This is a genomic window from Microlunatus aurantiacus, from assembly GCF_039536605.1.
Taxonomy (GTDB): Bacteria; Actinomycetota; Actinomycetes; order Propionibacteriales; family Propionibacteriaceae; genus Microlunatus; species Microlunatus aurantiacus.
This window is the reverse complement of sequence record NZ_BAAAYX010000002.1, coordinates 283,286-397,842: the sequence shown is the minus strand read 5'-3', so window position 1 is coordinate 397,842 and position 114,557 is coordinate 283,286. Positions and strand designations below refer to the sequence as shown.

101 protein-coding genes and 1 pseudogene (2 of these 102 running past the window's edge) are annotated in these 114,557 nt (G+C 71.0%); 39 read left to right on the top strand and 63 right to left on the bottom strand.

Annotated elements, in window-relative coordinates; genetic code table 11:
* Window positions 1–483: the final stretch of a DMT family transporter gene (locus ABD714_RS01985; RefSeq protein WP_344810583.1), read on the top strand. The gene continues 492 nt to the left of window position 1, outside the view; only the last 483 of its 975 coding nucleotides appear in the window; the start codon falls outside the window, past its left edge; the stop codon is at window positions 481–483.
* Here the strand turns inward: ABD714_RS01985 and ABD714_RS01980 are convergent.
* Window positions 477–956, bottom strand: coding sequence for a hypothetical protein (locus ABD714_RS01980; RefSeq protein WP_344810582.1), 480 nt, complete (start codon window positions 954–956; stop codon window positions 477–479). The two genes, ABD714_RS01985 and ABD714_RS01980, sit on opposite strands and share 7 nt — an antisense overlap.
* Window positions 957–1,116: 160 nt before the next feature.
* Between ABD714_RS01980 and ABD714_RS01975 the strand changes: the two genes are divergently transcribed.
* Both ABD714_RS01975 and ABD714_RS01970 read left to right on the top strand, forming a co-directional pair.
* Window positions 1,117–3,183, top strand: a complete 2,067-nt coding sequence (locus ABD714_RS01975; protein WP_344810581.1) for a glycosyltransferase family 2 protein — start codon at window positions 1,117–1,119, stop codon at window positions 3,181–3,183.
* The gene (locus ABD714_RS01970) at window positions 3,180–5,609 is read left to right on the top strand and encodes a putative bifunctional diguanylate cyclase/phosphodiesterase (protein WP_344810580.1); all 2,430 of its coding nucleotides are present in this window, start codon (window positions 3,180–3,182) and stop codon (window positions 5,607–5,609) included. Before ABD714_RS01975 ends, ABD714_RS01970 begins: the two co-directional genes overlap by 4 nt.
* Window positions 5,610–5,792: 183 nt before the next feature.
* Here the strand turns inward: ABD714_RS01970 and ABD714_RS01965 are convergent, their stop codons facing one another.
* On the bottom strand, window positions 5,793–6,956 hold the full coding sequence (locus tag ABD714_RS01965) for an MFS transporter (RefSeq protein ID WP_344810579.1): 1,164 nt from the start codon (window positions 6,954–6,956) through the stop codon (window positions 5,793–5,795).
* Between the two features lie 478 nt (window positions 6,957–7,434).
* Between ABD714_RS01965 and ABD714_RS01960 the strand changes: the two genes are divergently transcribed.
* Entirely contained in the window at window positions 7,435–8,535 is a 1,101-nt protein-coding gene (locus ABD714_RS01960; protein ID WP_344810578.1) for a Gfo/Idh/MocA family protein, read from the top strand.
* Between the two features lie 492 nt (window positions 8,536–9,027).
* On the opposite strand, the gene ABD714_RS01955 is transcribed toward ABD714_RS01960, so the two are convergent.
* From ABD714_RS01955 to ABD714_RS01945, 3 genes are all read right to left on the bottom strand, one after another.
* Window positions 9,028–10,131 carry a serine hydrolase domain-containing protein gene (locus ABD714_RS01955; RefSeq protein ID WP_344810577.1) on the bottom strand — a complete coding sequence of 368 codons (1,104 nt, stop codon included), beginning with the start codon at window positions 10,129–10,131 and terminating at the stop codon, window positions 9,028–9,030.
* Between the two features lie 645 nt (window positions 10,132–10,776).
* Entirely contained in the window at window positions 10,777–12,525 is a 1,749-nt protein-coding gene (locus ABD714_RS01950) for a sensor histidine kinase (RefSeq protein WP_344810576.1), read from the bottom strand.
* Window positions 12,522–13,166 (bottom strand): response regulator, encoded by a 645-nt coding sequence (locus ABD714_RS01945; protein WP_344810575.1) that lies wholly within the window; start codon window positions 13,164–13,166, stop codon window positions 12,522–12,524. The genes ABD714_RS01950 and ABD714_RS01945 overlap by 4 nt, the downstream gene beginning before the upstream one ends.
* 135 nt (window positions 13,167–13,301) lie before the next feature.
* On the opposite strand from ABD714_RS01945, the gene ABD714_RS01940 reads away from it, so the two are divergent.
* On the top strand, window positions 13,302–13,694 hold the full coding sequence (locus ABD714_RS01940) for a hypothetical protein (RefSeq protein ID WP_344810574.1): 393 nt from the start codon (window positions 13,302–13,304) through the stop codon (window positions 13,692–13,694).
* 286 nt (window positions 13,695–13,980) lie between these two features.
* Here the strand turns inward: ABD714_RS01940 and ABD714_RS23010 are convergent, their stop codons facing one another.
* The gene (locus ABD714_RS23010) at window positions 13,981–14,589 is read right to left on the bottom strand and encodes a helix-turn-helix transcriptional regulator (protein WP_425562341.1); all 609 of its coding nucleotides are present in this window, start codon (window positions 14,587–14,589) and stop codon (window positions 13,981–13,983) included.
* A complete protein-coding gene (locus ABD714_RS01935; protein ID WP_344810573.1) occupies window positions 14,475–15,035 on the bottom strand; it encodes a helix-turn-helix transcriptional regulator in 561 nt (186 codons plus the stop codon). Before ABD714_RS01935 ends, ABD714_RS23010 begins: the two co-directional genes overlap by 115 nt.
* A 61-nt stretch (window positions 15,036–15,096) precedes the next feature.
* On the opposite strand from ABD714_RS01935, the gene ABD714_RS01930 reads away from it, so the two are divergent.
* The 4 genes and pseudogenes from ABD714_RS01930 (at window position 15,097) to ABD714_RS01920 (ending at window position 17,582) form a co-directional block, all read left to right on the top strand.
* Window positions 15,097–15,555 (top strand): VOC family protein, encoded by a 459-nt coding sequence (locus ABD714_RS01930; RefSeq protein WP_344810572.1) that lies wholly within the window; start codon window positions 15,097–15,099, stop codon window positions 15,553–15,555.
* 188 nt (window positions 15,556–15,743) lie between these two features.
* Window positions 15,744–15,863: pseudogene (locus tag ABD714_RS23005) on the top strand (hypothetical protein); the annotation flags it as partial.
* A 102-nt stretch (window positions 15,864–15,965) separates the two neighbouring features.
* Window positions 15,966–16,412 (top strand): hypothetical protein, encoded by a 447-nt coding sequence (locus ABD714_RS01925; RefSeq protein WP_344810571.1) that lies wholly within the window; start codon window positions 15,966–15,968, stop codon window positions 16,410–16,412.
* A 330-nt stretch (window positions 16,413–16,742) separates the two neighbouring features.
* Window positions 16,743–17,582 (top strand): hypothetical protein, encoded by an 840-nt coding sequence (locus ABD714_RS01920; RefSeq protein ID WP_344810570.1) that lies wholly within the window; start codon window positions 16,743–16,745, stop codon window positions 17,580–17,582.
* 247 nt (window positions 17,583–17,829) lie between these two features.
* Here ABD714_RS01920 and ABD714_RS01915 read toward each other — a convergent pair whose 3' ends face one another.
* The 3 genes from ABD714_RS01915 to ABD714_RS01905 form a co-directional block, all read right to left on the bottom strand.
* Window positions 17,830–18,963, bottom strand: a complete 1,134-nt coding sequence (locus tag ABD714_RS01915) for an AAA family ATPase (protein WP_344810569.1) — start codon at window positions 18,961–18,963, stop codon at window positions 17,830–17,832.
* Between the two features lie 143 nt (window positions 18,964–19,106).
* Window positions 19,107–19,700: a YdeI/OmpD-associated family protein gene (locus ABD714_RS01910; protein ID WP_344810568.1), complete on the bottom strand. Its 594-nt coding sequence runs from the start codon at window positions 19,698–19,700 to the stop codon at window positions 19,107–19,109.
* Window positions 19,701–20,006: 306 nt separating this feature from the next.
* Entirely contained in the window at window positions 20,007–20,480 is a 474-nt protein-coding gene (locus ABD714_RS01905; RefSeq protein ID WP_344810567.1) for a hypothetical protein, read from the bottom strand.
* Window positions 20,481–20,646: 166 nt separating this feature from the next.
* On the opposite strand from ABD714_RS01905, the gene ABD714_RS01900 reads away from it, so the two are divergent.
* On the top strand, window positions 20,647–21,189 hold the full coding sequence (locus ABD714_RS01900) for a DinB family protein (protein ID WP_344810566.1): 543 nt from the start codon (window positions 20,647–20,649) through the stop codon (window positions 21,187–21,189).
* Here ABD714_RS01900 and ABD714_RS01895 read toward each other — a convergent pair.
* From ABD714_RS01895 to ABD714_RS01885, 3 genes are all read right to left on the bottom strand, one after another.
* Complete coding sequence (locus tag ABD714_RS01895) at window positions 21,150–21,773, bottom strand: P-loop nucleotide/nucleoside kinase family protein (protein ID WP_344810565.1); 624 nt, start codon at window positions 21,771–21,773, stop codon at window positions 21,150–21,152. The genes ABD714_RS01900 and ABD714_RS01895 overlap by 40 nt on opposite strands.
* A 263-nt stretch (window positions 21,774–22,036) precedes the next feature.
* On the bottom strand, window positions 22,037–23,002 hold the full coding sequence (locus ABD714_RS01890; protein WP_344810564.1) for a hypothetical protein: 966 nt from the start codon (window positions 23,000–23,002) through the stop codon (window positions 22,037–22,039).
* Between the two features lie 154 nt (window positions 23,003–23,156).
* Window positions 23,157–23,366 carry a hypothetical protein gene (locus tag ABD714_RS01885; protein ID WP_344810563.1) on the bottom strand — a complete coding sequence of 70 codons (210 nt, stop codon included), beginning with the start codon at window positions 23,364–23,366 and terminating at the stop codon, window positions 23,157–23,159.
* Window positions 23,367–23,455: 89 nt separating this feature from the next.
* Here ABD714_RS01885 and ABD714_RS01880 point away from each other — a divergent pair, with 89 nt between their 5' ends.
* The 5 genes from ABD714_RS01880 (at window position 23,456) to ABD714_RS01860 (ending at window position 26,783) form a co-directional block, all read left to right on the top strand.
* Window positions 23,456–24,037 carry an RNA polymerase sigma factor gene (locus tag ABD714_RS01880; RefSeq protein WP_344810562.1) on the top strand — a complete coding sequence of 194 codons (582 nt, stop codon included), beginning with the start codon at window positions 23,456–23,458 and terminating at the stop codon, window positions 24,035–24,037.
* Window positions 24,034–24,846 carry a hypothetical protein gene (locus ABD714_RS01875; protein WP_344810561.1) on the top strand — a complete coding sequence of 271 codons (813 nt, stop codon included), beginning with the start codon at window positions 24,034–24,036 and terminating at the stop codon, window positions 24,844–24,846. The genes ABD714_RS01880 and ABD714_RS01875 overlap by 4 nt, the downstream gene beginning before the upstream one ends.
* An 88-nt stretch (window positions 24,847–24,934) precedes the next feature.
* On the top strand, window positions 24,935–25,408 hold the full coding sequence (locus tag ABD714_RS01870; RefSeq protein ID WP_344810560.1) for a hypothetical protein: 474 nt from the start codon (window positions 24,935–24,937) through the stop codon (window positions 25,406–25,408).
* Window positions 25,409–25,498: 90 nt separating this feature from the next.
* The gene (locus ABD714_RS01865) at window positions 25,499–26,296 is read left to right on the top strand and encodes an AraC family transcriptional regulator (protein WP_344810559.1); all 798 of its coding nucleotides are present in this window, start codon (window positions 25,499–25,501) and stop codon (window positions 26,294–26,296) included.
* 142 nt (window positions 26,297–26,438) lie between these two features.
* Window positions 26,439–26,783, top strand: a complete 345-nt coding sequence (locus ABD714_RS01860; protein ID WP_344810558.1) for a DUF2000 family protein — start codon at window positions 26,439–26,441, stop codon at window positions 26,781–26,783.
* 63 nt (window positions 26,784–26,846) lie between these two features.
* Here ABD714_RS01860 and ABD714_RS01855 read toward each other — a convergent pair whose 3' ends face one another.
* The 6 genes from ABD714_RS01855 to ABD714_RS01830 all read right to left on the bottom strand — a co-directional run bounded on the left by ABD714_RS01855 (window position 26,847) and on the right by ABD714_RS01830 (window position 33,219).
* Window positions 26,847–28,073, bottom strand: a complete 1,227-nt coding sequence (locus tag ABD714_RS01855) for an EAL domain-containing protein (RefSeq protein ID WP_344810557.1) — start codon at window positions 28,071–28,073, stop codon at window positions 26,847–26,849.
* A 62-nt stretch (window positions 28,074–28,135) separates the two neighbouring features.
* Window positions 28,136–28,435 carry a DUF3017 domain-containing protein gene (locus tag ABD714_RS01850; protein WP_344810556.1) on the bottom strand — a complete coding sequence of 100 codons (300 nt, stop codon included), beginning with the start codon at window positions 28,433–28,435 and terminating at the stop codon, window positions 28,136–28,138.
* Between the two features lie 5 nt (window positions 28,436–28,440).
* A complete protein-coding gene (locus ABD714_RS01845; RefSeq protein ID WP_344810555.1) occupies window positions 28,441–29,325 on the bottom strand; it encodes a bifunctional methylenetetrahydrofolate dehydrogenase/methenyltetrahydrofolate cyclohydrolase in 885 nt (294 codons plus the stop codon).
* Between the two features lie 31 nt (window positions 29,326–29,356).
* Window positions 29,357–30,928, bottom strand: coding sequence for a bifunctional phosphoribosylaminoimidazolecarboxamide formyltransferase/IMP cyclohydrolase (gene purH / locus ABD714_RS01840; RefSeq protein WP_344810554.1), 1,572 nt, complete (start codon window positions 30,926–30,928; stop codon window positions 29,357–29,359).
* Window positions 30,929–31,000: 72 nt separating this feature from the next.
* Window positions 31,001–31,633, bottom strand: a complete 633-nt coding sequence (gene purN / locus ABD714_RS01835; protein ID WP_344810553.1) for a phosphoribosylglycinamide formyltransferase — start codon at window positions 31,631–31,633, stop codon at window positions 31,001–31,003.
* Between the two features lie 29 nt (window positions 31,634–31,662).
* Window positions 31,663–33,219: a cell division protein PerM gene (locus ABD714_RS01830; RefSeq protein ID WP_344810552.1), complete on the bottom strand. Its 1,557-nt coding sequence runs from the start codon at window positions 33,217–33,219 to the stop codon at window positions 31,663–31,665.
* 126 nt (window positions 33,220–33,345) lie between these two features.
* Here ABD714_RS01830 and ABD714_RS01825 point away from each other — a divergent pair, with 126 nt between their 5' ends.
* Window positions 33,346–35,250 (top strand): hypothetical protein, encoded by a 1,905-nt coding sequence (locus ABD714_RS01825; RefSeq protein WP_344810551.1) that lies wholly within the window; start codon window positions 33,346–33,348, stop codon window positions 35,248–35,250.
* 100 nt (window positions 35,251–35,350) lie between these two features.
* On the opposite strand, the gene ABD714_RS01820 is transcribed toward ABD714_RS01825, so the two are convergent.
* From ABD714_RS01820 to ABD714_RS01805, 4 genes are all read right to left on the bottom strand, one after another.
* Window positions 35,351–35,890: an NUDIX domain-containing protein gene (locus ABD714_RS01820; protein ID WP_344810550.1), complete on the bottom strand. Its 540-nt coding sequence runs from the start codon at window positions 35,888–35,890 to the stop codon at window positions 35,351–35,353.
* 147 nt (window positions 35,891–36,037) lie between these two features.
* The gene (gene sucD, locus ABD714_RS01815) at window positions 36,038–36,919 is read right to left on the bottom strand and encodes a succinate--CoA ligase subunit alpha (protein ID WP_344810549.1); all 882 of its coding nucleotides are present in this window, start codon (window positions 36,917–36,919) and stop codon (window positions 36,038–36,040) included.
* A 13-nt stretch (window positions 36,920–36,932) separates the two neighbouring features.
* The gene (sucC, locus tag ABD714_RS01810; RefSeq protein ID WP_344810548.1) at window positions 36,933–38,111 is read right to left on the bottom strand and encodes an ADP-forming succinate--CoA ligase subunit beta; all 1,179 of its coding nucleotides are present in this window, start codon (window positions 38,109–38,111) and stop codon (window positions 36,933–36,935) included.
* A gap of 239 nt (window positions 38,112–38,350) precedes the next feature.
* Window positions 38,351–38,836 carry a cobalamin B12-binding domain-containing protein gene (locus ABD714_RS01805; protein WP_344810547.1) on the bottom strand — a complete coding sequence of 162 codons (486 nt, stop codon included), beginning with the start codon at window positions 38,834–38,836 and terminating at the stop codon, window positions 38,351–38,353.
* Between the two features lie 109 nt (window positions 38,837–38,945).
* On the opposite strand from ABD714_RS01805, the gene ABD714_RS01800 reads away from it, so the two are divergent.
* The 3 genes from ABD714_RS01800 to ABD714_RS01790 all read left to right on the top strand — a co-directional run bounded on the left by ABD714_RS01800 (window position 38,946) and on the right by ABD714_RS01790 (window position 42,351).
* On the top strand, window positions 38,946–39,758 hold the full coding sequence (locus ABD714_RS01800) for an esterase/lipase family protein (protein WP_344810546.1): 813 nt from the start codon (window positions 38,946–38,948) through the stop codon (window positions 39,756–39,758).
* 202 nt (window positions 39,759–39,960) lie between these two features.
* Complete coding sequence (locus ABD714_RS01795; RefSeq protein WP_344810545.1) at window positions 39,961–41,004, top strand: M23 family metallopeptidase; 1,044 nt, start codon at window positions 39,961–39,963, stop codon at window positions 41,002–41,004.
* A gap of 396 nt (window positions 41,005–41,400) precedes the next feature.
* Window positions 41,401–42,351 carry a M23 family metallopeptidase gene (locus ABD714_RS01790; protein ID WP_344810544.1) on the top strand — a complete coding sequence of 317 codons (951 nt, stop codon included), beginning with the start codon at window positions 41,401–41,403 and terminating at the stop codon, window positions 42,349–42,351.
* A gap of 55 nt (window positions 42,352–42,406) precedes the next feature.
* On the opposite strand, the gene ABD714_RS01785 is transcribed toward ABD714_RS01790, so the two are convergent.
* The gene (locus tag ABD714_RS01785) at window positions 42,407–45,034 is read right to left on the bottom strand and encodes a UvrD-helicase domain-containing protein (protein WP_425562319.1); all 2,628 of its coding nucleotides are present in this window, start codon (window positions 45,032–45,034) and stop codon (window positions 42,407–42,409) included.
* A 46-nt stretch (window positions 45,035–45,080) separates the two neighbouring features.
* Here ABD714_RS01785 and ABD714_RS01780 point away from each other — a divergent pair, with 46 nt between their 5' ends.
* From ABD714_RS01780 to ABD714_RS01770, 3 genes are all read left to right on the top strand, one after another.
* Complete coding sequence (locus tag ABD714_RS01780) at window positions 45,081–46,313, top strand: phospholipase D-like domain-containing protein (RefSeq protein WP_344810543.1); 1,233 nt, start codon at window positions 45,081–45,083, stop codon at window positions 46,311–46,313.
* A 281-nt stretch (window positions 46,314–46,594) separates the two neighbouring features.
* Window positions 46,595–47,344: a FadR/GntR family transcriptional regulator gene (locus ABD714_RS01775; protein WP_344810542.1), complete on the top strand. Its 750-nt coding sequence runs from the start codon at window positions 46,595–46,597 to the stop codon at window positions 47,342–47,344.
* Window position 47,345: 1 nt separating this feature from the next.
* On the top strand, window positions 47,346–48,581 hold the full coding sequence (locus ABD714_RS01770) for an alpha-hydroxy acid oxidase (RefSeq protein ID WP_344810541.1): 1,236 nt from the start codon (window positions 47,346–47,348) through the stop codon (window positions 48,579–48,581).
* A gap of 84 nt (window positions 48,582–48,665) precedes the next feature.
* Here the strand turns inward: ABD714_RS01770 and ABD714_RS01765 are convergent, their stop codons facing one another.
* From ABD714_RS01765 to ABD714_RS01755, 3 genes are all read right to left on the bottom strand, one after another.
* Window positions 48,666–49,565, bottom strand: a complete 900-nt coding sequence (locus ABD714_RS01765) for a sulfite exporter TauE/SafE family protein (protein WP_344810540.1) — start codon at window positions 49,563–49,565, stop codon at window positions 48,666–48,668.
* Between the two features lie 270 nt (window positions 49,566–49,835).
* Window positions 49,836–50,282 (bottom strand): RrF2 family transcriptional regulator, encoded by a 447-nt coding sequence (locus ABD714_RS01760; protein WP_344810539.1) that lies wholly within the window; start codon window positions 50,280–50,282, stop codon window positions 49,836–49,838.
* An 84-nt stretch (window positions 50,283–50,366) separates the two neighbouring features.
* Window positions 50,367–50,717, bottom strand: coding sequence for a hypothetical protein (locus tag ABD714_RS01755; protein WP_344810538.1), 351 nt, complete (start codon window positions 50,715–50,717; stop codon window positions 50,367–50,369).
* A gap of 105 nt (window positions 50,718–50,822) precedes the next feature.
* Between ABD714_RS01755 and ABD714_RS01750 the strand changes: the two genes are divergently transcribed.
* On the top strand, window positions 50,823–51,086 hold the full coding sequence (locus tag ABD714_RS01750; RefSeq protein ID WP_344810537.1) for a GlsB/YeaQ/YmgE family stress response membrane protein: 264 nt from the start codon (window positions 50,823–50,825) through the stop codon (window positions 51,084–51,086).
* 27 nt (window positions 51,087–51,113) lie between these two features.
* On the opposite strand, the gene ABD714_RS01745 is transcribed toward ABD714_RS01750, so the two are convergent.
* The gene (locus ABD714_RS01745) at window positions 51,114–51,944 is read right to left on the bottom strand and encodes a response regulator (protein WP_344810536.1); all 831 of its coding nucleotides are present in this window, start codon (window positions 51,942–51,944) and stop codon (window positions 51,114–51,116) included.
* A gap of 130 nt (window positions 51,945–52,074) precedes the next feature.
* Entirely contained in the window at window positions 52,075–53,430 is a 1,356-nt protein-coding gene (locus tag ABD714_RS01740) for an ATP-binding protein (RefSeq protein ID WP_344810535.1), read from the bottom strand.
* A 43-nt stretch (window positions 53,431–53,473) separates the two neighbouring features.
* Here ABD714_RS01740 and ABD714_RS01735 point away from each other — a divergent pair, with 43 nt between their 5' ends.
* The 3 genes from ABD714_RS01735 to ABD714_RS01725 all read left to right on the top strand — a co-directional run bounded on the left by ABD714_RS01735 (window position 53,474) and on the right by ABD714_RS01725 (window position 55,835).
* Window positions 53,474–55,036 (top strand): PspC domain-containing protein, encoded by a 1,563-nt coding sequence (locus ABD714_RS01735; protein ID WP_344810534.1) that lies wholly within the window; start codon window positions 53,474–53,476, stop codon window positions 55,034–55,036.
* Window positions 55,033–55,212: a hypothetical protein gene (locus ABD714_RS01730; RefSeq protein ID WP_344810533.1), complete on the top strand. Its 180-nt coding sequence runs from the start codon at window positions 55,033–55,035 to the stop codon at window positions 55,210–55,212. The genes ABD714_RS01735 and ABD714_RS01730 overlap by 4 nt, the downstream gene beginning before the upstream one ends.
* Window positions 55,213–55,301: 89 nt before the next feature.
* Window positions 55,302–55,835, top strand: coding sequence for a PspC domain-containing protein (locus ABD714_RS01725; protein WP_344810532.1), 534 nt, complete (start codon window positions 55,302–55,304; stop codon window positions 55,833–55,835).
* Window positions 55,836–55,858: 23 nt separating this feature from the next.
* Here the strand turns inward: ABD714_RS01725 and guaA are convergent, their stop codons facing one another.
* On the bottom strand, window positions 55,859–57,415 hold the full coding sequence (gene guaA / locus ABD714_RS01720; RefSeq protein WP_344811262.1) for a glutamine-hydrolyzing GMP synthase: 1,557 nt from the start codon (window positions 57,413–57,415) through the stop codon (window positions 55,859–55,861).
* Between the two features lie 147 nt (window positions 57,416–57,562).
* Here guaA and ABD714_RS01715 point away from each other — a divergent pair, with 147 nt between their 5' ends.
* Window positions 57,563–57,826: a DUF4235 domain-containing protein gene (locus tag ABD714_RS01715; RefSeq protein WP_344810531.1), complete on the top strand. Its 264-nt coding sequence runs from the start codon at window positions 57,563–57,565 to the stop codon at window positions 57,824–57,826.
* Between the two features lie 85 nt (window positions 57,827–57,911).
* On the opposite strand, the gene ABD714_RS01710 is transcribed toward ABD714_RS01715, so the two are convergent.
* Together ABD714_RS01710 and ABD714_RS01705 are read right to left on the bottom strand one after the other, a co-directional pair.
* Window positions 57,912–59,702 (bottom strand): alpha/beta fold hydrolase, encoded by a 1,791-nt coding sequence (locus ABD714_RS01710; protein WP_344810530.1) that lies wholly within the window; start codon window positions 59,700–59,702, stop codon window positions 57,912–57,914.
* 120 nt (window positions 59,703–59,822) lie between these two features.
* Window positions 59,823–61,385: a succinic semialdehyde dehydrogenase gene (locus ABD714_RS01705; protein WP_344810529.1), complete on the bottom strand. Its 1,563-nt coding sequence runs from the start codon at window positions 61,383–61,385 to the stop codon at window positions 59,823–59,825.
* Window positions 61,386–61,447: 62 nt separating this feature from the next.
* Here ABD714_RS01705 and ABD714_RS01700 point away from each other — a divergent pair, with 62 nt between their 5' ends.
* Window positions 61,448–63,115: an FAD-binding dehydrogenase gene (locus ABD714_RS01700; protein WP_344810528.1), complete on the top strand. Its 1,668-nt coding sequence runs from the start codon at window positions 61,448–61,450 to the stop codon at window positions 63,113–63,115.
* Here ABD714_RS01700 and ABD714_RS01695 read toward each other — a convergent pair.
* Window positions 63,112–63,462: a chorismate mutase gene (locus ABD714_RS01695; protein ID WP_344811261.1), complete on the bottom strand. Its 351-nt coding sequence runs from the start codon at window positions 63,460–63,462 to the stop codon at window positions 63,112–63,114. The two genes, ABD714_RS01700 and ABD714_RS01695, sit on opposite strands and share 4 nt — an antisense overlap.
* Window positions 63,463–64,329: 867 nt before the next feature.
* Between ABD714_RS01695 and ABD714_RS01690 the strand changes: the two genes are divergently transcribed.
* The 3 genes from ABD714_RS01690 (at window position 64,330) to ABD714_RS01680 (ending at window position 69,068) form a co-directional block, all read left to right on the top strand.
* Entirely contained in the window at window positions 64,330–66,069 is a 1,740-nt protein-coding gene (locus tag ABD714_RS01690) for a glycosyltransferase family 2 protein (RefSeq protein WP_344810527.1), read from the top strand.
* Window positions 66,066–66,803: an HlyD family secretion protein gene (locus ABD714_RS01685; protein WP_344810526.1), complete on the top strand. Its 738-nt coding sequence runs from the start codon at window positions 66,066–66,068 to the stop codon at window positions 66,801–66,803. The genes ABD714_RS01690 and ABD714_RS01685 overlap by 4 nt, the downstream gene beginning before the upstream one ends.
* 144 nt (window positions 66,804–66,947) lie before the next feature.
* Complete coding sequence (locus tag ABD714_RS01680; RefSeq protein WP_344810525.1) at window positions 66,948–69,068, top strand: glycosyl hydrolase; 2,121 nt, start codon at window positions 66,948–66,950, stop codon at window positions 69,066–69,068.
* A 225-nt stretch (window positions 69,069–69,293) separates the two neighbouring features.
* Here ABD714_RS01680 and ABD714_RS01675 read toward each other — a convergent pair whose 3' ends face one another.
* On the bottom strand, window positions 69,294–72,305 hold the full coding sequence (locus tag ABD714_RS01675; protein WP_344810524.1) for a S8 family serine peptidase: 3,012 nt from the start codon (window positions 72,303–72,305) through the stop codon (window positions 69,294–69,296).
* 183 nt (window positions 72,306–72,488) lie between these two features.
* Window positions 72,489–75,398 (bottom strand): S8 family serine peptidase, encoded by a 2,910-nt coding sequence (locus ABD714_RS01670; RefSeq protein WP_344810523.1) that lies wholly within the window; start codon window positions 75,396–75,398, stop codon window positions 72,489–72,491.
* A gap of 241 nt (window positions 75,399–75,639) precedes the next feature.
* On the opposite strand from ABD714_RS01670, the gene ABD714_RS01665 reads away from it, so the two are divergent.
* Window positions 75,640–76,158, top strand: a complete 519-nt coding sequence (locus ABD714_RS01665) for an SSI family serine proteinase inhibitor (RefSeq protein ID WP_344810522.1) — start codon at window positions 75,640–75,642, stop codon at window positions 76,156–76,158.
* 44 nt (window positions 76,159–76,202) lie between these two features.
* Here ABD714_RS01665 and ABD714_RS01660 read toward each other — a convergent pair whose 3' ends face one another.
* From ABD714_RS01660 to ABD714_RS01640, 5 genes are all read right to left on the bottom strand, one after another.
* On the bottom strand, window positions 76,203–77,822 hold the full coding sequence (locus tag ABD714_RS01660) for a glycerol-3-phosphate dehydrogenase/oxidase (protein ID WP_344810521.1): 1,620 nt from the start codon (window positions 77,820–77,822) through the stop codon (window positions 76,203–76,205).
* Between the two features lie 131 nt (window positions 77,823–77,953).
* Window positions 77,954–79,057 (bottom strand): GuaB3 family IMP dehydrogenase-related protein, encoded by a 1,104-nt coding sequence (locus tag ABD714_RS01655; protein ID WP_344810519.1) that lies wholly within the window; start codon window positions 79,055–79,057, stop codon window positions 77,954–77,956.
* 78 nt (window positions 79,058–79,135) lie between these two features.
* Window positions 79,136–80,647, bottom strand: a complete 1,512-nt coding sequence (gene guaB / locus ABD714_RS01650; protein WP_344811260.1) for an IMP dehydrogenase — start codon at window positions 80,645–80,647, stop codon at window positions 79,136–79,138.
* Window positions 80,648–80,865: 218 nt separating this feature from the next.
* Window positions 80,866–82,968, bottom strand: a complete 2,103-nt coding sequence (locus tag ABD714_RS01645; protein ID WP_344810518.1) for a M3 family metallopeptidase — start codon at window positions 82,966–82,968, stop codon at window positions 80,866–80,868.
* A gap of 97 nt (window positions 82,969–83,065) precedes the next feature.
* A complete protein-coding gene (locus ABD714_RS01640; RefSeq protein WP_344810517.1) occupies window positions 83,066–83,674 on the bottom strand; it encodes a TetR/AcrR family transcriptional regulator in 609 nt (202 codons plus the stop codon).
* Window positions 83,675–83,788: 114 nt separating this feature from the next.
* On the opposite strand from ABD714_RS01640, the gene ABD714_RS01635 reads away from it, so the two are divergent.
* On the top strand, window positions 83,789–84,613 hold the full coding sequence (locus ABD714_RS01635; RefSeq protein ID WP_344810516.1) for a sugar phosphate isomerase/epimerase family protein: 825 nt from the start codon (window positions 83,789–83,791) through the stop codon (window positions 84,611–84,613).
* On the top strand, window positions 84,610–85,734 hold the full coding sequence (locus ABD714_RS01630; protein WP_344810515.1) for a Gfo/Idh/MocA family protein: 1,125 nt from the start codon (window positions 84,610–84,612) through the stop codon (window positions 85,732–85,734). The genes ABD714_RS01635 and ABD714_RS01630 overlap by 4 nt, the downstream gene beginning before the upstream one ends.
* A 98-nt stretch (window positions 85,735–85,832) precedes the next feature.
* Here the strand turns inward: ABD714_RS01630 and ABD714_RS01625 are convergent, their stop codons facing one another.
* From ABD714_RS01625 to glmS, 18 genes are all read right to left on the bottom strand, one after another.
* Window positions 85,833–86,393: a calcium-binding protein gene (locus ABD714_RS01625; protein WP_344810514.1), complete on the bottom strand. Its 561-nt coding sequence runs from the start codon at window positions 86,391–86,393 to the stop codon at window positions 85,833–85,835.
* A 206-nt stretch (window positions 86,394–86,599) separates the two neighbouring features.
* Complete coding sequence (gene groL, locus ABD714_RS01620) at window positions 86,600–88,213, bottom strand: chaperonin GroEL (RefSeq protein ID WP_344810513.1); 1,614 nt, start codon at window positions 88,211–88,213, stop codon at window positions 86,600–86,602.
* A 12-nt stretch (window positions 88,214–88,225) separates the two neighbouring features.
* The gene (groES, locus tag ABD714_RS01615; RefSeq protein ID WP_344810512.1) at window positions 88,226–88,522 is read right to left on the bottom strand and encodes a co-chaperone GroES; all 297 of its coding nucleotides are present in this window, start codon (window positions 88,520–88,522) and stop codon (window positions 88,226–88,228) included.
* A gap of 213 nt (window positions 88,523–88,735) precedes the next feature.
* Window positions 88,736–90,196, bottom strand: a complete 1,461-nt coding sequence (locus ABD714_RS01610; protein WP_344810511.1) for an Nramp family divalent metal transporter — start codon at window positions 90,194–90,196, stop codon at window positions 88,736–88,738.
* An 86-nt stretch (window positions 90,197–90,282) separates the two neighbouring features.
* Complete coding sequence (locus ABD714_RS01605) at window positions 90,283–90,639, bottom strand: hypothetical protein (protein WP_344810510.1); 357 nt, start codon at window positions 90,637–90,639, stop codon at window positions 90,283–90,285.
* Window positions 90,636–91,172: a PaaI family thioesterase gene (locus ABD714_RS01600; RefSeq protein ID WP_344810509.1), complete on the bottom strand. Its 537-nt coding sequence runs from the start codon at window positions 91,170–91,172 to the stop codon at window positions 90,636–90,638. The genes ABD714_RS01605 and ABD714_RS01600 overlap by 4 nt, the downstream gene beginning before the upstream one ends.
* A 74-nt stretch (window positions 91,173–91,246) precedes the next feature.
* The gene (locus tag ABD714_RS01595; RefSeq protein ID WP_344810508.1) at window positions 91,247–92,419 is read right to left on the bottom strand and encodes a class I SAM-dependent methyltransferase; all 1,173 of its coding nucleotides are present in this window, start codon (window positions 92,417–92,419) and stop codon (window positions 91,247–91,249) included.
* Window positions 92,416–93,459: a tRNA (adenosine(37)-N6)-threonylcarbamoyltransferase complex transferase subunit TsaD gene (tsaD, locus tag ABD714_RS01590; protein ID WP_344810507.1), complete on the bottom strand. Its 1,044-nt coding sequence runs from the start codon at window positions 93,457–93,459 to the stop codon at window positions 92,416–92,418. The genes ABD714_RS01595 and tsaD overlap by 4 nt, the downstream gene beginning before the upstream one ends.
* Complete coding sequence (locus ABD714_RS01585; RefSeq protein WP_344810506.1) at window positions 93,459–93,965, bottom strand: GNAT family N-acetyltransferase; 507 nt, start codon at window positions 93,963–93,965, stop codon at window positions 93,459–93,461. The genes tsaD and ABD714_RS01585 overlap by 1 nt, the downstream gene beginning before the upstream one ends.
* A complete protein-coding gene (gene tsaB / locus ABD714_RS01580; protein WP_425562339.1) occupies window positions 93,962–94,603 on the bottom strand; it encodes a tRNA (adenosine(37)-N6)-threonylcarbamoyltransferase complex dimerization subunit type 1 TsaB in 642 nt (213 codons plus the stop codon). The genes ABD714_RS01585 and tsaB overlap by 4 nt, the downstream gene beginning before the upstream one ends.
* 79 nt (window positions 94,604–94,682) lie before the next feature.
* On the bottom strand, window positions 94,683–95,648 hold the full coding sequence (gene tsaE, locus ABD714_RS01575) for a tRNA (adenosine(37)-N6)-threonylcarbamoyltransferase complex ATPase subunit type 1 TsaE (RefSeq protein ID WP_344810505.1): 966 nt from the start codon (window positions 95,646–95,648) through the stop codon (window positions 94,683–94,685).
* A 111-nt stretch (window positions 95,649–95,759) separates the two neighbouring features.
* Window positions 95,760–96,182 (bottom strand): VOC family protein, encoded by a 423-nt coding sequence (locus tag ABD714_RS01570; RefSeq protein ID WP_344810504.1) that lies wholly within the window; start codon window positions 96,180–96,182, stop codon window positions 95,760–95,762.
* 175 nt (window positions 96,183–96,357) lie between these two features.
* Entirely contained in the window at window positions 96,358–98,691 is a 2,334-nt protein-coding gene (locus ABD714_RS01565) for a DEAD/DEAH box helicase (RefSeq protein WP_344810503.1), read from the bottom strand.
* Between the two features lie 243 nt (window positions 98,692–98,934).
* Window positions 98,935–100,254 carry an alpha/beta fold hydrolase gene (locus ABD714_RS01560; RefSeq protein WP_344810502.1) on the bottom strand — a complete coding sequence of 440 codons (1,320 nt, stop codon included), beginning with the start codon at window positions 100,252–100,254 and terminating at the stop codon, window positions 98,935–98,937.
* Entirely contained in the window at window positions 100,247–101,413 is a 1,167-nt protein-coding gene (gene alr, locus ABD714_RS01555) for an alanine racemase (protein ID WP_344810501.1), read from the bottom strand. The genes ABD714_RS01560 and alr overlap by 8 nt, the downstream gene beginning before the upstream one ends.
* Window positions 101,410–102,864 carry a bifunctional ADP-dependent NAD(P)H-hydrate dehydratase/NAD(P)H-hydrate epimerase gene (locus tag ABD714_RS01550; protein ID WP_344810500.1) on the bottom strand — a complete coding sequence of 485 codons (1,455 nt, stop codon included), beginning with the start codon at window positions 102,862–102,864 and terminating at the stop codon, window positions 101,410–101,412. The genes alr and ABD714_RS01550 overlap by 4 nt, the downstream gene beginning before the upstream one ends.
* A gap of 3 nt (window positions 102,865–102,867) precedes the next feature.
* A complete protein-coding gene (locus tag ABD714_RS01545) occupies window positions 102,868–103,218 on the bottom strand; it encodes a holo-ACP synthase (protein ID WP_344810499.1) in 351 nt (116 codons plus the stop codon).
* Between the two features lie 73 nt (window positions 103,219–103,291).
* The gene (gene glmS / locus ABD714_RS01540; RefSeq protein ID WP_344810498.1) at window positions 103,292–105,136 is read right to left on the bottom strand and encodes a glutamine--fructose-6-phosphate transaminase (isomerizing); all 1,845 of its coding nucleotides are present in this window, start codon (window positions 105,134–105,136) and stop codon (window positions 103,292–103,294) included.
* Between the two features lie 156 nt (window positions 105,137–105,292).
* Between glmS and coaA the strand changes: the two genes are divergently transcribed.
* From coaA to ABD714_RS01525, 3 genes are all read left to right on the top strand, one after another.
* A complete protein-coding gene (gene coaA / locus ABD714_RS01535; RefSeq protein WP_344810497.1) occupies window positions 105,293–106,249 on the top strand; it encodes a type I pantothenate kinase in 957 nt (318 codons plus the stop codon).
* Between the two features lie 341 nt (window positions 106,250–106,590).
* Window positions 106,591–106,776: a hypothetical protein gene (locus ABD714_RS01530; protein ID WP_344810496.1), complete on the top strand. Its 186-nt coding sequence runs from the start codon at window positions 106,591–106,593 to the stop codon at window positions 106,774–106,776.
* 177 nt (window positions 106,777–106,953) lie between these two features.
* Entirely contained in the window at window positions 106,954–107,175 is a 222-nt protein-coding gene (locus tag ABD714_RS01525; protein WP_344810495.1) for a three-helix bundle dimerization domain-containing protein, read from the top strand.
* Window positions 107,176–107,611: 436 nt separating this feature from the next.
* Here the strand turns inward: ABD714_RS01525 and glmM are convergent, their stop codons facing one another.
* From glmM to rplM, 3 genes are all read right to left on the bottom strand, one after another.
* A complete protein-coding gene (gene glmM, locus ABD714_RS01520; RefSeq protein WP_344810494.1) occupies window positions 107,612–108,964 on the bottom strand; it encodes a phosphoglucosamine mutase in 1,353 nt (450 codons plus the stop codon).
* 19 nt (window positions 108,965–108,983) lie between these two features.
* Window positions 108,984–109,502: a 30S ribosomal protein S9 gene (rpsI, locus tag ABD714_RS01515; RefSeq protein WP_344810493.1), complete on the bottom strand. Its 519-nt coding sequence runs from the start codon at window positions 109,500–109,502 to the stop codon at window positions 108,984–108,986.
* 72 nt (window positions 109,503–109,574) lie between these two features.
* On the bottom strand, window positions 109,575–110,018 hold the full coding sequence (gene rplM, locus ABD714_RS01510; RefSeq protein WP_344810492.1) for a 50S ribosomal protein L13: 444 nt from the start codon (window positions 110,016–110,018) through the stop codon (window positions 109,575–109,577).
* 300 nt (window positions 110,019–110,318) lie between these two features.
* On the opposite strand from rplM, the gene ABD714_RS01505 reads away from it, so the two are divergent.
* Together ABD714_RS01505 and ABD714_RS01500 are read left to right on the top strand one after the other, a co-directional pair.
* Window positions 110,319–111,602, top strand: a complete 1,284-nt coding sequence (locus ABD714_RS01505; RefSeq protein WP_344810491.1) for a citrate synthase — start codon at window positions 110,319–110,321, stop codon at window positions 111,600–111,602.
* A gap of 220 nt (window positions 111,603–111,822) precedes the next feature.
* Window positions 111,823–112,251: an SRPBCC family protein gene (locus ABD714_RS01500; RefSeq protein ID WP_344810490.1), complete on the top strand. Its 429-nt coding sequence runs from the start codon at window positions 111,823–111,825 to the stop codon at window positions 112,249–112,251.
* Between the two features lie 118 nt (window positions 112,252–112,369).
* On the opposite strand, the gene ABD714_RS01495 is transcribed toward ABD714_RS01500, so the two are convergent.
* Both ABD714_RS01495 and ABD714_RS01490 read right to left on the bottom strand, forming a co-directional pair.
* Window positions 112,370–114,052: an ABC-F family ATP-binding cassette domain-containing protein gene (locus ABD714_RS01495; RefSeq protein ID WP_344810489.1), complete on the bottom strand. Its 1,683-nt coding sequence runs from the start codon at window positions 114,050–114,052 to the stop codon at window positions 112,370–112,372.
* A 201-nt stretch (window positions 114,053–114,253) separates the two neighbouring features.
* Window positions 114,254–114,557: the 3' portion of a peptidase gene (locus tag ABD714_RS01490; protein WP_344810488.1), read on the bottom strand. The gene runs 284 nt beyond the window's last position; 304 of the gene's 588 nt are visible here — the last part of the coding sequence; its start codon lies beyond the right edge, outside the window — the gene reads right to left on this strand; the stop codon is at window positions 114,254–114,256.

Below are 114,557 nucleotides of genomic sequence, written 5' to 3'. Positions count from 1 at the left end.
ACCGGTCAGGTCGCTCCGTTCGGCGTGGCGCTGGCGCTGGCGGCCGCCGGTCTGTACGCCGTCGGGGTGCTGCTGCAGAAGCAGGCGCTGGCCACTGTCGACCCGGTGACGGTCACCTGGTTGGGCGCCCTGGCCGGGACGGTGGCGACACTGCCGTTCCTCGGTTCGCTGGTCGGCCAGCTGCGGACCGAGCCGTGGGCGGTGACGGCCGGCGTGGTCTACCTCGGCGTGTTCCCGACCGCGATCGCGTTCCTGCTCTGGAGCTACGCGCTGGCTCGCACCAGCGCCGGCCGGATGGCCGCCTCCTCGTACGTGGTGCCGGGCATCGCCGTGCTGATGTCCTGGGCCCTGCTGGCCGAGGTCCCGGCGGCGGTCGCCCTCATCGGCGGGGCCGTCTCGCTGGCGGGTGTGGCGCTAACCCGTGTCACCTGGGGTCGCTCACGACGACCCTGGGGTCGCTCACGAGCCGGCCGTGGTCACTGACGGTCGCTCCACCGCTCGTACTGGCCGTAGACCTCGGTCCAGGTGGTCTCCGGCACCGCCGCCTTGACCGCCGTGTACAGGTCGCCGGATCCGGTGGCCACGGCCCGTCGACGGACGGACTGGCCGAAGCCGTCGCGGAGGTCGGCGACGATCACCGCCGAGCCGGGTGGCACGTCGTCCACCTCCTCGGCCCGGACGACCTGCGTGCACGCGGAGGCGGTCGCCGCGGGGTCGGGTCGGAAGTCGGCACCCCACCGCTGCGCCGACCCGTAGCCGGGAGTGACCTCGAAGCGACCGCGGTCCCCGTCGAGGGTGATGGTCCACTCGACGTGGAACGGCGGCGGCACCGAGCTCCCGGTGTAGGCCACGGAGCCTGAGACGGGCGGCTCGCAGTCCCGCTGGGTCACGGCACAACCCGCCGCCGTCAGCAGCAGGGCAGCAGCGACGGCGACACGCAGCCAGCAGACGAGCATGCGCGCAGGATAGGCCGCCGGGGGTTCGTTGCCCAGGGTCCCGAAGCCCGTCCGCGACCGGTCCGCCCGGCGCCGCGTCGAACCGGCGGCAGACGTTATATTTCGCACGTCAGCAGACGATCGTCACGAGCGTCGGGGGGCTGGTGCGTGAGGAGTCATCGTGGAACCAACGCGCGGCGAAGCCGTAGCCCCATCCCCAGGCGTCACCGAGGCGCGCGTCCGTAGCGCCCGGCTGGCGGCCGGCAGCTCGGTGCGCGGCTGGGCCGTTGGCCTCAGCCCACTCACCAACGAGACGCGCTGGTCGCAGGCCTGGGCGCGGATCGGGGTGCTGTCCTCGATCACGGCTCTCGTGGTCTACAGCACCTGGCGCATCCTGTTCACGTTGCCGCCGTCCGGCTGGAACCTGGTGGCGGCCTGGTTGCTGATCGCCTTCGAGATCTTCCCGGTCTTCGGTCTGGTCATCCGGGCCGTCACCCTGTGGAACATCGACACCCGAGCGCCTGCGCCGGTCACCGGCGTCAAACCCGGCCAGCGAGCGGCGGTGCTCATTCCCACCTACAACGAGCCGGTGGAGGTCATCGCCCCCACCATCGCCGCCGCCTGCGCCCTGGAACCGGCGCACCAGACCTGGGTGCTGGACGACGGGGACCGGCCCTGGGTCGCGGAGCTCTGCCGGGGTCTGGGAGCGCGCTACGTCCGTCGTGACGAGCACACCCACGCCAAGGCCGGCAACATGAACCACGCGATGGAGCTGATGCACCGTGAGATCGAGGACGGCGCCGAGCCGATCGACATCATCGCCGTGCTCGACTGCGACCACGTGCCGCTGCCCGGGTTCCTGCGGGACTCCCTGGGCTGGTTCGACGACCCGGAGCTCGCACTGGTGCAGGCCCCGCAGACGTACTACAACTCCGGCGCCTTCGACGACGACGGCGACACCGGCGAGCAGGGCATGTTCTTCCACGTGCTGCTGCCCGCCCGCAACCACGACGGGGCCGGACCCTTCTGGTGCGGCTCGACCTCGCTGATCCGGCTGTCCGCGCTCCGCGAGGTCGGCGGCATCTCCACCGCGACGATCGTGGAGGACATGCACACCACCCTGGCCCTGATCCGGGCCGGCTGGAAGACGGCGTACCACCATCAGGTGCTGGCGGTCGGTCTGGCCCCGGACACGCCCGAGCAGTACCTGCTGCAACGGCGCCGCTGGGGCATGGGCTCGATGCAGGTCCTCGTCACCGAGCGCCTGTGGGCGGCGAAGCGGTGGTTGTCCTGGCGCAACTACTACGAGTACCTGTCCGGCACCGTGTACTGGCTCGAAGGGGTGGGAACCGTCTTCGCCTTCTTGATCCCGGTGCTGATCCTGGTCAGTGGCGCGCAGGTCTCGACCGCCGACCCGCTCACCTTCTCCATCGCCTTCGTGGCGATGTTCAGCATCCGGCTCTGGGGTTCCCGCCGGATGTTCCGACTGCACCTGCACTGGCTGACCGCCTTCGCACTGCGGATCCTCCGGGTCCCCGTCGGTCTGTCCTGCCTCTGGTGGCTCATCACCCGCCGGACCCTGGAGTTCCAGGTCACACCCAAGTCCGGGGCCGACGACCGTCTCCGCGGGCGCGCCCCGACCGCGGTCTGGGCGCTGATCTGGCTGATGGTGGCCGTCGCGGTCTACGCCCTGCTCGGTCTCAGCGGACTGGTCCCCTGGCACGTCGACCCCGCCTCGACCGTCGCCTCCGGGCTGTGGCTGGTGCTGGCCGGCACGGTGCTGGTGCTCGGTGTCCGGCGGATCCAGTCCGACGCCTACGCGACCTCCCGCCGCAACGCCCACCGGTTCAACGTGCAGGCGACGGTCTCGGTCGGCGCCGTCGAGGGTGAGCTGGTCGACATCTCCGTCGGGGGTGCCGCCGTCCGCTTCGCCCGGGGCACGACCCCGCCGGACGGCGACGTCGAGTTCCTGCTGCCGGGCGCCGACCCGGTGACGCTGCAGACGGTGCGGATGATCACTGGAGACGACGGCACCTCCACCGTCACCACCTACCAGGTGCGATACGGCGACTGGGCCGCGTACCGGACCATCTCGATGTGGCTCTTCCACACCCCGCCCGGCGCGGTCGAGGGACTTCCCGCGGGGGTGCCGGCCGTGGCTGTGGCCGAGACCACGCAGCGGGGACAGCGGACCCTCGCCCGCCAGTACGGTCGCGACGTCGGCGATCCGGAGGACCGACGGCCATGACCGCCGGCCCGCCCGAGTCCCTTCCGGAGGAGCTCCCGCCGTCGGCACCCGTGCCGGAAGCGCCTGCGCCGGAAGGGACCGCGCCGGAAGCGCCCCGGGCGGCGGCGCGCTATCCCTCCCGGCACCCGCGCCTGTGGGTGTTCTACCTGGCGACCGGCGCCGTCGCCATCGTCCTTTATTACGCCGTGCCGCTGGACCCCGTGCAGACGATCATCTACCAGCTGATGGGACTGGCGGCCGGTGCTGCCCTCATCCTGGGGGCACGCCTGCACCGCCCTGCTCGCCGCCTGTCCTGGTACCTAATGGGCGCGGGGATGCTCATCTGGTCCCTGGCGGACCTGGTCGGGAACGCGTACGGGGGCGGCTTCCCCACCCCCGCGGACCCGATCTACCTGATCGGCTACCCCGTGGTCGCCGTCGGCATCTGGCTGCTGCTGCGCGGTCGCCACCGCGGCCGGGACCCCGGCGCCGCCCTGGACAGCGCCATCCTCACCACCTCCCTGGGGGTGCTGTCGTGGGTGCTGCTGGCCCGACCGACGATCGAGACCTTCCAGGACTCTCGCTGGGCCGCCGTCATCGCTGTCAGCTACCCACTCGCCGACATCGTGCTGGCCGGTCTGCTGATCCAGCTGCTGACCACCCCCGGCGGACGCACCCGCTCCTACCGGCTCCTGGCCCTCGGTCTGATCGCCCTGATCGCGGCGGACACCGCCTCCTCGGCGCTCAAGATGGTCACCTTCGACAGCTCGCAGCCGATCGACTTCCTGTGGCTGGTGTCCTACCTGTGCTGGGGAGCCGCCGCCCTCGACCCCACCATGGTGTCCCTCTCGGCGCCCACCGTGCAGCCACGGACGCAGTTCAGTCGCAAGCAGCTCGCGGTGCTGACCGCGGCCGTGCTGGTCTCCCCGCTCATCCTGGCGGTGCAGGCCGCTCTCGGTCTGCCGCTGTCGGTGTGGGGGGTGATCGTGGGCTCGGTGCTGTCCTTCGTCCTGGTGGTGGCCCGGATGAACCTGTCACTGGAGCAGATCCAGGCTGCCAACGCCGAGCGCGAGGCCGCGCAGAACGAGCTCACCCACCAGGCGGCCCACGACTCCCTCACCGGCCTGGCCAACCGCGCCCAGGCCATCCGACTGATCTCGGGCGCCCTCAGCCGAGCCCAACGCACCGGTGCCGTGGTCGGTCTGCTGTTCATCGACCTCGACGGGTTCAAGCAGGTGAACGACACCCTCGGCCACCATGCCGGTGACGAGGTGCTGAAGACCGTGGCCCTGCGGATGCTGGAGACCGTACGGGCCGGGGACGTGGTCGCCCGGCTCGGCGGCGACGAGTTCGTGGTCCTGCTGGAACCGATGGACGAGCAGGCCTCCGGCCTCGGTGTGGCCGACCGGGTCATCCAGGCGGTCTCGGAGCCCATGCTGCTGGCCAGCGGTCACGAGGCCACCATCGGCGCCAGCGTGGGACTGGCCATCAGCCAGGACGGTGACACCGACGCCGACCGCCTGATGATGGAGGCCGACCTCGCCGTCTACCGGGCCAAGGGACTCGGTCGGGGCCGGACGGAGGTGTTCGACCGCGCCCTGCGCGAGCGGCTCCAGCAGCGCGGGGTGCTGGAGGACGCCATCCAGGTCGCCATCCGGCACAACGCGATCGAGCTCACCTTCGACCCTGTGGTCGAGCTCATCACCGGCGAGCCCAACGGCTTCGAGGCCCGAACCGCCTGTGAGGTGGCGGGCGTGCTGCACGATCGCGCGTCGCTGGTCGCCGACCTCGGCCGCAACCCCGCCGTCGCCGATCTCGACGCGTGGTGCCTGCGGCGCGCGACCGCCGTCATGGCGGGACTGGGCGACCAGGTCGGCGCCGTGACCATCGGCGTGCCCGTCACCCTGCAGCACATGGTGCAGGACCGGGTGATCACCGACGTGGACCAGGCCCTGTCCCGCTCCGGCCTCCCCGGTGACCGGCTGGTGCTCATCCTGTCGGCCGACGAGCTGAGCGAGGACCTGCGGCTGCTCGGCAACCTGATCCGGCTGCGCGAGCGAGGCGTACGGATCACCATGGACGGCTTCGGCACCGGCGCCGGCCCGACCAACCAGTGGCTGCAGCTGCCGATCGTGAACGTACGCCTGGACGCCACCCTGCTCCGCGAAGCGGCCGCCCCCCTCGGCGGCGGACGCTCCTCGGGTGGCGCGGACCAGGACGGCCGGGACCCCGGTGGCACCCCGGTCCCGGTCCAGCTGCTCCGGTTGACCGTCCAGACCGCCCACGCCTTCGGTTACCGGGTGATCGCGCCCACCATCGACGACGAGAGCATGTTGGCGGCGGCCACCGAGGCCGGCTGTGAGCTCGGCCAGGGGACGGCGATGGCGGAGATGCTCGCCGACCAGACCGTGGAGTACGAGCGGCTGATGGCCTTCGCTCATCGTTGACCGTCCCGATCCCCCTGCCCGACCTCCGGCCGCGCAGAGACCGGCCTCGAGCTGGGCATCGGCTTCGTACTCTTCAGCCCCCTCGGCAAGGGCTTCTCGACCGGCACCATCAAGACCGCTGACGACGTGGCCGGCCAGACCACGGCGATCTTCGGGTAGCAGAGGCCGGCTGGAGCGAGCGGGTCAGCGATGCGAGCTCAGCACGACGAGCAGAACGGCGAGCGCTGCGATCTGCACCGCCATCACGCCGAGCACCAGGGCGGTAATGGACTGCTGGTAGAGAACCCCAGCGCCCACTCCGCCGATCAACGCCCCGGCTCCCTGGACGGCGGCGAACCAGCCGTAGGCGGTGGCTCGCCGACCGCGGGGCACGAGGTCGGCGACAAGGGCCTTGACTGTGGAGTCCTGTATCCCGACCGCGAATCCCCACAGCAGCACACCGGGCAGCACCAGGGCCAGGGAGTCACCGAAGGCCAGAGCTGCGGCCGCCGCGACCAGGAGCGGCAGCATCACCAGCACCCGACCGCCGAACCGGTCGTATGCTCCGCCGGTGACCAGCGCAGCGACTGCGCCGGCGGCCATCGCGGCGGCGTACAGCAACGGCACGCCGGCCTCAGAAACCACGGCCTGCTCGACGAGGTGGAACCCGATCAACCCGTAGGTCACCAGCCCGGCCGTGCAGAGCGCCGCCCCGGCTGCCAGCCACCAGAACGCGGCCGGCAGCCCGGCTCGAGGCAGCCGCGTCTCGTCCTGGTGTGCAACGATCGCGCCGGATGGCCTCGAGACCGTCGTCTCGGAGGAGACAGGCATGTGGCGCCGGGTCACCACCAACAGCACCACGGCAACGGCACCAGGCACGGCCAGCACGGCCAGAGCGAGCTGCAACCCGCCGGCGCTGGTGGCGGCCGTTGCCACGATCGCCGCGACGAGCAACGGCCCAGCGAACGCCCCGATCTGGTCCAAGGCCTTGTGCACGCCCATCCCGCGGCCCATCCCGACCTGACCAGCGGCATCGGCCAACAGAGCCGACTTCGCCGGACTCCTGATCGCCTTCCCGACCCGTTCGGCCAAGATCAACCCCGCCGCGACAGCCAGGCCGGCCGCCCCCAACAGCGGGGTGACAGCCAGCAACGGCACGCACACCGCAGTGAGCACATAGCCGCTGATGGTGAGAGCCCAGTAGCGACCGGTACGGTCCGCAACCCGCCCCGACACCAGCCGCAGCGCCAACGCCGCAGCCTCCCCCGCCCCGGTGACAGCGCCGACGACGAGCGCCGACGCACCCAGCGTGGCCAGCAGCGGTCCGTACACCGACCGAGCGCCCTCGTAGACCAGGTCGGCAGCCAAGCTGATGACGCCAAAGCCGAACACCGTCCGCCACGGTGACCACGGAGCGGGTCCGACTGCCCCGTTGACGACAGGGGAACGATCAGACCGTCGCGGCTCAGGCACGTGGCACAACGATAGAGATGACAAGGCGACCCCCCGCATCGATCTCGCAGATGGGTCGCTCAATGGACGTCTTGCGGGCACCGATGCGTCGGTTGCTAGTGAGATCTGGCCCGTGGGGCGACGTGGTCCTCGAGCCCACGCGCGTCGTGGCCGGATAGGCGGTTCGCCTTCGAGTCGGGCCAAGAGCTCGGAGGTCCGCTTGCGGTGGCCACAATCGCGAGGCCGGCCGAGCTACCAAGGCTCTTCTGTGACCCGCCGTCTTCTGATTGGTCGGTCTTGGGCAGGATCCGAATGAGTTCTGATCGCTATGCTGTTCAGGTTGCGGTTGCATGGTGAGGCCTGCTTGGCGCTCTATCGACCGGCTAGGCGGTACATGGTGAATGCAGCAGTTCGGGTCGGCTTGATCGGGACCAGCGGCTGGGCCGCAGGCTTCCACCTGCCAGTTCTTCAGTCCCACGATGCTGCGGTCGTGGCAGCCGTCTGCGGCAGGGATCGACAACGCGCAGCTGCGCTTGCCGACCAGCATGGTGTCGAACAGGTCTACACGGACTACCAGACGATGTTTGACGAAGCCGAGTTGGACGCGGTCTCGGTGGTCACCCCGGAGGACCTTCACCACCCGATGGTGATGGCAGCACTGCGAGCCGGTTTGCACGTGCTGTGTGAGAAACCGATGGCGTTCAGTGCGGCACAGTCCGCGGAGATGCTGGCCGCCGCCGAGTGCGCCGGGGTGAAACACATGGTGCAGTTCACCAACCGGGGATTGCCGCACTACCGGTACGTGAAGTCGCTGCTCGACGACGGCTATGTCGGCCAGCCGTACTACGGCTACTTCTACTGGCCCACCGGGTGGGGCCCGTCAGAGGAGGTCGACAACTACCACTGGGCGTCTGATGCTCGACGAGCAAGGGGAGCTGTCAACGAACTGGGCGCACACATGATCGATGTGGCCCGGTGGTACATGGGTGACGTCGTCCGAGTGAGCGCCTCACTGCGCACGTTTGTCCAGCGCGCCGACATCGACGGCGGGGTGATGGACAACGCGAACGATTCCGCCTGCCTGCTGCTGGACTTCGCCAGTGGTGCCCACGCTGTGCTCCACGTCGGCATGCCGAACATCGTCGGACCGGGCCTCGCCCACACAGGACAAACCGTCATCATCAGCGGACACGACGGCAGCCTCGAGGCCCGCTGCGATCCCTGGACGGATGTAGCCGTCTCCGAGATCGTCGGTCTCCGTCGACGAGCGGAACAAGCCGAAACCCTCGCCATTCCAGACGACTACTTCGGCGGCACCCCCCGCGGTAACGCGTTCGACGTGTTCCGACGACAGTCCATCGGTCCTCGCTTGTTCATTGACGCGATCGTCGGCGATCTGGACATTAGCCCGAACTTCGCTGACGGGCACCAGGTACAGCGCATCATCGAAGCGGCCGTGCGATCCGGGCTGAGCGGCACAGCGCAAGACCTCTAGCCGCAATCGCGTCCCGCGTGTGCGGTGCTGATCGCGCAGCGTCCGACAGCGAGAATTCCCGACGCTGAGCACGTGATTCCTCACTTGCTGCTCCCGATCCGCCTTCGATCGGATGAACCGCGAGCACACTGGTCGCGTGACAGAACCGTGGAGGTGCCGGCTTGCACTTCACGAGTGGGAGCTTCGGGAGAACCCGGAAACACACGTCCCCTACCAGGCCTGTCGCCGCTGCGATGCGGAGCGAGACACCCGCGCCCCAAGTGGGGCGGCGGGACAGTCGATGATGTCAATCGGACGAACCCAGGCGGACTGCCTTACGGCCCTGGCTAGGCGCCAGACTGAGTTCAGTCGAAGCCACGCTGCCGGAGCCGGTGAACCACGGCCCGGTTGACGGTCGATCTACGAAAGGGCGGCGCCGCGACCCATGGTCCGCTCGGGCCAGGCCTGAGACCCCGGGAGCACAGATGATGACCGGATGATCGGGAACCCTTCTTAGATTGGAGACCAGATCTCGATGAGGGACTTCTCGAGATCAGTGAGGTCGAAGTACTTGTTGCAGGCCACGACCACGGAGGTGGCACGGTCCGGGCTGACCCAGAAGCTGGTGACGAACCCCTCCCATCCGCCAGGGTGGCCGAGCCAGCCCTTCTCGCCTTTGACGATGCCGGCCCCGTAGCGGTTCTTCTCACCGGTAGGGCCAGGCGGAACATCGACGGCGTCGGCGACGACCGCCGCCTGCCAGTCCGCTCCGCCGACCTCGCCCGTGCGGTAGTTGTCCCCCCAGCGCGCCAGCTCTGCCGGTGTCGTCTGGATCGCTCCGTCCCCTACCTGCTCCCACTGGTGGTCGACGACCTCGTACTGCCCAGCGCCATCCCGATAGGACACAGCCTTCCCGGGCACGCGGGCGTTGGGTTCGACGACCATGTCCAAGTTCAGCGGCTCGAAGATCTCCGTCGTCAAGTACTGCCCCAGAGGCCGACCCGAAACCTTGCGGACCACCTCAGCCAGCAGGACGTAGTTGGAGTTGGAGTAGGCCCAGTTCGAACCCGTCGAGAAGTCGAGAACTCGGACCCTGGCCAGCGCTTCCACCGCCTGCCGCTGCGTCGTCCGCTCCGAAAGCTCGAACCCTTGGTCCTCGAGTAACCGCTGATAGTCGGGGATCCCGCTGGTGTGATGCATCAGATGAGCCAGAGTCGTCTGCTGTGACCACCCCGGGAACTCGGTCAGGTGATCAGCCAACGGATCTTCCAGCTGCAGCTTCCCAGCATCGCGAAGGAGCAGGACAGCGGCGGCGGTGAACTGCTTGGACACAGAGCCGATGTCGAACACGGTGCTGGCCGTGATCGGCGACTTCGACGCAAGATCGGCAAGGCCCTGAACGCCACGCCAGACCACCTCGCCCCGCTGTGCCACCGCGGCGGAGCAACCAGGTTCGTCGACGTTCGCGAGCAGCTCCAGCACTTCCTGGGCCCGGTCGGCCCGGCTGGCTGAGTCGCCGGCCGGAGTCGGAGCTGGCGCAACCTCGCTCTGTCCCTGGACACAGGCGACGCAGACGATCAGACAGCACAGCACCGCAGTGCTGAGCGACGCTCGCACGCAATGGCCCACGATGCATCGGCTCCTACCCAACGAGTCGGGCAGCAGGGTCGCTGCCGATTTGCCGTCTCCTCGTCCTACCACCGGAACAGCCACCGCGTCACCCGGCGGAGTCATGCGCTCGAGGAGGCACACTCGGCTCCTAGACATGGGTGGGCGGCCTTCGCCGATCGGCGCGGCTACGCCGACTCGGGCCTTGGCGGCGTCAGGATCCGACACGGCGACGCTGAAGTGCCGGTACGGCGGTCGCTCCACCGGACTCAACACCCCACTCGCGTGGCAACGTGGCCGGCAAGGTCCCTGCGACCGAGGATGTGACGCGAGGCGCCGAACCCTGTGTTGCCGGGCGCCGTCTGTCGTTTGGTGAAACAGAGGTCCGCATGGGCGACCGACGAGTTGCCGCTGGTGGGCGGCGCCAAGCGCGTCGGCGGGCGCGTGCCGCCCGACGATCCCACCATCGGCGGGTGCGATGCCGCTGACGCAGCGGCCACGAGCATCACGAGGCGGATTGCAGGTCTGCCAGGCCAGCGGCGATCTGGCCTGGGTGGCCGGCGTTCCCGGCGTTGATGGTTGTTCCGGAGGCGCCAGGATCCGCGGTTTCCCGGATCCGCGTCATCAACTCCGGCATCGCGGCATCAGCGACTGTCAACCGGAGCGGGGGTCTCCGGCCGGTGGCCCTAGCGGGAGTGTCGCCGTCACGGTGCTGCCCGTGGGCGTGGTGTGGTGGCTGACGTTGCCACCCAGTTCACTGGCCCGCTCACTCATCGAGCTCAGGCCGACGCCCGGGACCCACTCACCCCCGCCGGCCCCGTCATCGGAGACTGCTATCTCAAGGCCGTCGTCGTGCACGCGAAGGACGAGGCCGGCTCGCGTAGCACCGCTGTGTCTCACGACGTTGGTGAGTGCCTCTAGCACGATCCGGTAGGCCGCGACTTCGACGGCAGCGGACAGCGGCGGAAGATCGCTCGCCTCGATGTCGATCGGCAGGCCGTGCAGCGCGTCGATCTTGACCTGGACGGCGCCCAGCAGGCCGAGCTCGTCGAGGGCCGGCGGTCGTAGGCCGTAGGCCAGCGCGCGGATCTCGTCGATCGCCATCTCCGCCTCTTCCCGGATACGGTCCAGCATCGGCGTTGTCGCGCTGTTCGCCGCAGCCAGCCTGGCGGCATCTGCGGTGAAGGCGATCCCTGTCAGCCGGGGCCCGAGCCCGTCATGGAGGTCGCGCCGCAGCCGACGCCGTTCCTCCTCGCGCGCCGAGGCACTCGCGGCTCGTGCTCGTTGAAGACTCGCCGCCTGAGACTGTGCCCTGATCGTCTGCACCAGCATCGGCAGAGCCAGGGTGAGAACGCGATCGTCGTCACGGGACAGGCCGAGGTCGCCGGACCGGATCCCGACGACCAGCTGACCGATGTGCTCACCGTCGGAGTCGATCGGAAACACGCGGCGGCGGTCGGTGGGAGTGCCGACCTCGATGTCGTCTTCGCCGACGAGCGCAAGCGCGGCGTACGGGAGCACCAGGCCCTCCTGGATCGCCCGCACGGCAACGGTCGGGTCGTCACCGATGCTGACCGCTACCCGCTGCGCAGCGGTGAGGGCGTCGGGCCGGAATCCGAACAGGGCTCCATCGGCCACTCTCTGGAGAACTCCGAGCAAGGGAGTCCAGAGCATCCCACACAGCGCTGTGATCAGCGCCACCGAAACGATCCCGGGCGATTTTCCAAGTCGCCACTCGACGACCGTGTAGATCAACGTCGCGATGGCGAACACACAAGCGATGGAGAAGACCCAGGCGGCAACGCGCGATGCCAACCAGCGGCCGTCCAGCAACCCATGTCTTCGGGTGCCGAGCAACGCCGCGACGCCGATCAGGCCCAGGGCGGCATAGGCGGCGGAAGCGATTCCGGTGGGCGTCCCACCCAGGGCGACGACCCCGATGCCGAACAGGGTGATGCTTCCGGTGCTCAGTACCCACAGCAGAGCGCCTCGCGTCTCGGTCGAAGCAGTTTCTAGTCGCCACCACAGGTGGCTCAACCCGATGGTGGCGAGGAACAACCCGATCCAGACGAGATCGCCGACGTCCAGCCCATCGATGCGTCCCAGCCGCTCCGCGATCAGCGGGGTCCCGATGAGGGCACCCGCCAGCGTCAGCGCGGTGGCGAGGTCGCAGGTGAACCGCGGGTAGGTCGCCACTGCGGCGGTCAGGACGGTCATCGCCGCGACGCCGGCATAGGCCGCCCCCTCCGGGGGGAGGAATCCGACCACGACGAGAAGACACCCAGACGCAATGAAGAGCCCACCCGCTGGGAATCTCCTCGCCTGGAGGACGAGCCCGAGACCCGACAGCACGAACAGCAAGCCCGCGACCGCCCAGCCGACTTCGATCGTGTCCACCGTCATCGGAATGGAAGCCCCTGCTGGTGGGCCAGGAGGATGGCTTCGGCACGACCCGCCACGCCGAGCTTGCCGTAGATCGAGGTGAGCTGGTTGCTCACCGTCTTCGGCGAGACGAACAACCGGGCCGCGATCTCATTCGTCCGGTTGCCAGCGACCAGCAGATCCAGAACCTCGCGTTCGCGCTCGGACAGCTTGGGAAACGGGTAGTTGCGGGCCGGGCGGGCGGTGCCGATCTGCGCCAAGAGCACATCGGCTACTCCTTGCCCGAAGATGGCCTGACCCCCGACGACTGCGTGCAGAGCTGCGGCGACGTCGGCGTGACCTGCTCCCTTGAGGAGGTACCCCCGAGCGCCGGCGCGCATGGCACCGACCGCAGTGGCCTCGTCGCTGTACATCGTCAGCATGAGCACCGCGACACTCGGGACGAGGCTGGTGATCCGGCGCGTTGCTTCCACTCCGTCGAGGCCGGGCATCTGAACGTCCATCAAGATCACGTCAGGCTTCAGGATCACCGCCTGCTTGACCGCTCCATCGCCGGTGGCCGCCTCGCCCACCACGTCGATGCCGTCCAGCTGGCCCAGCATCAACGCAAGACCATCCCGCACGACGGCATGGTCGTCAGCGATCAGGACCCGGATGGTCATGCCTTCATCTTCGCCCCTGCGACTGCCCACTGCGGTAGGAGTTGGTGCCCGACAATCGGGAGAGTTCCTGATCGCCACGGGACGGACCCGGCCCGCATCGTGGTGGTGTCACCTCAACCAGGAAAGGGCGCCATCATGTCGAGCACCACACAGTCCAGCAGCAAGGCCCGATTCTCCGTCGCCAACCGCCTAGGGCACGGGTTGGGCGTGCTCATCTCTGTGGGCAACGTGCTCGTGGGGATGTCGCCCGGCGCCCGCGAAGGCGACGGCTACAACGGCACCGTCTGGATCGCCTTCGTCGTGGTCGGCGCCATCGGTGTGGTGGCCCTGGTCGCGTCGTGGATCACCAGAGCGAGCGCCCCACGCCGCATCGGCGGTGTTGCCCTGGTGATCCTGGGAGTGGCGAGTCTCGGCGTCCTGTTCGTCCCCGACATCGGCACGGCAGGGCGCATCGCCAACTCCGTCGGCGCCCTGCTGCAGTTCGGTGCCGCGACCTTGGTCCTGCTTCCCTCGCGCAACAGCAGCTAGCCGTCGAGAGCCAAGTCGACTCAGCCGCGGCCCTGCGCATCATCCGGCCCGCTCGAACCAGTCCAGCGAGAGCTCAGCCACCACGGCTGGTGCGTCGTCGGTGAGGAAGTGCGCCGCGTCATCGACGTAGCCGAACTCGACGTCGGCAGTCTTCGGCCGCCGCGGTCATCTGTAGACCGAGCAGGTTCGACGTGATCGGCGTAGCGTCCCGGATCGGGACAGATGAGCTGAACATCGGGACCCCGAGCCGCCGACGGCGGTAGCTCCCCTCATCATCTGCAGGGCTTCAGGCCGAACCGTGCCACGGGCCTGTGGACACACCGCTGGGTCGATATCGGGTCGTCGCATCGGCGCTGGTGGCGCGGCTGTAGCGCCGGGCGAGGGTTCGACAGGCGTCGACCAGTTCGCTCGGCCCGAGGACAGTGATGTCGGCGTCGAACGTGGCCAGGAGGCCAGCGATCCCGGCCCACGACCAGGCACCCACAGTGAGCCGGGTCTGGTGAGGGCTGACGTGCTCGACCACGGACCCGCCAGGGGCCCAACGGGCGACCGGATCTGGTGGAAGGTCGACCAGTGCAGTGCCACAGCACTGCCAGCGTGCCGGGGTGTCCCCGCGGTCCCAGCTGGTCATCACGTACCGAGCGACGTCGGGCTCGGGTAGCTGGCGACGGGGAAAGCATGCGCCGGTAGGTGGGCGGGGGTGGATCCGATCGACCCGGAAGATCTGCCAGCTCCCCGGGGCTGCGACGTAGGCCACCAGGTACCAACGGCCGGCCCAGGTCACGAGCTCGTGTGGTTCGACCTGCAAGGGCGCGGTGAAGTCGGCGTCGTGCGGCTCAGGCAGGCGGCCGTCGGGTCTGACGTAGTCGAAACGGAGGAGCTGAGTCGTGCGGATGGCCGCGCCAACGGCACGAAGCCTCTCTGCCGCAATCGGTGGTGCGGCGAACTCCACCAGTTCCGCAGGGCGGTCAGGTGCATGTTGTCGGCCTCGGCGCGGAGGTGCGCAGGCATCAGCTGCTTGATGCTCGTCAGTGCACGGGCGACGGCATCGTCGATCCCAGCGAGGCTGGCTGGTGCCGTCTGCAGAGCGACCGCCACCGCGATCGCCTGGTCGTCGTCGAGAAGCAGTGGAGGGAGCTTGCCGCCCGCACCAAGGCGGTAGCCGCCCCCGGGACCCTTGACGGTGTCGACCGGATAGCCGAGCTCGCGCAGGCTCTGCACATCTCGGCGGAGCGTGCGGACACTGACCTCGAGTCGCTCCGCCAGCTGGGGAGCAGCCCACCTGCTTCGAGCCCCCAGGAGAGAGAGCAGGGCGAGCAGCCGCGAAGACGTGGAGGCCATGAACTGAGTCTGGGGCACATAGCGGACACCCCGCGGCCGCTACCGCTGCGACGGTGGGGTCATGACCACACCAAGTGCCAACCGCCCCGACCTCGACCGCTCAGGCTCCCGCATCGACCACCTCAACGTGGCCGTCCCCCACTTGGCGGCCGCCGTCGCCTTCTACGAGCCCGTACTGGCCTCCGTCGGCATCACCAAGATGCTCGAGATCCCCGCCGTCGCGGACACAGACTTCCCCGCCATAACCGGCTTCGGCCTCGCGAACGTCAAGCCCTACTTCTGGCTCATCGACCAAGGAACCGTCGGGACGAACATGCACCTCGCGTTCACCGTCGACACCCGTGCTCAGGTCGACACCTTCTACGCCGCCGCCCTCGCTGCCGGCGCCACCCCGCGCGAGGCTCCCGCGGTCCACCCGCAGTACCACGACGACTACTACGGCGGCTTCGTCAACGACCCGTACGGAATCAATCTCGAAGCTGTCTGCCACCACCCTGAGAACGATGAGAGCACGAGGTAGAGGGAGCTGCAATAGCCCTACGGTCCTTCCTGTCAGGTGTACCTCGCGAGGTCGACCCTGGGCCCTTCGCGCGGGTTACCTTGCGGCGTCTCGCCGGACGGTCAGCTAGCGTGCGTCCCGCTCGAGGGGTGGGCTCGCCTGCCTCAACCCCTTGGGGGTCAAGGCCGGAGTCTGGCACTGTCGGGGACATGACGTCTGGGCAGCTGCCGACCCGCGGTGAGGACGAGCCACAGCTCGTCGCTCGCCTGGTTGAACAACTGGCACAGATGCCTGGGGTCGAGGCCGTTGCCCTCGGGGGATCGCGGGCGGCAGGCACCCACCACGCCGGCAGCGACTGGGACTTCGGCGTCTACTACAGAGGCGACTGCTTCCGACCCGCAGACGTCCGCGCCCTCGGTCATCCAGGAACTGTGACCGAGCTGGGCGAATGGGGCGGCGGAGTCTTCAACGGCGGCGCTTGGCTGGAGATCGACGAGGCGAAGGTCGACCTCCTCTGGCGCGATCTTGACGTCGTCGACCACGAGATCTCCGAAGCGCAGGCCGGGCGATGGCGCCAGGAACCGCTGATGTTCCACCTCACCGGCATCCCGACCTACATCCTGCTCGCCGAACTCGCCATCACCGCGTCGTGTACGGGGACCTACCCCGGCCTGACTACCCACCGGCGCTGCGGGAGGTGGCCGGTCGAGACTGGGCACGACGTGCAGAACTCACCCTCGGCTACGCGTCTACCGCGCATGCCGCACACGGTCGAACGGCAGCCTGCCTCGGCCTGGTCGCCGTCGGAGCCGCCGAGTATGCCCATGCCTGCGCTGCTACAGCCGGCTCCTGGGTCACCAGCGACAAGAACCTCCTGACCACAGGCGGCATGGGCGACATCGACCGACTCGTGGGAGGGCTCCCGCCCGAGCCCACGTCCGGGCAGCTGCAGACACTCGTCAGGGCCGCCGCCGACCTGGGTCGGCGAGCACTGGCTGATGCCGGAGGCAGGTGACATCCGCCATCTGCGGGCTTCCCGCACGAGGACCGCTGTCGGAGGACCGCCGCGAGCCCGGCTGCGGCCACAGGATGACTCGACTGCATCGACGCGCGCGATGACGTGCTGGTGCCGACCCGCTTGGGGCGGCGTGACGAGCCCGTGACCTTCGACGGGGAAAGATCGGTGAGCGACCCGTCAGACTACGGATGTGCTCTTGGCGTTGAAGATGCTGCTCGCTCCGGCGCTGGTTGTGCTGACGTCGCTGGCCGCCCGCCGGTGGGGTCCGCGCTTCGGCGGGATCCTGGTCACCCTGCCGATCGTGGCGGGACCGATCCTGCTGATCATCGCCCTCGAGCATGGTGGGACCTTCGCCGCCCAGGCAGCCACCTTCGCCACGGCCGGCAACGTGGCCCTGGCCGTGTTCGCCCTCGCGCTCATCGTGGCCGTGGATCGGGTGCCGTGGTGGGCGGCGATGTTGATCGCCTGGGCTGGGGTGCTCCTCACCGATCTCGGGCTGACGCAGATGCAGGTACCGGCCTGGGTGGCGCTGGTCGCCGCCATCCTCGCGCTGCACGGTGTGCAGCATCTGTTGCGCAGGCAGCGGAACGACCCGGTCGTCGCGACCCGGCTGCCGCGGTGGGACCTGCCGGCGCGAGCGGTGGCGACAGCTGTACTCGTGCTCACCGTCACCAAGGCCGCCGAGTGGGTAGGCCCTGAGCTGTCCGGCGTGCTTGCCCCGTTCCCGATCGCGTTGAGTGTGGTCTGCGCGTTCGCCGCCGCGCAGACCGGGCGGGTGGGACTCGTGGGTCTGCTCCGCGGGATCGTGCCCGGGCTGGACGGTTTCGCCCTGTTCTGCTTCGTGCTCGCCGTCACCCTCGACCGCCTGCCGATCTGGGTCTCCTTCACCGCCGCCACGGCGCTGAGCCTGGTCCTGGCGATCGCGCTGATCACGATCGGCCACCGGGACGCTCCCACCGACTCCGCACGCAGGGACCAGCGCATCGAGACACGGCCGCCCCACGATCCCGACAGGCACGCCGCCCCCTGACTCGCCAGTACCTACCGCGCCTACGTCTCTGACAACCCTCCCGTCAGGGCGCAAGGTAGCCCCGGGTCCCGAACTCGAGGAGCAGGTGACGCAGTCGTCGGCCCATCGGGCCAGCTCACGGGGTATCGCGGCCCCATCGGTCGTGGCCGTGGCAACGGCGCGTGCGAAAGACGGTGTGATCACCTCGGCGAGACTCGGTCAGAACAGATTCGATGGCGCCGAGGACGGTTGCTCCGGACTAGCCGTCTCAGCGTGTGCCCCACGTCCACGGTGGCCCGTCGAGGGCCTCTGATCCGAGGATCCGGGTTTCACCCTCCCGCTTCACCAGTCTGATGGTGGTGGTGTCAGCCTCGTCCTCCAGCAGGTCGGACAGCTGGGCGTCGTGGGTGACGACGACGATCTGGGTCCGGAGAGCCGCCCGGGTGATGAGCCCGGCCAGCGCCGGGAGCAGGCTGCGATGGAGGCCGGTCTCCGGCTCGTTGCACACGATCAGTTCGCCAGGACGCGGGCTGAGCAGGGCAGCCACCCACAACAGATAGCGCAAGGTTCCATCGGACAGCTCAGCGGCCCGCAGAGGCCGTAGCAACCCGGGCTGGTGGACCGCGACGTCGAACCGGCCACCCTCGGAGCTGACGCGGAGGCGACTGCCCGGGAACGCGTCGTCGACACAGGCGTCGAGGTCATCGACGACGCCGATCTCCGCGATGGTCTGCAGAGCAGCGGCCAGGTCGCTGCCGTCATCGGCCAGAGCTAGCGTGCGGGTTCCGATCTGCACCGCGCGAGCGGGGGCGCCGGGGTCGGTGCGGAAGGTGTCGTAGAACCGCCAGCTGCGGATCTGGTCCCGGACGGCCAGCACCTCCGGGGTTCGAACCGGGTCTCCGGCCACGGCCAACGCTGACTCGAAACCCTCGAGGTCGGCCACCAACGCCTCGAAACCGCCGTCGTCCCCCCGCACCTGCACCAAGGGGCCACGCCGCTGGAGCAGTGTCGTCGCCGGCCGCAGCACAGGGCCGGCCCAGACCAGCTCTCGCTTGATCTCAGGGTCCAGCGTGAAGGCCGAGCGCGCAGCATCTCCACCCGGCAGACCCAGGTCAGCGAGGTACCCGAAACCATCGCCGGCATACCCGACCCGCAGACTCACGGGGCTCCTCCGTCGGACCCCCCGCCCCTCCGGACCCGCCCACAACACGGACGGCGAACCGCCCTCCCGGGCCAACGAGCTCACCACCCCGCCTTGCGCGCAGTCCGCGAGCAGCCGCAGGGAGCGGTACAACGACGACTTGCCCGACCCGTTCGGACCCGTCACCACAGTCAACCGACCCAGGACCAACCGAAGCTCACGCAACGACCGGTAGCCGGCCACCGACAGGGTCGAGATCACGCTCGCATCCTCGCAGTCGCCTCCGTCCAGCTCTCCTGTTCCCTCTCACCCGGTGCGATCAGACCGCCCTCCGGCACCCGAATCCCAGCCTTCCGACGCCGTACGTGGAGGACCTGCTTCGCGGCGCTCGTGGTGATCAACGCTCAAGGGCGTCCCGCCTTCTGTGGGTAGAGCGTCTCGCCGCGCTTCAGCATCTCCACCATCTCGCTGATCTTGCGAGCCCGACTCTCAACGCGCTTCATGCTCTCGACGCGATGGATCAGCGCGAACCGGTTGGCGCTCGTGAGCACGTCGAACATCGCCTGCGCCTCCGGCTCCGCCGCGATCGCCGCGGCCAGGTCGGCGGGCGCCTGACGGGTCGCCGGACCGGCATAGGCCGCGTCCCACCGCCCGTCGGCGCGCGCGGCATCGACCGCGGCGCGCCCGGCGTCGGTCATCCGGCCCTGCTCCTCGAGCGTCGCCACGAGCGCGACGTTGCGCTGCGACCAGTTGCCTCTGGGCCGGCGCGGGGTGACGCGCACGGTGTAGGTGTCGTCGTCGCGCTTGCCGGCCTGGCCGTCGATCCAGCCGAAGCAGAGCAGCTCCTCGACTGCGCTCGCCCACGTGATCGTGGTGTCCGTCCCGCCCTTCTTGGTCAGCACGAGCCGCACGCCGGGCGACGTCGTGTGGTGCTCTTCGAGCCACGCCCGCAGGGCGTCCGGGTCGGTCACGAGCAGCTCGGGCAGCACGGTTGCCATGCGACTCACGCTAACCGCGACCGCCGACACTCAGCCTGTGAGTGGTCGCGCGTCCGGGTGGCGAAGCCACTCCGCGAGCGCCTCGGCGCTGTGCCCCCTCCTCGAGCAGGAGACGACCATCAGCCCCGCGGCAGGGTCAACCCGCCGCCAGGGCCGCGGGCAGAGGGACCGGCGGACCGGCCCCGTCGATCTCCGTGCGGCACCAGCACCCTCGTCGCCCCTGGGGTGCCTGCCGGTCCGGGCGGAGCGTGACCGGCACGGGGACTCCCCCGCTCCTTCAAGGCGTGGGAACGTGCCCGTCCTGGGTCAGTAGGTGTTCCCGATGGTGTGGTAGCGGTCCGAGCACCGCGGGATGTTCGGCTTGGTCCGGCCCTCACGGCGGACCCGAGAGATCTCGTCCTCGAGGTTGGCCACGCCGTTGTTGCCGAGGTCGGCGTCGCGGCTGTGCGGCCGGACGCAGAAGACGTCGTCGTCGACGGTCTGGTACGCCCTACGGTCCACCCGGAACGTCCACCAGTAGGCCGTGTTGTTGTCGAAGCTCGACATGTCGTCACCGAAGTTGCCGCCCGGGCCGGCGTCGCAGCCCGAGCAGGAATCGTTGTGCAGGTCGTCGTCGTACGACTTCCGCGCCTCCTGCTGGCCCTCGTAGCTGTCGTTCTGCCACATCGTCAGGTAGCCCGCCGATCCAGGGGCGGAGGAGGCCGCCGGCGCCGTCAGTCCCAGGAGGGCGACGCCGACGGCGAGGGACAGGCGCAGGGTCCTGCGGGCAGGTGTGCGCACGTGGGTGCTCCTCGCGGTTGGTCTCGGCCGAGGAGGTCCCGACCAGGCGGTGCCGAGAGCGTAGAACGTCACGGGATCACCCCCGGAACCGCCGGACGGCTCTGCCTGGTCCTCGAAGGCGTTGCCGCACTGTGAAGCCAGGATGTGCTGTCGCTACCGTCTCACCATGGGCATCGCCACCGAGCTGCTGAGAACCTCGTGGGAGGAGTCGGCGAACCGGCTGGCCCGACGCTGCGAGGGTCTGACCGATGAGGAGTATCTCTGGCCCCCGGCCGCTGACGCGTGGACCGTCAGGCCTGACCCGGAACGACCGGGCCGCTGGACCTACGACTACGACTTCGCGCCACCGCCGCCGGCGCCGGTCACGTCGATCAGTTGGCGACTCGTGCACCTCATCGCCGACAACGAGATCTACTGGGAGTACGCCTTCGGTCCCCGAGCGCGGACCTTCCCTGATCTCGAGGTTCCCAGCACCGCCAGAGAAGCCTTGCAGGACTGGCACAGCAGTCGCCGGCCCGTCAGCGACTGGCTGCGGAGTGCGACCGACGCTGATCTCGCCGAACCCCGACCCAGCCACCTGGGCGATCCGAGAACCGCCGGCGAGGTCGTACGCATCCTGCTCGACGAGCAGGTGCACCACGGCGCCGAGATCGCTCTCCTCCGCGACCTCTACCCCCGGCGCCGAGATCCGCACGCGTCCCCTGGTTGAGGGGTGTCCGCTGCGGCGGGGTTACCCCCCGTGGTGCCCAGCAGTCCCGCGCCCCTGTCCACCAGCGAGACGAGAGCGTGCAAGGTCTCGTCGACGTCGAGATCACTGCTCTCCAACAGTGCGGTTCCGGGGTGCCGGAGCCGATTCGCCGGCCGGAGGTCGGCGGCCAGCGCAACCGGATCCCGGTCCGGTTGAGCTGCGCAGCGAGCGAGGATCACGTCCTCCCGCACCTGCAGGGTCACGTGGTGCACGGACATGTCCCCCAGCGCTGCGACCACCGGCGCCGTGTCCCGCGGATCGAAGACGCTGTTCCCGGTCACGATGACGGTGCGCCAGCCGTGCTGGACCAGAGACCGCACCCACGCGACCGCCTGATCGAGGACCATGGCGTTCCGTTCGTCGCTGTAGGGAAGCTCCCAGAGCGGATCGACGGCCCCGTACAACGAGTCCAGGTCGACGGCAGCCGCAGGGTGACCCCACGCCGCCAGCATGGCGGCGTGACCGACCCGGCAGAGCGTGGTCTTCCCTGTTCCCGAGCTCCCGGCCAGCAGGACGCAGCGAGGTCGGGCAGGTCGGCTGCTCACCGTCGAACAGTAGCCTCGACCGGCGACCGGCGGGTTGTCGTACGCCCTGCTGAGCACGCGCTGCCGAGTACACAGCGAGGACAGCGACGAGGTCGTTCCGCACGTCGGTCGCCGCTGGCCAGCCGGCGGGACTCCGCTCAGGAGATGACGGGCCGTTCGAAGCCCCGAAGGTCGAGGTGACGCTGGAACCAGTCGGGATGGTGAGCCGAGGTGGTGCGCCCCGACAGCATGCGAGTGATCTGGCCGAGTCGTCGTGCGCGAGGTCAGCGGACCGGGCGGTAGACCACCGCGCGGGCAACTCCCTCGGCGGGCCGGATGCTGCCGGTGATCTCACCCTCGTTGTTGAGATCCACGAGATCGCCGTCGGGGTCCACACCGAGCTCGCTCAGGTCGGTGAGCCGTCCCGTCCGCCACAACGCCGGGTGGGAGAGCCCGCTCGGAAGCTGCGCAGTCATCAAGATCTCCCCAGCGTCGTTGATCGCCACCGCATGGCTGGCCTCTCCCCCCAGCGTGCCGAGGTCGGTCCGGCGCTCTCCGCGCCACCGCACGGCGCGCTCCTGCTGGCTCTCGTTGAAGATCCAGCCGATCACGTCCCCGCCCTCGTTGATCCGGTACGTGTTGCTTCGGTTGAAGGCGGCCGCGCTGAGATCGGTCACACCCCGCCCGGGCCGCCACACGCTGGCGTGGAACCCGTCGCTGACCAGCTGACCGCCGGCCACCTGCCGCCGGCTGTTGAGGTCGGAGACGTCGTCCAGCGGAACGTCGCGCGTGCGGCCACGCCACCACAGGGCCGGCCGGTCCGGCCCGTTCCCGTCCGCCGGGCGCTGACCGAGGACCTCACCCCGGTCGTTGATCGCCTTCGCGGAACTGAGGTCACCGGCGGGGATGAACCGCCCGTTGGACCACAACCACCCGCCGGGGGCGTCATCCCGGGTGCCCACGATCTGGCCGCGGTTGTTGATGTCCATGGGTGAGAAGGTCGCACCGAGATCGGTCATCACGCCGTCCTGCCAGACGAAGGCGTGCCAGACGTCCTCCCGGACCTGGGACCGCCCGATGACCGCCCCCCGATCGTTGCTGGCCACCGCATAGCTGCTGGCGCCGCCCAGCGTGCCCAGGTCGACCATCCGGTAGCGCTGGGTCTGGGGCGCGGCGACCGCTGAGGCCGGCGCAGCAGCCAGGGCCAGTGCTGTCGCCGCCAGTGCGGCGAGCACTCGTCGATGAAACATGGGAGCCCTCCTTCCGGGACCACCGATGGTCCCGCTGCCCTACCTACGCCCGGGACCGCTGCTCGGTTGCGAACCGGCAGCCGACGGCGGCGTCGTCGTCGTCGCAACGGAAGCTGTCGCCACCGAGTACGTCAGCGCGGTGAGGTCCGGCGGGTCAGGACCTCCGCCGCAGCAGCGTGACCATGAGGCACACCATGGTGACGAACACGACCAGGAAGACGGCCAGGTCCAGCCAGAACCCGTGCACCGCGGCGCGCAGCGCGAGCACCACCGAGGCCACGCCGAGCGCGCCCGTGAGACCGAGCGTGCTCCGTCGGGCCCGCGCAGCTCTACCGGTCTGCGCTCCACCCCCCAGCCGCGCCATGCTGCGCAGGCTAGTCGCACGCGGGGTCCCCTCGGAGGCTGGCACGATCGGCCTGACACACCTCACCGTCGTCCGGACATCTAGGGAGCATGGGCACCGAAGCGCCGGCCACCGACACCGACCGGGAGACGCGTTTTCGCGAGCTCTACGCGTCGACCTACTCCGACGTCCAGCGCTTCATCCTGCGCCGGGCCCATCCCAGTCACGCCGAGGACGTCACCGCTGACGTGTTCACCGTGGCCTGGCGACGTCTTCACGAGATCCCGGCAAGCCCCGGGGAGGCGAAGGCCTGGTTGCTCGGGGTCGCCCGCCTCACGCTGCAGAACAGCAGCCGAGGTCGCCGGCGCTACGAGGCGTTGGCGGTGCGCATCGCCGAGGACCTTCCCCGACAGGTCGACACCGACGCCGACACCGAGGTGCTCACTCGGCGCCTCGACCTCGCGGTGGCCTGGCCCCGGCTCTCCACCACCGACCAGGAGGCGATCGCTCTGATCGCCTGGGACGGGTTGTCCACCGCGCAGGCGGCGACCGTGGTCGGCATCAGCGCAGTGGCGTTCAGGCTCCGTCTGTCGCGTGCCCGCCGGGCGTTGCGACGACACCTGGACGACTCACCGAGGCCGGGGTCCGGTCAGCCCATCCACCAGCGACAGACCGCCCGGAGAACGCGATGACCAAGCCCCTGATCGATGCCCGCACCGATGCCGCCCTCGCCTCCCTCGATCCTGCTCGCGACGTGGCGGTGTCGGCGGAACGCTACGAATCCACTCTCGCCCGGATCGTCGCCGTCGACGTCACGGAGCCAGCGGACGTGGTCGTACGTCCGCTCCCGCTCACCCGACGGGCGCGACGGCGCCTGGTCGCCATCCCGGCCGGTGCCCTGGCCATTGCGGCCGCCGTCGTGGCCGTGGCCGCGATGGTGGGCGGACAGCCCGCCTACGCGGACTGGACCCCGGTGCCCACCGCTCTGCCCCTGCACGAGGCGGCGGAGGCCACCCGCAGCTGCCTCGCGCACCAGGGCGAGGTGGTCACGTCCGCGGTGGAGCCGTTGATCGCTGACCGCCGTGGTCCGTGGATCTACGTCTTGATCACGACCTCGGCCACCGACGAGGTCTCGTGCCTGATGCCGGAGGACCTGGTCGGCACGTTGCCGTCGTCGGCCGATCGTCGCATGTACGCGGGCGGATCGGGTGATGCGCTCACCGACCCGGTAGCACCTCGGCAGGTCGAGGTCTCGACCTCGACGGCCTCCGCCACCGACGAGGGACTGTTCCTCCTGATCGAGGGGCGGGTGGGTTCCGAGGTGCAGAGCGTGGCAGTCGTCACCGCGACCGGGATGCGGGTCACGGCGTCGGTGCACCACGGCCGCTTCGCCGCCTGGTGGCCCGGCGGTGACACCTCCCCCCGCAACCCCGAGGTGGCCGGGGCCCCCACCTTGGAGGTCACGATGATCGACGGCACGATCGTCACGATGCCCGGCTGAGAGTCTGTCCCACCCAGGTCCAGAAGCGTCTCGCCGCGGGGGCGCTTTTCCGGTCGGTGTGTGCCACCATCGTGAGAGGGGGTCGATCATGGTGCGTTTGCTGCTCGTGGCCAACAAGACGCTCTCCAGCGCCGAGGTGTCTCGCTTCGTCCAGGACCGGATCGCCGCTGGTGACTGCCAGATCACGCTGCTCGTGCCCGCTACCCCGCAACGGGTCCACGCCGGGTCGCGGATGGCGGACGAGATCGCCACGGCGGGTTCGGGTGTCCGAGGGTCCGGTGGAGGCGACAGCGTGGACGACTGGGAGAACGCCCGCACCCGTCTGGAGCGTGGGCTGAGCGATCTCCGCGCGCTCGGCGCGACGGTGGACGGCGAGGTGGGTGACGCCAACCCGGCCAAGGCCATCGCCGAGGTCCTGGGACGCAAGGCCTTCGACGAGGTGGTGCTGTCCACGCTCCCGAAGGGCATCTCGCGCTGGCTCGGTCTGGACATCCCGCACCAGATCCAGCGGAAGTTCCACGTCCCCGTGACGGTGATCAACGCCGAGGGGGCACCGAGGTAGTCAGTCGGCGTCGTGGCCCCCACGGAAGCGACCGCAGCCGACGACGTCCACTGCTGAGCATCACGCACCGACGGTGCCAGGATGCCTGGTATGACGGGCGACACCGACCGCGTCCAGGCCTGGCGGCCCCGCGTGGCGGGGGTGGCCGAGGTGCTCCAGGCGCAGTGGCGGGCGCACACCTATCCCGCGCACACCCACGACACCTGGACCCTGCTCCTGGTCGACGACGGCCTGATCGGTTACGAGCTCGATCGCCACGGGCACGCGGCCGTCCCCCGCCAGGGGATCACCCTGCTGCCGCCCCACGTCGTGCACGACGGCGCCCCGTCCACGTCCCGCGGGTTCCGCAAGCGGGTCGTGTACCTCGAGGAGACCGTGCTCCCGCCGTCGGCGATCGGCCCCACGGTGGACACCCCGCTCATCCTGGACGAGACCTTGCGTCTGGTGACCTCCGACCTCGATCGGGCCCTGGTGCGCGGCGAGGACCTGCACGCCGAGAGCCTGCTCGCCCTGGTGGTCGAGCGCTTGACCTGGCACCTGTCCGGTCGGCCCCCGGTGCCGACCCAGCCCGAGCCGAGGGGGGTGGCGCACCGGGCGCGGGAGATCCTCGATGCCGACCCGTCAGCGGTCACCCGGATCGCCGACCTGGCGGAGGCACTGGGTGTGAGCACGGCACACCTGGTGCGTTCCTTCGCGCGCTCCTTCGGCCTCCCGCCGCACCGGTACCTCCTGGGTCGTCGCCTCGATCTGGCCCGCCACCGGCTGCTGGCGGGACAACCACCCGCCGAGGTCGCCCTGGCCACCGGCTTCTACGACCAGGCGCATCTCGCCCGGCACTTCCAGCGGCTGCTCTCCACCACCCCTGGTCGGTACCGGGCGCACACCTGATGGGCTGATCAACGGCGTACAAGACCGCCGGCCCGGCGACACGATCCACTGTCCCGGTGAACGATGAACCCCTGACCCCGCCGTTCGTGGACAAGATCGCTGTCGTCGTGCGGAACGCCTCGAGGCGTGGCAACGGCTCAACGTGACCGCCTTCCTGATCAGCGGCATCACGGCGGCACACCCCGAGCTCGTCGGAGAGGCCTACGAGGACGCCGATGGTCTTCGTTATTTGCCGCTGCTGGGAGTGCCGGTGCTCATCTTCGAAGCCGACGCCGCGACGCTGGGCACCGCGCGAACCAAGGCCCTGCAGCGAGACCTGTCGCTGGCCGTGTACACCCGGGAGATGTTCGCGACCGGTCACGACGCCGCCAACCGTGCCGCGGTCCGCGCGGTACGGGCCGAGCACCTCGATCTGGTCGGCATCGGGCTGCACGGACCGAAGACCCCGCTGGACAAGATCATCAAAGGTGCCCGGCTGCACCGCTGAGCCGCACGGTGGCGCCCGGCGGTCGGGGAGGTGGGCCGCGTCCCGGGGGCCACGGTCCGGCACTCAGGCGCGGGCCGCGTTCAACCTCGTGGTGACCTCGTCCGGCGAGATCGGCGGTGACCAGAGGTAGCCCTGGGCGAAGTGGCAGCCCAGCGCCCGAGCCCGGTCGAGCTGGAGCGGGGTCTGGATGCCCTCGATCGTCACCTTGAGTCCGACCTGGGCCGCGGCCGAGGCCAACGCGCCCACGATGGCGTCGTCGACCGGCGTGCCCAGCTGCTCGGCGAAGGAACGATCCAGCTTGATCCCGCCCACCGGTAGCCGGATCAGGTCCTGCAGGGCCGACCAGCCTGAGCCGAAGTCGTCGAACCAGACGGTGTAACCCCGGTCGCGGAAGCCGGTCAGCAGCACCAGGCTGGTCCGCAGGTCGTCCGGCCGGGCCGTCTCGGTGATCTCCAGGTCCACCGACGCCGCCGAGATCCCGGCCGCGGATACCGCCGCCTCGACCATGCTCAAGGTGTCGGGCCGGTCCAGGTGGCGGCCCGACAGGTTCACGCTGACCCGGAAGTCGGGTCGCAGCTGCTGCCACCCGGCGAGATCGGCGAAGGCGCGGGCCATCACGGCACGGTCGATGTCCAGCACCAGCTCGCTGCGCTCGGCCAGCGGCAGGAAGCTCGCCGGGCCCTCCACTCTCCCGGACGGCCGGTGCCACCGGGCGAGCGCCTCCACGCCGGTCATCCGGTCGGTGCCGAGGTCCATGACCGGCTGGTACCAGGGGCGTATCTCTCCCGCGGCCACCGCAGCGGCGATCTCCGCCACGGCCTCGTCCGGGACGCCCACCCTCGCCGCGTCACCACCGGGTTGGAGCTGCTCGGCCAGCAACCGGGCCAGCTCGATCAGGATCCGTACCTGCGACGGACCGAGCTGTCGGCTCGCGGGGTCGGCGACGCTCAGCACACCCACGACCCGGCCGCCCACCCGGACCGGCACACCGGCGTACGTGCCCCGCCGGCCCCCGCCCTGCGACGGGCGCGTGCTCGCCGCCGGATCGCTCGTGGCAGGTTCCGCGGACAGGTCCTCGACCACGTGCGGCAGGCCCCTGGCCCAGACGACGGCGTCCAGCTCCGCCACGGCCCCGGTCAGCCCGTCGGGCACCGGCCGCGGCGAGGTCCGCACGACCACCCCTGCAGCCTGCTCGAGCCGGACGCTGCCGAAGCCGGTGCCCAGACACACGGCCGCCAGTCCCGGGAGTCGGCGCACCAGGCGATCGAGCGGGGTCCCGGCGGCGTCCATGCTCGATCAGACCACACGGGTCGGATCAGGTCGGCGACGGTCGCGGCGCGTCGGCTCCGCTCTCAGCCAGGTCGGCCCGGGACCACGATCGACAAAGCGATGACGGCGATCCCGCCGAGGGTGAGCACGGTGATGTCGAAGGGTCGGCTGCGCACCTGGAGCAGACCCGCGTCCCGTCCGGGCAACGCGCCCCGGATGACCGCACCGACCAGCAGCGAGGTCCCGATCACCAGGCAGCCGAGCCGCCAGGTCTGCGCACCGAGGACCGCGATGACGAGACCGAGGACCACCCCGATCAGCACCACGAGCAGCGGCCACAGCCGGGTGCTGCGGCTCGCCGGTCCGGCGTCGCGCGTGGCCACGGGACTCAGATTCCCGGGAGAGACGACCGGGGCCCTCGGACGGACGCCAGGGCCTCGGCCCGCTCGACCACGTTGGTGAGCAGCATCGCCCGCGTCATCGGACCGACCCCGCCCGGCACCGGAGCCACCCAGGAGGCGACCTCCCGGACGCTGGCGTCCAGGTCGCCCGCCAGCCCCGCGTCGGTCCGGGTGATGCCGACGTCGACGCAGACCGCGCCGGGCTTGACCATGTCACCGGTGATCAGGCCGGGGCGTCCGGCCGCGGCCACGATGATGTCGGCGGTCCGGGTGTGCGCGGCGACGTCGACGGTGCCGGTGTGGCACAGGGTCACCGTGGCGTTCTCGCTCTTGCGGGTCAGCAGCAGGCCGAGCGGTCGACCGACAGTGGTGCCACGTCCGATCACACACACCTCGGCACCGCTCAACGCGATCCCGTTGCGACGCAGCAGCTCCACGATGCCGCGCGGTGTGCACGGCAGCGGGGCCGGGTCACCGAGCACCAGCTTGCCCAGGTTCACCGGGTGCAGTCCGTCGGCGTCCTTGTCGGGGTCGATCAGACCCAGGGCCCTGTTCTCGTCCAGCCCCCCGGGCAGGGGCAGCTGGACGATGTAGCCGGTGCAGGCCGGGTCGGCGTTCAGCCGGGCGATCTCGTCGTCGAGCTCCGCCTCGCTCACCGAGGCGGGCAGCTCGACGGCCAGCGACGCGATCCCGACCTGGGCGCAGTCGCGGTGCTTGCCCGCCACGTACGCCTTGCTGCCCGGGTCGTCGCCGACCAGCACGGTGCCCAGACCGGGTGTGACGCCCTGGGCGGCCAGGGCCCGGACGCGCTCGGTCAGGTCGGCCTTGATGGTGGCCGCGAGGGCCTTGCCGTCCAACAGCTGTGCGGTCATGTGTGTCTGTCCTGCCTGGGTTCGTCGCGGCTCAGTGGTAGAAGTGGCGGGCGCCGGTCAGGTACATCGTGACGCCCGCGGCCTGCGCGGCTTCGATCACCTCGGCGTCACGGACCGACCCCCCCGGCTGGACGATCGCGGCGACGCCGGCGTCGATCAGGATCTGCGGGCCGTCGGCGAAGGGGAAGAACGCGTCCGAGGCGGCAACCGAGCCGGCTGCCCGGGTCCCGGCGCGCTCGACCGCCAGCCGGCAGGAGTCGACCCGGTTGACCTGCCCCATGCCGACCCCGACCGAGGCGCCGTCGTGGGCCAGCAGGATGGCGTTGGACTTGACCGCGCGGCAGGCGCGCCAGGCGAACTCGAGGTCCGCCAGCACCTCCGCCGACGCGGGCTCCCCGGAGACGAGCTGCCAGTGGTCGGCCGCGTCGTGGTCGGCGTCGACGGTGTCGACGGCCTGCATCAGCATCCCGCCGGAGATCCCCCGAGTCTCGATCCCGCCACGTTCGGCGGGGTCGACGACCAGGATGCGGATGTTCTTCTTGGCCTGCAGCACCTCGACCGCGCCGTCCTCGTACGCCGGCGCCGCGATCACCTCGGTGAAGACCTCGGCGACCTGCCGGGCCATCGCCACGCTGACCGGCCGGTTGGTGGCGATCACGCCACCGAAGGCGGACACCGGGTCGCAGGCGTGCGCCCGGGCGTGGGCCTCGGCGATGTCGGACCCCACGGCGATGCCGCACGGGTTGGCGTGCTTGATGATGGCCACGGCCGGGGCGTCGAAGTCGTAGGCGGCCCGCCGCGCGGCGTCGGTGTCGACGTAGTTGTTGTAGGACATCTCCTTGCCGTGCAGCTGCGACGCGGTCGCGAGCCCACCCGGGAAGGCGCCGTCGACGTAGAGCGCCGCCCGCTGGTGCGGGTTCTCCCCGTAGCGCAGCACGGCGCCCTTGTCCCAGCTGCTCCCCACCCAGCGCGGGAAGCCGGTGCCGTCGCTGGTGTCGGTGACGACGTTGCCCATCCAGGACGCCACGGCGATGTCGTAGGTGGCGGTGTGCACGAACGCCGCGGCGGCCAGCCCCTGGCGCTCGGCGAGAGTGAACCCGCCGTGGGCCAGCGCCGACTGCAGCCGGCCGTACTGGTCGGGTGAGGTGACCACGGCGACCGAGGCGTGGTTCTTGGCCGCCCCGCGGACCATCGAGGGCCCGCCGATGTCGATCTGCTCGATGGTCTCGTCCTGACCGGCGCCGGCCATCACCGTGTCGACGAACGGGTAGAGGTTGGACACCAGCAGGTCGAACGGCGCGATGCCCAGCTCGTCCAGCTGGGCCCGGTGCGACTCGAGGCGTGTGTCGGCCAGCAGCCCGGCGTGCACGAACGGGTGCAGGGTCTTGACCCGACCGTCCAGGCACTCGGGGAAACCGGTCAGCTGCTCCACCTGGATGACCGGGACGCCCGCCTCGGCCAGGGTCCGGGCGGTCGAACCGGTGGAGACGATCTCGACGCCGGAACCGGCCAGCGTCAGTCCGAGCTCCACCAGCCCGGTCTTGTCGTAGACCGAGATCAGCGCGCGCTTGATCGGTCGCCGGTCGTTGTCCGTCGTGCTCATGGGTGTCTCGTCCTGTCGGTGATCGGGTGAGTTCGGGATGGGGGTCGGGGTGGTGCGGTCAGGGTGGTGCGGTCAGGTCCAACGGACCCGGCGGCCGTCGGCCCGCCAGGTCCGGGTGGCCAGTCGATGGGTCGTCTCCACCAGCAGCCGGCGCTCCACGACCTTGATCCGCTCGTGCAGGCTCTCAACGGTGTCGTCGTCCTCGACCGGCACCGCCGCCTGGTCCAGGATGGCGCCGGTGTCCACCCCGGAGTCCACCAGGAACACGCTGGCGCCGGTCACCTTCACCCCGTACGCCAGGGCGTCCCGGGGTCCGTGCATCCCGGGGAAGGACGGCAGCAGGGCCGGGTGGGTGTTGATGACCCGGCCACCGAACGTCGTCAGGAAGGCCGGTCCGAGGAGCTTCATGAAGCCGGCGCTGACCACCAGATCCGGACGGTGCTCGGACACCCGCTCGGTGAGCGCGGCGTCCCACGCGTCCCGGTCGCTGCCCTTGACGTACGGGTGGACGAAGCTCGGCACCTGGTGGTCGGCGGCCCGGTCGAGACCGGCGATACCGTCCCGGTCCGCCCCGACGGCCACCACCTGGGCTCCGTACGCGGGGTCGGCGCACGCGTCGAGCAGGGCCTGCAGCAGGGTCCCCGAACCGGACACGAGCACGACCAGGCGTGCGGGACCGGCGAGGTGGGAGGGCACGGGCGCCACCCTACCGAGCCGCGACCGGACCGCTGGTCTCAGCCGATCTGCTGCGTCGGCTCGTCGGCTCCGTCGATCGGCGTACGCGATCCCGGGCGAGACCCGGTGGGAGCCGGGGACCGCCGCCGCGTGACCGGTGCGGTCAGCTCGTCGCCGTCGTCGGCGTCGTCGGTGGTGCCGCCGGCACCGGGCTCGCCGCCGGCCCCCGGCACCCGGGCGTCGATGACCTCGGTGTCCTCGGCGGCGGCACCCGTGCCACCGCCGACACCGCTGTCGGTGTCGGTGCGGGCGGTGCTCGTGGCGTCGGTGTCGGTGTCGGTGGTGTTCGTCTCGGTGTCGGTGGTGTTCGTCTCGGTGTCGGCGCCGCGCCGGGACCGGTTCCGCCGGGGGCGCCGCCACAGACCCAGCACCAGCCCGCAGATCGCCCCGGACAGCCCCATGGTCGAGGTGGCCATCACCAGCACCGGCAGCAGCTGGGGGCCGAGCCCGGACAGCAGGTCCCTGCCGAGGTCCCCGCTGGACAACCAGGCGACTCCGGCGAACGCGACACCGGTGAGGACCCCGGAGAGTCCACCGACCAGCGTGGTCTCGTCGAACCGCGCGGTGGGGCGGGCCAGCACCACCAAGGTGGCGGCGACGGCACCCGCCGCCACCCCCAGGGCCAGCCACCACAGGTGCGACACCCCCCCGGGTCCCACATCGGGCACGGCGGTCAGCAGCGGGATGGACGGCAGCAGACCGAGCTCGGTGGCCGCGGGAGACACCAGCGAGCCGTTGCCCAGGGTGAAGCCGGGGCCGATGGCGTACGACGCCGCCCACACGACGGCGTTCGGGGCGTAGGCGAGCTGACCCACCAACAGGACCACGTTGCCGACGACCCCCGCGTCGAGGCTGTCGATCATGGTCGTCAGTCGCTCACGGTTGGCCGCCAGCCCGGTGGCCAGCACCGCCGCCCCGCCGGCGATCATCAACAGCAGCGCTGCGGCGACGGCCCGGGGGATGGCCCGCGACCAGGAGGGCCAGGTGTCGGTCGGCCAGCTGTCCCGGGCCCGGCAACAGCCCCAGGCGGCCGACGCCGCCACGACGACGAGCATCACCGTCCCGGCACGCAGCGCCGCCATCGGACCGCCCGCCAGCAGACCGACGGCGAGCAACGGCACCAGGTAGCCGAGCGTCGTGACGATGCACACCATCGGGATCACGGTCGGCGACTCCGCGCTGCCGAGCCGGGCCGCGTACCCCGCCGCGCGCGAGATCACCCACGCCACCAGCAGGGTCACGGTCCACGGGATCAGGGTGACCGACGCGGCACCGAGGGTGGCTCCGCCGCCGTTGGCCAGCAGCCACAGCTGGGTGCCGACGCCGAGCGCCTGGGTCAGGGTCCCCGGCTCGGCCGCGAGCCAGGCCACCACCACCAGGCCGGTGACCAGGACCCAGCCGCAGACGGCGCTGAGCACACCGGCACCGGCGGCCAGACCCAACCAGGCGACGGTGGGGAGCTCGGGGCGCTCTCCGGACCCGAGGACGACGGTCGGCTCGGTCGCGGCGAGAGCGATGTCGCCGCGATCCCGGCGCGGTGACAGCAAGGAAGCCATAGCGCTCCCATGCTCACCCAGAGCGTCCTCGCGACCCCTCCGGACACGCCCACGCCGGGTAAAGTCATCGTGTTTGTGCGGTACTGCGCGGGTCGCGGACCGCTAGGCCAGCGAGCAGGAGTCCACATGTCTGACGAGCCCCCGGCGTACCGGCCGCGACGCGCGTGGCGCGCCGAACCGGTCGACGACAGGGAGCCGACGACCCCGAGCGAGGACAGCGACGACAGCACGTCGACCGCGGCGACGGACACCCCCGAAGCCGACGACGGCGAGCCGGGTGCAGGCGGGCCGGGTCCTGACCCGGTCAGCACCGACGACCCCGACGCAGTCGGCTCCGACGACCCGGAAGCGGTTGTTCCCGAGGACGCGGACGCCGGTGTCTCCGACGACCCGGACCCGGACGTTCCCGACCACGCTGACGGCGCCGAGGGCACCAGTCCCACCACCGACGACGACGACGCACCCCCGCCGCTCTACCGCGACGAGACGACCGCGTCCGGCTCCGAGACCCCTCCGGAGTCGGCGGCACCGGACCGGTCCGACGAGACGACCATCCTGAGCCGGGCCCGGGAGCGCAAGCGCGCCCAGGCCACCCGGGACTCCGACGAGACCACGCTGCTGCCCCGCACCGCCGGCGGCGGACGGGTGCGGCACCGCACCGAGGAGGTGGACGACGAGGACGACCTCGAGATCGACCCCAAGGCGGACCGTCGCCGGCTGCTGCTGCTGGTCGGGGCCGTGGCCGTGGTCGCCATCCTCGGTCTGGTCGCCGGCTACGCGATCATCACGACCACACGCCAACCCATCGCGGCCCCCGGTCCCTCCACGACCGCCGGCCCGACCGATCCCGGAGCCAGCCCCGGCACCAACCCGTCGGATCCCGCCGGCACCGCCCTGATCACCGACGCCTTGATGTTGTCGCCGTCGCAGGCCGGGACTATCGACAGCAAGCGCACCTGGAAGGTCGCTCTCACCCAGCGCGGCACCTCGGCGGACTCCCCCAACCACCCGGCCTGCCTGGCCACCGAGGCGACCGAGGGCGCACCCACCCCCCAGCAGACGGTCCTGCGGCTGCTGAGCAGCAACGGCGCGGACGCGCCGGCGGCGCTGCACCAGGCGACGTCCTACCCGACGACGGAGGAGGCTGCGCAGGCGTACGCGTACGCCGCCCGGTCGTTGGGCGACTGCGCGATGACCGGCGGCTGGATCTACGAAGGTCACCTGATCGGTGGGGTCGGCGACCAGGCCGTCGGGGTGACCGTCCAGGTGCTCGACGGCAGCACCACCGAGTTCCGGACGGTGGCGCTGACCCGGACCGGTCGGATCCTCGACGTGATCGACGTGGCCAAGCCGGACAAGGCCGTCACGGCCAAGCGGGTGGCCGAGGTCGCCGGTGCCGTGGTCGACACCCAGTGCCAGGCGGCCGGCGGGGCCTGCTCCGACGAGCCGGAGGCGATGGACGGCCCGCCGCCGTTGGGTGGCGACCAGCCGGGCTTCCTGGCCTCGGGCGACCTGCCCCCGATCGGCCCGGACCTGGCCCGGTGGGCGGGGACGACGCCCGGTGAGCCGGATCCCGACCTGCTGCGCGGGAGCGGTTGCGAGACCGTGGACTGGTCCGAGGTCGAGGCCGAGTCCCGCAGCCACCGGACCTACCTGCTCTCGGACAGCAGCAGCCGCTTCGGGCTGGACGAGGTGGTGATCACCGCCGAGAGCGACAAGGCCGCCACGAAGCTGGCCGAGAAGGTCCGGGACGACTGGAAGGACTGCAGCAAGCGGCAGCTGACCGCCACCGTCGGTTCGCTGACCGACGTCTCCGGTCCGGGAGCGAAGAGCGTCGACGTCACCGGATGGACCACCGAGGTCAGCCAGAAAGCCGATGCGGCGACCACGAAGTACCGGGTGGGCATCGTCGCGGCCGGCCCGAAGGTCGCCTTCCTGTTCCTGAACCCGCAGGCTGACACCGACGTGACCGACGACCAGTTCGACGTGATCACCCTGCGCGCCGGTCAGCGCGCCAGCCAGGTCAACTGACCGACGTCATCCCGGAGAACCGGCTGCCGCGCCGGGTTGGGGGCTGCGTGGTCCGGTGGGTGCCGGTCGACCGGTGCCCGCGGTGCGAGCGACGAACCGGTCAGCGGACGCGACCGAGCCGCACCAGGGCCAGCAGCAGGGCGGCCAGGGACTCGTTGTCGGTGATCTGTCCGGAGGCCAGCAGCCCGGGCAGCTCGGTCAACGGCACCGTACGGAGGCCGGTGATGCCCTCGACGGTCTGCTCCGCCCCGTCGACCCGGTGCAGCCCGGTGGCCAGCACCACCTGCCCCGGAGCGTTGCTGACCCCGTTCAGCGAGTGGACCGGACCCAGGTCGACCAGGGAGTCGGCGGCGAGCCCGGTCTCCTCCCGCAGCTCGCGGCAGGCCGCGACCAGGGTGTCCTCGCCGTCGGTGCCACCCGCCGGCACCTCCAACGACCGTCCGACGGTGTAGCGCTGCACGTCGATCAACACGACCTCGTCCGCCTCGGTGACCGGGACCACGAAGACGGCGGGCGAGCGGACCTCGACCACGCCGTAGGTGCCCGGCTGGCCGTCGGGTCGCAGCACCGCGTCCTCGCGGACGCGGATCCACGGGTTCTCGTACGCGATCCGGCTCCGCAGCGTCTGCCAGTGAGCCACCGGCGTCCCTCTCCCTCTGTCCTGGGGTCCTGGAGTGCCCGAGAACCCGCTGACGCCCCCTTTCACCACGCGACGCACCCCAGGCAGCGGGGGCGTCGGCGAGCGAAAGGGGGCGTCAGCGAGGTCGTGCCTGTCGTCCTGCGGGCGTCAGCCGCGCGTCATCAGCTGCCGCATCAGCTCGGCGGTCTCGCTCGGTGTCTTGCCGACCTTCACCCCGGCGGCCTCGAGGGCCTCCTGCTTGGCCGCCGCGGTGCCCGACGAGCCGGACACGATGGCGCCGGCGTGGCCCATGGTCTTGCCCTCGGGGGCGGTGAAGCCCGCCACGTAGCCGACCACCGGCTTGGTCACGTTGGCCTTGATGTACTCGGCCGCCCGCTCCTCGGCGTCGCCCCCGATCTCGCCGATCATCACGATCGCGTCGGTGTCGGGGTCGTCCTGGAAGGCCTGCAGCGCGTCGATGTGGGTGGTGCCGATGACCGGGTCGCCACCGATGCCGACGGCGGACGAGAAGCCGATGTCGCGCAGCTCGTACATCATCTGGTAGGTCAGCGTGCCCGACTTGGACACCAGACCGATCCGGCCGGCCTTGGTGATGTCGGCGGGGATGATCCCGGCGTTGGACTGTCCGGGCGAGATCAGACCGGGGCAGTTCGGGCCGATCAGCCGGGTCTTCGATCCCTGGGACAGGGTGAAGAACTCGGCGCTGTCCTTGACCGGGACACCCTCGGTGATCACCACGGCCAGGCCGATCTCGGCCTCGATCGCCTCGACCACCGCGCCCTTGGTGAACTTGGCCGGGACGAAGATCACGGTGACATTGGCACCGGTGGCCTCGATGGCCTCGCCGACCGAGTTGAACACGGGCACCGAGCCCTGCTCGAACTCGACCTGCTGACCGCCCTTGCCGGGCGTGACCCCGCCGACGACGTTGGTGCCGGAGGTGAGCATCCGCTGGGTGTGCTTGCGGCCCTCGGAGCCGGTCATCCCCTGGACGATGACCTTGGACTCGGAATTCAGAAAGATCGCCATGTCAGTTCGCCCTTCAGCCTGCAGCCAGCTCGGCGGCCCGGCGGGCCGCTCCGTCCATCGTGTCCACCTGTTCGAGCCCCGGCAGGGCCGCGTCGGTGAGGATCTGACGACCCAGCTCGGCGTTGTTGCCGTCCAGCCGGACGACCAGGGGGACGTCCACGTGCTCGTCCTTGGCACCCAGCAGCTCGAAGGCCTGGACGATGCCGTTGGCCACCGCGTCGCACGCGGTGATGCCGCCGAACACGTTGACGAACACGCTCTTCACCTGCTCGTCGCTGATGATGATCTCCAGGCCGTTGGCCATCACCTCCGCGCTGGCGCCGCCGCCGATGTCGAGGAAGTTGGCGGGCTTCGGCGACCCGGCGAACTCCTCACCCGCGTACGCCACCACGTCCAGCGTGCTCATCACCAGACCCGCGCCGTTGCCGATGATGCCGACGCTGCCGTCGAGCTTCACGTAGTTGAGGCCCTTGGCCTTGGCCGCGGCCTCCAGCGGGTCCTCCGCGGACTTGTCGGCCAGCTCGGCGTGGTCGGCGTGCCGGAACTCGGCGTTCTCGTCCAGCGACACCTTGCCGTCGAGGGCGACGATCCTGCCCTCGGCGGTCTTCACCAGCGGGTTGACCTCGACCAGGGTGGCGTCCTCGCCCTCGTAGACCTTGCCGAGGAGCTGCAGCACGCGGGCGATCTCGACCGCGTCGTCACCGTCGAACCCGGCCGCGGCGACGATCTCGTCGGCCTTGGCCTGGTCGATGCCGATGTTCGGGTCGACGGGAACGCGGGCCAGCGCCTCGGGCCGCTCGACGGCGAGCTGCTCGATCTCCATGCCGCCCTCCTTCGAGCACATGGCGAGGTAGCTGCGGTTCGCACGGTCGAGCAGCAGGGAGAAGTAGTACTCCTCGGCGATGTTCGCCCCTTCGGCGATCATCACCTTCTGCACCACGTGGCCCTTGATGTCGAGGCCGAGGATCTCGCGGGCCTTGTCGGCCGCCTCCTCCGGCGACCTGGCCACCTTGACGCCACCGGCCTTGCCACGACCTCCGGTCTTGACCTGTGCCTTGACCACCACGACCGGGCTGCCGATCTCCGCCGCCGCGGCCGACGCCTCCTCCGGGGTCACGGCGGTGATGCCGCGCAGCACGGGGACCCCGTGTTTCTCGAAGACGTCTCTCGCCTGGTACTCGTACAGATCCACTCTCTGGCCTCCATGTCCGTGTACGCCCCGTGCGACCCGTTCCAGGGCGCGGCACGAGGGCGTCGTCGCTGGCGTTCGGGCCTGAGCCTAGTGGTTGCGGCCGGACGTCCGTCGTGGGCGTCCGGTGTCCAGGTGCGTCGATCGCCGGGCCGACGAGGGAGGGATGCCCAGTCGCATCGCGACCGAGGAGAACGCAGCGAGGCGCGTGCCTGGGCACCGGACCTGCGGACCACTGGGCCCTAGCGGTCGGCGCTGCTCACGTTCTGCCGCACCCAGGCCACGATGTCGGCCATGGTCGCCCCGGGGGTGAACACGTGCGCGACCCCCATCTCCGCCAGCTCCGCACGATCGGCCGCCGGGATGATGCCGCCCCCGAAGACGACGATGTCGGACGCCTCCGCCTCGGCCAGCTGGTCGACGACCCGGCGGAACAGGGTGAGATGAGCCCCGGACAGCACGGACAGCCCGACCGCGTCGGCGTCCTCGGCGAGTGCCGTGGCCACGATCTGCTCGGGCGTCTGGTGCAGACCGGTGTAGATGACCTCCATCCCGGCGTCGCGCAGGGCACGGGCGACCACCTTCGCCCCGCGATCGTGGCCGTCCAGACCCGGCTTGGCCACCACGATCCGCAGTGGCCGCACGGCGACCGGGGTCTCGTCCTCGCCTCGACGTCCGGCAGCGCCCTGATCGGGTCCTGACGGTTCCGCACCGGCGTCGGTAGGCACGCCCCGAGCATATCGACCCCGGATCGGCGGGTGAGAGAGGTAATCTTCTTGCGTGCTCGGACCCGCCATCGGAGGCATTTCACGCGTCCTGACGCGCGACGTGCCCCGGATGGCCACGGGGATGGCCCGCGAAGCCGGCTGGGTGACCGCGCACCTGATGGCGTACCCGCTCGGGTTGCTGACCGAGCCGAGCGCGAAGGCCGATCGGCACACGCTCGGCGGGCTGAGCCCCCAGCAGCGCGGTCTGGTGCACTATGCCGTCGACGCAGCCGCCACGCCCATCCTCCTGGTCCACGGGATCGTGGACAACCACACGATCTTCTCCTCGCTGGAGCGCGCGCTGCGGCGTCGGGGCTTCACCGACCTCTCCTCGTTCGACTACGGCGTCTTGACCAGCGACGTCCGCGCCACCGCCGAGGACCTCGCCACGGCTATCGAGAAGCTGGTCGCGGAATCCGGCTACGAGAAGGTCCACGTCATCGGGCACAGCCTCGGCGGTCTGATCACCCGCTACTACGTCCAGCGGATGGGCGGTCACGAGCGGGTGCACACAGTGGTCACCCTCGGCACGCCGCACCGGGGCACGGCCCTGGCCCGCGCCGGCTCGCTGCTCCCCCTGATCCGGCAGCTGCGGCCCGACTCCGACCTGATCGCCGAGCTCGACGAGCCGGCCCCGGACTGCGACACCCGGTTCATCGCCTTCCACAGCGACCTGGACCAGCTCATCCTCCCGAGCCGGAACGCCCGGATCGACCACCCGGACCTGCGGGCCCGCAACGTCGCGGTCCACGGCATCGGACACATGTCGTTGACCAACGACGGCGGCATCGCCTTCCAGATCGCCGCCGCCCTGGCCCACCTCGACGAGCGGGTGGGGCTCGACCCGCACGAGACCACCGTGGCCGGCTCGCTGGTCGACTGACCGGAGCGCTGTCGGCGCCCGAGGAGTCTGCTCCGAGACCTGCGGACTGCCACCGCCGGCGGGTACGCTGGACCTCGCGCGTTGCGTGGTCCTCGGGGGCGGACCGACGGTTTGAGCTTTGGTTATCAGTCCGTTATCTTCGTCACATCCACGGGACCGACCGCAGGCGTCTCCAGGGGATCCGATGAGGGGAGCGAGCCGAGTGGCATCGCAGCAGGCTGAGCGCCGTGGTTGGTTCTCCCACGGTCTCGCCGCGCTCGCCATCTCCGCTCTCGGGCTCGCGGTCGCCGGGTCCGTCTCGCTGACCACCAGCGCCGAGCCGATGGCCGCGCCGGCTCCCGCCGCCACCACCGTCCAGACCGACCCGGCCGGCGCCGTCCTGGCCGGCGGCACGGCCCCGGGCAGCACAGCGGGCGGCGGCACCGTCCCGGGCACCCCGGCCGCGCAGCCGAGCGAGACCCTGCCGACCGATCCGGCTCTGGTCGCCTTCACCCGTCCGCTGTCGGTCGTCGACACCACCCGCAGCGTCCGACTGCAGGCGGCCGTGGTGAAGGAGCGGGCCGCTCAGCGGTCCGAGGAGCTCGCCAAGTCCGCCGAGGCGGCGACCCAGGCCGCACGGGACGCGGGGGGAGCAGCCCGGAGCCAGGAGCTGGCGACGAACCAGCGCGCCACCCGTGAAGCGGCGGTGAAGATCGCCCAGGAGCGGTTGGCCGAGGCCGTCCGCAAGCGGGTGGCCGCGGAGACGGAGCGCCAGGGCATCCAGACCACCGACCCGGTCACCACGACGACCGGCGGCACGGACCTGTCCGTCTCGGTCGCGGCCGGTGGCGGCAGCGCCTCACCGGTGCCGGGTGCCGTGATCGGCGCTCACTTCGGTCAGTACGGCTCCTGGTCCCGCTACCACACCGGTCTGGACTTCCGGGCCAGCTACGGCACCCCGATCAAGGCGGTGGCCGACGGTGTCGTGGTCTACGCCGGCAACAGCGGCGACTGGGCCGGCAACCACATCGCCATCCGGCACGCCGGTGCGCTGACCTCGATGTCCTCCCACATGTCCTCGATGGCGGTCAGCGCCGGGCAGTCCGTCAAGGCCGGGCAGACCATCGGGTACGTCGGCAGCACGGGCCGGTCCTTCGGGCCGCACCTCCACTTCGAGCTCTACCCCGCCGGGGTCCGGTACGGCGACGTCTACCGTGCCGTCAACCCGGTCCCGTGGTTGCGGACCATCGGCGTCGACGTCAACTGAGACCGCCAGCGGCGGACCGAGCCCCATCGCCATGGGTGCCCGATCACCTAGCAGACCACCGGGTCACCGCTGCCGGAGATCCTCCCCGCCCGACGTCCCCCGCGGACCTCACAACCGGTTGGCACACCGCGAGCTCCGGATAAAACCCCTGCCGCGAGACGTGGCTCACAGGGTGCGGGAGACCTTGGTCACAAACCCCGGCTCAGGCTCGGAACCACCCTGTCAACTGGTACTGCTCGACTTGGGACACGCGTTATCAATCCGTTATGGTCGATGAAACTTCACCGATCCAGTCCTTGCTGGAGAAGTTCACCGGCTGAATCCGATGTTGTCGCGACCAGGGATTCCGGCCTCATGTGAGACCTGACCCCCGTCGTCGACCGAGGAGTTCCAGCCGTGCCCCGAACCCAGTCCCAGCGCGCCCTCGCGCGCCGAGCCGCTCCCCAGGAACGCCGGACCACCCAGCCCGTACGGCTCCGGACCGGCGCCCTGAACGCCGGGCTGGCCACGCTGGCCGTGTCGGTGCTGGGCCTCGGTGTCGCCGTCTCCGCCATGTCGACGAGCTCGGCCCAGGACACCCACGTCGCCAACGCCACCTCGTCGGTCGTCACCACGGTGGCCCCCGGGGTGAAGCAGCCGTCGGCCTTCCAGCGTGACTCCGAGACCATCAGCCGGTCGAACTTCCGGGCCGCGCTGTCCACCACCGCCCAGGCCGACGCCCTCGACCCCGAGGCCCTGACCGAAGCGGCCGACAAGGCCGCGGAGCCGGTCGAGATCGACCGGCGGGCCGTCGCCGCCCGCGCCGCTCTGCTGGCCAAGGAGTCCAAGGCAGCGGACAAGCGCGCCACCAAGCTCGAGAAGAAGAAGGAGGCCGCGGAGAAGGCGGCCAAGAAGAAGGCGGAGGCGGCCAAGAAGGCGCTCGGCGTCGCCACCATGCCGGTCAAGTCGTACAGCATCGCCGCTCGGTTCGGGGATGTCGGCGCCTGGGCCCGCTACCACACCGGCTTCGACTTCTCCGCCCCCATCGGCACCCCGATCTACGCTCCCACCGCGGGCGTCGTCGTGCACGCCGGCAGTGGCGGCAACGCCGGTGGCTGGGCCGGCAACTACGTCGTCATCAAGCACGCCGACGGCACCCAGACCCTGTACGCGCACATGTCGTCGATCTCGGTCCACTCGGGCGAGCGGGTCAGCGGCAGCGATCGCCTGGGCCAGGTCGGCCAGACCGGGCGCGCCTTCGGCCCGCACCTGCACTTCGAGGTCTACCCTCCCGGCACCGAGCCGGGCGACGTCTACACCGCGGTCGACCCGCAGCACTGGTTGAACAAGCTGGGTCTGCGGCCCTGACCCGCTGGTCGTCCGCCGGCAGCTTGGTCGTCCCGGCCGGAGTGCCGGCCCGGGCCTAGAGCTTCTCGATCGGCGCGTGCCGGACGGCCAGCCGCTTCACCCCGTGCGAGCCGAAGTCGACGTCCGCCCGCGGGTCCTCGGCCGATCCGGAGGTGGCGATGACCGAGCCGAGGCCGAAGCTGGTGTGCAGCACCTTGTCCCCCGCCGCCAGGGCGGGCACGGCCTTCGCCGCCCGCTTGCCCGAGCCGAACGCGGGTGAGCCGCCGTCAGCTCCACGGCCCGGCTGACGCCGCCAGCTGGTCTGGTTGGTGGCCGACGTGTTCCGCCAGCTCGTGGCCGCCGAGGCCAGCCGCCGCCAGTCCACCAGGCGGTCGGGGATCTCGGCGAGGAACCGGCTGGGCGGGTTGTGCTGGGGTGCTCCCCAGGCCGACCGGACGATGGCCCGGGTCAGGTAGAGGCGCTGGCGCGCACGGGTGATGCCCACGTACGCCAGCCGCCGCTCCTCCTCCAGCTCCTTCTCGTCCTTGGCCGCCAACGAGCGCTGGTGCGGGAAGACGGCATCCTCGAGCCCGGTCAGGAACACGGTGTCGAACTCGAGTCCCTTGGCCGTGTGCAGGGTCATCAGCGTCACGACGCCGACCGACTCGCCCTGGTCGGGGATCTGGTCGCTGTCCGCGACGAGGGCGACCCGCTCGAGGAAGGCGCCGAGTGACGGGTCGGGTTGCGGCGCGCCGTCGGCCAGGCCGAAGGCCCCGTCCTGGCCCTCGGGTCCGCCCCCGGCCGGCTGGGCGAGCTCCCCGGTCCGTGGGTCCACGCCGGTGAGCTGAGCCAGCTCGGCCAGCTCGTCGACGGTCAGCCCGGCCAGGTCCTCGGCACTCAGCTCGAAGTCGCCCGGCGCGACCGGGGTCGCCTCGGCGACGAACTCCCGCGCCACCCCGATCAGCTCCTGCAGGTTCTCCAGCCGCGTCTCGTCCTGCGGGTCCTCGGAGTTCCCCAGCTCGGTCAGGTAGCCGGACTTCTCCAGCACGCTGAGCAGGATCTGGTCGGCCGGGACGCCCGCGGCCACCATCGCCTCGTGGGCGTCCATGAAGTCGGCGAACTCGGTCAGCAGCCGGGCCGAGCGGCTGGCCAGGCCGGAGATCTCGTCCACCCGTCGGAGCGCGTCGCCGAAGCTGATCCGCTCGCGGTTGGCGAGATCCGCCACCGCGCCCTCGGCCTTGTCCCCGATCCCGCGCTTGGGCACGTTGAGGATCCGGCGCAGCGACACGTCGTCGGCACGGTTGGCGATCGCCCGCAGGTACGCGATCGAGTCCCGCACCTCGCGCCGCTCGTAGAAGCGCACCCCGCCGACCACCTTGTAGGGCATGCCGACCCGGATGAACACCTCCTCGAAGGCCCGGGACTGGGCGTTGGTGCGGTAGAAGACGGCCACGTCGCCGTAGCGGATCCCGTGGTCGTCGCGCAGCTTGTCGATCTCGCCGGCCACGAACTGGGCCTCGTCGTGCTCGCTGTCGGCGACGTACCCGGTGATCAGGTGGCCGTCGCCGGCGTCGGACCACAGGCTCTTGGGTTTGCGGCCCTCGTTCTGCACGATCACCGCGTTGGCGGCGTTGAGGATCGTCTGGGTGGACCGGTAGTTCTGCTCCAGCAGGATGGTGCGGGCCCCGGGGAAGTCGGACTCGAAGTCCAGGATGTTGCGGATGGTGGCTCCGCGGAAGGCATAGATCGACTGGTCGGAGTCGCCGACCACCATCAGCTCGGGCGGCTCGGTGGCCAGCTCTCCCGGCGGGGGCTCGACGTCGGTCGAGCACAGCTCGCGGATGAGCACGTACTGGGCGTGGTTGGTGTCCTGGTACTCGTCCACCAGCACGTGCCGGAACCGCCGTCGGTACTGCTCCCGCAGCTCGGGGAAGGCCTGCAGCAGGTGCACCGTGGTCATGATGATGTCGTCGAAGTCCAGCGCGTTCGCCGCGGCCAGCCGACGCTGGTACTCCGCGTACGCGGCCGCGTTGCTCGTCTCGATCTCGGTCTCTGCCCGCGTCGCCGCGGTCTCGTGGTCGACCAGCTCGTTCTTGTGGTTGGACACCCAGGTCATCACGGCTCGAACCGGGAACTTCTTCGGGTCCAGCTGCAGATCGGTGAGCACCAGCTGCATCAGCCGCTTGGAGTCGGCGTCGTCGTAGATGGAGAAGGTCCGCGACAGACCGAAGCGGTTGATCTCGCTCCGCAGGATCCGCACGCAGGCGGAGTGGAAGGTCGAGATCCACATCAGCTTCGCCCGGTTGCCGATCAGCTCGGCCACCCGGTGCCGCATCTCGGCCGCGGCCTTGTTGGTGAACGTGATCGCCAGCACCGAGCCGGGGTGGACCTTGCGCTCCCCCACCAGGTAGGCGATCCGGCGGGTCAGCACCCGGGTCTTGCCCGAGCCGGCGCCGGCCACCACCAGGACCGGCGCGCCCTCGTGCAGCACGGCCTCCCGCTGCGACGGGTTGAGACCGGCCAGCAGGTCGATCTTCGGTGGCCGCGCCCCCCGTCGAGCCGGCCGGTTGCCGCCGGGTGCTGCCGCATCGACGGCCGCCGGGTCAGCACCACCCGCGTCCGGACTCAACAGGGCCTCCCAGGCCAGCTCGTCGGAGGTCGCCGGGCGACCGTGGGCGGGTTCGTGCTGTGGTGCTGCTGTCATCTCGGGTCCACCCTAGACGTCGGCACCCCCACCTAAGATCGGTGACATGGGGTGGCGGCGGATCAAGCTCAAGACGGTGGTCAAGCAGGTGGTGCTGGCCGTCGCCGCCGTGCAGGGGGCGACCCTGCTGGCCCTGATGGCGATCGACCAGCGGCGCAAGCGGAACCGCGCGGCCGCGGTGTTCCCGCGGGTGCCGCCGCGCTCGGTCACCGCCGGTGGGTCGGAGGTGACCGTCTACACCTACGGCGAGGACCTCTACTACGACATGCTCGGCGCGATCCGCCAGGCCCGCACCGAGGTGTTCTTCGAGACGTTCATCTGGAAGAGCGACGGGATCGGGGAGTCGTTCAAGCGGGCCCTGGTCGACGCCGCCGAGCGGGGGGTGCAGGTCTACGTCGCGTACGACGGCTTCGCCAACCTGGTCGTGCCCCCCGCCTTCTACGACCTCCCGCCCTCCATCCGGGTCCGCCGGCACCCCGTGATCGCCAGCCCGTTCCGGCTGTTCCGCAACTCCGGCCGCGACCATCGCAAGCTGCTGGTGGTCGACCACGACGTCGCCTTCGTCGGGGGCTACAACATCGGCTCGCTGTACGCGACGGACTGGCGGGACACCCACGCCCGGCTGACCGGCGACATCGTCTGGGACATGCGCAACGCCTTCATCGACTACTGGAACCTGTTCGTCGGTTCCGGTCGGCCGGCCCTGCCCGACTCCGGCAGCGACCACTGGCAGCCCGAGATCCGGGTGCACCGCAACCTGCCCCGGCTGCTGGTCTACCCGATCCGCAACATGTACCTGGACGCCATCGACCGCGCCTCCCGGCACATCTACCTGACCCACGCCTACCTGATCCCCGACTCCGACATGCTCGCCGCCCTGATGCGGGCGGCGCGGCGAGGGGTCGACGTCCGGATCATCGTGCCGGCCGAGTCGAACCACATCGTGGCCGACTGGCTGTCGCGCGGCTTCTACGGCCAGCTGCTGCGCAGCGGCGTCCGGCTGCTGCTCTACCAGGGCGCGATGGTGCACGCCAAGACCGCCACCATCGACGGTCAGTGGTCGACCATCGGCACGGCGAACATCGACCGGATCAGCCTGCTCGGCAACTACGAGCTCAACATCGAGGTCTTCAGTCCCGACGTGGCGCGGCAGCTGGAGGAGATCTTCGCGGTCGACTCTTCCAACACCGTGGAGCTGACCGCCACGGAGTGGAAGAGCCGCAGCGCGATGGTGAAGTTCTCCGAGACGGTGCTGGCCCCGCTCCGCCCCCTGCTCTGACCTGCGCCCAGCGCCCGCCGCGCCCGCTCGCCCGGCCAGCCGGCCGGCCGGCCGGCCGATGAACATTCCGTCACTCGACGGCACTCCGTGCACCCACCGACCCCAGAACTCGAACATTCCGTCACTCGACGGAATCTTCAGGCACCCACCCAGCCCAGAACTCGAACATTCCGTCACTCGACGGAATCTTCAGGCTCCGTCGGCTTGCGGGCGTCGAGGGGGTACGTCAGACTGTGGTCTGACCACAGGGTCTGACCACACAGAGCCGTCGAGGGGGGCCGTTGTCCGACCAACGCGCCTGGCAGGTCGTGCTCGGACGGATCGAGAGCGATCTGGCCGCCGGCGTCCTGAAGCCCGGTGACCACCTGGCTCCGGAGCGAGCGCTGGCGACGGAGCTCGGGGTCGGGCGGTCGAGCGTGCGCGAAGCCGTACGGGTGCTGGAGGTCCTGGGGCTGGTGCGGACCCAGACGGGCTCGGGGCCGAGCTCCGGCGCCGTCATCACCGCCGCCCCCAGCGACGGCATGTCCGTGCTGATGCGGCTCCAGGTGGCCGCCCAGGGTTTCGGCGTCGACGACGTCGTCCGCACCCGGCTGCTGCTGGAGACAGCCGTGGTCGGCGAGCTGGCCGCGCTGGCCGGGCCCGACCTGGCCGAGGCCGACACCCTGCTGGCCGCGATGGACGACGACGGGCACACCAGCGCCGAGTTCCTGGCCCTGGACGCCCAGTTCCACCTCGCCCTCGCCGCCGCGGCCGGCAACCAGGTGGTGACGGCCACCATGGCGGGTCTGCGCACCTCGATCGAGCGGTACGTGCTGATCGGGGCCGCCCGCTTGAGCAGCTGGGCCCCGGTGGCCACCCGACTGCGCGCCGAGCACCGCTCGATCGTCGCCGCCGTCCGCGCTCACGACGCGGACGGGGCTCGTCGGCACCTGCACGACCACATCACCGGCTACTACGCCCAGACCTTCGCCCCCGTGCCGTCCTCGCCCGATCCCACCCGCCCCGTCCCCCACCCCTCGAAGGAGAGCTGACATGGTCGAACGCCATCTGCCCAAACCCCGTGACCTCGCCCCGCTGATGCAGTTCAAGAAGCCCGAGCTCAGCGCGAAGAAGCGTCGGTTGGAGAAGGCGTTGACGGTCGCCGACCTGCGGACGATCGCCCGGAGACGTACGCCGAAAGCCGCCTTCGACTACACCGAGGGTGCCGCCGAGGGCGAGATCTCGCTGGCCCGGGCCCGCCAGGCGTTCGAGGACATCGAGTTCCACCCCTCGATCCTGCGGGACGTGTCGTCGGTGGACACCTCGCGCGAGGTGCTCGGCGGACCGGTGGCACTGCCGTTCGGCATCGCGCCGACCGGCTTCACCCGGATGATGCAGAGCGAGGGTGAGCGGGCCGGAGCGGCCGCGGCGGGGGCGGCCGGCATCCCGTTCTCCCTCTCCACCATGGGCACGGCCTCTATCGAGGACGTGCGCGAGGCCAACCCGCACGGCCGCAACTGGTTCCAGCTCTACATGTGGAAGGACCGGGACCGCTCGATGGCTCTGGTCGACCGGGCAGCCAAGGCGGGCTTCGACACCCTGCTGGTCACCGTCGACGTGCCGGTGGCCGGGGCCCGGCTGCGGGACAAGCGGAACGGCATGTCCATCCCGCCCGCACTGACCCCCGGGACGGTGGTCAACGCCATCCCCCGGCCCGCCTGGTGGATCAACTTCCTGACCACCGAGCCGCTCGCCTTCGCCAGCCTGGACCGCTGGAGCGGCACCGTCGCCGAGCTGTTGGACACCATGTTCGACCCCACGGTCGACTTCGAGGACCTGCGCTGGATCAAGGAGCAGTGGCCCGGCAAGGTCGTGGTCAAGGGTGTGCAGAACCTCGCCGACGCCCGAAGACTCGCCGACCTCGGCGTGGACGGCATCATCCTGTCCAACCACGGCGGCCGCCAGCTCGACCGGGCGCCGATCCCGTTCCACCTGCTGCCCGAGGTGGTCCGGGAGGTCGGTGACGACCTCGAGGTGCACCTCGACACCGGCATCATGTCCGGGGCTGACATCGTGGCCGCCGTGGCGCTCGGCGCCCGGTTCACCCTGGTCGGCCGGGCCTATCTGTACGGCCTGATGGCCGGCGGCCGGGAGGGCGTCGACCGGGTGATCGACATCCTGCGCAGCGAGATCGAGCGGACGATGCGGCTGCTCGGCGTGGTCTCCCTGGACGAGCTGGAGCCGGGCCACGTCACCCAGCTGACCCGCCTGGAGCCGCGACCGCGCTGACCCCGGAGACGACGAGACGGGCCGGTCCCCGAGAGGACCGGCCCGTTGCGCTCGCCTGGGAGCGACAGCCCGGGGGGCGACAGATCAGGCGTCGACCGAGGCCCTGTCGGCGCTCTCGACCCCGAGCTCGGCCTTCTTCCTGGCCCGGGCGGCGGCCACGTACAGGCCGGCCAGGGTGACCAGGAAGATGGCGCCGTAGACCCACCAGCGGGTGTCGGCCGGCACACCGAAGCTCTTCAGCAGGGTGCGGGAGTTGCTCAGCAGGATCAGACCACCGACGGCGACACCCAGCAGATGGGTGGGGGCGTACCGGACCAGCACGGCGGCCAGGGGTGCGGCGATCAGACCACCGGCCAGCAGAGCGAGCGCGAAGCCCCAGTTGATGCCGGCGGCGCCGAGCCCGAAGAGGAACCCGAGGCTGGCGGCGGCGGACACGGCGAACTCCGAGGTGTCGACCGAGCCGATCACCTTGCGCGGCTGCAACCGACCGTCGGCGAGCAGCGCCGGCGTCGCCACCGGACCCCAGCCGCCGCCACCGGTGGCGTCGACGAAGCCGGCGAAGAGACCGAGCGGAGCCAGGAACTTGAGGCTGATGGCTCTCTTGAACTTCGGTGGGGCGAAGCCGATCACGAACCGGGCCAGCACGTACGCCCCCAGCAGGGCCAGGATGGCGGCCATCACCGGCGCCGCCGCCTCGGTGGAGAGGTTGGACAACACGGTCGCTCCGGCGAAGGCGCCGATCGCGCCCGGACCGGCGATCCTGGTCACCACCCGCCAGTCCACGTTCTTCAGCTTCCAGTGCGACAGACCGGAGGCGATGTTGGTGCCCAGCTCGGAGAAGTGCACCGACGCCGACGCGGCGGCGGGGGTGAGCCCGGCCAGGATCAGCAGCGAGCTCGACGTCACGCCGTAGCCCATCCCGAGACTGCCGTCGACCAGCTGGGCCAGGAACCCCACGAGGGCCAACACGATGAGCTTGCGCATGACGAGGTCTTTCTCTGCGGGGAGACGATAACCCTAGTAGTTATCTAGGAATTAGTCGGAACTGTAACAGCGCCTCCGCGGGCGGTTTCAACTCCTCGTCTCGCTGCACGGACAGATTGACCACCACTTGAGACAGGAGGTGACTCGTACGCTCGGTTGCGACAAACGTCCGACTCCTGGACGCTGTGGGTCGACACGCCGCGACGGCAGGTCGTCGCGTACGCGAGAACCCGGCCGACGACCCGGGACGATCCTGCTGCGTCCGGTCGCCTAGACCCAGGCGTTCGGGTTGGCCACGAGCGACGACACGCTCTCCGGCAGGGTGCCCGACGCCACGTGGGCGAGGGTGACACCCTCCAGGATCGCGCGCTCGGCGGCGCGCAGGGCGATCCAGACCTCCTGCAACGACGCGGCCGCACCCTCGTACTCCAGGTGCTCCGGTCGGCTCCCCCGGACGTTGGCCAGCTCCCCGTCCAGGGCACGGATCACGTCGGCGATGCTGATCTCCGAAGCGGGGCGGGCCAGCCGGTAGCCCCCGTCCGGGCCACGCTGACTCCGCAGCAGACCACCGCGACGGAGCTCGCCCAGGATGCTCTCGAGGTACTTGTTGGGGATCTTCTGCGCCCCGGAGAGCTGTTCGACCGTCCGCGGGGCGTTGGCGGCGGCCAGCTCGGCGGCGGCGCGCAGTGCGTAGTCGACCCGAGCGGACAGCCTCATGAGGCGACTGTAGTGGCTCGGGGGCGCCGGCCGGGCTGCCGGAAGGATCTCGCGGCCGGCCCCGACCCGTCTCCGGGCACGAGATCAGGCCCAGAAGACGGCGATGACCGCGTTGGCCAGCGTCAGCGCGCTGATCAGTCCCCACAGGCCCTTGGGGATCGACTCGAACTTGCGGTTCTTGGCCACCAGCAGCACCACGACGGCCGCCACCAGCAGCTTCACCCCGAGCTTCACGTGATCCACCGGTGCCGGGTCGTCGTCCAGCTCCAGCACCGCAGCGAGGAGCAGCCCGCTAGCCAGCTGCGTCCAGGCACCCACCAGCATGGTGCGACTGACCTCCGGCGCGACGGCCCGGAACTGCACCAGGCAACCGCCGAACAGGGCGGCGAACCCGACCAGGTGCACCAGCGTCAGGAACGCGTAGACGAGGTGCATGCTCGTGAGGATAGTGACTGACGGAGCGGGTGGGTCGCAGGTTCTCCGGCACGTCGCCCGACCGGTCCACCGATTCCCCGGCCGGCCGTCCTACGGTGTGGTGCCATGGGCATCATCGGCTGGATCCTGATCGGACTCATCATGGGCGCGCTGGCCAAGGCCGCCCTGAACCGCAAGGGCGGTAGCTGGGTCGGCTCGCTGCTGATCGGCGTCGTCGGCGCGTTGGTCGGCGGCTTCCTCGGCAGCGTCGCCTTCGACCGCGGCATCGGCAGCTTCTGGTCCCCCTGGACCTGGCTGCTGGCCTTCGTCGGCAGCGTCATCGTGCTGGCCGTCTGGAGCGCGATCAGCGGTCGTTCCCCCCAGCGCTGATCCACCGGGGCCCTGACCGCCAGGTGGTCAGACCAGGCGGCGGTCGGTGGCCCAGCGCGTCAGCTGGTGCCGGTTGGAGAGCTGGAGCTTGCGCAGCACGCTGCTCACGTGGGTCTCGACCGTCTTGATGGAGATGAACAGCTCGCGGGCCACTTCCTTGTACGCGTACCCACGGGCGATCAACCGCAGCACCTCGCGCTCCCGCTGGGAGAGCCGGTCCAGGTCCTCGTCGATGGTCGCCAGGTCGATGGCGCCGGAGAAGGCGTCGAGGACGAAGCCGGCCAGCCTGGGGGAGAACACCGCGTCACCCTCGGACACCCGCCGGATCGCGTCGACCAGCTCCTCGCCGCTGATGGACTTGGTCACGTAGCCCCGGGCCCCGCCGCGGATCACCCCGATGACGTCCTCGGCCGCGTCGGACACCGACAGGGCCAGGAACTTCTGGTCGGCGTCGGCCAGGTGCACCCGGCGCAGCACCTCGACCCCGCCGCCGCCGGGCAGGTGCACGTCGAGCAGCACCACGTCCGGGTGGGTCTCGGCGATCACGGCCACCGCGCTCTCCACGTCGGCGGCCTCACCGACCACGGACACCCGCTGGCCGATCTCGGTCCGGACCCCGCTGCGGAACATGGCGTGGTCGTCGACCACGACCACCCGGGTGCGCTGGGCACCCCCTTCGGCGCCGTCGGCGGACGCCGACGGGGAGCTCCCGGGCCGTCCGGGCACGTTGCCGGTCGACCGTCCCGGGGTGTCGGTGTGGCGCCCGGAGATGGCCGGCGGTGGCGGTGGCATCGCGCCGGGGCGCGGGGCCGGGGTGGTGGCGGAGGGACGCGGCTGCGGGCCACGGTGTTCGGTCATGAGTGGAGCCTCTCGGGAGTGCAGGAGCGAAACCGGGCGACACGCTCTTCGTCGTCGGGTTTCGCGACGAACGAGCGAGACCTCGCGGAACGCGAAGACCGCGGAGCGCGGGGCGCGACAGGGATGACGGTCATCGGTTGATCTCCAGTCGTACTTCGGTTCCGTCGCCCGGGGCGGTGCGGATCGTCGCCGATCCACCGTGCCGGGCCATCCTGTCGATGATGCTGTGCTTCACGCCGAGCCGGTCGTCGTCCACCTCGTCGAGCTCGAAGCCGGCGCCGCGGTCGCGGACGAAGACCTCGACCCGATCCTCGTCCACCTCGGCGTAGACGTCGATGTTGTCGGCGCCGGAGTGCTTGGCCGCATTGACCAGCGCCTCCCTGGCCGCGCGCACCAGGGCCACCAGGGGTTCGCTGAGGTCGCAGTCACCGACCGCGACGACCTCGATCGGTACGCCCCGCTCGTCCTCCACCTCGGCGGCCGCCGTGGTCAGCGCCGCCTTGAGGGTGGTGTCGGCGTTCGGTTCCCCGTACAACCAGGAGCGGAGCTCCCGTTCCTGACGACGGGCCAGCTGCTGGACCGCCTTGGGGTCGTCGGACTGACGCTGGATCAGCGCGAGCGTCTGCAGCACCGAGTCGTGCAGGTGAGCGGCCATGTCGGCGCGGGCATCGGCCCGGACCTTGTCGGCCCGCGCCTGGCTGAGGGCGGTGCGGGAGCGGTAGAGCCAGGGGGCGAGCACGACGGCCAGACCGGCCAGGGCGAGGACCGTCATGGCCATCACCTCGGGCAGCTCCTGGATCAGGTTCTGCTGAGCCACCACGATGCCGAAGGCCGCGCCGACCAGCGCCAGCCCGACCACCACCCGCAGCACGGCCGGCCAGCCGCCGCGCGCCACCAACGGCGCCAGCCAGACCCGGCCGCCGCCCTCGGCCCGCCAACGGCGCTGCTGGCTGGAGTCGGCCTGCCGCCAGACCAGCGCGGCACCCGTGCAGGCGAAGGCCACCGGCCAGAAGAGGTGCTGGCTGAGTCCCCATCCGCTGGTCTGCACCAGCCACAGCAGCCCGGTCGCCAGCGCGGCCAGAGCCAGCAGGGTGCCCCAGTCGATCCGGCGCTTCGGCTTCACCGTGGTCCGCATCCCCGTGCGGCTGGCGGCCTCCAGACCGGGAGCGGTGTCCTCCTCCTCGGGCGGGAGCAGCAGCCACAGGGCCCCGTACGCGATCGCGCCGAGGAACTGGACCAGCAGCAACCCGACGAACCCGATCCGGATCACCATGACGGGCCAGCCGAGGTGCCGCGCCAACCCGGTGCAGACGCCGCCGAGGATGGCGCCTTCGGCGACCCTGGTGGCCCGCGGTCGGGGGGGCTTCGGCTCCTCCGCCGGTCCGATGGTGAGGTCGGGGGCGGCCCCCGCCGCCGTCCCGGCGCCCAGGGCACGCACGTCCGGGGTCTCGGGAGGACGTTGCGCGCCGAAGCCGGTGGTGGACATGGTGACTCCACCATCACACTCAACGGGCCCGGAGACCAGCAGGGTGTCCCCCGAGGGGACCCTCAAGGTGGATCGCTTCGACGTCGAGAGCGCCCGGTCGGTTCCCCTGCGGGCCGAGCAGCGGGACGAGTGGGGGTCGTCCCTGATGGATCGGGGCAGCCGAGTGGGGAGGATGGTGGCCATGAGCTCGGTGTGGTCGATCAGGCGCAGCACGACGGAGAAGAAGCTGGCCGGCGTGTGCGGTGGAGTGGCGCGCCACTGGAACGTGGACCCGGTCCTGGTGCGGGTCGGCTGGGTGCTGCTCGCTCTCAGCGGTGGCGTGGGCATCGTGCTCTACGTCGCCGCGTGGCTGCTGGTGCCCGCCGACGGCGCCACCTCCTCCACCATGGATGACCTGACCAAGGGACAGACCCGGAGCTGGCCGCGCGAGGCGTGGGTCGCCATCGTGGCCATCGCCTGCCTGATCACGTTCGGCGTCTTCAGCTCCACCACCACCATCGGCTTCGGGCCGGCGGTCGTCCTCGCCCTGATCTGGTACTTCGGCTACTACAAGTCGCGGGTCCGCAACGCGACCCCGCCGTCGTCGGGCCAGCCGTCGTCGCTGACCCCGCCGCCCGCCGCCGAGCCGTTCCGCTACCCCGGCCCGGCCACCCCCTTCACCGAGGCGGCCGAAGCCTGGCGGCAGCGGGTGGAGGACATGCGGCGGTCGTCCGGGGCCGCCCCGGCCGGGCCGGGTGCCACCCCTCCGGCGACGCCGGGTCCGACCACCTGGGCGGCACCGGCCGCACCACCGTCCGCCGGGACCCCGGCCCCGGGTGCTCCGACGGCTCCGGCCTGGCAGACCTATCCGGCGAGCACGGCGCCGTCGACCGTGCAGGACCCGATCACCCCCGAGGTGGCGGAGGCGACCGCCCGCGCGGACTTCCTGGCCGCCGCCGATCCGGTGGGGCTCTACACCGAGGCCCCGCCGGTGAAGGCTGCGGTCGCGCCGAGTCGCCGTACGCAGGCCCACACGCTCTCCGCCCGGCGCCTTCGTCTGGTCGCTGTGCTGGTGCTGGGGCTGGTGCTGCTGGGGCTGGCGATCGCGGACTCGCTCGGCGTGCCGATCACCCCGCTCGTCTACGTCTCGGCCGCCCTGCTGGTGGTCGGGCTGACCCTGGTGGCCGCGACCTGGCTCGGGCGGGCGCGCGGCATCCTGCCGGTCGGGCTGCTGCTGCTGGTCGCCGTGGTCGGGCTCTCGGTCGCCGTCCCGATGAGCCACCTTCGACAGCACGTCAGCTACACCAGCGCCGCCCAGCTCCCCGCCCAGCCGGTCGTGTCCGAGCGTGGACTGCTGGACGTGGATCTCAGCCGGGTCGAGCTGACCCGGGACAGCACCTTCGCGGCCGAGGTGGGCACGGGTGCCGTGGTGATCACTCCCCCACCGAACACGAACCTGGTCCTGCGCTACGACGTCTCCAACGGCGTCGTGATGGACGACGAGACCGCCGTGGTCAGCGGGCAGGACCTGGACGGGTCGACGCCGCTGCGTCAGTCCCGGGGCGGCCGGCCCACCCTGACCCTGGACATCCAGGTCGACCAGGGAGCGGTGGTGGTGAAGCGATGAAGCGCCGCGACACCGTCGCCTTGATCTTCGGTCTGATCCTGACCGGCGTCGCGCTGTGCTCGCTCTGGTTCGCGTTCACCGGGGCGCTGGACTGGGAGCTCGTGAAGCTCGCCACGCCCATCGGACTGGTCGTGATCGGCATCGCCGGGCTCGCCGTCTCCCGGACGGGCGACTGAGCCCGGCCGTCCACCCGGATGACGATCACCCAGCAGCGACGACGTCGTCCGCCCGCCCACCCTCGACACCCACTCAGAAAGGCTCTCCCATGAGCACGCCCTACCCGCCCGAACCTCGCCGCCTGATGCGGGACCCGAACAAGAAGCTCATCGGGGGGGTGTGCGCCGGCCTGGCCAAGTACCTCAACATGGACGTCAACCTGGTCCGGATCCTCACCGTGGCCATCACGCTGTTCACGGGCATCCCGGTCGTGCTCTACCTGATCGCGCTGTTCGTGATGCCGGAGGAGGGCACCAGCCCGCCCCAGCCTCCGTACGTGAACGGCCCGCAGCCGCAGGACCACGGCTTCGCCGCCCAGCAGCCGTACGGGCAGTCGGCCCAGCCGCCCGTCGACCAGGTCTGGGGTCCCGGCGGGGCGCCGTGGGAGCAGCCGGAGCCCGCGCGTCCGACCGGCTACGACACCGCCCCGGCCGCGCCGGAGCCGACCCGCACCTTCCCCGAGCCCGCGGGGTCGGCGAGCGAGTCGACACTCGTCGAGCCCGGAACCACGGAGCCGGGCGCGAACCCGCCCGCCCCGGGCGGGGTGCAGCCGACCGATCCGGAGCCGGAGCAGAAGGCCTGACCGCGGTCAGCTGAGCCGCCGGGTCACTCCCACTCGATGGTGCCCGGCGGCTTGCTGGTGATGTCGACCACGACCCGGTTGACCTCCCGGACCTGGTTGGTGATGCGGGTGCTGATCCGCTCCAGCAGGTCGTAGGGCAACCGGCCCCAGTCGGCGGTCATCGCGTCCTCGCTGGTCACGGGACGCAGCACGATCGGGTGCCCGTAGGTGCGGCCGTCACCCTGCACCCCGACCGAGCGCACATCGGCCAGCAGCACCACCGGGAACTGCCAGATGTCCCGGTCCAGACCGGCGGCCGTGAGCTCGGCGCGAGCGATCGCGTCGGCCTCGCGGAGGATCTCCAACCGGTCGCGGGTGACCTCACCGATGATCCGGATGGCCAGTCCCGGACCCGGGAACGGCTGTCGCCAGACCATGGCGGCCGGGAGACCCAGCTGCTCGCCGACCGCCCGCACCTCGTCCTTGAACAGGGTCCGCAACGGCTCGACCAGACCGAACTGCAGGTCGTCGGGCAGCCCGCCGACGTTGTGGTGGCTCTTGATGTTGGCCGCGCCCTCGCCGCCACCGGACTCCACCACGTCGGGGTAGAGCGTGCCCTGGACGAGCCAGTCGACGGCGCCGGACTCGCCCACGATCTCGCGGGCGGCCCGCTCGAACGAGCGGATGAACTCGCGACCGATGATCTTGCGCTTGGTCTCGGGGTCGGTCACCCCGGCCAGGGCGCCGAGGAACTGCTCCGTGGCGTCGACCACCTTCAGTGCCACACCGGTGGTGGCCACGAAGTCGCGCTCCACCTGCTCGGCCTCGCCCTGACGCAGCAGCCCGTGGTCGACGAAGACACAGGTCAGCTGGCTGCCGACGGCCTTCTGCACCAGGGCCGCGGCCACGGCGGAGTCCACTCCGCCGGACAGCCCGCAGATCACGTGGGCGTCGCCCACCTGCTCGCGGATCACCGCCACCGAGTCGTCGACGATGTTCGCGGCCGTCCAGTCGGGGCGGCAGCCGGCGATGTCGTACAGGAACCGCTCCAGCACCTGCTGACCGGCCTGGGAGTGCAGCACCTCGGGGTGCCACTGGACGCCGGCCAGGCCGGCGTCGACGTTCTCGAACGCGGCGATGGGGGCGCCGGCGGTGCTGGCCAGGGCGGTGAACCCGGCCGGGGACGCCGCCACCGAGTCGCCGTGGCTCATCCACACGTCGAGGCTGCCGGGCAGCCCGGCCAGCAGGGTGCCACCGGTCGCCACCGTGGCCTGGGTGCGGCCGAACTCGCTGATGCCGGTCTTGGCCACGTCACCGCCCAGGGCGCGGGCCATGGCCTGGAAGCCGTAGCAGATGCCGAAAGCCGGCAGCCCCAGCCCGAACAGGTCGGGATCCACCTGGGGGGCGCCGTCGGCGTACACCGACTGGGGTCCGCCGGACAGGATGATCGCCTTCGGTCGCCTGGCCGCGATCTCGGCCACGCTGGCGGTGTGCGGCAGGATCTCGGAGTAGACCCGGGCCTCGCGGACCCGGCGGGCGATCAGCTGCGCGTACTGGGCGCCGAAGTCGATCACCACCACCAGGTCGTGTCGACGCTCCATCTCCGCCTCGGTCACCGCTGTCGTCCCTTCGCCTGCCCGATGAGGGGCCCGAGTCTAGGCCAGCCCGTCGGCCCAGCCGCACGCCGAGCGTTGGGCCGTGATGGTTGGATGGGCTCTCTTACTACGTGAAGGAGATCCATGGCGGACATGGCGAAGTTGGCCTACCGGCCGGTCGGTCTGGCGGTGAGCCTCGGCTCCGCCGCCATCGCGGGCCGGGTGGTCGGACTGATCTGGAAGAAGCTGTCCGACGAGGACGAGATCCCCGACGCGCTGGATGCGCAGTACACGGTGGGCAAGGTCCTGGCCGCCGCGCTGATCCAGGCCGGGGTGTTCGCGATCGTGCAGGTGCTGGTCAACCGGGGTGGAGCCAAGGTGTTCGAGCGCCTCACCGGCTCCTGGCCGGGCAACTGACGCCTCACCCAGCAGGCGTAGAGACAGCTCCGGCACCTGATCCTCGAGGGGATCGGGTGCCGGAGCTGTGTTTCAGCGCACTGGGTCAGCTCAGCCCGCGCTTGGCGACGTCCGCCCGGACCGCCTTGACGGTCGCGTTCTTGGCCTTGACCGCCTTCTTCGCGTTGGCCGAGGTGCCCGAGACCGGGCCACTCAGCGGGTAGACCTTGCGGTCGTCGGGCAGCGGGCTGGTCCCACAGCGCCTGTCCACGGTCGGATTCCACCCCTTGAACAGGAACGCATCTCCGAGGTCTTCCAGACACTTCGACGGCCCGTCGACGTAGAGCCCGTGCTGGCCCTCGTTGTCCACGCTGACCATCACGGTCTTGCTCGCCGTCTTGCGGTGGGCGGCCCGGGCGCCCTCGTACGCGGTCGCGGGGTCACCCTCGGACTGGAACATGAGCATCTTGTTCGATGACGGCAGCCCGGCGAGGTCGATGGTGCGGGTCTGCGGCTTGAACTTCCAGTACGCGCACAGCGGCACGGTGTTGAGGTAGCCGGTGAACGGGTACTTCCTGGCGTCGCTGTCGGCCCGCTTGAGCAGTGCGGTCAGGTTGCCGGGCTGGGCGCTGTCGTTGCAGCGGACGATGGTGCCGGCCAGATCGACTGACGCTAGGTCAGATCCCTTGGCCTTCGACGCGATGCGCTGGACCAGGAAGGGCGCTTTCGCCATCGGTCCCTTGATCCGCTTTTCCAGCGTTCGCCGGTACTTCCCGGACGACGGCTTGCCGACGAAGTCGCTGGACGCACGTATCAAATAGCCGGCGCTGGCGAAGCCCTCGTCGGAGTAGATCAGGCTGGCCGTGACGTAGTCCAGGTCCTCGGGACCCATCACCGGGGTCTTGCCCTTCTTGATCGCTTTCCTGGCCTGCGTGGCCAGCTTCTTGCGTGTCGACTCGTACTTCTTCTTGACCGCCGTCACACTCTTGCCCAGCTTGTAGTAGCTGTGGTGGCGCGCGAGGTACGGGAACAGCATCTTGTCCCGGCGACGCTGGAACGAGGCGGAGTCGAGGGTCTGGTTGACGTACATGCTGGACGTCCACTGCATGTTGGAGTCCAGGATGAAGCGGCCCACGCGGTCCGGGAAGGTGTCGGCGTACCAGGCGCCCAGCCACGTGCCGTAGGAGTAGCCGACGTAGTTCAGCTTGTCGTAGCTCCGGCCCTGGTTCGCGGTCATCAGCTGGCGGAGGAAGTCGACGTCCCAGACGGTCTGCTGGGTGTTGATGTAACGAGCGAGCGGGTCGCTCGCGCATGCCTCCCCGAACAGCTTGGCCTCGGCGATCTCCATCGCGTGGGTGGCCCGGTTCCTGACCCGGCGGTCCGCCACCACCGGAAGCTTCTTCAACTTCGCCGAAGTGGTGAGACAACGACCTCGATGCTTCTCATCGTCATCGTTGATGTTCGTGCTGGCTCCGAAGCCGCGCGGGTCGAAGCCGAGCAGGTCGTACTGACGAAGCTGGCGCTTGCCGCCCTGTCCGGTCTCACTGGGCAGCGACAGCGCCTCGGTCAGCAGTCGACCCGCCGCCCCGGGGCCGCCGGGGTTCGTGGTCAGCAGGCCCTTCGAGGTGGTGCCCGGAGCCTTCAGGTAGGCGATCGCGATCCGGATGTCCCCCTTGGACGGGTTCTGCCAGTCCATCGGCACGGCGACCGTGGCGCAGCGGGACTCGAAGTCCCCGCAGTCGCCCCAACTGATCGTCTGGGTCAGGTACGGGGCCGGCACCGCCAGCTCCGTCGGCTCAGCTGCCTGGGCACTTGGGGTCAGCAGCGGGACGGGGGCGAGGACCGCCACCGAGGACGCCACCAGCACCGTCAACCAGCGGGTGAACCGACGCGGCATGCAGGGTCTCCTCGAGGATCTACGGGTGCGCCTCGACCGGACGGGGCACCCGAGCAGTGTGACTGCTGCCCTCCATGAGAACAAACTTCCGCGGAGAATTCGATCCGTACGGAAAGATCTTCAGGCTCGGCCGAGAGCCTTGAGCACCCGGAGCGCGCCGGTCAGGCCGCTGACGAACGTCTGCGGCGAGAGCCCGAACGCCGGAGCGAGCGGGAGCAGGGACTGGGTGCCGATCGCCTGGGACTCCACGAACCGCAGCAGCCCCTCCGGTCCCTGCCGACGCCCCAGACCCGAGGACTTCATGCCGCCCATGGGGGCGTCGATGCTGCCGAACGTGGCGCCGTAGGCCTCGTTGACGTTCACCGTGCCGCAGCGGACCTGCCGGGCCACCCGGCGGCCGCGGACGGGGTCGCCGGTCCAGACGCTCGCGTTCAGCCCGTAGTCGGAGTCGTTGGCCCGGGCGATCGCCTCGGCGTCGTCGGCGACCCGGTAGAGGCTGACCACGGGCCCGAAGGTCTCCCCGGCGTAGCAGTCCATCTCCGGGGTCACCCCGGTGAGCACCGTCGGCTCGTAGAACAGCGGACCGAGGTCGGGGCGGCGCCGCCCGCCGGTGAGCACCTGGGCACCCTTGGCCCGGGCATCGGCCACCTGCGCCTCGACCCGCTCCAGCTGCTCGGTGCTCACCAGGCTCCCCATCTCGTGCTCGTAGTCCAGCGAGCGGCCCAGTCGCAGGGTCCGGGTCTTGGCCACGAAGGCGCCGGCGAAGGCGTCGTGCAGGGTGTCGGCCACGAAGATCCGCTCGGTCGAGACGCACAGCTGGCCGGCGTTGCCGAAGGCGGCCCGGACCGCGCCGGCCGCCGCCACCTCGGCGTCGGCGTCGTCCAGCACGAGCAACGGGTTCTTCCCGCCCAGCTCCAGCGAGCACCCGATCAGCCGGCCGGCGCACTGCTGGGCCACCACCCGCCCGGTCGCTGTCGAACCGGTGAAGCAGAGGTAGTCCACGGCCTCGATCAGCTCCGGCCCGACCCGGTCGCCCGGGCCGTAGACGACCGGCCACAGATCGGCGGGCAGGCCGGCCTGCCGGAGCAGGTCGACGGCGGCGAGGGCGACGTAGGGCGTCTGCAGATCGGGTTTCAGGATGACGGCGTTGCCCGCCACCAGGGCGGCGAGGCCGTCGGCGACGGTCGGACTCAGCGGGTAGTTCCAGGGGGCGATGATGCCGACCAGACCGAGCGGCACGTGCCGCTCGTCGATCCGGGTGAGCAGCGGGACCATCCCCCTCCCCCGCCGGTCGTGCAGCACCTGCCGGGCGACCCGGGCGTAGTAGCGCGCGGTCATGGCCAGGTGGAGGATCTCCTCCATCGCGGTCAGCCGGGCCTTGCCCCCCTCGTACTGGAGCAGGTCGGCGAGGTCCTCCCGGTGGTCCAGGACGGCGTCGTGCAGGGCCAGCAGTACCCGCTCGCGGTCGGCCAGCGGTCGGGCCGCCCAGTCCACCTGCGCGGAACGGGCGCGCGCCACCGCACCCGCCAGATCGGCCGGGGTGGTGGTGGGGAGCTCCACCACCAGGTCCTCGTCGTACGCCGAGCGCCAGGTCCGGGTCGGTCCCGTGGCGGCCAGCTGGGAGGCCAGCCGACGGCCGTCCCAGGGCAGGGGGTCGGTGGCCACGGAGCTCACTGTCGACATGCGGACCAGGGTAGTGACCCGTGCCCCGTCGCGCGGGCGACGGAGGCGGGGAGAATGCCGCCATGGACGCGGACGTCATCGTCATCGGCGCCGGGCTCTCCGGTCTCGTCGCCACCCGCGAGCTGGCCGAGGCAGGCCGTTCGGTGCTGCTGGTGGACGGCGAGCCGCTGTCCTCGCTGGGTGGGCAGGCGCACTGGTCGTTCGGCGGTCTGTTCCTGGTCGACTCCCCCGAGCAGCGGCGGCTCCGGGTCCGCGACTCCGCCGAGCTGGCCCTGGCGGACTGGCTCGGCAGCGCGTCCTTCGACCGCCCGGAGGACTACTGGCCACGCCGCTGGGCCGAGGCGTACGTGCACTTCGCGGCGGGCGAGAAGCGGGCCTGGCTGCACGGTCTCGGCGTGCGCTGGTTCCCGCTGGTGCAGTGGGCCGAGCGCGGCGGCTACCAGGTCCCGGGTCACGGCAACTCGGTCCCCCGCTTCCACGTCACCTGGGGCACCGGTCCCGGTCTGGTGCAGCCCTTCGCCGCGGCGGTGCTGGCGTCGGCCCGGGTGCGGATCCGCAGCCGCCACAAGGTGACCGGGATCGACGTGGGGGCCGACGGCGTCCGCGTGCACGGGGTGGTGCTGGAGCCCAGCGACGCCGCCCGCGGGGTGCCGAGCCCCACAGCTGCGGTGGGTGAGTTCTCCTTCGCGGCGCAGGCCGTGGTGGTGGCCGGCGGCGGGCTCGGCGGCAACCTCGACCTGGTCCGCCGGAGCTGGCCGCGGGGGTACGGGGAACCGCCCCGGGCGATGATCGCCGGCGTCCCCGACTACGTGGACGGCTCGATGCTGGAGGTGACCGCGGCGGCCGGCGGACGCGTGATCAACCCGGACCGGATGTGGCACTACCCCGAGGGGGTGGTGAACCACACGCCGCTGTGGAGCCGGCACGGGATCCGGATCCTCCCGGGGCCGTCCAGCCTGTGGTTGGACGCCCGCGGCCGGCGGCTGCCGACACCGCTGTTCCCCGGCTTCGACGCCCTCGGGGCGCTACGGCACCTCACCGCCGGCGGCCACGACCACTCCTGGTTCGTCCTCGACCTCGAGACCGCCGCCAAGGAGCTGGCCCTGTCCGGCTCGGAGCAGAACGGCGACCTCACCGGCAAGGACCTGAGGCTGCTGGCCGGCCGGCTGCGTCCCGGCCCCACGCCCGAGCTGCAGGCGTTCCTGGACGGTGGGGAGGACTTCCTGACCGCGGCCAGCACCGCCGAGCTGACGGCCAAGATGAACGAACTGGCCGGTGCGCCCCTGGTCGACGCCGGTGCGCTCCGCGAGCTGATCGAGGCGCACGACCTGCAGGTGACCTCCGGGCTGGGCAAGGACCCCCAGGTGGTCGCGGTGGCGGCGGCGCGCCGCTTCCTGGTGGACAGGCTGATGCGGGTCGCCGGGCCGCACCCGCTGCTCGACCCGGACGCCCCGGGCGAGGGGCGGGCCGGACCGGGTGGACCGCTGCTGGCTGTCCGGTTGCACGTGCTGACCCGCAAGACGCTGGGCGGACTGGAGACCGACCTCGACGCCCGGGTCCTGCAGGCGGACGGAACGCCGCTGCCGGGCGTCTACGCCGTCGGCGAGGCGGCCGGGTTCGGCGGCGGTGGCATGCACGGCCACCGGGCGCTGGAAGGCACGTTCCTGGGTGGCTGCGTGTTCAGCGGGCGGACCGCCGGTCGAGCCGTCGCGGCGTCGCTGGGGGGCTAGTCGGCCGGGCTGTCAGACCCTGTGGTGGCCGGAGTGACCCCAGCGGGTGACAGCTCGGTGGATCGCTGCAGGGTCTCGTGGTGGCGCACGACCTCGGAGACCACGAAGGTCAGGAACTTCTCCGCGAACTCGGGATCCAGCTTGGCCTCCGTGGCCAGCGACCGGAGGCGCTCGATCTGGCGAGCCTCCCGTGCCGGGTCGGCCGGCGGCAGCCCGTACGCGGCCTTGAGGTGACCGACCTGCTGGGTGATCTTGAACCGCTCGGCCAGCAGGTGGATCAGGGCGGCGTCCATGTTGTCGATGCTGCCCCGCAACCGCAGCAGCTCCGCGGCGACCGCGGGGGCCATCTCCCGGTCGCCGGCGCCCCCGGGGTTCGTCCCCGACCCATCGCTCATGGCCGTGGAGCCTAGTGGTCAGCTCCGGCGGTCCCGCGCGGTGTCCGGCAGGCGTCGGGCCGGCGTTCCCACGTGGTAACCGGCCGAGGATCGACCTCTGGACGAATTGGTGGTGTGACCTTGCGAACACGACCGGCTCACATCGGCGGCCTCCGGTGTGACGGGGGCGACCAAGACCAGATCAGCCGGTGGTCTGATACCAGAGGAGCACACCAGTGGTGGTCCGGAACGCCCCGGGGGCCGCGGGAGCCGGTCTCTGAGCGTCAATCGCGACGCCGGCTCACTGGTCCGATCGACCAGACCAGTCAGGCGCCTCGAAATTCCACCTGACAACGTTGTCAGCGGAGGTCACCTCCCGTTCACCCACCGGTCATCGGCAACCTCAGCGGGCGGTCCGAAAGACCCGTACAGTTGAGTCCATCGAAGAGATCGAGGGTCCTTCACCGGAACGTCCAAGATCAACTTCGACACTCATCTCGATGAGTGCCGGCGCCACCTAAGGAGCGCCGGAGCACCGGTTGAGTCCGCACGTATGAGGCGCGGACACACCGCCGTGGCAGAGCTGCCGCACCGTCGAGTCGAAACCCGAACCGCACCGCTGTCGGTGACCGTCCATGATCACGCCCGGATCAGGTCGGACCCACCCCAGCGTCGATGACCACTGGTGGTCGAGCGCGTTCACCGGTTCCTTCGACGTCCCACGAACACCGAATAGTGGAGAGTTGCACTATGGCCCGTCCGGCCCACGACTACGCACGAGTCGACAAACACGTGCCCGTCACCCGCAGAGCGGAGACGGCAGACCCGTACTCGCCCGTGATGATCTTGCTCAGCTTGATCGCCACCCTGGGCATCCTGTTCTACGCGCAGTTCCTGCTGAACCCGCGCAACCGAGGGGACCTGCTCCCCTACACCCTGGTGATCGTCGCCGAAGTGATCCTGGTGACGCACGCCCTGCTGTCGATGTGGACGATCCTGTCCGGCCGCAAGAGCCCGCGGGAGTTCTCCTTCCACGAGGCCAAGCGCCTGATGTTCGACAAGAAGGCCATCAAGGCCGCGGGGCTCACCGACAACCCGGAGCTCTGGCCCGTCCTGCTGGACGGCAAGAAGACCGACATCGACGTGTTCATCACCGTGTACGGCGAGGACATCGAGAAGATCCGGGCGACGGCCACGGCCGCGCTGGCGATCCGGGGCAAGCACCGCACCTGGATCCTGGACGACGGTCGCTCCGACGACGTCAAGGCGATGGCCGACGAGATCGGCTGCTACTACATCCGCCGGCTCAGCTCCAACGGCGCCAAGGCGGGCAACATCAACCACGCCCTGTCGATCGCCAAGGGTGACTTCTTCGTCATCCTCGACGCCGACTTCGTGCCGAAGCCCGAGTTCCTGGTCGAGACCGTGCCGTTCTTCGTGAACTCCAACGTCGCCTTCGTCCAGACGCCGCAGACCTACGGCAACCTGGTCAACCTGGTGTCCCGCGGCGCCGGCTACATGCAGGCCGTCTTCTACAAGTTCGTCCAGCCCGGTCGCAACCACTTCAACGCCGCGTTCTCCGTCGGCACGAACGTGATCTACCGGCGGGCCGCGGTCAACGACATCGGTGGCATCTACACCGACTCCAAGTCCGAGGACGTGTGGACCTCCCTGGTGCTGCACGAGCGTGGCTGGAAGACGATCTACATCCCCAAGACGCTCGCCATCGGCGACGCCCCGGAGACCATCGAGGCCTACACCAAGCAGCAGCTGCGCTGGGCCACCGGCGGCTTCGAGATCCTGCTGACGCACAACCCGCTGAGCCCGAAGCGCAAGCTGACGATGGACCAGCGGCTGATGTACCTGGTGACCGCGACGCACTACCTGACCGGCATCGCGCCCGGCATCCTGCTGGTCGTCCCGGCGCTGGAGGTCTTCTTCGACCTCCGACCGGTGAACCTGGACATCACCTGGCAGACCTGGTTGCTCTTCTACGCCGGCTTCTACCTGATGCAGATCGTGCTCGCCTTCTACACCCTCGGCTCGTTCCGCTGGGAGGTGCTGATGCTGGCCGCGGTGTCCTTCCCGATCTACATCAGTGCTCTCTGGAACGCCCTGGTGAAGAAGGAGCAGAAGTGGCACGTGACCGGCAGCAAGGCGAAAGCCCAGTCACCGTTCAACTTCATGATCCCGCAGGTGCTGGTCTTCGTCTTCCTGGTCACCACCTCGATCGTCTCGGTCTGGCGTGACCTGGGCAACAGCCAGCTCAGCCTGGCCACCGCCTGGAGCATCACCAACACCTTCATCCTCGGCGCCTTCATGATCGTGGCGATCAAGGAGAACTGGCACATCAACCACCCGCCGAAGAACCTGGTCGCCGACCCGGTCGAGTACCTCGTCGACGACGAGCCGGTGGCCCGCCGGACCACGGTCATCGTGCCCCCGGAGCTGGCTGACGAGCTCGGTGTCCCCGAGCTGACCGCCGCCAAGCGCACCGCCACACCCACCCATGACAGCGACACCACCGACGCCGCCGGCGTCGAGCAGGACTCCGACCAGAAAGAGGCAGCAGCGAAATGACCTGGATCAACCGACTCCGTTTGTTCGGAGGGATCCTCGGCGTCCTGATCGTCGTCGCGGCCCTCACTCTCGTCTTCAACCAGCGCCAGACCAAGGTGACCAGCCTCGACGCCACGGTCGCCACCGACACCTACGACGTGGGCGCTGCCTACGGCGGCACCGTGATCAAGCAGTTCGTGAACGAGGGCGACGTCGTCGCCAAGGGTGACAACCTCTTCACCATCCAGAGCGTGCCGCTGCAGCAGGACCTGTCCAACGGTCTGGAGCTGTCCGACAACGAGGCCTACGACGTCGACGCCAAGGCCGGCACCCTCACCTACAAGGCCACCGTGGCCGGCCAGGTGACCACCCTCAAGGCCAAGCTCGGCAACGCGCTCGGCACCGGCGCTCCGTTCGCCTCCATCTCGGTGGTCGGCAGCGAGTACGTCGACGCCAAGTACCTGCTCTCCCCCCGGGACTACGATCGTGTGGTCGAGGGTTCGACGGTGGACATCCTGCTGCCGAACAACCAGATCGTGACCGGGACCGTCTCCACCATCGAGGTGGCCACGGAGAACGCCAAGGCCCTGACCGAGGTCCGGGTCGACAGCAAGCAGCTGACCGACGCCAGCCTGGACAACCTGACCAAGAACGGCACGCCGGTGATCGCCACCCTGCAGCTCCGCGACGACGGCCCGCTGGCCGGGGTCAACGACCAGGTGTTCGACTTCCTGCGGCAGATCGGGCTCAAGTAGCCCACGGATCGGCCGCCGGCTCCAGCCGGCGGTCGATCACCCTCCCGGCCCTGTCCGGGAGCACAGCTTGACGGTGCGGTCGAACCCCACTCCTCACCGACGCGAGTCGGGTTCGACCGCGCACCGACTGACTACTGAAGGGACGTGACGTTGCCCAGCATCTGGCGAAGCAAAGGTCCGTCGAACGATATCCAGCACTCCACCAGCCCGCTGAGCTCCCGGCTCAGCCGGCGCTCCCTGCTCGGCGGACTGGCGGCCACCACGGTCGCTGTCGGTCTGGCCGGGTGCGGTCTGAACTCTGCCGGCCAGTCCGGCACCGGCGGCGCCGGCACGAGCGGTCCGACCGGCACCGGTGGCGAGGTCTTCACCAAGCAGCAGATCGACCCGCTGCTGGCCGACATCGTCAAGAAGACACCGAAGAAGCTGCCGATCACCCGGCTGGCCGAGGGACTCATCCCGCCGACCAACCGCTGGTTCTCCGGTCTCGCCTTCGGCGACGAGGCGCTGCCCGTCTTCCCGATCCCGCTCAGCTTCGGTCTCACCGACGCCGGCTTCGCCTTCGGGCTGCCGACCATGACCACGAGCGAGAAGGCCATCCTGGGCGGCTACAAGCCCGAGATGGACATGGCCTTCGGGGCCAAGAAGGCGCGGGTCAGCGGGTACGACACCCTGACCGTCACCCTCGACCACCTCGACGCCTCCGACGCGGTCATCGGCAAGACGACCATCGTGCAGGGCTCGCCGTACGTCCGGTTCACCGCCGAGACCGCCACCGAGATCACCGCTCCGCTGCCCAACACGGCGTCCGGGGACTTCTGGACCACCCTGGCCGGCGAGACCACGTACGGACTCGTCGTCACCGACGGCGAGGTCGCGGACAAGAAGATCTCGCTGAAGAAGGGCGGTTCGGCCGTCTGGTTCGTCGTGCCGACGGACGGCTCGGTGGACAAGCTCGCCGAGCTGGCCGCCAACCCGGTCACCGGCAGCTCGGTCAGCTACAGCCTGGACGGCGACGTGGTCACCACCACGCTGACGTACGAGGCGGAGGGTGGCACGGTGTTCGCCATCCGGCCCCACCAGGCCAAGGGCCTGGACTCTGGGATCGCGACCGACCTCGGCACCTTCCCGAGCATCTACGGCACCCTCAAGGTGGCGTCCGGCAACGAGCTGACCTACACGGTGCCCCTCTCCGAGCCGACGTCCGCCCTGGACGTCAGCAAGCTCAGCGGGAAAGAGAAGTCCGAGCTCGGCGAGCAGGTGGCCAAGGACATCGCGGCCACCAAGGAGTGGCCGGCCGACACCTACTTCGGCGGCAAGAAGCTCTACCGTGCGGCGATGCTGTTCCAGCTCGCCCAGCAGCTGGAGCTCACCGAACCGGCCACGACCATGGGTGACGCGCTCACCGAGCAGCTGACCAAGTGGACCGAGCCCAAGGGTGCGGACACCCGCAGCGAGTTCTGCTTCGTCTACGACGAGCAGGCGATGGGCATCGTCGGTCTGACGCCGTCCTTCGGCTCCGACGAGTTCAACGACCACCACTTCCACTACGGCTACTTCCTGTACGCCGCGGGCGTCCTGACCCAGGACAACCCGGAGCTGGCCAAGAAGCTGCAGCCGGTGATGGACCTGGTCGCGGCCGACATCGGCTCGAACGCCGGCAACGGGGCCTTCCCGGACCGCCGCGTGTTCGACGTCTACGCCGGTCACTCGTGGGCCTCGGGCACGTCCCCGTTCGCCGACGGCAACAACCAGGAGTCGAGCTCGGAGGCCATCACGGCCTGGACCGGGCTGGCGAAGTGGGCGAAGAGCTCCGGGAACGACGCGCTGGAGGCCGAGGCCATCTGGATGCTGTCCACCGAGGCGCAGGCCGGTTTGGACTACTGGACGAACTTCGACAACAACGAGCCGATCTACTCCGGGTACGGGCACAAGATCGTGACCCTGAACTGGGGTGGCAAGCGGGACTACGCCACCTGGTTCTCCCCGGAGCCGGCCGCGATGCTGGGCATCCTGGTCATCCCGATGAGCCCCGGCTCGACGTACCTCGGTGGCGATCCCGAACGGATCACCGCCAACGTCGAGGAGGCCACCAGCGGGAAGTTCGACCAGAAGTTCGGTGACTACCTGCTCATGTACGCCGCCCTCGCGGGCGACGACCAGCGCAAGACCGCCCTGGACAAGGCGCGGACACTGGCCGACGAGTGGATCGACGACGGCAACAGCCGCGCGTACCTGCTCGCCTGGTTGATGACCGTCACGAGCTAGGGGCGATCTCGCCACAGACTGCGGGGGCGGTCGGGTTGTCTCCACCCCCCCGCGCAAGACCTGGTCGTCACTGCATTCGGTAAGTGACGACCAGGAACGGGCAGCGGGTCCGGTTTCGCCACAGGTGAAACCGGACCCGCGTTGGTCTACCGACACATAAGTTCGGCAGCGAGCCCAGTTCATCACAGCCCACGGGTCACCTTCCACCCCGGGGGCGGCTCGGTCTCAGTTGACCGTGACGACGGTGCCCTGTCCACCCGGGTACTCGATCCACCCCACGTACGGCGTGCTCGCCTCCAACCCGGACCACTGAACGGTCAGCTCGAAGGGTCGACCCGCGCGTGCGGCGACCCGCTCCGGGGTCACGGCGAAGTTCCCCACGCCCGCGCCGGGCACGACGAGACCCGCTCGGAAGACGAGCGGGGTGGTGGTCGTACGGGCCGCGTCGCGGACGTCGTCCACCAGTCCCACGTACGTCCCCGCCGCGGGCCTGCGGAGGAGCACCGTCTCGTCGGCCGCGCCGGAGACGGACTGCCCGACCAGGACCGCCGACCCGTTCACCACCTGGTAGACGTACAGGTCGAGGTTCGCGCCCGTGCTCGCGGTCCGCGAGGTGAACTGCGCCACCCGGGCGCCGTCCGGCACGGTGACGGCGAACTGGACGTTGCTCCCGGCCGCCAGGGTGTAGGGCCGCGGGGCCCCCGTGGCCAGACCGGTCGCGGTCGGCACGAAGTCACCGGTGGTGCCGGAGGTGACGGCGAACCTCGCCGCACCCTGCGGACCGCTCCCGGTCACCCGAGCCGGCGCCTCCAGGGCCCGCGGGGTCACCGCCAGCGGGATGCGGACACCGCCCCGCTTGCTCCGCCAGGTGAGGAACCCCGTGGCCGCCCGACCGACGTCGGCGGTGCGCGTGGTGAAGGTGACCCGGAAGGTGCGCGTCTGGCCGGCGTGGCTGAAGTCCAGCACCGAGGGCGTGACAGCCACGTCCACCCCGGGCACGTTCGCCCGGACCCGGTAGCGACCCGGGGTCACCGCGGTCACCCGCCGGGTCACCGTCTGGGTCCCGACCAGGCGACCGATGGCGATCGACGGGGCGTTGTAGTCGCTCAGATCGATCGCCTCGACGCCGGTGCCCGTGTCCAGCCCGAGACCCTCGAGGTAGCCCAGCCAGTCGGTGTCCCGGGCGGGGTAGACCAGGCCCGGGTCGAGCATCCGCTCCGGTACCACCCGGCCGGCGCCCTGGGCGTACGGGTCGGTGCTGCGCCGACCCGAGCCGTCGACCAGGTCGGCGGCCGTGGTCATCAGGGCCGACTTGATCTTCATCGGGGACCAGGTGGGCCGCTGCCCGGCCCCGAGCCAGAGGGCGGCGAGCCCGGCCACCTGCGGAGCGGCCTCCGAGGTCCCGGACAGGAACCCGAAGTCGCGCCCGTCGCCGCTGGGGGGCGCCACGGCCCCGAGGATCGAGACGCCCGGCGCCACCAGGTCGGGTTTGAGCGTGTCCCCACCGGTGCCGAGCGACGGGCCGCGGGCGGAGAACGAGGCGATCTGCGGGTACGCCAGCTCGGTGTCGGTCTGGTTGCCCTCGGTCAGGGTGGCGGTCGCACCCGGGGTCGCCGCGTACGCCGTCACCAGCGCCGAGGCGGGCGGGTCGAGGTGCACCGTGGGCACGCTGTGCAGGTCGGCGTCCAGGGTGTTCGCCGTCAGGTTGACCAGCACCATGCCGACCCCGCCCGCGCGCTCGACCTCGGCCGACTTCACGACGCGGTCGACCACCCCCCGGGCGCAGACCACGATCGTCCCGGCCACCTCGGCCGGGTCGAGGCTCCCCGGAGCACACACGGTCGCGGCGGCGCCGGTCTGCCCGTCGGCCACCACCGCGGTTCCGTTCACCAGCGGCGCGGGGCCCACCTCGTCGTCCACCGAGGTGGAGATGCCGGCGTAGCGCTGGCCGTCGCCCAGGGTGACGGTGCCGTAGGAGGGGGCGAGCGAGTGCGCCCCGACCGTGGTCACCCACGGCGAGCTGCTCTGCACGGTGGACGCGCCGGGACCGTTGTTGCCGGCCGAGGCGGAGACGAAGATGCCGGCCGAGGCCGCGGCCAGGAACGCGAGCTGGACCGGGGACGTCGGGTCGTCGGCGGCGGTGATCGAGAAGTTGATCACGTCGACCCCGTCGCTGATCGCCGCGTCGATCGCGGCCAGGATGTCGGAGTCGTACGCGCCGGACCTGGTCGCGTCCTTCGCCTGCCACAAGACCTTGTACGCCGCGATCCTGGCCGCCGGGGCGACGCCCGAGATCCGACCGAAGTCCCGGTCGTCCACCACCGCTCGCACACCGTGGTTGCCGGCCGCGATCGAGGCGGTGTGGCTGCCATGGCCCTCACCGTCGCGCGGCGAGACGAAGTCCGCACGTTGGTCGGCGGGCACCCGGGCCAGCCAGGTGTCACCGAAGTAGCGGGCGCCGACCAGCTTGGTGCTGCAGTCGGCGACGGTGAACTCCTCCCCGGCCTGGCAGGTGCCGGTGAAGCTCCCGCCGTCGGACTTCCTCATGGTGACGGTGTCGCCGGAGCGGGTCGGTGTCGACGACGTGCGACTCGACCCGTACCGGCGGGACGGTGCGGCGAGGGGCTCACCCGCGAACGACGCGCTCTCGGGCCAGATGCCGGAGTCGATGACCCCGACCACCACCCCACGACCGGCGCGGTCGACGCCCCCGAGCTCCGACCACACACCCCCCGGCCCGGAGAGCCCGAGGTAGTCCACCGACTTCCGTTCGTCGGGCACCCGGCGCAGGGTGTTCTCGCGCACCGAGAGCACCCCACGGGTGCGCGCCAGGGTGGCTGCTTGCTGGCCCGTGATCTCGGCGGTGAAAGCGGCCAGGCCGACCTCGTACCGCTCGTCGGGGGTGGAGCCGACCCGGGCGGCCACGGTGTCCTGGCGCTGCCGCAGGTAGGACCGGTAGCGCCGGGCGTCGGCGCTGTCCAGGTCCACGTCCTCGCCGGCGGCGGGCTGGGTGGCGTCGTAGCCGGTCACGTCGCCGTCGTAGGCGGCGATGGGCGCGTCGGCCAGGGTGACGATGTAGTCGCCCTCCCGGCTGGCGCTGCTGGGCACCGGCACCTCCGGCGTGCCGGACGGATCGGCCGAGGCCACCGGGCTCACCCCGAAGGCGAGCACGACGGACAGGAAGCAGGCGAGCGCGATCGCACTCCGCCGGCAGCGCGCTGGGGTCGCTGAAGACATGTGGGTTCCTTCACGAGGTGACGCTGCGACCCCGTTCCCCCCGACATCCCCCCGGCGGCGCCCCAGTGGCCCCGAGGGTAACAGCGAAGGTTCGCTCCCGTCACCCATCAGCACAAAGCCGAGGGCCGACCGGTCGCGCTCGCGGCGCGGCCGATCGGCCCTCGGTGGGTCGGACTCGGTGACTCAGTTGACGGTGACGATGGTCCCGCTGCCGTCGGGGTACTCGATCCAGCCCAGGTACGGCGTCCCCGCCTGCAGACCCGACCAGCTGGCCGTCAGGGCGATCGGCTGGCCGATCGTGGCCCTCGGGTTCGCCGGCGAGACCGCGAAGTTGCCCTGCCCGGGACCGGACTGCACCGACGCACCGCGGAAGGTGAACGGTGTGGAGGTGGTGCCCGGCGCGTTGGAGAAGCCGACCACCTGAGCCAGGTAGCTGCCTGCGGCGGGCGCCTTCAGCACCACGGTCTCGTTCGGCGACCCCGTCGTCGACTGTCCGACCAGCGACGCGGACCCGCCGACCACCTGGTAGACGTACAGATCCAGGTCGGCGGCCGCGTTCGGCGAACGCACGCTGAACTGGGCCACCTTGGCGCCGCTCGGCACGGTCACCGGGAGCACGGCCTGGTCACCGGCCTTGAGGTCACCGCCCTGCGCCGTCCCCGACTGCAACCCGGAGGCGGTGATCGGGAACGCCCCGGACACTCCGGGCGTCACCGAGAACCGGACCGAGCCGGAGGCACCGGAACCGGCCACCGTGTCGGGGGCGTCGACCACCTTCGGCGTGACCACGATCGGGCTGCGCACGGTCGTGCCCGCACCCTTCCAGGTCAGGAAGCCGCTGGCGGCCTCGTCGAACTCGGCGTTCTTGTTGGTGAAGGTGACCCGGAAGGTCCGGGTCTCCCCCGCCGCGTTGAACGAGAGGATCGAGGGGCTCACCGACACGTTCACGCCGGGGATGCTGGCCTGGGCCCGGTAGAGCCCGGGCTTCACCGCGGTGACCCGTCGGGTCACGGTCTGGGTCTTGAGCAGCGACCCGATGGCGATCGACGGGCTGTTGTAGTTGCTCGGGTCGATGGCCTTGACGCCGGTGCCGGTGTCGTAGCCGACGCCCTCCAGGTAGCCCAGCCAGTCACGGTCGCCCGACGGGTAGACCAGACCGGGGTTGGTCATCTTGTCCGGCCGAACCCGGCCGGCGCCCTGGACGTAGGGGTCGGTGACGGCGTTGCCGTCCTCGTCGACCAGGTTCGCCGCCGTGGTCATCAGCGCCGACTTGATCTTCATCGGCGACCACTTGGGCTTCACGCCCTGTCCGAACCAGAGGGCCGCCAGACCGGCCACGTGCGGAGCGGCCATCGACGTACCGGAGTAGAAGTCGAAGTCCCGGCCCTGGTTGCTGGGCGGGGCCACGGCCGCGAGCGTCGCCACCCCCGGGGCCGTCAGGTCCGGCTTCAGGGTGTCCCCGCCGGTGCCGACGGACGGTCCGCGGGAGGAGAAGCCGGCGATCTGCGGGTACGGGATGCTGGTCGAGCTCTGGTTGCCCTCGGTCAGTGTCGCGGTGGCACCGGCCGTGGCCGCGTACGTCTTGATGGCGGCCGAGGCGGGCGGGTTGACGTGCACGGTCGGGACCGTGTGCAGGTCGCCGTCGAGCGAGTTCTCCGTCGGGTTGGCCAGCACCATGCCGATGCCACCGGCCCGCTTGACCTCGGCGGATTTGGCCACCCGGTCGTAGGTACCGCGGTCGCAGACCACGATCTTGCCGGCCGCCTTGGCCGGGTCGAGGCTGTCGGGCCCGCAGAGGGTGGCCACGGCCGCCGTCGAGGTGGCGGCCACCAGCGTCCCGGCGTTGGCCAGCGGAGCCGGCCCCACAGCGGTGGTGACCGAGGTGGAGATGCCGGCGTACTTCTGGCCGTTGCCCAGGGTCACCGTGCCGTAGTACGGCCCGACGGTGTTGGCGCCGACCGTAGTCACCCACGGAGAGGTGTGGGCCACGGTGGAGGCACCCGGACCCGAGTTGCCGGCCGAGGCCGAGACGAAGATGCCGGCCGAGGCCGCGGACAGGAACATCAGCTCGACCGGGTCGGTCGGGTCGTCGCTGCCGCTGATCGAGTAGTTGATCACGTCGACGCCGTCGGTGATCGCGGCCTCGATGCCCTTGAGGATGTCGGTGGTCAGGCCGCCCGACTGGTCGGGGTCCTTGGCCTCCCACAGCACCTTGTAGGCAGCGATCTTGGCGGCCGGGGCGACCCCGGAGATCTTGCCGAAGTCGCGGCCGTCGACGGTGGCCTGGACGCCGTTGTTGCCGGCAGCGGTCGAAGCGGTGTGGCTGCCGTGGCCGCCCCCGTCACGAGGCGAGACGAACTCGCTGTCGGCCCGCCCGGCGGCCGGCACCCCGGCCAGCCAGGCGTCGCCGAAGTAGCGGGCGCCGACCAGCTTGGTGCTGCAGTCGCTGCGGGTGAACTGGACGCCGGTCTGGCAGACGCCGGAGAAGGTCCCGCCGTCGGACTTGGTCATCATGACCCTGTTGCCGGAGCGGTAGGGGACGAACTTCCCGGTCGGCGAGGTCTTCAGCGGGTCACCGGCGAACGAGGCGCTCTCGGGCCAGATACCGGTGTCCAGCACGCCGACGACGACGCCGCGACCGGCCTTGGCCGTGCCGCCCAGCTTCGACCACACGCCGTTGCTGCCGGACAGCTTCAGGTAGTCGACGGAGTTCCGGTCGTCGGTGGCCTGCCGCAGGGTGTTCTTGGTGACCGAGAGGACGCCGTCGGTGGTCGCCAGGGTCTTGGCCTGGGTCGGGGTCAGCTTGGCGGTGAAGCCGGCCAACCCGATCTCGAACCGGGTGCGCGGCTTGGCTCCCACGCGGGCCGCCACCTTGTCCTGTTGCGTGCGCAGGTAGGAGCGGTAGCGCTGGGCCTTGGCGCCGGTGACGTTCACCCGTCGGCCGTCGGCGGGCCGGGTGGCCGCGAAGCCCTTGACGTCACCGTCGTAGGCCGCGACCGGGGCCGAGGCCAGGCTGACGATGTAGTCGCCCGGGGTGGTGGCCAGCGCCGGCAGCGCGACCGGCGGCGGGGTGGTGGGATCGGCCGACGCCATCGGCGTCAGGCTGAGGGCGAGGGCCCCCGAGACGAGGACAGCGAGACCCGCCGACACACGTCGCAGACGCCGAGAGGAGCGGGGACTGGCCGCTGTGACCATAGATTTCCTCCGAATGAACCTGAAAAACGCCGAGGTTTCTCGTCAGCCGACCCTCATCTAGGGCGGAAGTAGGCTCGACAGTAACAGCGGGTTCTCAGGGCGTCGATAGCCCCCCGATGAATCTTCCGAAGGACACACCGTGCGCACTGGCCCAGGTCTGATCGTCGTGTTAGGGGTGCTGCTGGCGGCCTCGGCCTGTGGCGCGAGTGGCAGCAGCGGTTCCTCACCGCTGGCGTCCCCGTCCGCCACCGGCGGCCCCGCCTCGTCGGCGTCCCCCTCTCCGGCCGACTCGCCACCGACCGCACCGGGGTCCAGCCCCGCCTCGCCCGGTGGCGCTCCGGGAGGGTCTTCTGCCCTCACCGTGGTGGTCGATGACGGCACCGGAGCCACCTCCACCTGGACCCTGACCTGCGACCCGGTCGGTGGCGACCACCCCGACCCCGCCGAGGCGTGCGCGGCGATCGAGGGCCACCGGTCCGCCCTGAGACCCGTCCCCAAGGACCGGATGTGCGCCCAGGTCTACGGCGGTCCGGAGAAGGCCACGATCACCGGGACCTGGCGGGGCGAGCAGGTCTTCGCCGCCCTCACCCGGACGAACGCCTGCGAGACCGCCCGGTGGGACGCGTTGGTGCCGCTGGTGCCGTCCGGCGGACGGTAGGGTCCGGCCGCCCCGATCAGCTGCCTTCCGCGGCTCCCGGTCGATCAGCTGCCCGCCGCGGGCCCCGGTCGATCAGCGGCCCGACGCAGGTAGCGGCTGATCTGGCGCGAGGTCTCTGCGTCGTCCCAGCCCAGCTCGGACCCCATCAGCCGGGCGACCGCCCCGGCCGCCTCGGCGCCGCCGTCCCAGGTCTCGATGGCGATCCGGGTCCGACGGACGAGCACGTCACGCAGCTGCGTCGCCCCCTCGTGGACCACCGCGAACCACACCTCGACGGCCAGGTAGTCCTCGGCGCCGGACAGCGACCCGCCCAGCTCCGGCCGCCGTCGGACCGCCTCGATCAGCGTGTCGACCCCCGAGCCGTACCGGCGCAGCAGGTGCTCCATCACGAGCACGTGGACGCCGGCTCGCCGGGCCAGCAGATGCCGCTGGTTCCAGCGCGCGGTGAAGCCGTCCGCCCCGAGCAGGGGGACCCGGGTGGTGGTCGACGGGGGGTGCAGGCCCCCGAGCTGACCGACCGCCGCGTCGACCGCCCGCTCGGCGTCACGGCGATAGCCGGCCAGGCCGCTCCCCCGCACCAGCACCAGCCCGGGCCGCGGCACCTGCACGGTCGGCGTACGGTCCGTGTCGGGACCGACCCGGGCCGGAGCGGCGTAGGTGCTCTCCACCGCCGCAGCGTCGACGGGGCGGAGCAGGTGGCGGTTCAGCCGGTCCAGCAGCCGGTCGGGCTCGGACCAGGCGGCGGTGCTGCCCACGATCCAGTGACGTCCCCAGGGCACCACGTAGACACGTGCGTCGCCCTCCCGCAGCACCAGTCCGGTGGAGGTCCGGATCCGATCGCGCGGAACCACCAGGTGCACCGTGCCCGTCGGGGCGGTCGGCGTCGCCGCCGCGGGCAGGTCGACCCGGCCCCCCGGGTCGCCGACGCCGGTGGCGCCGCCCGGCAGCAGCTGGGAGAGCTCGCTGCCCGTGGCCAGCACCACGGTGCGGGCGCGCAGAGTCACCGGACCGTCGACCCGGTCGTCGACGACCGCGCCGACCACGCGGCCGCCAGGTTCGACCAGCAGCCGGCGGACCGGCGTCCGGGGCACCGCCAGGACGCCGTACGCGATCGCGGTCCGGACCACGGTGATGGCCAGCCGGGCGTCGTCGACCTGCCCCTCGTAGAGCTGGACGGCGCCGGTGATCCGGGCCAGGTCGAGGGACGGGGCGAGCCGCCGGACGGCCCGGCGGGCCAGCTGGCGGTGACCGGGCAGGACGCCGGGTTGACGGATGGAGAAGGCGGCGGCGTCGTAGACGGTCAACCCCGCCTCGATGGCCAGGCGCTCGCGCAGTCCGCCGGTCAACGGGACCAGCAGCGGCACCCGGCGCACCAGGTGCGGCGCGATCCGGTCCAGCAGCAGGTCACGCTCGCGACGGAGCTCGGCGACGGCCGGCACCCCGATGCGGGCCAGGTCGACCAGCCCACCGTGGACCAGCGTGCTGGTCCGACCGGATCGGCCCCCGCCCCAGTCCCCGGCGTCGACCAGGCCGACGCGCAGACCCCGGGTGGCCGCATCGAGAGCGGCTCCGGCTCCCACCACACCGCCACCGACGACCAGCACGTCGAGGTCGGCGGCGGCCAGCTCGGCAGGTGTCGGCCCCCGCGGCAGTTCTTCGGTCACGGGCGGAGCCTCTCGGGAGTGCAGGAGCGTTTCCGGACGACACGCTCTTCCGTCGTCTGGAAACGCGACGAACGAGCGAGACACCGCGGAGCTCGTGACCGCGGAGCGCGGAGCGCGACCATGAGCAGAGCTCAGCCGACGATGACCTCGACCCGCTGGAACTCCTTGACCTCGGTGTAGCCGGTGGTGGCCAGGGCCTTGCGCAGCGCGCCGACCAGGTTCATGGTGCCGTCGGGCACCGTCGACGGGCCCCGCAGGATCTGCTCCAGGCTGCCCACCACGTCGAAGCCGACCCGCTCGCCGCGGGGCAGGGTGGCGTGCCACGCCTCGGGACCCCAGTGATAGCCCCGGCCGGGCGCCTCCGCAGCCTTGGCCAGCGGCGAGCCGACCATCACCGCGTCGGCACCGCAGGCGATCGCCTTGGCGATGTCACCGGAACGACCGACGGAGCCGTCGGCGATCACGTGCACGTAGCGGCCGCCGGACTCGTCCAGGTAGTCGCGGCGGGCGGCGGCGACGTCGGACACGGCCGAGGCCATCGGCACGGCCACCCCGAGCACGTCCCGGGTGGTGTGGGCGGCGCCGCCGCCGAAGCCGACCAGCACCCCCGCCGCACCGGTGCGCATCAGGTGCAGGGCGGCCTGGTAGGTGGCGCAGCCGCCGACGATCACCGGGACGTCGAGGGCGTAGATGAACTGCTTGAGGTTGAGCGGCTCCGACTTGCCGGCCACGTGCTCGGCGGAGACCGTGGTGCCGCGGATGACGAAGAAGTCGACCCCGGACGCGACCACGGCACCCGCGTACGCCTGCGTGTTCTGGGGGGACAGGGAGCCGGCGGCCGGCACCCCGGCACTCCGCACCTCGGCCACCCGCTGGCCGATCAGCGCCTCCTTGATCGGCTCCGCGTAGACCTCCTGCATCCGACGGGTCGCCGCCGCCGGGTCGTCGATGGCGGCGATCTCCTCGAGCAGCGGCTCGGGGTCCTCGTACCGGGTCCAGAGTCCTTCGAGGTTCAGCACCCCCAGGCCACCGAGGCGACCCATCTCGATCGCCGTCGCCGGCGACATCACCGAGTCCATCGGCGCCGCGATCAGCGGGAAGTCGAAGGTGAACGCGTCGATCCGCCACGTCAGGTTGACCTGCTCCTCACCGCGGGTGCGGCGGGAGGGGACGATCGCGATGTCGTCGAAGGCGAAGGCCTGCTGGGCACGCTTGCTGCGGCCGATCTCGAACATGGGGGATTCCTTCTACGACTGCTCTGTCGATTGTGGTGCGGGGACGACGGACACCGGTGGAGGTGGCGGGGGCCACCCTCAGCCGGAGTAGTTGGGTGCTTCGACGGTCATCTGGATGTCGTGAGGATGCGACTCGCGCAGACCCGCGGAGGTGATCCGCACGAAGCTGCCGCGCTCGTGGAGCTCACGGATGGTCGAGGCGCCGGTGTAGAACATCGACTGCCGCAGACCGCCGATCAGCTGGTAGGCCACCGCGGCGAGCGGACCTCGGAACGGTACCTGACCCTCGATGCCCTCGGCGATGAGGTTCGAGTCGTTGGTGACGTCGCCCTGGAAGTAGCGGTCCTTGGAGAACGAGGCGTTGCGGCCACGGGACGCCATCGCCCCGAGCGAGCCCATCCCCCGGTACGCCTTGAACTGCTTGCCGTTGAGGAAGATCAGCTCGCCGGGGCTCTCCTCGCAGCCGGCCAGCAGAGAGCCCAGCATCACCGTGTCCGCGCCGGCCACGAGGGCCTTGGCGATGTCACCGGAGTACTGCAGGCCACCGTCACCGATCAGCGGCACACCCGCCGGGCGGCAGGCGCGGGAGGCGTTGTGGATGGCGGTCACCTGGGGGACGCCGACCCCGGCGACCACCCGGGTGGTGCAGATCGAGCCCGGACCGACGCCGACCTTGACCCCGTCCACCCCGGCGTCGACCAGGGCCTTCGCTCCGGCGTAGGTGGCCACGTTGCCGCCGACGACGTCGACGTGGCGGCAGGCGGACTCGGCCTTGAGCCGGCGCACCATGTCGACCACGCCGTGGGAGTGTCCGTGGGCGGTGTCGACCACGAGCAGGTCCACACCCTCCTCCACCAGCGCCATCGCCCGCTTCCAGGAGTCACCGAAGAAGCCGATGGCCGCGCCGACCCGGAGCCGCCCCTGGTCGTCCTTGGTGGCGCTGGGGTACTGGTCGGACTTGACGAAGTCCTTGAGCGTGATGAGGCCCTTGAGCCGGCCCCGGTCGTCGACCAGCGGCAGCTTCTCGATCTTGTGCTGGGCCAGCAGGGCCATCGCGTCCTCGGCGGCGATGCCGACGGGACCGGTGACCAGCGGCATCTTGGTCATCACGTCGCCGACCAGCCGGTTCGGATCGCTCTCGAACCGCATGTCCCGGTTGGTCACGATGCCGACCAGGGTCTGGTCCCGGTCGACCACGGGGACACCGGAGATCCGGTAGCGACCGCACATGGCGTCGGCCTCCCCGATGGTCGCCTCGGGCGAGATCGTGATCGGCTCGTCGATCATCCCGGCCTCGGACCGCTTCACGACGTCGACCTGGTGTGCCTGGTCCTCGATGGACAGGTTGCGGTGGATCACCCCGAGACCGCCCTGGCGGGCGATGGCGACAGCCATCCGCGCCTCGGTCACGGTGTCCATCGGGGAGGAGATCAGCGGGACCTTCACCGAGATGCGCTTGGACACCGGGGTGCTGGTGTCGACCTCCGACGGGATGATGTCGCTCTGGTTGGGCTGCAGCAGCACGTCGTCGAACGTGAGTCCCAACGTGGCGAACGGCTGCGGCACGCCCGCGGGGGTGAGATCGCCCATGGTGTGCGACACGTGTTCCCTCTCTTGCCTGACGGATCGCCGGTGTCTGATGCGGCCCCGGCTACCGGTCCAAGACTATCCGGGCGGAGCCGGGCGGGCGCACCTGATCGAGGGATGGCCGCGGCGGGACAGATCCGCGGCACAGTGGGCCGTGACCCGGCGTGTCGCGCCGCTGGGCCCGGTGAGCCCCTCGTTCGTCCCGGGCCGCGCCGCCCAGGTCAGCCGGCGAGCAGCCCCCGGCGACGCAGCAGCGGTTCGATCCGCGGCGGTCGGCCCCGGAAGGCCTCGAAGTAGCCCATCTCGTCACCGCTGCCTCCGCGGCTGAGCAGTTCGGCCCGGAACACGTCGCCGGCCTCGCGCGGACGGTCGCGGTGCTCGGCGAACCACTCGACGGTGTCGGCGTCGAGGATCTCACTCCAGATGTAGGAGTAGTAACCCGCCGCGTAGCCGGAGGAGAAGATGTGGTTGAAGTAGCGGCTGCGGTAGCGCGGCGGGATCGTGGCCACGTCCAGCCCGACCTCGCCGAGCACCCGCGCCTCGAAGGCGTCGATGTCGCGCACGGCGTCGTCGACCTCCGCCTCGGTCAGCCGGTGCCAGGCCAGGTCGAGCCAGGTCGCGGCCAGGAAGCTGATCGTCTCGCGCGCCTGATCGGAACCGGGTCCCAGCTGCAGGGCGGACACCTGGTCGGCCGGGAGCGGCTCGCCGGTCTCGACGTGCCGGGCGTAGCGGGTCAGCAGCTCGGGATCGGTGCCCCACATCTCGTTGACCTGGGACGGGTACTCGACGAAGTCCTTGGACACCGCGGTGCCGGCCAGCCGCGGGTAGGTGACCGAGGACAGCAGCCCGTGCAACGCGTGCCCGAACTCGTGGAACAGCGTGCGGACCTCGTCCATGCTGACCAGCGTCGGCTGCCCGGCCGGGGGCTTGGCCAGGTTCAGGTTGTTGACGACCACGGGCAGCTGTCCGAGCAGCCGGCTCTGGGCCACCAGCGACTCCATCCAGGCACCGCCCTGCTTGCCGGGGCGGGTGTAGTAGTCACCGAGGAACAGACCGACAGGCTCACCGCCCGCGTCGAGCACCTCGTAGACCACGACGTCGGGGTGGTAGCCGATCAGGTCGGCCCGCCGCCGGAACGACAGCCCGTAGACCGTGCCCGCGGCTCCGAACACCCCGTCCTCGACCGTCCGGGTCAGCTCGAAGTACGGCCGCAGCAGCGCCGCATCCGGCCCCGCCACCTCGCCGTCTCCGGCGGCATCGACCCGTTCGGCGTAGTAGGCCCAGTCGTGGGCGGCGAAGTCGTCCTCCCCCGTGTCGGTCACCAGGGCCTCGGCCAACCGGACCTGGTCCCGGTGGGCGTTCTCGACCGCCGGCGGGATCAGCTGCTGCAGGGTCGCGTCGAGCCGAGCGTTGGACCCCACCGTACGGTCGGCGAGCACGTAGTCGCTGTGGGTCGGGTAGCCCAGCAGCACCGCCCGGCGGGCCCGGGCGACCACCATCTCGCGGACGATCTCGCTGGTGTCGGTGTCGTCGTCGGAGCCACGGCCCAGCGACGCCGCCAGCACCCGGCGCCGCAGACCCCGGTGGCGCAGCGAGCTCAGCACCGGTTGGTGGGTGGGCAGGATGAGCTCGATCAGGTGCCCGTCGAGACCCCGGGCGGCCGCCGCCTCCGCGGCCGCGGCGATGGCGTCGTCGCTCAGCCCGTCCAGCTCGGTCACGTCGGTGACGTGCACCGCCGCTCCCTTCGCGGCCGCGAGCAGCCGGACCCCGAACTCGGTCGAGAGCGTGGCCAGCTCGGCGTTCAACGCCCGCAGCTGGTCCTGGTCGGCTTCGGCCAGGGCCGCGCCGGCCCGGACGAAGTCGAGGTGGTAGCGGTCCAGGAGCCTGGCCGACTCGGCGTCGAGCCCGAGCTGGTCGCGACGGGTGTGCAGGTCGTCGATCCGGCCGAACAGCGCCCGGTCCAGGGTGATGGCGTCGGCGTGGGCCGACAGCCTCGGCGCGTACTCGGTCTCGATGGCCTGCAGCTCGGGGTCGGTGTCCGCGGAGGTCAGGCACCAGAAGACCCGACGGGTCCGGTCCAGGACCCGGCCCGAGCGCTCCAGCGCCACGATGGTGTTCTCGAAGGTGGCCGGGACGTCGCTGTCGGCGATGGCCCGGACCTCGGCCAGCTGGTCCTCCATCCCGACGTCCAGCCCGGGGCGGAAGTGCGCGAGGGTGATGTCGGCGAAGGGTGGCAGCTCGTACGGCAGGGTGCTGGCGGTGAAGAACGGGTTGTCGGTTCCGGTGGGGCCGGTCACCCCGGCGCTCGCAGACTCATGGGTCACCGGACGAGCCTAATCGGAGCGGTGGACGGAGCGAGCGGCGACAGAGGCCCTGGCCGGGAGACCGGGCAGCGAGTCCGGACCACCGGTGGCCCTGAGGTCAGACCGATACCTCGCCGAGCAGACGGTCGAGCAGGGCGAGAGCGCCGACCTGATCGACCTCCGGGTCCAGCAGCCACTGGGTCTGCAGCCCGTCGGAGGCGGCGATGACGAGGGCGGCCACCTGCTCGGCGTCGACGTCGTGACGGATCCGCCCGTCGGCCTGACGTCCTCTGATCTGGTCGGCCAGGGTCGCCCGGATGGCGGCGAACCGCTCGGAGGCGAACGCCGTCGCCGCCGGGTGCCCCTCTTCGAGGGCGGCGGCCACGAGGGTCGTGTACAGCTGCACCATCCCGGGGACCTCCCGGTTCTGCTGCGCCGACAGCCGCATCGTCTCCACCGGCGAGACGTCGGCCTTGCAGGACTGACGCTCGAGTCGACGCGCCGACTCCTGGTAGACGTCGACGAGCAGTCGTTCGAGGGAGCCGAAGTGGTGGATCAGCGCGGCGTGGGTGACCCCGACCTCCTGCGCGATCGCCCGGAGACTCGTGCGGTCGGCCCCCCGCTGCGCGAAGACCCCGATGGCGGCGTCGAGGATCTCCTGCCGCCGCGCGATCCCCTTGGCGTACGCGCCGCGCGGGCGGACGGTCTTCGGGGACAGGTCAGCCATGTCCATGATCGTAGGTCATCGGAGGCCGAATACCTCCATCCGGATGTTTTTGCTACAGTGGTGCCGTCACCGCCGATGGTGACCCTGCCGACACCGTCAAGGAAGAAGGACACCGTGGCCCTCCCCGTCGCCTCCATCCAGCTCTACACCCTCGCCGAGCAGTTCTCCAACGACATGAGCGGCTCGCTCGAGCGCCTCGCCGAGATCGGCTTGAAGAACGTCGAGGCCTTCGACTTCGTGCGTCGCCCCGACGAGGTCCGCGCCGCGCTCGACGCCGCCGGACTCGCCTGCCCCACCGGCCACGCCCCGCTGCTGTCCGACACGCTCTGGACGCCGGACGGCTCGATCCCGACCCCGGAGCCCCAGGTGGTGTTCGAGGCGGCCGCCACGGTCGGCATGTCCACCGTGATCGACCCCATGGTCCCGACGGATCGCTGGCTGACCGAGGACGGTGTGAAGGACGTCGCCGACCGGATCAACGCCCTGGCCGAGGTCGCCGCCGGGTTCGGGCTGACCGTCGGCTACCACAACCACGCGCAGGAGTTCCTCGCCTCGTTCGACGGGCAGACGGCGTACGAGCGGTTCATCGCGCTGACCGAGGACCGCGTCGCCATCGAGCTCGACCTGTTCTGGGCGCTCGTCGGGGGCCAGGACCCTGCGGCGCTGACCGCCAGCCTGGGTGACCGGCTGATCGCCCTGCACATCAAGGACGGCGTCGCCCCCGCCAGCAACCCGTTCGCGCCGGGCGCCCCGGCCTTCTCGTCGACCAGCCTCGATCAGCGCCACGCCGGCGACGGCGACGTGCCGCTGGTGGAGTCCCTGCAGGCCGCGACCGCCCTGCAGTACGCCGTCATCGAGTACGACAACGCCCCCGGCGACGTCTTCGACGACATCGCCTCGTCGTACGCGTTCCTGACCGAGGGCGGTTACGTCCGATGAGCGCTGTCGGCGTCGGCATCATCGGGGTAGGGGTCATCAGCGACACCTACCTGGAGAACCTGAACTCCTTCCCCGACGTCGAGGTGCTGGTCGTCGGCGACCTGATCGCCGACCGGGCCCGGTCCCAGGCCGAGAAGCACGGCATCCCCGCGCACGGCAGCGGCCCGGACGTCCTGGCCCACCCCGGCGTCGAGCTCGTCGTCAATCTGACCACGCCCGATGCCCACATCGAGGTCACGGCGGCGGCGATCGCCGCCGGCAAGCACGTCTGGTCGGAGAAGCCGCTCGGCCTGGACCGGGACGGCGCCGCGGCGCTGCTCGAGCAGGCGAACGCCGCCGGCGTCCGGATCGGGGCGGCCCCCGACACGCTGCTCGGCCCGGGCTTCCAGAGCGCCCGGCGCGCGATCGCCAGCGGGGTCATCGGCGAGCCGATGTTCGCGCAGACCGCGTTCCAGACCCAGGGACCCGATCTGTGGCACCCGAACCCCGGCTTCCTCTTCGCCCAGGGGGCGGGTCCGCTGCTGGACATGGGCCCGTACTACTTCTCCGCGCTGATCAGCCTGCTGGGCCCGGTCGACCGCGTCGCCGCCGTCGGCCGGAAGGCCCGGGAGCAGCGGGAGATCCGGACCGGACCGAACGCCGGGTCCTTCTTCCCGGTCGAGGTGCCGTCGACGATCCAGGTGCTGACCGCGTTCGAGGGCGGCGCCCAGGGACAGAGCCTGCTCAGCTTCGACTCCGCCCAGGAGCGGCACGGGATCCTGGAGATCCACGGCACCGAGGGCTCCATCGTGCTGCCCGATCCGAACCAGTTCACCGGACGGACCGCGTACGTCAAGCCGCTCGGTGTGCTCCGCGACGGCATGTCGTTCGAGCAGCCGTGGGTCGAGGTGGAAGAGCAGGGCACGGTCGTCGGCCGCGGCCTGGGCGTGCTGGACATGGTCCGTTCCATCGCCGCCGGCCGGCCCCACGTCGCCTCCGGTGAGCTGGGCAACCACAGCGTGGACGTGATGCTGTCGGCGCAGGAGTCCGCCGCGACGGAGCAGTTCGTCAAGGTCACCAGCACGGTCGGACCGATCCCGCTGCTGCCCGAGGACTTCGACCCCTTCGCCGCGACCCTGTAGCGGCCCGCGTGGGGGGCCTCCCGACTGACTGAGGCCAGAACGACGACGGACGGCAACCCGGAACGGGTTGCCGTCCGTCGTCGTCGGAGCGCCCGAGATCAGTCGTCGCTGCGGTTCTGGTCCTCCCAGCGGTCTTCCTGGCGATCGCTGGCGTACTTCTGCTTGACGACGTCGGCGCCGGAGCCGCCGCTCACCTTGTCCGAGCCGGTGCCGCCCTCGACCAGGTCGCGACCGGAGCTGCCCCACAGCTTGTCGCGGCCGCTCTCGCCCTCGACGTGGTCGTTGCCGGAGCCACCCTTGATCGAGTCGTTGCCGGAGCTGCCCTCGAGGTCGTCGTGGCCGGAGCCTCCGTCGATCCAGTCGTTGCCGGACCCGCCGTCGACCTCGTCGTTGCCGGCGCCGGCGCAGATGACGTCGTTGCCGCCGTTGCCGTCGATCTCGTCGTGGCCACCGAGCGCGACGATCACGTCGCGGCCGCCGGTGCCCTCGATGTCGTTGTTGCCGTTGGTGCCGACGATGGTGGCCCGGTAGCCGTTGCAGGTGTAGGACGCCGCCTCGGCGCTCGGCGCGGAGAGGGCGGTCAACCCGAGGCCGAGACCCAGGGCGGCGGGGACGACGGCCCAGCGGGTGATGCGACGGGCGGTGGTGGTGATGGTCATGCCGAGCTCCTCTGCTTGGAGAGCGGGCCAGGTGCCCGTCTGAGGAAGATTCCACCGGTTCCCGATGAGACGCGGATGACGCCTGGATGAGGGAGGCCTCATCTGCATGAGGTCTCCCTCATTCGACCTCCGGAGCCCCCACCCTGAGAAACCACAGGGCCCTTCCCCCGAAGGGAAAGGGCCCTGCGTGCGTTCAGCGAGGAAGGTCAGTGCGAGTGACCGTGACCGGCGGCAGCCGGCTCCTCCTCCTCGGGCTTCTCCACCACGAGGGTCTCCGTGGTGAGCAGCAGCGAGGCGATGGACGCCGCGTTGGCCAGCGCCGACCGGGTCACCTTGACCGGGTCGAGCACACCGGCACCGAGCAGGTCGCCGTACTCGCCGGTCGCCGCGTTGAAGCCGTTGCCCGGCGTCATCTCGGCCACCTTGGAGGTGACGACGTAGCCCTGGTAGCCACCGTTCTCGGCGATCCAGCGGAGCGGCTCGGCCAGCGAGCGACGCACGATGCCGACGCCGACCTTCTCGTCACCGGTCAGACCGAGGTGACCGTCGAGAGCAGCGCCCGCGTGGATGATGGCGGAACCGCCACCGGCGACGATGCCCTCTTCGATCGCGGCCCGGGTCGCGGACACAGCGTCCTCGATCCGGTGCTTCTTCTCCTTGAGCTCGACCTCGGTGGCCGCGCCGACCTTGATCACGCAGACGCCGCCGGCGAGCTTGGCGACCCGCTCCTGCAGCTTCTCGCGATCCCAGTCGGAGTCGGTCCGCTCGATCTCGGCCTGGAGCTGCGCCACGCGGCCCTTGACCTCATCGCTCGAACCGGCGCCGTCCACCAGCGTGGTGTTGTCCTTAGTGACGACGATCCGACGAGCGCGACCCAGGGACTCCAGGCCGATCTGGTCGAGCTTCAGCCCGACCTCGGGAGCGACGACGGTGCCACCGGTGAGGATGGCGATGTCCTCGAGCATGGCCTTGCGACGGTCACCGAAGGCCGGGGCCTTGACCGCGACCGAGGTGAAGGTGCCGCGGATCTTGTTCACCACGAGGGTGGACAGGGCCTCGCCGTCGACGTCCTCGGCCACGATGAACAAGGTGCCGGACGCGCCGATGACCTTCTCCAGCAGCGGCAGCAGCTCGTTCATCGAGCTGATCTTGCCGGAGTTGATCAGGATGTACGGGTCGTCGAGGACGGCCTCCATCCGCTCCGGGTCGGTGACGAAGTAGGGCGACAGGTAGCCCTTGTCGAACTGCATGCCCTCGGTGAAGTCGAGCTCGGTGCCGAAGGTGTTCGACTCGTCGACGGTGATCACGCCGTCCTTGCCGACCTTGTCGAACGCGTCGGCGATCAGGGTGCCGATCTCGGCGTCCCGGGCGGAGATGGTGGCCACGTGGGACATGTCCTCGGTGGTCTCCACGTCCCGGGCGATCTCGCGCAGACGCTCGACGACGGCGGTGACCGCCGCGTCGATGCCCCGCTTGAGACCGATCGGGTTGGCGCCGGACGCGACGGCCTTGAGGCCCTCGTGCACGAGCGCCTGGGCCAGCACCGTCGCGGTGGTGGTGCCGTCACCGGCGACGTCGTTGGTCTTGGTGGCGACCTCCTTGGCGAGCTGGGCGCCGAGGTTCTCGTACGGGTCGTCGAGCTCGACCTCACGGGCGACGGTGACGCCGTCGTTCGTGATCGTGGGGGCTCCCCACTTCTTGTCGAGCACCACGTAACGGCCCTTCGGGCCGAGCGTGACCTTCACGGTGTTGGCGAGGATGTCGACGCCACGCTCGAGTGAGCGGCGCGCCTCCTCGTCGAACTGAAGGATCTTTGCCATGGGTTTCGTTCCTTACTTGGTGACGACAGCGAGGATGTCGCGAGCGTTCAGCAGCAGGAGGTCCTGGCCGTCGTACTTGACCTCGGTGCCGCCGTACTTGCTGAAGATCACGACGTCGTCGACGGAGACGTCGAGCGGGACGCGGTTGCCGTTGTCGTCGATCCGCCCGGGACCGGTGGCGAGCACCTTGCCCTCCTGCGGCTTCTCCTTGGCGGTGTCGGGGATGACGAGGCCGGACTTGGTGGTCTGCTCGGCCTCGAGCGGCTTGACGAGGATGCGATCCTCGAGCGGCTTGATCGTGGTGGACACGTTCAAACCCCTTTCAGTTGGAGTGCGTGTGTGTACGAGTACGGTGGTCGGTGCGTCGTCGCGGGTGCCGCCTCGACCGTTGGCACACTCCAGGGGAGAGTGCCAAAACGACATTAGCACTCCCCTTTGGTGAGTGCCAGCACCAGCCTGTGAAGCAGCCAAGACCTCGTACGGGTACGACCCAGGGCCCGGAACCCGCGCCCCCGCGGCGGGTCAGAACAGCTTGCGGAGCTGCTCGTTCAGGGCCAGCACGGCCATGAAGCCGAAGAACACCGTCGACCAGACCAGCGCCGCCACCCGGTAGCTGCGGACCTTGATGCTGTCGGGCAGGGCGGTGCGGTTCATCACCAGCAGCAGGATCGAGTAGATGAACATCATCACCCCGGCCGTGCAGCCGGAGATGACCAGCAGCACCAGCGGCTGGTCCAGACCCGCGAGCAGGATGGCGATGCCGATACCCACGATGGCCAGCACCAGGTAGGTGTAGAGCCGGCTCTCGGTGATCTCCCGGTCCCGCAGGTAGGTCGACTTGAGCACGTCCGCCATCAGCCGGGTGGTGTAGTCCACGATGCCGACGGCGGCGGCGAACAGGGAGAACGCCCCGATCGCCCAGAACAGGACGGCGAACCAGCCACCGACGACCTCGGCCAGCACCTGACCCTCGACCTGCAGGAAGCCGATGTTGTTCTCCACGTCGTCGCGGCCGTAGAGGGTCGCGCGCGCCAGCAACGACGTCGCCGTGATGGTCAGGATCGTGATCAGCACGAAGGTGGCCAGCTGCTCGACGTTGGCGAACTTCCACCACCGCTTCCAGCGGTCCCGGTTCTCGGCCGTGTCCCGGAAGACGTACGCGCCGACGAACCGGGCCGCGTGCTTCTCGCCGGTGATCGGGGAGACCAGGCTGGGCACGTGGGCACCCATGCCGAACCCCTTGTCCCGGATCCAGTTGCTCTGGCAGAGGTTCTGCCCACCGCCGGCGCCCGCGTACGCGATCGCGCCCATCATCAGCGCGAAGCCGAGCTCGGCGGGGAACCGGCCGAAGTTGGTGACCGCCTGCGGCAGCTCCGCCCAGGTGTCGCCCTTGACGACCAGGGCGAGAGCGAGGATGAAGAAGCCGCCGATCAGGATCACCTTGACCGTCAGCAACCGCTCGAGGGCGACGTAGATGCGCGGTGCGAGCGTGAGGATGAGCGCGACGACCACGAGGATGCCGATGGCGATCCACCGCGGCGTCCCGCCGAAGATGTACGACAGCATGGCCGCCGAGCTGGTCGCCCAGCCGGGCCACAGGTTGGCGAAGTAGGCCATGATCGCGAACACCAGTCCCCAGTGCCGCCCGAGCCGGTTGAAGCCGGTCAGGGCGGTCTCCCCGGTGGCCAGGGTGTAGCGCTCGATCTCCATGTTGAGGAACCACTGGGTGAGCACGCCGACGACGGCACCCCAGAGGAAGACCAGGCCGACCTGGCTGGCGATGTAGGGCCAGAGGATGAACTCGCCGGACGCGAGCCCGACGCCGGCTCCGACGATGCCGGGCCCGATGACCTTCAGCCAGCCGGAGGGTGGTTCGGGCAGATCGGCGACCTTGGGTGGTCCCAGGTGCTTGGTCCGCAGTCGGAACCCGGTCTCCGCCGGGTCGACGTCGAGGACCTTGCCGATCGAGGTGTCACTGGACATGCGCACGCCTCCTTGGGTGCCGCCGGTCCGCCCACCGTAGGGCCACCGGATCGACCTGTGAACCCTGACGCTCCGGACGGTGGACGTCAGCTGCGGTGACGCACGCGGGTCAGGGCCTCCTGGGCGACCCAGTGGCGACTGGAGTCGGGGGCGGTGATCTCGCAGACCAGGGTGTCGTCGATGACGGAGGTGGCCCGGATCACCGACACGTGCGAGGGCGGGATCTTTTTCCCGTCGTCGAGCGCGATCGGGGCAGCGGGGCGGACGACCGTGCCGACCGCGAGCGGCTTCGGCTTCAGCAGCCACATGATGATGAGCAGGATGGGACCGAGGATGATGCCGAGCACCAGAAACAGCCGGTCGTCGTAGCCCTTCCGCCGGGCGTCCCAGGCGGCCGCGATGCCGGCGGCCACGTAGAGCGCGACCAGCAGGGCATCGGTCATGACGCCGGACCGATGATCAGGCAGCTGCTGCTGGCGGTCGCGACGACAGCGCCCGCGGCGGTGCGCACCTCACCCTCGGCGAAGGCCACCCGCCGCCCCGGCTTGGTCACGTGACCGTGCGCGGTCAGCGTCCCACTGGCCGCGCTGACCGCCCGCAGGTAGCTCACCTTGAGCTCGATGGAGGTGTAGCCCACCCCGGCCGGGAGCTGGGTGTGCACCGCGCACGCGAGCGCGGAGTCCAACAGGGTGCAGACCAGACCGCCGTGGATGATCCCGATCGGGTTGTACTGCGACTCGTGCGGCTCGCAGCTGAACCAGGCCTCGCCGTCGGCGATCCGCGTGAGGGTGAAACCCAGGGTCTGGGCGATCGGCGGGGGCGGCAGCCGGCCCTCGATCATGGCGGACAGGTAGTCCCGTCCGGCCAGCTCCCGCCCCGCCAGCGCGCCGACCGACGGGTCGTGCCAGGTGACCTCCCGGCGGCGTTCCTCGCCCCAGGGGATCTCGGCCTGTTCGGTCGGGGGTTCGGCGGACATGGAGGGGAGCCTACTGAGAGATCGCGACGAACCCCGGCGCAGAACCGCGGCGGTACCCCGCCGGCGGGTCCCGGTCAGTCCTGGCGGAGGCGCCTGACCGCCAGCAGCAGCGTGCCGGCCTCACCCCGGGTGAGGACCACCGTGGCCGACGCGCTCCCCCGCAGCTTCAACCGCCTCCGCAGCACCGCCGGGTCGAGGTCGAGGCCCCGCTTCTTGATCTCCAGCGTGCCGACTCCCCGGTCCCGCGCCCAGTGCCGCAGTGCCTGCTCGGTGTACGGGTGGACCTCGAGCACCTCGAACGCGGTGGCGAACGGCGTGGGTCGCACGTGCTCCGCGGTCAGGTACGCGAGGTCGGGGTGGAGGCGCCGGGCGCCGAGCTCGGCCCCCAGCTGGGCGAGTCCGCCGGCGCGGGTGACGGCGCCGGCCGGCTCGTAGAGCACCGTCCCGACCGGTCCCACCGGCAGCTCCGCGGTGGTGGGGTCCACGACCAGTCGGTCGTCGGGCAGCAGCAGCGCCACGCGGGCGTCCGGTCGGACCCCGGCTCCGGACCACAGACCGACCTCGACGGTGTCCCCGCGCTCGCTCACCCACTCTGCCTCGACCCCGGGCGGGATGACCCGGTGCGGCAGACCGGGTCCGAGCTTCACCCCGGCCACCCGGTCACCGGTGAGCAGCGACTCCACGAACGACCACGCCGGGCTCAGGTCCTCCAGCCGCCAGCTCCGGCCCCGCCCGGTCCGGCGGGCCGGGTCGGCGTAGGCCGCCACCCCCGAGGACAGCAGCCGAGGCGCCAGCTCGACCGCGTCGCCGACCAGCACCTCGGCCCGGTCGGCGAGATTGGCCTGCGCGACCGAGGCCGTCTCCGGATCGGCCTCGACCGCGACCACCTCCAGGCCGGCGTCCAGCAGCGCGAGGGTGTCCGCGCCGATGCCGCAGCCGAAGTCGACCACCCGGTGTACGCCCGCGGCGGCGAACCGGTCGGCGTGGTGCGCCGCGACCGCCGCCCGGCTGGCCTGCTCCAGCCCCGCCCGGGTGAACAGCATCCGGTCGGCCCGCTCCCCCAGCTTCGCGCGGGCCGACCGTCGGAACCCGGTCTGGGTCAGCGCGGCGGCCGCCACGTCGGGCGGGAACCGTGACCGCAGGGCGGTCGCGGCGGCCAGGCTGTCCGGGTCGGCTTGCGCGGCCGCGGCGGCCAGGGCCTCGACCCCGGTGGGGGTGGCCAGCAGGTGGGTCTCGGGTCGCCTCACAGGCAGATGCGGCTGACCGGCAGCCGCGAGTCCGCGCCCAGGTCGAGCGGCGAGGGCGGTAGACCGGCGGTCACCACCGCCGACCCGAGCGCCGCGATCATCGCCCCGTTGTCGGTGCACAGGACGGGTGGCGGGGTGCGCAGCCGGACACCGGCGGCGGCGGCCCGCTCGGCCAGCAGCTCGCGCAACCGTCGGTTGGCGGCGACCCCGCCGCCGATCAGCAGGTCGGTCGCCCCGGTGGCGGCGCAGGCGTCGATCGCCTTGGCGCTCAGCACGTCGCAGACCGCCTCCTGGAAGCTGGCGGCCACGTCGGCGGTCGGCACCGGACGCCCCTCGGCCTCGGCCGTCTCCACGTAGCGGGCCACGGAGGTCTTCAGCCCGGAGAAGGAGAAGTCGAAGCGGTGCCGCTCCAGGTCGCGCCGGCTGGTCAGGCCGCGCGGGAACGCGATCGCCGTGGGGTCGCCGTCGGCGGCGGCCCGGTCGATGTGCGGTCCGCCGGGATAGGGCAGCGAGAGCAGCCGGGCCACCTTGTCGTACGCCTCCCCTGCCGCGTCGTCGATGGTGCTGCCGAGCTCGGTGATGGAACGGGCCACGTCGTCGACCTGCAGCAGAGAGGTGTGCCCACCGGACACGAGCAGGGCCAGACACGGTTGCGGCAACGGGCCGTGCTCGACCAGGTCGACGGCGACGTGTCCGGCCAGGTGGTTGACCCCGTACAGGGGCTTGTCGAGCGCGAAGGCCAGGGCCTTGGCGGCCGCCAGGCCGACGACCAACGCACCCATCAAGCCCGGCCCGGCGGTGACGGCGATGCCGTCGATCTCGGACAGGTCGATGCCGGCGGTCTCCTGGGCCCGGCGCAGGGTCGGCAGCAGCGCCTGCAGGTGGGCCCGGCTCGCCACCTCGGGCACGACCCCGCCGAACCGGACGTGCTCGGCGACGCTGGAAGCCACCTCGTTGGCCAGCAGCGTCGTGCCGCGCACCACCCCGACCCCGGTCTCGTCGCAGGAGGACTCGATGCCCAGGATCAGCGGGCCGCTCATCACGCAGTCTCCTTCGTCGGCGGGGCGTGGTCGGGCGGGGACCAGGCGGGCAGGTCCCACAACCGCAGGATCAGCGCGTGCCGACCCGGCCCGTAGTAGTCGTCGCGCGCGGTCAGCTGCTCGAAGCCGAGCCACTGGTACAAGGCGATGGCGGGGTCGTTGTCCCAGGCCACCTCCAGCATCACCGAGCGGGCGCCCGCGTGCCGGACCGCTGTCAGCCCGGCGACGACCAGGGCCGCACCCACCCCCTGACGTCGGTGTCGGGGCGAGACGACCAGCCGGTGCAGGTCGGCGACGTCCGCCACGGTCTGCAGGGCGATCACGCCGACCGGCACGTGGCGGCGGGCCAACAGCGTGGTGCGGCCGTCCCCCAGCAGCTCGCCCTGCCAGCTGCGCTCGCTCCACTGCTCGCTCGGGGTGAAGCCGGCGACCTCCAGACCCATGATCCCGGGCAGGTCGTCACGCCGGGCGGCGGCGATGCTGACGCCGGGTCGGTCGGCGCTCATCCGCGTCCCCGCCGGACCAGCACGGACTTGCGCCGGCCCGGTTCGGCGGCGTCGGGGCGTCGCAGGTAGAGCGGTTCGACACCCGCGTCGGACAGCCGGGGACCGACGGTGGCCAGGGTCGCCGGGTCCAGGGCGGTCGGGCCCGCCGCGACCTGCAGCCGGTCCTGGTAGAGCAGCGTGCCGGGGCCGACGGTGGGCAGCCGCGGCACGTCGTCGGCCGGGCTCACCGAGGGTCCCTCGAGCCGGGTGCCGTCGACGGCGTAGCGGGCCCAGTAGACCTCCTTGCGGCGGGCGTCGGTGACCACGACGAACTCACCGCCGGCGTCGGCGGCGGCGTACGAGGCAGCGATCACATCCAGGGTGCAGACGCCGCGCAGTCGGGCGCCGGCGATCTCGGCCAGCACCCGGGCGGTGACGATCCCGACCCGCAGACCCGTGTACGGCCCGGGGCCGAGACCGACGACGACATCGGTCAGCTCGGTGGCGGAGATCCCGGCTTCCCGACACACCTGGCGGATCAGCGGGGTGAGCTGCTCGACGTGGGCCATCCGGTCGGCGACCTGGCCGAGTCCGACGATCCGGCCGTCGACGGCCAGGCCGACGCAGACGACGGTGGCGGTGTCGATACCGAGGACGATCCGGTGGGGGGTGTGCTCGGGCTGGCTCGTGGTCTCCGGCACGGGGGTCTCCGGCACGGGGGTCTCAGGCACGGGGGTCTCAGGCACGGGGGCTCCCCGTGCGCAGAGCGGTCAGGTCGACCTGGGACCAGCGCTCGCCGACCGGTCGCAGGATCACCCACCGGCTGTCGGCGTGGTCGCCCGCCACGACGGCGGCCGACCGACGGATGTCGATCTCCAGCCGGTGGTCGGCCAGGCCCTCGGCCAAGCCGGCGCCCCACTCCACCACCGTGACCGCGCCGGCGGCGGTGGCGTCGAGATCGAGGTCGTCGAGCTCCTCGGCGCTGCCGAGCCGGTACGCGTCCACGTGCACCAGCGCCGGTCGGGAGGACCGGGACGGATGGATCCGGGAGAGCACGAACGTCGGCGAGATGACGGCCCCCTCACTGTCCAGGCCCCGACCGATGCCCTGGGTCAGGGTCGTCTTCCCCGCCCCGAGGTCGCCGCTGGCGATCACCAGGTCCCCCGGTCGGAGCAGTCCGGCGAGCCGGACCCCCAGGTCCTGCATCCGCTCGGCGGTGGGCACCTCGAGAGCCACCGGCAGCGGCCGGGCCAGCACGACGCCGTTGGGCGCGAGCCGATCGATGTCGAACCCCCGGTGCTGCCAGAAGGCGATCAGCTCGGTGAACTCCTCCCGGGCGAAGAGCTCGGCGGTGGCGAAGCCGAGCTCGGCCGCGTGGTCGAGGGCCGCATCGACCATGGCCGTGGCGATGCCGTGCCGCTGGAAGTGCGGGTGCACCGAGACGCGGTGCCAGCTCACCACCCCGGGCCGGTCGGCGACCGGGTGCACCAGGATGCAGCCGGCGGGAGCACCGTCCACCGTCGCGTAGATCCCACCGCCGGCGGCGAGCTGCGCCTCGATCGAGGCGGGTGTCTCCTGGACCGCGGTGGAGGGTGGGTCGAGCGGGGGCCGGGCGCCGAACGCGGCGTGGATCACGTCGACCATCCCCGGCGCGTCGGCATCGGTGGCCACCGACACCACGAGGTCGGCCACGGAGATGTTCACCGTCGGAAGGCTAGTCGTCGCGACCGAAGATCCGGCGCAGTGTCCGCGACGGCACCTCCGGCCGCCGGCGTCTGTCCTGCCGGCGCCGGCCCCGCCCCACGACGGCCCCGCTCAGGCCGGACCGAGCAGGGTGCGACCGTCGTCGGTGAGCACCCAGAACGGGTTGTGCGCGATCTCCCACGGATGGCCGTCGGGGTCGATGAAGATGCCGGAGTAGCCGCCCCAGAAGGTGCTCGCGCCCGAGCGGCCGACGGTGCCGCCGGCCCGCTCGGCGGCGGCCAGCACCTCGTCGACCTCGGCGGGGGTGCTGACGTTCTGGGCGAGAGTCACCCCACCCCAGCCGCCGGGATCCTCCACGGCGGAGTCCGCGGCGAGCTCGGCCCGACTCCAGAGCGCCACCACCAGGCCACCGGTCTGGAAGAACGTGACGCCGTCGGCATCGCGGTTGGCCTGCCAGCCGAGCTCCTCGTAGAACCGGGTGGCCCGTTCGAGATCGGACACGCCCAACGTCACCAGACTCAGTCGCTGCTCCATGGGCCGGACGCTAGTGGGACGGTCCGACACGACCCCGACGGGCCCCGGAAACGAGCCGACGCCCCGTTTTACTCGGTGACGCCCCCTGTGCAGAGGGGGCGTCACGTGGTGAAACGGGGCGTCAGCGGTTGTCGCTCAGGCCGGACAGGTGTCCGTCGGTGTCGGTGTCAGTCCGTCAGTAGCGCGGACGACGGCCGGCGGAGCCGCCGCGGAAGTTCCCGCGACCGCGGTTGCCCTGTCCGGGGTGACGCTTGGCGGCCCGAGCCGGCGGCGCGACCAGCTTCTCGAACTCCTGCTGGGACACCGCCGGGCCGCTGGGGACCCGGGAGCCGGTGGCGGCCACCACGAGGGTGTCGCCGGGCTCGGCGTTCAGCGGGACGGTCTGGACACCGGCCTGGCGGGTGAGGCGCTCGACCTCGCGACGCTGGTGCGGCAGGGCCAGGGTGACGACGACCCCGGTCTCGCCGGCCCGGGCCGTACGACCGGCGCGGTGCAGGTAGTCCTTGGGGCCGGCCGGCGGGTCGACCTGGAGGACCAGACCGATCTCGTCGACGTGGATCCCGCGAGCCGCGACGTCGGTGGCCACCAGGACGGGCAGTCGGCCGTCCTTGAAGGCGCCGAGCATCCGCGCCCGTGCGCCCTGGGTCAGTCCACCGTGCAGCGCACCGGCGAGCACGCCCGCCTCGCGCAGCTGCTCGGCGACCCGGTTGGCCCCGAGCTGGGTGCGGACGAAGATCACCGTACGGCCGTCCCGACCCGCGATCTCGGCGGTGACGGTGGCCTTGTCGGAGGGCCGGACGAGGAGCACGTGGTGCTCCATCGAGCCGACGCTGGCCTGGGCCGAGTCGACCTCGTGGGTGACCGGGTCGGCCAGGTAGCGCTTGACCAGCCGGCTGACGGCCCCGTCGAGCGTGGCCGAGAACAGCAGCCGCTGTCCCCCGGCCGGCACGGTGTCGAGGATCTGGGTCACGGCGGGCATGAAGCCGAGGTCGGCCATGTGGTCGGCCTCGTCCAGCACGACGACCTCGACGCGCGTCAGGTCCGCGGCACCCTGGTCCATCAGGTCGATGAGACGGCCCGGCGTGGCGACGACGATGTCGACGCCCCGCTCGAACGCCTTGAGCTGCGGGCCGTACGGCATGCCGCCGGCGACCAGCGTGAGGCTGAGGCCCTGGATGCGGGCCAGCGGGGCCAGCACGTCGGCCACCTGGAGGGCGAGCTCGCGGGTCGGGACCAGCACCAGGGCCCGGGCGCAACCCGAGGGGGCGTTGGACCCGGACAAGGTGGTGATCATCGGCAGACCGAAGCCGAGCGTCTTGCCCGAGCCGGTCTGACCGCGGCCCAGGACGTCCCGGCCGGCCAGGGCATCGGGGATGGTGGCGGTCTGGATCGGGAACGGCTGGGTGATGCCGCCGGCGTGCAGGGCCGACACCAGGGCCTTCGGCAGACCGAGCTCCGCGAAGCCACCGGAGGTCGGCAGCGCGGTGGTCGACTCGGCAGCGGTCGACACGTCCTGCGACGGCGCCTCCCAGCTCATCTGGTCGGACTCGGGTGCGCTGGACTCGGCGCGGCCGCGATCCGGACGGTCGGAGCGCTCGTAGCGAGGACGGTCGTCGGACCGGCGGTCCTGCTGCCGCGAGCGGTCGAACGACGGACGGTCGCTGCCCGACCGGTCATAGGACGGACGATCCGAACGGGAACGGTCGAACGACGGACGATCACTGCCCGACCGGTCGTACGACGGACGATCCGAACGGGAACGGTCGAACGACGGACGATCACTACCCGACCGGTCATAGGACGGACGATCCGAACGGGAACGGTCGAACGACGGACGATCACTGCCCGACCGGTCATAGGACGGACGATCCGAACGGGAACGGTCGAACGACGGACGATCACTGCCCGACCGGTCGTACGACGGACGATCCGAACGGGAACGGTCGAACGACGGACGATCACTGCCCGACCGGTCGTCACGACGCGGACGGTCGGCGCCGTTGCGGTCGAAGGAGCGCGAACGGTCGTCGCGGCCCCGATCGTCCCGGCTCCGGTCGCCGCGGTAGCCGTTGGTGGGGCGGTCGTTGGTGGGGCGGTCAGAGCGGTAGCCGGTGGACGGCCGGTCGCTGCGCTCGTAGCGAGGACGGTCGTCGCGGTCGTCGCGCTCGTAGCGCGGGCGGTCGCTGCGGTCGTACTGCCGGGGACCCGAGCTCCGGGTGTCGGAGCGCTGGCCGTCGCGACGGTCGAAGCCCCGACCTTCGGAGCCTCGGTTGTCGCTGCTCCGGTTGTCGAAGCTGCGACCCTGCGAGCGGGGCGAGTCGGAGCGGGGGTCCTCGTACTGACGACCCGAACTGCGGCGCGGCGGGCGGTTGGACTCACGGCGCTCGGCCGCCGACCAGCGCTGCTTCGGGGTGCCGTCGGCCTTCACGCTCTTGGCCTTCTTGCCCTTGCTGGAGGTCGACTTGGGGTTGTGGGCGCGCGCGGACGCACCCGAGGTCTTGCTGGACATCTCGGTCTCACTTCTGGCCCTGGAGCGGGCTGGTTGGTAGGCACGTCAACGGCCATGGACTTCACAACCAGCTGGGCGGGAGACGAACCTTCGGTGCCGTCGTCGGCACACTTGCGGCCCGAAGCGGCAGATCACCGATCCGGGAGATGCCATCGTATCAGGATTCCGGAAGTCGGCCCCACCGCGGGGAGCCCTGTGGTAGTGCTCACACAATAGGCGCGCCGTCGCGCCCGTGAGCGCTCGCTAGTCGAGGTGGCGGCGGGCCCTGGTGATCAGGTCCGCCAGCACCTCGTTGAAGATCTCGTGGTGCTCGATGATGCCCATGTGCCCGCAGTCGGGCAGTCGGCGGACGTCGGCCCCGGGCAGCAGCTCGATGATCTTGTCGGTGTGCTTGATCGGGGTGATGGCGTCGTCCTCTCCCCCGATCACCGCCGTCTCCACGGTGGCCAGCACGTTGAAGGCGTCGTACTCGTCCAGCTCCGCGAAGGCCGGGTAGAAGTCGCTGATCACCGACATCGGGGTCTGCCCGAGCATCTGGTTCATGAACTCGACGTAGCTGGGTGGCACGTCGGAGCCGTACGAGCCCTTCTTGGTGAACACGAAGCTGAGGTCGGAGCCGGCCGTCCGGCCCCGCTCGACCACCTCCGGGATCCTGTTCAGGGCCGCCATCGTGGGCTGCACGATCCGCCCGAAGGCTCGACCCGGCAGGCCACGGATCGGGGAGTAGTCGGCCATCTCGCCGGCCGCGGTGGAGAACAGGGCCACCCCCTGGACCCGGGTCCCGAACAGCTCGGGACGGGTCAGGGCCAGGTGCATGATCGTCATCCCGCCCATCGAGTGCCCGACGAGCACCACGGGTCCGTCGCCGACCACCTCGTCGAGCACCTGGAGCAGGTCCTCCGCCAGCTGCGGCACCCGGCAGAGCTCGCTGTCCGAGCGCCCCGACCGGCCGTGCGAACGCTGGTCGTACAGCACGATCCTGATCGTGTTCCGGTAGTGCTTCCGCTGGAAGTGCCAGCAGTCCAGGCTCAGCGCGTAACCGTGGACCAGCACCAGGGTGAGCGGGTCCTCGGCGCCCGCCGGTGAGTCGCCGCCGTCGCCGGGCAGCTCGTCGACCTCGGTGTGCAGCCGGACACCGTCCGGGGTCACCACGTCCGGGCCACTGGACCGCAGGGAGAAGAACGGCTCGTCGTCGACCTCGTCGCGCTCGGCGTGCAGCCGCTTGGAGACGATCCGGCGCTCGAGCTCCAGGCCGAGGGCGACCCCACCGCCTGCCAGCGCCAGCACGCTGGCGGCCAGACCGAGGACCCCGGCCCGCTTGCGTGCCGGACCGGAGGAGCTCGACGAGCTCAGCCCGGACAGGGCGGAGGCGGCCACGGCCGACGTGGCCACACCGGCCCTCGGCGCCGGCACCTTCGGTGCGGCGGTCCTCGAGGCCGGCACCTTCGGCGCGGCAGTCCTCGAGGCCGGCGCCTTCGGTGCGCCGGCGGCGCTCGACCGGTCGGCGCGCGCCGCGTCCCTGGCCCGCCTGCTCCTGGCGGCGGCCCGCTCACCGTCAACCATGATCACGTTCCTCTCCGCGGTGGTAGATGCGAGGCACCCGACCGCCGATCCGGGTGACGATCTCGTAGCCGATGGTCCCGCACCAGGCGGCCCAGTCGGCGGCGGTCGGCTCACCATGATCACCCGGCCCGAACACGGTGATCTCGTCGCCGACCTCGGCCGGGGTGCTCGGGTCGCCGAGCTCGATCACGAACTGGTCCATGCAGATCCGGCCGCGGATGGGTGCCCGTCCACCGCGCCGGCCGACCTCGCCGGTGTTCCCCGCGTGTCGGGGGATCCCGTCCCCGTACCCCAACGGGACGAGACCGAGCAATGTCGACCGCTCCGTGTGCCAGGTGTGGCCGTAGGAGACCCCCACGCCGGGCTCGACCACCTTGACCTGGGCCAGCTGCGCCCGCAGCCGCATCACCGGGCGGAGCCGGACCCCTGCGAGCGCGGCCACGCCGACGTCGGGATCGATCCCGTACGCGGCGATGCCGACCCGGACCAGGTCGAAGTCCTGCTGGGGCAGCAGCAACGCGCCGGCCGAGTTGCTCAGGTGCCGCAGGCTCGGGGTCAACCCGGCTTCCCGCGCGATCTCGTACGCGGCCTCGAACGCCTGTTGCTGCGCCGCCACAGACGCCGCGCCGGGTTCGTCGGCGGCGGCCAGGTGCGACCAGATGCCGACCACCTCCAGCCGGCCCAGCTGCTCGGCGTGCCGGGCCGCCGCACAGACCTGCGGCCAGTCCGCCGCGGTGGCTCCGTTGCGGGACAACCCCGTGTCGATCTTGAGATGGACCCGCGCGCGGCGATCCAGCGACGCGGCGCTGCCGGCGACCCGGGTGATCTGTTCGGGCGACTGGGCCGAGAGGTCGACGTCGGCGGCGACCAGCGGCCCGAGGTCGGTGTCGGGGCCGTAGAGCCAGGCCAGCAGCCGCCCGCGGTCCCCCGCTCCCCGCAGGGCCAGCGCCTCCTCGGGGGTGGCCACCCCGAGCCACTCGGCTCCCGCCTCGCGGGCCACCCGGGCGCACTCGACCATCCCGTGCCCGTAGGCGTCGGCCTTCACGACCACCATCACCGCCGTGGGCGCGACGTGGGTGCGCAGGGTCTCGATGTTCGTCGCGAAGGCGTCGAGGTCGATCACCGCCGACGCGGTCCGCGGGTCCAGGTACGGGCTCACCGGTGCTCCCCGCGGCGCCCACCCGGTCCCCGGCCCAGCTCACCGATCACCGTGGCGCAGTGCCGGGCGAGCTCCTGCGGTGGCAGCGGCCCGACGAACCGGGCAGCGGTCATCGCCTGCACCGAGGCCGCCAGCACTGCAGCCGTCCGGGCGCCGACCCCCGCGGCCAGCACCGCGGCGCACAGACCGCCGAGCACGTCGCCGGAACCGGCCTGCCCGGTCCAGGCGGGGCCGGGGACGGCCACCTCGACCGTCTCGGTCCCGGCTGTCGCCACCAGCTGGGTGGCCCCCTTCAGCAGGACCGTCGCGCCGGTGCGATCGGCGGCGGAGCGCACGGCGGCCACCGGGTCGGCGGTCACGTCGCCGCGCTCACACTGGAGCAGGCGGGCCAGCTCGCCGGCGTGCGGCGTGAGCAGGACGGTGCCGGGCAGGCGGTCCGGTAGGTGGCGCAGCCCGTCGGCGTCGATGACCAGCGGCAGTCCCGAGGCCACCCGGTCGGCTACCGCACGGTCGCCGTCAGCGCGCTCGCCCCAACCGGAGCCGACCAACCAGCACTGCACCCGGCCGTCGCCGAAGACCACGTTGGGCAGGTCCCGGGCGATGATCTCCGCCGACCGCTGCGCCCCGAGGAAGCGGACCATCCCGGCCCCGCCGTAGACGGCGCCGTGCGTGGAGAGCACCCCGGCCCCGGGGTAGGCGTCGGAGCCGGTGTCGAGGCCGACGACCCCGCGGGCGTACTTGTCGCTGGTCGGTCCCGGGAACGGCCAGTGGGTGGCGACGTCGTCGGGGTCCCAGGCGGCCAGGGCGGGGACGGTGCCGCCGAGGTCGAGACCGATGTCGACCAGCTCGATCCGGCCGCACCGGCTCGCGGCGGGCTCGATCAGGTGCCCCGGTTTGTAGCAGCCGAAGGTGACCGTCCGGGTGGCGTGCACGGACCCGGACGGGGCCTGTCCCGTGTCGGACACCACCCCCGAGGGCAGGTCGACGGCCAGCACGGGGAGGCCGCGGACGGTGGCGGCGGCGGTCAGGGCGAGCACGTCGGCAGGTAGCCCCGGACGGCCGCCGATCCCGAGCAGCCCGTCCACGACCAGGTCGACCCCGGCCAGGTCGTCCACGCTCAACCCACCGCCGTCGACCAGTCGTCCCCCGGCCGCCAGCAGGGCCGCCAGGCCGTCGGGGTGGGGGCGACCCAGGGCCCGGACGGCGGTCACCGAGCACCCCCGGCGTGCCAGTCGCTGGCCGGCGTACAGGGCGTCGCCGCCGTTGTTGCCGGGGCCGACCACGATCATCACCCGGGAGCCGTAGACCGTGCCCCGGGTGCGGGCCAGGAGATCGGCGGCTCGCCCGGCCAGCCCGTGCGCCGCGCGCTGCATCAGCGTCGCCTCACCGACCGTCGCCATCGTGGCGTTCTCCAGCGCCCGTGTCTGGGCCACCGTGTACGCGTACCGCACGGACTATCCCTCGCAGACGACCATCGCCGACGCGATGCCGGCGTCGTGGGACAAGGACAGGTGGACGGTGCGCACGCCCAGTGCCCGGGCCCGGTCCTGGACGGTGCCGGTGATCACGAAAAAGGGTCGTCCGCCGCTGTCGGTCTGCACCTCAGCATCGTGCCACGACATCCCCGGCGGTGCGCCGAGCGCCTTGGCCAGCGCCTCCTTGGCCGCGAACCGGGCGGCGAGCGACGCCATCGAGTGCGCCGCCTCGAGCGGGGTGAACAGCCGCTCCACCATCCGCGGCCGGCGCTCGACCGCCTCGGCGAAGCGCCGGACGTCGCAGACGTCGACGCCGATCCCGATGATCATGACGCGGGGCTGGTCACGGGAGGGAGGTGAGCACGATCAGCACCCGGACCGACCGGCGGCGCGGCCGCAGCACTCACTCGACCGTGACGGACTTGGCCAGGTTGCGCGGTTGGTCGACGTCGTGGCCCTTGCGGGTGGCCAGCTCGCAGGCGAACACCTGCAGCGGCACGATGGCCACCAGGGGCTGCAGCAGGGTCGGCACCTTCGGCAGCGTGATCATCACGTCCGCGTACGGAGCCGCGACCTCATCGCCCTCCTCGGCCAGCACGATCGTCCGCGCCCCGCGGGCCCGGATCTCCTGGATGTTGGAGATCACCTTGTCGTGCACGAGATCGCGACCCGGGGGCGGCATGACCACGAAGACGGGCAGCTGGTCCTCGATCAGGGCGATCGGCCCGTGCTTGAGCTCGCCGGCCGCGAAGCCCTCGGCGTGGATGTAGGCGAGCTCCTTGAGCTTCAGTGCTCCCTCCAGCGCCACCGGGTAGCCCACGTGCCGACCCAGGAACAGCACCGAGGGCGCGTCCGCGAAGTCGGCGGCCAGCTGCAGCACCCCGTCCAGGTCGCCGAGCTGCCGCTCGATCGCTGCGGGGATCTTGTCCAGCTCGTCGATCAGCAGCGCGATCTCGTCGGAGAACTTGGTGCCGCGCACCTGCGCCAGGTAGAGCCCGAGCAGGTAGCAGGCCACCAGCTGGGTCAGGAAGCCCTTGGTCGAGGCCACCCCGATCTCAGGACCGGCGTGGGTGTAGATCACCGCGTCCGACTCCCGCGGGATGGTGGAGCCGTTGGTGTTGCAGATGGCCAGCACCTTCGCCTTCTGCTCCCGTGCGTGCCGGATGGCCATCAGCGTGTCGGCGGTCTCCCCGGACTGGGAGATGCTGACCACCAGGGTGGTCGGTCCGACGATCGGATCGCGGTAGCGGAACTCGCTGGCCAGCTCGACCTCGCACGGGATGCGGGTCCAGTGCTCGATCGCGTACTTGGCCACCATGCCGGCGTAGAAGGACGTGCCGCAGGCGATCACGATGATCTTGTCGACGGCCCGCAGCTCCTCCGGCGCGATCCTGATCTCGTCCAGTCGCAGGGCCCCCGAGGCGTCGTGCCGGCCGAGCAGGGTGTCGGCCACCGCCTTGGGCTGGTCGTAGATCTCCTTGCGCATGAACCAGTCGAAGCCACCCTTCTCGGCGGCCGAGAGGTCCCAGGACACGTGGTAGGGGTGGACGGTGGCCGGCTCGCCGTCGAAGGTGATGACCTCGACCGAGGTCGGCGTGATCGTCACGACCTGGTCCTGGCCCAGCTCGATGGCCTCCCGCGTGTGCTCGATGAACGCGGCCACGTCGGAGGCCAGGAAGTTCTCCCCCTCCCCGACGCCGACCACCAGGGGGGAGTTGCGACGAGCCGCCACCACGGTGTCCGGCTGGTCGACGTCCACCGCCACCAAGGTGAACGCGCCCTCGAGCCGGTTGCAGACGATCCGCAGCGCCTCGGTCAACCCGACTCCGGTGGTCACCGCCTGCCCGAGCAGGTGGGCGGCGATCTCGGTGTCGGTCTGGGACACCGGGACGATGCCGTCGGCCGCGAGCTCGGCCCGCAGCTGCGCGAAGTTCTCGATGATGCCGTTGTGCACCAGCGCGACCCGGCCGTTGGCCGACGCGTGCGGGTGGGCGTTGGTGTCCGTCGGACCACCGTGCGTGGCCCACCGGGTGTGGCCGATGGCCAGGCCGCTGACCGGCAGCGGGGCGTCGGACAAGGCCTTCTCCAGGTTGGCCAGCTTGCCGGCCCGCTTGGTCAGCGCCAGTCGGCCACCGGCGACGACGCAGACCCCTGCCGAGTCGTACCCCCGGTACTCCAGTCGTCGGAGCCCGTCGACCACCACGTCCACCGCCGACTTGGGGCCCGCATATCCGACGATTCCACACATGGCGGACACTCTACGGCGTCGCCGACGCCTGATCGGGCTGTTCGACGAGCCCCTCACCGTGCCTCCGGGACCGCCTGTCGAGACGAGGCGAGCAACCCGCACTCAGCCGTGATCGACCAGCAGGCGGCGGGCAGGTGAACCGCTAGGGTTCCGGGTGTGACAGCAGGCCACACCGGGCACGTCGCTGGGCCGTACCTCGAGCGGCGTCGCGCCGACTGGGCCGAGCTCGCGGCGTCCGCCCCGATGACCCTCGACTCCGCCACCCTGCTGCGGCTGCGGGGGCTGAGCGACCCGACGAGCCTGACCGACGTCCGCGAGGTCTACCTGCCGCTGACCGGGTTGCTCAGTCGCTACGTCCGCTACACCGGCGAGCTGCACGCCGCCACCAACGGCTTCCTCCAGCTCTCCTCGGCCCGGACCCCGTTCGTGATCGGGGTCGCCGGCTCGGTCGCCGTCGGCAAGTCGACCACCGCCCGCCTGCTCCGCGAGCTGCTGGCCGCCTGGCCCGAGCACCCGCGGGTCGAGCTGGTCACCACTGACGGCTTCCTGTTCCCCAACGCCGAGCTGGAGCGTCGCGGCCTGATGCACCGCAAGGGTTTCCCGGAGTCCTACGACCGCCGCGCCCTGCTCCGCTTCGTGATGGACGTCAAGTCAGGCGCGGAGGCGGTCAGCGCCCCCGTCTACAGCCACCTCGTGTACGACATCGTGCCCGACGCGCGGGTGCAGGTGCAGCGTCCCGACATCCTCATCGTCGAGGGTCTGAACGTGCTCCAACCGGCCCGGGTGCGCGCGGACGGCACCACCGGGCTGGCGGTCAGCGACTTCTTCGACTTCTCCGTCTACGTCGACGCCGACCCGTCCGACGTCCGCCGGTGGTACGTGTCCCGGTTCCTCTCCCTGCGGGACACGGCGTTCCGTGATCCGCGCTCGTACTTCTCCCGGTTCGCCGACCTCACGCCCGACGAGGCCGTCGCCCGGGCGGAGTCGCTGTGGGACACCATCAACGGCCCCAACCTGGCCACCAACATCCTGCCCACCCGCGGCCGGGCCACCACGATCCTGCGCAAGGGCCCCGACCACCGGGTCGAGTGGGTCCGCATCCGCAAGGTCTGACCCAGGCCGCAGCACCACCCCCCGAGCCGGGTGCTGGGGTGGGCGGCTGGGCGGGAAGATCGAGCAGAGATCTCGGGCACCGACGTATCAGGGCACCGGCTCCGGTCTCCTGTCCATCGAGTCCGTTCACCCGGGGCCGGCCAGAGGTTGCGCAGCCGACCGAGCGATGCGGGACGGACCCGCGCAACGCCAGGATTCACGACGGTCGGATGCGGCCCACCGATGGGGGTTGGGCCGCATCCCTCCGACGCTCGCTGACGGCGGCCGGACCGACCCCGCTGGTCTGCTGCCGGGACGGGACCGGTCACGCCCGGACATGCGCGGGCCCTACTCTCGCGGCCATGAGCACTCCCCGTCACGGATCCAGGCCCTTCGACATCACCGCCGGGGCGGCCATCAAGCTCGGCTTCTTCGCCGCTCTCGGCGCCGCCGTCTTCAGTCTCGCGCTCACCGTCGTGGCGGGGGCGCTCGGGCTGCTCCTGGCGCTGCTCTTCGGCACCAGCCTGCTCGGTCTGCTGGACCGCTGAGGGCGGCGCCGCCGGGTTCGCCGACCCGAACCGACCCGATCGCCCGAGCGTCTGTGAGCACGCTGTCAGTTCCTTCGAGCCCCACCAGATTGGCGTTCGAGGCCGGGTGCGGGGTAGCGTCGGCAGCGCCGACACCGTTGTCAGGACCAGTGATCCCCACCCTGACGAGGACGAAACGTGCTCCAGACCGATCCCGGTGGCGACAGCCCCGACCTCGAGCGGCAGTTCGAGCGGGTGGTGGACGCCCTCACCCTCAGGTTCGACGGGCTGCACGAGCCGACCACGGTCGCCCGAGTGGTGCAGGACGCCCGCCGGGAGCTCGAGCGGCAGGCTCGGATCACCACCTACCTGCCGGTGCTGGCGACGAAGCGGGCCGTCGACCGGTTGACCGGGGTCTGAGGCGGTCGGCCGGCCGGGCGGAGCGGGGCGGCGAGATCTCCTCCGGTCGGCGGTATCAGCCCGATCGGAGCTGTCTCCAGACCATCGAGTCCGTTCACCCGGGGCCGGCGACAGGTTGCGCAGCCGACCCACCGATGCGGGACGGACCCGCGCAACGCACGATCCGCAGTGGTCGGGGCGGCCCCAGCCGGGGGCTGGCCGCCATCCCACCGGCGCTGTGGGAGACGTGGCAGGGAGATCTCGGTGGCCGAGCGAGTCGGGGGACTCGGTGGAACACCGCAGCGCACGTACGGGACCGATCACCTTCCCGGGTGATCGGTCCCGACGCACGTCATCGGTTCAACGGTCCGTGCTCGGTCGATACGTGACCGGTGGTCGACGTGGTGGCCCGGGGGTCGAAATGAGCGCCGTCGGGCCGGACCCCGGTGCTGACGAGCTAGAGGGCGAGCCGCTCGCGGACGACGTCCGCCAGGTGCCGAGCGACCTCGTCGGCCCGGTCCAGGGTCTCCGCCTCGACCATCACCCGGACCAGGGACTCGGTGCCCGACGGACGCAGCAGCACCCGCCCCGTGCGACCGAGCTCGTTCGACGCCGACTCGACGGCCGCGGCGAGCACCGGGTCGGTGTCGGCGCGAGCCTTGTCCACCCCGGGGACGTTGACCAGCACCTGCGGCAGCCGCACCATCACCGAGGCGAGGTCGGCCAGCGAACGGCCGGTCGAGGCCATCCGGCTCATCAGGTGCAGACCGGTCAGCACGCCGTCGCCGGTGGTCGCCCACTTCAACAGCACCACGTGACCCGACTGCTCACCACCGAGGGAGTAGCCGCGGGCGTGCATGCTCTCCAGCACGTAGCGGTCGCCGACCTTCGTCTGCTCGACGGCGATCCCCTCCGCCTCCATGGCCCGGAGGAAACCGAGGTTGCTCATCACGGTGGCCACCACGGTGTCCTGGGCCAGCTGGCCGGACTCCTTGAGGGCCCCGGCCAGGACGGCCAGCACCTGGTCGCCGTCCACCGTTCGACCGGTCGCGTCCACCGCGAGACAGCGATCGGCGTCCCCGTCCAGGGCGATCCCGAGATCGGCGTGGTGCTCGATCACCGCGGAGCGCAGGGCGTCCATGTGGGTGGAGCCCGCGTCCTCGTTGATGTTGGTGCCGTCGGGCTCCGCGTGGATCCGGATCACCGTGGCTCCCTGCGACTCGAAAGCCGCCGGCCCGGTCTGGTAAGCGGCCCCGTTCGCGCAGTCGACCACCACGGTGATGCCTTCGAGGCTGACCGGGTGCTCCAGGCTCCCCACCAGGTGGGCGATGTAGGACTCGGTCAGGGCCAGGTCCTCACGGACACGGCCGACGGCGGCACCGGTCGGTCGGGACCAGCGCTCGCCCAGTCGACCCTCGATCGCATCCTCGAGGGCGTCGTCGAGCTTGGTGCCGCCACGGGCGAAGAACTTGATGCCGTTGTCCGGCATCGGGTTGTGACTGGCCGACAGCATCACGCCGAAGTCGGCGCCCGTCGACGCGGTCAGGAACGCGACCCCGGGAGTGGGCAGCACGCCCAACCGCACCACGTCCACCCCGGCGCTGGCCAGCCCCGCGACCACCGCCGCCTCGAGGAACTCCCCCGAGGCCCGCGGGTCGCGACCGACGACCGCGAACGGACGGTGACCGCTGAACTCGCCGGCCTCCGAGAGCACGCGGGCGGCAGCCAGCGCGAGATCGAGAGCCAGCTCCGGCGTCAACGCCTCGTTCGCGACCCCCCGGACACCGTCGGTGCCGAACAGTCGACCCATCGTGAGGGCTCGCCTGCGATCAGCGCTTGCTGTACTGAGGAGCCTTGCGGGCCTTCTTCAGACCAGCCTTCTTGCGCTCCTTGATGCGTGCGTCGCGGGTCAGCATGCCGGCCTTCTTCAGGGCGGGGCGGCTGGCCTCGGCGTCGACGGAGTTCAGCGCCCGGGCGATGCCCAGCCGCAGCGCGCCGGCCTGGCCGGTCACCCCGCCGCCGTGGATCCGCGCGATGACGTCGTAGGAGCCCGGGACCGCAGCGGTCGAGAAGGGCTCGGAGACGATCTGCTGGTGCACCTTGTTCGGGAAGTAGTCCTCCAGGGTGCGACCGTTGATGGTCCACTGGCCGCTACCGGGAGCGATCCGGACCCGGGCGACAGCCTCCTTGCGACGGCCGGTGGCGCCGGCGGGCGCGACGACGGCCGGGCGGCCCGTGGCGCCGGGGCCCACCTGGGCGGCGGCCTCGGACCGGTAGGCGATCTCGCGGTCGCCCTCGGTGAAGGGGACGACCTCGTCCTCGGCGATCTCGGTAACGGTGTCAGACACTGATGCGATTCCTTGCTGTGGTCACTGGTTCCAAGAGCCCGATCACGACGACCGGGCCGCTGGTCGATCGGGCTACTGGGCGATCTGGGTGATGGCGTACGGCTTCGGCTGCTGAGCACTGTGCGGGTGCTCCGGACCCGAGTACACCTTCAGCTTCTTGATGAGCTTCCGGCTCAGCTTGTTCTTCGGGAGCATGCCCCAGACCGCGAGCTCGACGGCCTTGCGCGGGTCGTTGTCCAGCAGCTCGCCGTAGCTGATCGACTTCAGGCCACCCGGGCGACCGGAGTGGCGGTAGGCCAGCTTGTCGTTGCGCTTGTTGCCTGTCAGGGCGATCTTCGAGGCGTTGACGATGACGACGAAGTCGCCGCCGTCCATGTGCGGCGCGTAGGTCGGCTTGTGCTTGCCACGCAGCAGCGTCGCCGCGGTGACCGCCAGTCGACCGAGGACGATGTCGTCGGCGTCGATGACGATCCAGTCACGAGTGAGGTCACCCGGCTTGGGGCTGTACGTAGACACGGTCGTTGACCAGCTTCCATGAGATGTGCGAAATCTGATGCGCGCCCGGACCCGTACGGCAACTGCCGCGGGCATGCGTAGGCACAACAGCGACCAAGATTACTCGCCGGCCCAGGCTGGGTCAAAACGTCCTCGCGTGAGCCAGCGCGACGGGGCTTCCGGCTCGGGACCGTGGACGAGACGGCGTCCTGAACCGGGACACGACACCCGCGGCCCGAGGGCAGAACAGGGGTCGACGTGTGTGCGGGGTCACCCGCTCCCGACTGGCAGCGGCAACTTGGGCCCGCGTAGGTTACGGCTATGACGGATACGCTCAGCATCCGCGATAACCGGACCGGCCGCGACTACGAGCTCGCGATCACCGACGGAACCATTCGCGCCGCCGATCTGAAGCAGATCACCGCCGGCGAGGAAGATCCCGGCATCGCCACCTACGACCCCGGCTTCGTGAACACGGCATCGTGTCGCAGCGCCATCACCTACATCGATGGCGACAAGGGCATCCTCGAGTACCGGGGCTACCCGATCGACCAGCTGGCCGAGCACTCCACCTTCCTCGAGGTGGCCTACCTGCTGCTGCACGGGGAGCTCCCCACCCAGCCGCAGCTTGACCAGTGGACGCACGACGTCACCTACCACACCTTCCTGCACGAGAACTGCAAGCAGTTCATCGAGGGCTTCCGCTACGACGCCCACCCGATGGGCATGCTGATGGCCTCGGTCAGCGCGCTGTCCACCTTCTACCCCGACGCCGGCACCATCGCCGACCCGGACGTGCGGCAGGCGCAGATCACCCGGCTGATCGCCAAGATGCCGACCCTGGGCGCGTTCGTCTACCGGCACCAGCAGGGCAAGCCGTACGTCTACCCCGACAACCGGCTGTCCTACTCCGCCAACTTCTTGGCCATGCTGTTCAAGATGAGCGAGCCGACCTACCAGGCCGACCCCCGGCTGGTGAAGGCGCTCGAGGTGCTGTTCATCCTGCACGCCGACCACGAGCAGAACTGCTCGACGAACGCGGTCCGCTCGGTCGGCTCCTCCCAGGTCGATCCCTACTCAGCGGTCGCCGCCGGTGTCGGCGCGCTCTACGGACCGCTGCACGGTGGCGCCAACGAGGCGGTGCTGAAGATGCTGCGGCGGATCGGCACCGTCGACAACATCCCCGGCTTCATCGAGGGGGTGAAGGAGGGCAAGGAGAAGCTGATGGGCTTCGGCCACCGGGTCTACAAGAACTTCGACCCGCGGGCCACCATCATCAAGAAGGCCTGCGACGACGTGTTCGAGGTGACCGGGGTCAACCCCCTGCTGGCCATCGCCAAGGAGCTGGAGAAGATCGCGCTCGAGGACGAGTACTTCATCAAGCGCAAGCTCTACCCCAACGTCGACTTCTACTCCGGTCTGATCTACGAGGCCCTGCAGTTCCCGCCGGAGATGTTCACCGTGCTGTTCGCCATCGGCCGCACCCCGGGGTGGCTGGCGCAGTGGTCGGAGCTGGTCCAGGACAAGGACCAGAAGATCGCCCGGCCGAAGCAGATCTACACCGGAGCCCGCAACCGCGACTTCGTGCCCATGCACCGCCGCTGAGCCCGGCTCACCCAGCTCGTCCCACGCAGCCGCTCGTCCCCTCGGGGGCGGGCGGCTGTGGGGTCTCCGGCGGTAGGTGACCCTGCCGCCGCGCTCCCCGCCCCGCGGTCCTAGGCTTCGCGACAGCGCACTCGCTCGTGGAGAGCGCCAGCAGGCCGTACGACCCAGGCCGTACCAACGGGGTCCTGGACACGCGACCCACCATCCGAGAGGTCCCACCATGCCTGTGGTCAGCGTCGAAGTGAGCTCGCCGCTCTCCCCCGCCGAGGCGCTGCGCGTGATCACCGACTTCGGCCCCAGCCGGGCCGAGGCGTGGCCGGGGGTCGACCTGTCCCGGCTCGTCGTGCACCAGGCCGGCGACGGGCACGCGGACGTGACCGAAGGCAACGACACCACCTGGGAGCGGGTGACGTACGACTGGGACGAGGCGACGGGCACCGTCACCGCCCGCACCACCGACTCCAACGTCTGGGCCGAGGGCAGTCGCTGGGACTACCGGCTGACCCCGGTCGAGAACGGCACCCTGGTCGGCGTCCGGCTCGAACGTCACGGCAAGAACCTCAAGGGCAAGCTGATCGGCGCACTGCTGCCGCTGCTCGGCACGAAGGTCGTGACCGACAGCCTGCGCAGCGCCCTCCGCCTCACCTGACCCCTGGTCCACAGGTCGCCACCCGACGTCGAGAAGGAGCAGATACACGATCCGACGCCCTTCCGGGGTGTGTCTGCTCCTTCCCACGGAGATCGGCAGGTCACGGCGAGCAGGCCGGTCAGCGGGCGCGCTGCACCCGGCCCTCGTCCCACACCGGCTCGTCGGCCTCGTAGACGCCTCCGTCGGACCCGAAGACCAGGAACCGGTCGAACGAGCGGGCGAACCAGCGGTCGTGCGTGACCGCGACCACGGTCCCCTCGAACAGCGAGAGCCCGTGCTCCAGCGCCTCGGCGGAGGAGATGTCGAGGTTGTCGGTCGGCTCGTCCAGCAGCAGCAGGGTGGCTCCGGACAGCTCCAGCAGCAGGATCTGCATCCGCGCCTGCTGGCCACCGGACAGCTGTTCGAACCGCTGCTCGGCGGCGTGCGCCAGCTCGTAGCGGTCGAGTCGCCGGGCGGCCTGCTCCTGCCCCATCCCGTCCCGGTGCTCGTCGCCGCGGTGCAGGATCTCCAGCAGCGTGCGACCCGTCAGCTCCGGGTGGTGGTGGGTCTGGGCGAACCACCCCGGCCGGACGCGGGCGCCCAGCCGGGCCGACCCGGTGTGCGCGACCGGGGCGACGTCCAGCGACTCGACCGGCCGGTGCTCGACGTCGGGATTGGACCCGCCCCGGGCCAGCAACCGCAGGAAGTGGGACTTGCCGGACCCGTTGGAGCCGAGCACCGCCACCCGGTCGCCGAACCAGATCTCCGCGTCGAACGGCTTCATCAGACCGGTCAGCTCCAGGTCGCTGACCACGATCGCCCGCTTGCCGGTCCGTCCGCCGCGCAGCCGCATCGACACCTGCTGCTCGGGTGGCACCTCCTGCGGCGGTCCGACCTCCTCGAACTTCGCCAGCCGGGTGCAGGCCGCCTGGTAGCGGCCGGCCATCCCGTCGTTGTACGCGGCCTTGATCTTGAGGGTCTGCACCAGGGTCTTCAGCTGGACGTGCTTCTCGTCCCAGCGCCGACGCAGCTCGGCGAAGCGGGCGAACCGGTCTTCTCGCGCGGCGGCGAAGGTGGTGAACCCGCCGCCGTGCACCCAGAGCGAGTTGCCCACCGCCCCAAGCTCCAGGGACGCGATCGCCGTCGCCGCCTCGGCCAGCAGCTCGCGGTCGTGGCTGACCAGCAGCACCGTCTTCGGGGTGCTCCGCAGCTGATCCTCCAGCCACCGCTTGCCCGGCACGTCCAGGTAGTTGTCCGGCTCGTCGAGGAGCAGCACCTCATCGGGTCCGCGCAGCAGCGCCTCCAGCGCGAGACGCTTCTGCTCGCCGCCGGACAGCGTCGACAGCTCCCGCCACTTCACCCGCTCGAAGCCGACCCCGAGCGCGGCCACGCAGCAGGTGTCGAAGGTCACCTCGGCCGAGTAGCCGCCCGCGTCGGCGTAGTCGGCCAGCGCCTGCGCGTACGCGAGCTGGACGGGCTCGGTGTCGTCGCTCATCAGCTCCAGCTCGAGCCGGTCGACGGTGGCCACCGCCTCCCGGAGCCGGGGCGGGCTGAGGGAGAAGAGCAGGTCCCGCACCGTGGTGGTGTCCCGGATGCTGCCGATGAACTGGCGCATCACGCCCAACCCGCCACTGCGGGAGATGGTCCCCTCGTTCGGCACCAGGTCGCCGGCGACGATCTTCAGCAGCGTCGTCTTGCCGGCCCCGTTCGGACCCACCAGGGCGACCACGGCCCCGTCCCCGACCCGGAAGGAGATGTCGTCCAGCAGCATCCGGCCGTCCGGGAGCGCGTAGGACACGCCACTCAGATCCACGTGCCCCATGGCCCGGGACTCTAGCCCGCCCGGGCCGTCCGGCTCACCGGCTTTTGCCGGTCGGTCCCCCCTCCCCGGTCGCTGACGCACGCCGTGGTGCACCGACGCGGCAGCTGCTGCACGTGCGTGAGCGTACGGCGGAGAGCGTCACGGCGCGGGCCGCCCGGGCGGGCCGCGCCCGGGTCGGGGCGGCGCGCCGGGACCGGCGGCTCAGGCCGCCATCAGGAGGGCGAGCGCGGCGGTGTCGGCGTTGCCCTGCGGGTCGACTCCCACCCGGTTGACCAGCTGCGTGACGTTGCCGTCGACGTCGGCCTCCACCCAGGCCGCCCGGTGCTCCAGACCCAGGTGCGGCAGTCCCGGCAGGAACACGCAGCCCGAGGCCACGTCGTAGTCGGGAACGCTGGAGAAGGTGCTCGACGGCGGGTGCAGCACCACCAGACCCGGAGGCTGCGGGTGGGCGAACTGGCCGGGGCTGAGCGGGTGCTCCCCCATCAGCGAGCCCTCGGCCACGACC

Excerpts from the sequence above, each read along its gene's own strand:
- ABD714_RS01605 (WP_344810510.1), bottom strand. The coding sequence starts at position 90,639 with ATGACCGATGCCCTGCTGGTCGCGCTCTACGTGGCCGCCGGCATCGCG.
- ABD714_RS01865 (WP_344810559.1), top strand. The coding sequence starts at position 25,499 with ATGACGGGCGACACCGACCGCGTCCAGGCCTGGCGGCCCCGCGTGGCG.
- guaB (WP_344811260.1), bottom strand. The coding sequence starts at position 80,647 with ATGGGCGATCTCACCCCCGCGGGCGTGCCGCAGCCGTTCGCCACGTTG.
- ABD714_RS01885 (WP_344810563.1), bottom strand. The coding sequence starts at position 23,366 with ATGGCGCGGCTGGGGGGTGGAGCGCAGACCGGTAGAGCTGCGCGGGCC.
- ABD714_RS01585 (WP_344810506.1), bottom strand. The coding sequence starts at position 93,965 with ATGAGCGCCGACCGACCCGGCGTCAGCATCGCCGCCGCCCGGCGTGAC.
- tsaD (WP_344810507.1), bottom strand. The coding sequence starts at position 93,459 with ATGAGCGGCCCGCTGATCCTGGGCATCGAGTCCTCCTGCGACGAGACC.
- ABD714_RS01530 (WP_344810496.1), top strand. The coding sequence starts at position 106,591 with ATGAGCACTCCCCGTCACGGATCCAGGCCCTTCGACATCACCGCCGGG.
- ABD714_RS01560 (WP_344810502.1), bottom strand. The coding sequence starts at position 100,254 with ATGGTTGACGGTGAGCGGGCCGCCGCCAGGAGCAGGCGGGCCAGGGAC.
- ABD714_RS01830 (WP_344810552.1), bottom strand. The coding sequence starts at position 33,219 with ATGGCTTCCTTGCTGTCACCGCGCCGGGATCGCGGCGACATCGCTCTC.
- ABD714_RS01565 (WP_344810503.1), bottom strand. The coding sequence starts at position 98,691 with ATGTCCAGCAAGACCTCGGGTGCGTCCGCGCGCGCCCACAACCCCAAG.
- ABD714_RS01625 (WP_344810514.1), bottom strand. The coding sequence starts at position 86,393 with ATGACCATCACCACCACCGCCCGTCGCATCACCCGCTGGGCCGTCGTC.
- ABD714_RS01765 (WP_344810540.1), bottom strand. The coding sequence starts at position 49,565 with ATGCGCAAGCTCATCGTGTTGGCCCTCGTGGGGTTCCTGGCCCAGCTG.
- ABD714_RS01760 (WP_344810539.1), bottom strand. The coding sequence starts at position 50,282 with ATGAGGCTGTCCGCTCGGGTCGACTACGCACTGCGCGCCGCCGCCGAG.
- ABD714_RS01545 (WP_344810499.1), bottom strand. The coding sequence starts at position 103,218 with ATGATCATCGGGATCGGCGTCGACGTCTGCGACGTCCGGCGCTTCGCC.
- ABD714_RS01740 (WP_344810535.1), bottom strand. The coding sequence starts at position 53,430 with ATGTCCACCACCGGCTTCGGCGCGCAACGTCCTCCCGAGACCCCGGAC.
- ABD714_RS01750 (WP_344810537.1), top strand. The coding sequence starts at position 50,823 with ATGGGCATCATCGGCTGGATCCTGATCGGACTCATCATGGGCGCGCTG.
- ABD714_RS01695 (WP_344811261.1), bottom strand. The coding sequence starts at position 63,462 with ATGGCCCCCGCGGTCGCCGCGGAGCTGCTGCGGTTGCGGGGCAGCATC.
- ABD714_RS01700 (WP_344810528.1), top strand. The coding sequence starts at position 61,448 with ATGGACGCGGACGTCATCGTCATCGGCGCCGGGCTCTCCGGTCTCGTC.
- guaA (WP_344811262.1), bottom strand. The coding sequence starts at position 57,415 with ATGGAGCGTCGACACGACCTGGTGGTGGTGATCGACTTCGGCGCCCAG.
- ABD714_RS01715 (WP_344810531.1), top strand. The coding sequence starts at position 57,563 with ATGGCGAAGTTGGCCTACCGGCCGGTCGGTCTGGCGGTGAGCCTCGGC.
- ABD714_RS01640 (WP_344810517.1), bottom strand. The coding sequence starts at position 83,674 with ATGGCTGACCTGTCCCCGAAGACCGTCCGCCCGCGCGGCGCGTACGCC.
- glmS (WP_344810498.1), bottom strand. The coding sequence starts at position 105,136 with ATGTGTGGAATCGTCGGATATGCGGGCCCCAAGTCGGCGGTGGACGTG.
- ABD714_RS01730 (WP_344810533.1), top strand. The coding sequence starts at position 55,033 with ATGAAGCGCCGCGACACCGTCGCCTTGATCTTCGGTCTGATCCTGACC.
- ABD714_RS01780 (WP_344810543.1), top strand. The coding sequence starts at position 45,081 with ATGGGGTGGCGGCGGATCAAGCTCAAGACGGTGGTCAAGCAGGTGGTG.
- ABD714_RS01600 (WP_344810509.1), bottom strand. The coding sequence starts at position 91,172 with ATGTCCGCCGAACCCCCGACCGAACAGGCCGAGATCCCCTGGGGCGAG.
- ABD714_RS01890 (WP_344810564.1), bottom strand. The coding sequence starts at position 23,002 with ATGTTTCATCGACGAGTGCTCGCCGCACTGGCGGCGACAGCACTGGCC.
- purH (WP_344810554.1), bottom strand. The coding sequence starts at position 30,928 with ATGAGCACGACGGACAACGACCGGCGACCGATCAAGCGCGCGCTGATC.
- ABD714_RS01500 (WP_344810490.1), top strand. The coding sequence starts at position 111,823 with ATGCCTGTGGTCAGCGTCGAAGTGAGCTCGCCGCTCTCCCCCGCCGAG.
- ABD714_RS01960 (WP_344810578.1), top strand. The coding sequence starts at position 7,435 with ATGGTGAATGCAGCAGTTCGGGTCGGCTTGATCGGGACCAGCGGCTGG.
- ABD714_RS01930 (WP_344810572.1), top strand. The coding sequence starts at position 15,097 with ATGACCACACCAAGTGCCAACCGCCCCGACCTCGACCGCTCAGGCTCC.
- ABD714_RS01950 (WP_344810576.1), bottom strand. The coding sequence starts at position 12,525 with ATGACGGTGGACACGATCGAAGTCGGCTGGGCGGTCGCGGGCTTGCTG.
- ABD714_RS01690 (WP_344810527.1), top strand. The coding sequence starts at position 64,330 with ATGATCTTGCTCAGCTTGATCGCCACCCTGGGCATCCTGTTCTACGCG.
- ABD714_RS01940 (WP_344810574.1), top strand. The coding sequence starts at position 13,302 with ATGTCGAGCACCACACAGTCCAGCAGCAAGGCCCGATTCTCCGTCGCC.
- ABD714_RS01770 (WP_344810541.1), top strand. The coding sequence starts at position 47,346 with ATGGTCGAACGCCATCTGCCCAAACCCCGTGACCTCGCCCCGCTGATG.
- ABD714_RS01725 (WP_344810532.1), top strand. The coding sequence starts at position 55,302 with ATGAGCACGCCCTACCCGCCCGAACCTCGCCGCCTGATGCGGGACCCG.
- sucD (WP_344810549.1), bottom strand. The coding sequence starts at position 36,919 with ATGGCGATCTTTCTGAATTCCGAGTCCAAGGTCATCGTCCAGGGGATG.
- ABD714_RS01855 (WP_344810557.1), bottom strand. The coding sequence starts at position 28,073 with ATGGACGCCGCCGGGACCCCGCTCGATCGCCTGGTGCGCCGACTCCCG.
- glmM (WP_344810494.1), bottom strand. The coding sequence starts at position 108,964 with ATGGGTCGACTGTTCGGCACCGACGGTGTCCGGGGGGTCGCGAACGAG.
- ABD714_RS01900 (WP_344810566.1), top strand. The coding sequence starts at position 20,647 with ATGGGCATCGCCACCGAGCTGCTGAGAACCTCGTGGGAGGAGTCGGCG.
- ABD714_RS01785 (WP_425562319.1), bottom strand. The coding sequence starts at position 45,034 with ATGACAGCAGCACCACAGCACGAACCCGCCCACGGTCGCCCGGCGACC.
- ABD714_RS01935 (WP_344810573.1), bottom strand. The coding sequence starts at position 15,035 with ATGGCCTCCACGTCTTCGCGGCTGCTCGCCCTGCTCTCTCTCCTGGGG.
- ABD714_RS01745 (WP_344810536.1), bottom strand. The coding sequence starts at position 51,944 with ATGACCGAACACCGTGGCCCGCAGCCGCGTCCCTCCGCCACCACCCCG.
- ABD714_RS01685 (WP_344810526.1), top strand. The coding sequence starts at position 66,066 with ATGACCTGGATCAACCGACTCCGTTTGTTCGGAGGGATCCTCGGCGTC.
- ABD714_RS01495 (WP_344810489.1), bottom strand. The coding sequence starts at position 114,052 with ATGGGGCACGTGGATCTGAGTGGCGTGTCCTACGCGCTCCCGGACGGC.
- ABD714_RS01670 (WP_344810523.1), bottom strand. The coding sequence starts at position 75,398 with ATGGCGTCGGCCGATCCCACCACCCCGCCGCCGGTCGCGCTGCCGGCG.
- ABD714_RS01570 (WP_344810504.1), bottom strand. The coding sequence starts at position 96,182 with ATGGAGCAGCGACTGAGTCTGGTGACGTTGGGCGTGTCCGATCTCGAA.
- ABD714_RS01630 (WP_344810515.1), top strand. The coding sequence starts at position 84,610 with ATGAGCGCTGTCGGCGTCGGCATCATCGGGGTAGGGGTCATCAGCGAC.
- ABD714_RS01655 (WP_344810519.1), bottom strand. The coding sequence starts at position 79,057 with ATGTTCGAGATCGGCCGCAGCAAGCGTGCCCAGCAGGCCTTCGCCTTC.
- ABD714_RS01505 (WP_344810491.1), top strand. The coding sequence starts at position 110,319 with ATGACGGATACGCTCAGCATCCGCGATAACCGGACCGGCCGCGACTAC.
- ABD714_RS01870 (WP_344810560.1), top strand. The coding sequence starts at position 24,935 with ATGGTGCGTTTGCTGCTCGTGGCCAACAAGACGCTCTCCAGCGCCGAG.
- ABD714_RS01710 (WP_344810530.1), bottom strand. The coding sequence starts at position 59,702 with ATGCCGCGTCGGTTCACCCGCTGGTTGACGGTGCTGGTGGCGTCCTCG.
- ABD714_RS01705 (WP_344810529.1), bottom strand. The coding sequence starts at position 61,385 with ATGTCGACAGTGAGCTCCGTGGCCACCGACCCCCTGCCCTGGGACGGC.
- ABD714_RS01755 (WP_344810538.1), bottom strand. The coding sequence starts at position 50,717 with ATGCACCTCGTCTACGCGTTCCTGACGCTGGTGCACCTGGTCGGGTTC.
- ABD714_RS01610 (WP_344810511.1), bottom strand. The coding sequence starts at position 90,196 with ATGTCCAGTGACACCTCGATCGGCAAGGTCCTCGACGTCGACCCGGCG.
- groL (WP_344810513.1), bottom strand. The coding sequence starts at position 88,213 with ATGGCAAAGATCCTTCAGTTCGACGAGGAGGCGCGCCGCTCACTCGAG.
- ABD714_RS01825 (WP_344810551.1), top strand. The coding sequence starts at position 33,346 with ATGTCTGACGAGCCCCCGGCGTACCGGCCGCGACGCGCGTGGCGCGCC.
- ABD714_RS01845 (WP_344810555.1), bottom strand. The coding sequence starts at position 29,325 with ATGACCGCACAGCTGTTGGACGGCAAGGCCCTCGCGGCCACCATCAAG.
- ABD714_RS01880 (WP_344810562.1), top strand. The coding sequence starts at position 23,456 with ATGGGCACCGAAGCGCCGGCCACCGACACCGACCGGGAGACGCGTTTT.
- ABD714_RS01910 (WP_344810568.1), bottom strand. The coding sequence starts at position 19,700 with ATGGCAACCGTGCTGCCCGAGCTGCTCGTGACCGACCCGGACGCCCTG.
- ABD714_RS01800 (WP_344810546.1), top strand. The coding sequence starts at position 38,946 with ATGGCCACGGGGATGGCCCGCGAAGCCGGCTGGGTGACCGCGCACCTG.
- ABD714_RS01675 (WP_344810524.1), bottom strand. The coding sequence starts at position 72,305 with ATGTCTTCAGCGACCCCAGCGCGCTGCCGGCGGAGTGCGATCGCGCTC.
- ABD714_RS01970 (WP_344810580.1), top strand. The coding sequence starts at position 3,180 with ATGACCGCCGGCCCGCCCGAGTCCCTTCCGGAGGAGCTCCCGCCGTCG.
- ABD714_RS01980 (WP_344810582.1), bottom strand. The coding sequence starts at position 956 with ATGCTCGTCTGCTGGCTGCGTGTCGCCGTCGCTGCTGCCCTGCTGCTG.
- ABD714_RS01945 (WP_344810575.1), bottom strand. The coding sequence starts at position 13,166 with ATGACCATCCGGGTCCTGATCGCTGACGACCATGCCGTCGTGCGGGAT.
- ABD714_RS01875 (WP_344810561.1), top strand. The coding sequence starts at position 24,034 with ATGACCAAGCCCCTGATCGATGCCCGCACCGATGCCGCCCTCGCCTCC.